Origin of the sequence: Streptococcus sp. HMSC064D12 (genome assembly GCF_001837205.1) — a bacterium.
Lineage (GTDB): Bacteria > Bacillota > Bacilli > Lactobacillales > Streptococcaceae > Streptococcus > Streptococcus salivarius_D.
The window spans coordinates 92,946-208,288 of record NZ_KV831722.1 but is presented as its reverse complement, the minus strand read 5'-3'; the positions used below and the strand labels follow the sequence as shown (position 1 = coordinate 208,288).

At 40.1% G+C, this 115,343-nt stretch carries 113 protein-coding genes, 1 other RNA gene, 1 pseudogene and 1 riboswitch (1 of these 116 only partly in view); of the genes and pseudogenes, 26 read left to right on the top strand and 89 right to left on the bottom strand.

Features of this window, described 5'->3' with window-relative positions; all coding sequences use genetic code 11:
- A protein-coding gene (locus tag HMPREF2697_RS01860; RefSeq protein WP_070849383.1) for an ATP-dependent helicase ComFA crosses the window boundary here: on the bottom strand, window positions 1-456 show its beginning. Its footprint begins 864 nt before the window's first position; only the first 456 of its 1,320 coding nucleotides appear in the window; it begins with the start codon at window positions 454-456; its stop codon lies off the left edge, out of view.
- A gap of 54 nt (window positions 457-510) precedes the next feature.
- On the opposite strand from HMPREF2697_RS01860, the gene HMPREF2697_RS01855 reads away from it, so the two are divergent.
- Window positions 511-1,137, top strand: a complete 627-nt coding sequence (locus tag HMPREF2697_RS01855; protein WP_070849380.1) for a YigZ family protein — start codon at window positions 511-513, stop codon at window positions 1,135-1,137.
- Between the two features lie 101 nt (window positions 1,138-1,238).
- Window positions 1,239-2,165: a cysteine synthase A gene (gene cysK, locus HMPREF2697_RS01850; RefSeq protein ID WP_070849377.1), complete on the top strand. Its 927-nt coding sequence runs from the start codon at window positions 1,239-1,241 to the stop codon at window positions 2,163-2,165.
- A gap of 178 nt (window positions 2,166-2,343) precedes the next feature.
- Here the strand turns inward: cysK and HMPREF2697_RS01845 are convergent, their stop codons facing one another.
- From HMPREF2697_RS01845 to HMPREF2697_RS01795, 11 genes are all read right to left on the bottom strand, one after another.
- Entirely contained in the window at window positions 2,344-3,003 is a 660-nt protein-coding gene (locus HMPREF2697_RS01845) for a CBS and ACT domain-containing protein (RefSeq protein WP_070849374.1), read from the bottom strand.
- A 134-nt stretch (window positions 3,004-3,137) separates the two neighbouring features.
- Window positions 3,138-3,848 carry an ABC transporter ATP-binding protein gene (locus HMPREF2697_RS01840; protein ID WP_013990087.1) on the bottom strand — a complete coding sequence of 237 codons (711 nt, stop codon included), beginning with the start codon at window positions 3,846-3,848 and terminating at the stop codon, window positions 3,138-3,140.
- The gene (locus HMPREF2697_RS01835) at window positions 3,848-4,612 is read right to left on the bottom strand and encodes an ABC transporter ATP-binding protein (protein ID WP_045771733.1); all 765 of its coding nucleotides are present in this window, start codon (window positions 4,610-4,612) and stop codon (window positions 3,848-3,850) included. The genes HMPREF2697_RS01840 and HMPREF2697_RS01835 overlap by 1 nt, the downstream gene beginning before the upstream one ends.
- A gap of 2 nt (window positions 4,613-4,614) precedes the next feature.
- The gene (locus HMPREF2697_RS01830) at window positions 4,615-5,565 is read right to left on the bottom strand and encodes a branched-chain amino acid ABC transporter permease (protein ID WP_002883720.1); all 951 of its coding nucleotides are present in this window, start codon (window positions 5,563-5,565) and stop codon (window positions 4,615-4,617) included.
- Window positions 5,566-5,568: 3 nt separating this feature from the next.
- Window positions 5,569-6,453, bottom strand: a complete 885-nt coding sequence (locus HMPREF2697_RS01825) for a branched-chain amino acid ABC transporter permease (RefSeq protein ID WP_070849372.1) — start codon at window positions 6,451-6,453, stop codon at window positions 5,569-5,571.
- Window positions 6,454-6,496: 43 nt separating this feature from the next.
- Entirely contained in the window at window positions 6,497-7,672 is a 1,176-nt protein-coding gene (locus HMPREF2697_RS01820) for an ABC transporter substrate-binding protein (protein ID WP_045771732.1), read from the bottom strand.
- 154 nt (window positions 7,673-7,826) lie between these two features.
- Entirely contained in the window at window positions 7,827-8,108 is a 282-nt protein-coding gene (locus tag HMPREF2697_RS01815) for a YlbG family protein (RefSeq protein WP_002890011.1), read from the bottom strand.
- On the bottom strand, window positions 8,101-8,550 hold the full coding sequence (locus HMPREF2697_RS01810) for a YlbF/YmcA family competence regulator (protein WP_070849369.1): 450 nt from the start codon (window positions 8,548-8,550) through the stop codon (window positions 8,101-8,103). Before HMPREF2697_RS01810 ends, HMPREF2697_RS01815 begins: the two co-directional genes overlap by 8 nt.
- A gap of 85 nt (window positions 8,551-8,635) precedes the next feature.
- Complete coding sequence (gene clpP / locus HMPREF2697_RS01805) at window positions 8,636-9,226, bottom strand: ATP-dependent Clp protease proteolytic subunit ClpP (RefSeq protein WP_002886628.1); 591 nt, start codon at window positions 9,224-9,226, stop codon at window positions 8,636-8,638.
- A 173-nt stretch (window positions 9,227-9,399) separates the two neighbouring features.
- A complete protein-coding gene (upp, locus tag HMPREF2697_RS01800) occupies window positions 9,400-10,029 on the bottom strand; it encodes a uracil phosphoribosyltransferase (protein ID WP_002883819.1) in 630 nt (209 codons plus the stop codon).
- Between the two features lie 89 nt (window positions 10,030-10,118).
- Complete coding sequence (locus HMPREF2697_RS01795; RefSeq protein ID WP_045771731.1) at window positions 10,119-13,028, bottom strand: glycoside hydrolase family 68 protein; 2,910 nt, start codon at window positions 13,026-13,028, stop codon at window positions 10,119-10,121.
- Window positions 13,029-13,305: 277 nt separating this feature from the next.
- Here HMPREF2697_RS01795 and HMPREF2697_RS01790 point away from each other — a divergent pair, with 277 nt between their 5' ends.
- A complete protein-coding gene (locus HMPREF2697_RS01790) occupies window positions 13,306-14,910 on the top strand; it encodes a glycoside hydrolase family protein (protein ID WP_224118999.1) in 1,605 nt (534 codons plus the stop codon).
- A 35-nt stretch (window positions 14,911-14,945) separates the two neighbouring features.
- Here the strand turns inward: HMPREF2697_RS01790 and HMPREF2697_RS01785 are convergent, their stop codons facing one another.
- The 4 genes from HMPREF2697_RS01785 to HMPREF2697_RS01770 form a co-directional block, all read right to left on the bottom strand.
- Window positions 14,946-16,109: a MalY/PatB family protein gene (locus HMPREF2697_RS01785; protein ID WP_070579534.1), complete on the bottom strand. Its 1,164-nt coding sequence runs from the start codon at window positions 16,107-16,109 to the stop codon at window positions 14,946-14,948.
- Between the two features lie 10 nt (window positions 16,110-16,119).
- The gene (locus HMPREF2697_RS01780; RefSeq protein ID WP_022496356.1) at window positions 16,120-17,214 is read right to left on the bottom strand and encodes a cystathionine gamma-synthase; all 1,095 of its coding nucleotides are present in this window, start codon (window positions 17,212-17,214) and stop codon (window positions 16,120-16,122) included.
- A 293-nt stretch (window positions 17,215-17,507) separates the two neighbouring features.
- Window positions 17,508-20,288 (bottom strand): cation-translocating P-type ATPase, encoded by a 2,781-nt coding sequence (locus tag HMPREF2697_RS01775; protein WP_070849367.1) that lies wholly within the window; start codon window positions 20,286-20,288, stop codon window positions 17,508-17,510.
- A gap of 116 nt (window positions 20,289-20,404) precedes the next feature.
- Window positions 20,405-22,036, bottom strand: coding sequence for a putative polysaccharide biosynthesis protein (locus tag HMPREF2697_RS01770; protein WP_045768760.1), 1,632 nt, complete (start codon window positions 22,034-22,036; stop codon window positions 20,405-20,407).
- Window positions 22,037-22,130: 94 nt separating this feature from the next.
- Between HMPREF2697_RS01770 and HMPREF2697_RS01765 the strand changes: the two genes are divergently transcribed.
- Window positions 22,131-23,576, top strand: a complete 1,446-nt coding sequence (locus HMPREF2697_RS01765) for a UDP-N-acetylmuramoyl-L-alanyl-D-glutamate--L-lysine ligase (RefSeq protein WP_070849364.1) — start codon at window positions 22,131-22,133, stop codon at window positions 23,574-23,576.
- A gap of 76 nt (window positions 23,577-23,652) precedes the next feature.
- Here HMPREF2697_RS01765 and HMPREF2697_RS01760 read toward each other — a convergent pair whose 3' ends face one another.
- The 11 genes and pseudogenes from HMPREF2697_RS01760 to HMPREF2697_RS01710 all read right to left on the bottom strand — a co-directional run bounded on the left by HMPREF2697_RS01760 (window position 23,653) and on the right by HMPREF2697_RS01710 (window position 33,996).
- A complete protein-coding gene (locus HMPREF2697_RS01760) occupies window positions 23,653-24,216 on the bottom strand; it encodes an LOG family protein (RefSeq protein WP_013990078.1) in 564 nt (187 codons plus the stop codon).
- A 64-nt stretch (window positions 24,217-24,280) separates the two neighbouring features.
- Window positions 24,281-24,634, bottom strand: coding sequence for a 30S ribosome-binding factor RbfA (gene rbfA / locus HMPREF2697_RS01755; RefSeq protein WP_002883798.1), 354 nt, complete (start codon window positions 24,632-24,634; stop codon window positions 24,281-24,283).
- A 95-nt stretch (window positions 24,635-24,729) separates the two neighbouring features.
- Window positions 24,730-27,564, bottom strand: a complete 2,835-nt coding sequence (gene infB, locus HMPREF2697_RS01750) for a translation initiation factor IF-2 (RefSeq protein ID WP_045771726.1) — start codon at window positions 27,562-27,564, stop codon at window positions 24,730-24,732.
- 18 nt (window positions 27,565-27,582) lie between these two features.
- Window positions 27,583-27,885 (bottom strand): YlxQ-related RNA-binding protein, encoded by a 303-nt coding sequence (locus HMPREF2697_RS01745; protein ID WP_002883776.1) that lies wholly within the window; start codon window positions 27,883-27,885, stop codon window positions 27,583-27,585.
- Window positions 27,878-28,173 (bottom strand): annotated as a pseudogene (gene rnpM, locus HMPREF2697_RS01740) (RNase P modulator RnpM). The gene HMPREF2697_RS01745 and the pseudogene rnpM overlap by 8 nt, the downstream one beginning before the upstream one ends.
- Window positions 28,174-28,193: 20 nt before the next feature.
- Window positions 28,194-29,393 (bottom strand): transcription termination factor NusA, encoded by a 1,200-nt coding sequence (gene nusA / locus HMPREF2697_RS01735; protein ID WP_002886615.1) that lies wholly within the window; start codon window positions 29,391-29,393, stop codon window positions 28,194-28,196.
- A 65-nt stretch (window positions 29,394-29,458) separates the two neighbouring features.
- Window positions 29,459-29,932, bottom strand: coding sequence for a ribosome maturation factor RimP (gene rimP / locus HMPREF2697_RS01730; RefSeq protein WP_002883745.1), 474 nt, complete (start codon window positions 29,930-29,932; stop codon window positions 29,459-29,461).
- 146 nt (window positions 29,933-30,078) lie between these two features.
- The gene (locus HMPREF2697_RS01725) at window positions 30,079-31,332 is read right to left on the bottom strand and encodes a glycopolymer--peptidoglycan transferase LytR (RefSeq protein WP_045771725.1); all 1,254 of its coding nucleotides are present in this window, start codon (window positions 31,330-31,332) and stop codon (window positions 30,079-30,081) included.
- 8 nt (window positions 31,333-31,340) lie between these two features.
- Window positions 31,341-31,862 carry a GNAT family N-acetyltransferase gene (locus HMPREF2697_RS01720; RefSeq protein ID WP_014633587.1) on the bottom strand — a complete coding sequence of 174 codons (522 nt, stop codon included), beginning with the start codon at window positions 31,860-31,862 and terminating at the stop codon, window positions 31,341-31,343.
- Window positions 31,855-32,298, bottom strand: a complete 444-nt coding sequence (gene tsaE, locus HMPREF2697_RS01715; protein WP_002883769.1) for a tRNA (adenosine(37)-N6)-threonylcarbamoyltransferase complex ATPase subunit type 1 TsaE — start codon at window positions 32,296-32,298, stop codon at window positions 31,855-31,857. The genes HMPREF2697_RS01720 and tsaE overlap by 8 nt, the downstream gene beginning before the upstream one ends.
- Window positions 32,299-32,574: 276 nt before the next feature.
- Window positions 32,575-33,996 (bottom strand): NCS2 family permease, encoded by a 1,422-nt coding sequence (locus tag HMPREF2697_RS01710; protein ID WP_002889988.1) that lies wholly within the window; start codon window positions 33,994-33,996, stop codon window positions 32,575-32,577.
- A 208-nt stretch (window positions 33,997-34,204) separates the two neighbouring features.
- Between HMPREF2697_RS01710 and HMPREF2697_RS01705 the strand changes: the two genes are divergently transcribed.
- Complete coding sequence (locus HMPREF2697_RS01705) at window positions 34,205-35,017, top strand: Cof-type HAD-IIB family hydrolase (protein ID WP_014633589.1); 813 nt, start codon at window positions 34,205-34,207, stop codon at window positions 35,015-35,017.
- A 44-nt stretch (window positions 35,018-35,061) separates the two neighbouring features.
- Here the strand turns inward: HMPREF2697_RS01705 and HMPREF2697_RS01700 are convergent, their stop codons facing one another.
- Entirely contained in the window at window positions 35,062-35,793 is a 732-nt protein-coding gene (locus tag HMPREF2697_RS01700; protein WP_045001939.1) for a cyclase family protein, read from the bottom strand.
- 378 nt (window positions 35,794-36,171) lie between these two features.
- Between HMPREF2697_RS01700 and HMPREF2697_RS01695 the strand changes: the two genes are divergently transcribed.
- The 9 genes from HMPREF2697_RS01695 (at window position 36,172) to serS (ending at window position 44,333) form a co-directional block, all read left to right on the top strand.
- Window positions 36,172-37,179, top strand: a complete 1,008-nt coding sequence (locus HMPREF2697_RS01695) for a PTS sugar transporter subunit IIB (RefSeq protein ID WP_002886607.1) — start codon at window positions 36,172-36,174, stop codon at window positions 37,177-37,179.
- Window positions 37,180-37,196: 17 nt separating this feature from the next.
- Window positions 37,197-37,997 carry a PTS mannose/fructose/sorbose transporter subunit IIC gene (locus HMPREF2697_RS01690; protein WP_021145048.1) on the top strand — a complete coding sequence of 267 codons (801 nt, stop codon included), beginning with the start codon at window positions 37,197-37,199 and terminating at the stop codon, window positions 37,995-37,997.
- A 15-nt stretch (window positions 37,998-38,012) separates the two neighbouring features.
- Window positions 38,013-38,927, top strand: coding sequence for a PTS system mannose/fructose/sorbose family transporter subunit IID (locus tag HMPREF2697_RS01685; protein ID WP_045768766.1), 915 nt, complete (start codon window positions 38,013-38,015; stop codon window positions 38,925-38,927).
- Between the two features lie 12 nt (window positions 38,928-38,939).
- Window positions 38,940-39,326, top strand: a complete 387-nt coding sequence (locus tag HMPREF2697_RS01680; RefSeq protein ID WP_013990069.1) for a DUF956 family protein — start codon at window positions 38,940-38,942, stop codon at window positions 39,324-39,326.
- Between the two features lie 265 nt (window positions 39,327-39,591).
- Window positions 39,592-40,584 carry a PTS sugar transporter subunit IIB gene (locus tag HMPREF2697_RS01675; RefSeq protein ID WP_002883770.1) on the top strand — a complete coding sequence of 331 codons (993 nt, stop codon included), beginning with the start codon at window positions 39,592-39,594 and terminating at the stop codon, window positions 40,582-40,584.
- Window positions 40,585-40,651: 67 nt separating this feature from the next.
- Entirely contained in the window at window positions 40,652-41,467 is an 816-nt protein-coding gene (locus tag HMPREF2697_RS01670; RefSeq protein ID WP_045768767.1) for a PTS mannose/fructose/sorbose transporter subunit IIC, read from the top strand.
- A gap of 14 nt (window positions 41,468-41,481) precedes the next feature.
- Window positions 41,482-42,393, top strand: a complete 912-nt coding sequence (locus tag HMPREF2697_RS01665) for a PTS system mannose/fructose/sorbose family transporter subunit IID (RefSeq protein WP_002883717.1) — start codon at window positions 41,482-41,484, stop codon at window positions 42,391-42,393.
- 78 nt (window positions 42,394-42,471) lie between these two features.
- Window positions 42,472-42,846, top strand: coding sequence for a DUF956 family protein (locus HMPREF2697_RS01660; RefSeq protein WP_002883765.1), 375 nt, complete (start codon window positions 42,472-42,474; stop codon window positions 42,844-42,846).
- Between the two features lie 209 nt (window positions 42,847-43,055).
- Window positions 43,056-44,333, top strand: coding sequence for a serine--tRNA ligase (gene serS, locus HMPREF2697_RS01655; RefSeq protein WP_013990066.1), 1,278 nt, complete (start codon window positions 43,056-43,058; stop codon window positions 44,331-44,333).
- A gap of 34 nt (window positions 44,334-44,367) precedes the next feature.
- Here serS and HMPREF2697_RS01650 read toward each other — a convergent pair whose 3' ends face one another.
- The 8 genes from HMPREF2697_RS01650 to HMPREF2697_RS01615 all read right to left on the bottom strand — a co-directional run bounded on the left by HMPREF2697_RS01650 (window position 44,368) and on the right by HMPREF2697_RS01615 (window position 52,063).
- Complete coding sequence (locus HMPREF2697_RS01650; RefSeq protein WP_070579521.1) at window positions 44,368-44,997, bottom strand: ribonuclease P; 630 nt, start codon at window positions 44,995-44,997, stop codon at window positions 44,368-44,370.
- A gap of 64 nt (window positions 44,998-45,061) precedes the next feature.
- Complete coding sequence (der, locus tag HMPREF2697_RS01645) at window positions 45,062-46,372, bottom strand: ribosome biogenesis GTPase Der (RefSeq protein WP_002886596.1); 1,311 nt, start codon at window positions 46,370-46,372, stop codon at window positions 45,062-45,064.
- A 104-nt stretch (window positions 46,373-46,476) separates the two neighbouring features.
- Window positions 46,477-47,379, bottom strand: a complete 903-nt coding sequence (gene dnaI, locus HMPREF2697_RS01640; protein WP_013990064.1) for a primosomal protein DnaI — start codon at window positions 47,377-47,379, stop codon at window positions 46,477-46,479.
- Window positions 47,380-47,382: 3 nt separating this feature from the next.
- On the bottom strand, window positions 47,383-48,558 hold the full coding sequence (locus tag HMPREF2697_RS01635) for a DnaD domain protein (protein WP_013990063.1): 1,176 nt from the start codon (window positions 48,556-48,558) through the stop codon (window positions 47,383-47,385).
- Window positions 48,555-49,034 (bottom strand): transcriptional regulator NrdR, encoded by a 480-nt coding sequence (nrdR, locus tag HMPREF2697_RS01630; RefSeq protein ID WP_002886592.1) that lies wholly within the window; start codon window positions 49,032-49,034, stop codon window positions 48,555-48,557. The genes HMPREF2697_RS01635 and nrdR overlap by 4 nt, the downstream gene beginning before the upstream one ends.
- Before the next feature lie 121 nt (window positions 49,035-49,155).
- On the bottom strand, window positions 49,156-50,685 hold the full coding sequence (locus HMPREF2697_RS01625) for a HAMP domain-containing sensor histidine kinase (protein WP_070849361.1): 1,530 nt from the start codon (window positions 50,683-50,685) through the stop codon (window positions 49,156-49,158).
- Window positions 50,682-51,371 (bottom strand): response regulator transcription factor, encoded by a 690-nt coding sequence (locus HMPREF2697_RS01620; RefSeq protein WP_002886589.1) that lies wholly within the window; start codon window positions 51,369-51,371, stop codon window positions 50,682-50,684. The genes HMPREF2697_RS01625 and HMPREF2697_RS01620 overlap by 4 nt, the downstream gene beginning before the upstream one ends.
- A 155-nt stretch (window positions 51,372-51,526) precedes the next feature.
- Window positions 51,527-52,063 (bottom strand): DUF177 domain-containing protein, encoded by a 537-nt coding sequence (locus HMPREF2697_RS01615; RefSeq protein WP_070579518.1) that lies wholly within the window; start codon window positions 52,061-52,063, stop codon window positions 51,527-51,529.
- A gap of 298 nt (window positions 52,064-52,361) precedes the next feature.
- On the opposite strand from HMPREF2697_RS01615, the gene rsmG reads away from it, so the two are divergent.
- The 3 genes from rsmG (at window position 52,362) to HMPREF2697_RS01600 (ending at window position 55,219) form a co-directional block, all read left to right on the top strand.
- Entirely contained in the window at window positions 52,362-53,075 is a 714-nt protein-coding gene (rsmG, locus tag HMPREF2697_RS01610) for a 16S rRNA (guanine(527)-N(7))-methyltransferase RsmG (protein ID WP_049529060.1), read from the top strand.
- Between the two features lie 68 nt (window positions 53,076-53,143).
- Window positions 53,144-54,508, top strand: coding sequence for a TrkH family potassium uptake protein (locus HMPREF2697_RS01605; protein WP_083319670.1), 1,365 nt, complete (start codon window positions 53,144-53,146; stop codon window positions 54,506-54,508).
- Between the two features lie 39 nt (window positions 54,509-54,547).
- Window positions 54,548-55,219, top strand: coding sequence for a potassium channel family protein (locus tag HMPREF2697_RS01600; protein WP_014633599.1), 672 nt, complete (start codon window positions 54,548-54,550; stop codon window positions 55,217-55,219).
- 88 nt (window positions 55,220-55,307) lie between these two features.
- Here HMPREF2697_RS01600 and HMPREF2697_RS01595 read toward each other — a convergent pair whose 3' ends face one another.
- From HMPREF2697_RS01595 to HMPREF2697_RS01495, 21 genes are all read right to left on the bottom strand, one after another.
- Window positions 55,308-56,138, bottom strand: coding sequence for an energy-coupling factor transporter transmembrane component T family protein (locus HMPREF2697_RS01595; RefSeq protein ID WP_070849356.1), 831 nt, complete (start codon window positions 56,136-56,138; stop codon window positions 55,308-55,310).
- Window positions 56,131-57,807, bottom strand: coding sequence for an ABC transporter ATP-binding protein (locus HMPREF2697_RS01590; RefSeq protein WP_070849353.1), 1,677 nt, complete (start codon window positions 57,805-57,807; stop codon window positions 56,131-56,133). The genes HMPREF2697_RS01595 and HMPREF2697_RS01590 overlap by 8 nt, the downstream gene beginning before the upstream one ends.
- A 65-nt stretch (window positions 57,808-57,872) precedes the next feature.
- Entirely contained in the window at window positions 57,873-58,418 is a 546-nt protein-coding gene (locus tag HMPREF2697_RS01585) for an ECF-type riboflavin transporter substrate-binding protein (protein WP_070849350.1), read from the bottom strand.
- A gap of 9 nt (window positions 58,419-58,427) precedes the next feature.
- Complete coding sequence (locus HMPREF2697_RS01580; protein ID WP_070849348.1) at window positions 58,428-59,276, bottom strand: SAM hydrolase/SAM-dependent halogenase family protein; 849 nt, start codon at window positions 59,274-59,276, stop codon at window positions 58,428-58,430.
- A 149-nt stretch (window positions 59,277-59,425) separates the two neighbouring features.
- A complete protein-coding gene (gene sstT, locus HMPREF2697_RS01575) occupies window positions 59,426-60,634 on the bottom strand; it encodes a serine/threonine transporter SstT (RefSeq protein ID WP_002886576.1) in 1,209 nt (402 codons plus the stop codon).
- A gap of 122 nt (window positions 60,635-60,756) precedes the next feature.
- Window positions 60,757-61,449, bottom strand: a complete 693-nt coding sequence (locus HMPREF2697_RS01570) for a methionine ABC transporter permease (RefSeq protein WP_002883771.1) — start codon at window positions 61,447-61,449, stop codon at window positions 60,757-60,759.
- Entirely contained in the window at window positions 61,449-62,516 is a 1,068-nt protein-coding gene (locus HMPREF2697_RS01565; RefSeq protein WP_070849345.1) for a methionine ABC transporter ATP-binding protein, read from the bottom strand. Before HMPREF2697_RS01565 ends, HMPREF2697_RS01570 begins: the two co-directional genes overlap by 1 nt.
- Entirely contained in the window at window positions 62,509-63,882 is a 1,374-nt protein-coding gene (locus HMPREF2697_RS01560) for a M20/M25/M40 family metallo-hydrolase (RefSeq protein ID WP_070849342.1), read from the bottom strand. The genes HMPREF2697_RS01565 and HMPREF2697_RS01560 overlap by 8 nt, the downstream gene beginning before the upstream one ends.
- Window positions 63,883-63,942: 60 nt before the next feature.
- On the bottom strand, window positions 63,943-64,845 hold the full coding sequence (locus HMPREF2697_RS01555; RefSeq protein WP_070849339.1) for a MetQ/NlpA family ABC transporter substrate-binding protein: 903 nt from the start codon (window positions 64,843-64,845) through the stop codon (window positions 63,943-63,945).
- Between the two features lie 159 nt (window positions 64,846-65,004).
- A complete protein-coding gene (locus HMPREF2697_RS01550; protein ID WP_070849335.1) occupies window positions 65,005-65,853 on the bottom strand; it encodes an amino acid ABC transporter substrate-binding protein in 849 nt (282 codons plus the stop codon).
- 166 nt (window positions 65,854-66,019) lie between these two features.
- The gene (locus HMPREF2697_RS01545; protein ID WP_014633885.1) at window positions 66,020-66,736 is read right to left on the bottom strand and encodes an ABC transporter ATP-binding protein; all 717 of its coding nucleotides are present in this window, start codon (window positions 66,734-66,736) and stop codon (window positions 66,020-66,022) included.
- A 1-nt stretch (window position 66,737) separates the two neighbouring features.
- A complete protein-coding gene (locus HMPREF2697_RS01540) occupies window positions 66,738-67,517 on the bottom strand; it encodes an energy-coupling factor transporter transmembrane component T (RefSeq protein WP_002886567.1) in 780 nt (259 codons plus the stop codon).
- Window positions 67,514-68,491, bottom strand: coding sequence for a cobalt transporter CbiM (gene cbiM, locus HMPREF2697_RS01535; RefSeq protein ID WP_070849333.1), 978 nt, complete (start codon window positions 68,489-68,491; stop codon window positions 67,514-67,516). The genes HMPREF2697_RS01540 and cbiM overlap by 4 nt, the downstream gene beginning before the upstream one ends.
- 3 nt (window positions 68,492-68,494) lie before the next feature.
- Window positions 68,495-69,334: an urease accessory protein UreD gene (locus tag HMPREF2697_RS01530; protein ID WP_070849330.1), complete on the bottom strand. Its 840-nt coding sequence runs from the start codon at window positions 69,332-69,334 to the stop codon at window positions 68,495-68,497.
- Window position 69,335: 1 nt separating this feature from the next.
- Entirely contained in the window at window positions 69,336-69,950 is a 615-nt protein-coding gene (gene ureG, locus HMPREF2697_RS01525; protein WP_002889928.1) for an urease accessory protein UreG, read from the bottom strand.
- A 29-nt stretch (window positions 69,951-69,979) separates the two neighbouring features.
- A complete protein-coding gene (locus HMPREF2697_RS01520; RefSeq protein WP_002886562.1) occupies window positions 69,980-70,693 on the bottom strand; it encodes an urease accessory protein UreF in 714 nt (237 codons plus the stop codon).
- Entirely contained in the window at window positions 70,683-71,135 is a 453-nt protein-coding gene (gene ureE / locus HMPREF2697_RS01515; protein ID WP_002886561.1) for an urease accessory protein UreE, read from the bottom strand. The genes HMPREF2697_RS01520 and ureE overlap by 11 nt, the downstream gene beginning before the upstream one ends.
- A 140-nt stretch (window positions 71,136-71,275) precedes the next feature.
- Window positions 71,276-72,994: an urease subunit alpha gene (gene ureC / locus HMPREF2697_RS01510; protein ID WP_070849328.1), complete on the bottom strand. Its 1,719-nt coding sequence runs from the start codon at window positions 72,992-72,994 to the stop codon at window positions 71,276-71,278.
- Window positions 72,995-73,009: 15 nt separating this feature from the next.
- Complete coding sequence (locus tag HMPREF2697_RS01505) at window positions 73,010-73,321, bottom strand: urease subunit beta (protein ID WP_002886559.1); 312 nt, start codon at window positions 73,319-73,321, stop codon at window positions 73,010-73,012.
- Between the two features lie 11 nt (window positions 73,322-73,332).
- On the bottom strand, window positions 73,333-73,635 hold the full coding sequence (locus HMPREF2697_RS01500; RefSeq protein WP_002886558.1) for an urease subunit gamma: 303 nt from the start codon (window positions 73,633-73,635) through the stop codon (window positions 73,333-73,335).
- A gap of 24 nt (window positions 73,636-73,659) precedes the next feature.
- The gene (locus HMPREF2697_RS01495) at window positions 73,660-74,175 is read right to left on the bottom strand and encodes an AmiS/UreI family transporter (RefSeq protein WP_002886548.1); all 516 of its coding nucleotides are present in this window, start codon (window positions 74,173-74,175) and stop codon (window positions 73,660-73,662) included.
- A 405-nt stretch (window positions 74,176-74,580) separates the two neighbouring features.
- On the opposite strand from HMPREF2697_RS01495, the gene HMPREF2697_RS01490 reads away from it, so the two are divergent.
- Complete coding sequence (locus HMPREF2697_RS01490; RefSeq protein WP_257375229.1) at window positions 74,581-75,975, top strand: DUF4153 domain-containing protein; 1,395 nt, start codon at window positions 74,581-74,583, stop codon at window positions 75,973-75,975.
- Window positions 75,976-76,026: 51 nt separating this feature from the next.
- Here HMPREF2697_RS01490 and HMPREF2697_RS01485 read toward each other — a convergent pair whose 3' ends face one another.
- The 6 genes from HMPREF2697_RS01485 to HMPREF2697_RS01460 form a co-directional block, all read right to left on the bottom strand.
- Window positions 76,027-76,359 (bottom strand): DUF805 domain-containing protein, encoded by a 333-nt coding sequence (locus HMPREF2697_RS01485; protein ID WP_070849323.1) that lies wholly within the window; start codon window positions 76,357-76,359, stop codon window positions 76,027-76,029.
- Between the two features lie 110 nt (window positions 76,360-76,469).
- Complete coding sequence (locus HMPREF2697_RS01480; protein WP_070849320.1) at window positions 76,470-78,566, bottom strand: peptide cleavage/export ABC transporter; 2,097 nt, start codon at window positions 78,564-78,566, stop codon at window positions 76,470-76,472.
- A gap of 174 nt (window positions 78,567-78,740) precedes the next feature.
- Entirely contained in the window at window positions 78,741-79,640 is a 900-nt protein-coding gene (locus tag HMPREF2697_RS01475; RefSeq protein ID WP_070849317.1) for a helix-turn-helix transcriptional regulator, read from the bottom strand.
- Between the two features lie 180 nt (window positions 79,641-79,820).
- Window positions 79,821-80,471, bottom strand: a complete 651-nt coding sequence (locus HMPREF2697_RS01470) for a phosphatase PAP2 family protein (protein ID WP_070849314.1) — start codon at window positions 80,469-80,471, stop codon at window positions 79,821-79,823.
- A gap of 2 nt (window positions 80,472-80,473) precedes the next feature.
- Entirely contained in the window at window positions 80,474-81,031 is a 558-nt protein-coding gene (locus tag HMPREF2697_RS01465) for an ECF transporter S component (protein ID WP_070849311.1), read from the bottom strand.
- An 80-nt stretch (window positions 81,032-81,111) separates the two neighbouring features.
- A riboswitch (FMN riboswitch) is annotated at window positions 81,112-81,234 on the bottom strand.
- A gap of 106 nt (window positions 81,235-81,340) precedes the next feature.
- Window positions 81,341-81,850, bottom strand: a complete 510-nt coding sequence (locus HMPREF2697_RS01460; RefSeq protein ID WP_070849308.1) for a tRNA (cytidine(34)-2'-O)-methyltransferase — start codon at window positions 81,848-81,850, stop codon at window positions 81,341-81,343.
- A 277-nt stretch (window positions 81,851-82,127) separates the two neighbouring features.
- On the opposite strand from HMPREF2697_RS01460, the gene trkA reads away from it, so the two are divergent.
- Both trkA and HMPREF2697_RS01450 read left to right on the top strand, forming a co-directional pair.
- Window positions 82,128-83,477, top strand: a complete 1,350-nt coding sequence (gene trkA, locus HMPREF2697_RS01455) for a Trk system potassium transporter TrkA (protein WP_013990035.1) — start codon at window positions 82,128-82,130, stop codon at window positions 83,475-83,477.
- 6 nt (window positions 83,478-83,483) lie between these two features.
- Window positions 83,484-84,923 carry a TrkH family potassium uptake protein gene (locus tag HMPREF2697_RS01450; protein WP_022496358.1) on the top strand — a complete coding sequence of 480 codons (1,440 nt, stop codon included), beginning with the start codon at window positions 83,484-83,486 and terminating at the stop codon, window positions 84,921-84,923.
- Window positions 84,924-84,945: 22 nt separating this feature from the next.
- On the opposite strand, the gene yidD is transcribed toward HMPREF2697_RS01450, so the two are convergent.
- From yidD to HMPREF2697_RS01400, 10 genes are all read right to left on the bottom strand, one after another.
- On the bottom strand, window positions 84,946-85,194 hold the full coding sequence (gene yidD, locus HMPREF2697_RS01445) for a membrane protein insertion efficiency factor YidD (protein WP_013990033.1): 249 nt from the start codon (window positions 85,192-85,194) through the stop codon (window positions 84,946-84,948).
- On the bottom strand, window positions 85,194-85,919 hold the full coding sequence (locus HMPREF2697_RS01440; protein WP_049529103.1) for a pseudouridine synthase: 726 nt from the start codon (window positions 85,917-85,919) through the stop codon (window positions 85,194-85,196). Before HMPREF2697_RS01440 ends, yidD begins: the two co-directional genes overlap by 1 nt.
- 90 nt (window positions 85,920-86,009) lie before the next feature.
- Complete coding sequence (gene scpB, locus HMPREF2697_RS01435; RefSeq protein ID WP_049553981.1) at window positions 86,010-86,591, bottom strand: SMC-Scp complex subunit ScpB; 582 nt, start codon at window positions 86,589-86,591, stop codon at window positions 86,010-86,012.
- A complete protein-coding gene (locus HMPREF2697_RS01430; RefSeq protein ID WP_070849305.1) occupies window positions 86,584-87,297 on the bottom strand; it encodes a segregation/condensation protein A in 714 nt (237 codons plus the stop codon). Before HMPREF2697_RS01430 ends, scpB begins: the two co-directional genes overlap by 8 nt.
- A complete protein-coding gene (xerD, locus tag HMPREF2697_RS01425; RefSeq protein ID WP_070849302.1) occupies window positions 87,297-88,058 on the bottom strand; it encodes a site-specific tyrosine recombinase XerD in 762 nt (253 codons plus the stop codon). The genes HMPREF2697_RS01430 and xerD overlap by 1 nt, the downstream gene beginning before the upstream one ends.
- Window positions 88,012-88,494, bottom strand: a complete 483-nt coding sequence (gene cbpB, locus HMPREF2697_RS01420) for a cyclic-di-AMP-binding protein CbpB (protein ID WP_002883680.1) — start codon at window positions 88,492-88,494, stop codon at window positions 88,012-88,014. Before cbpB ends, xerD begins: the two co-directional genes overlap by 47 nt.
- Window positions 88,491-89,012 carry a metallophosphoesterase gene (locus tag HMPREF2697_RS01415; RefSeq protein ID WP_002886530.1) on the bottom strand — a complete coding sequence of 174 codons (522 nt, stop codon included), beginning with the start codon at window positions 89,010-89,012 and terminating at the stop codon, window positions 88,491-88,493. The genes cbpB and HMPREF2697_RS01415 overlap by 4 nt, the downstream gene beginning before the upstream one ends.
- Window positions 88,994-89,968: a nucleoside-triphosphate diphosphatase gene (locus HMPREF2697_RS01410; protein ID WP_002886529.1), complete on the bottom strand. Its 975-nt coding sequence runs from the start codon at window positions 89,966-89,968 to the stop codon at window positions 88,994-88,996. The genes HMPREF2697_RS01415 and HMPREF2697_RS01410 overlap by 19 nt, the downstream gene beginning before the upstream one ends.
- Window positions 89,961-90,776 (bottom strand): glutamate racemase, encoded by an 816-nt coding sequence (gene racE / locus HMPREF2697_RS01405; RefSeq protein WP_002883619.1) that lies wholly within the window; start codon window positions 90,774-90,776, stop codon window positions 89,961-89,963. Before racE ends, HMPREF2697_RS01410 begins: the two co-directional genes overlap by 8 nt.
- A gap of 63 nt (window positions 90,777-90,839) precedes the next feature.
- Window positions 90,840-91,091: a YneF family protein gene (locus HMPREF2697_RS01400; protein WP_002883695.1), complete on the bottom strand. Its 252-nt coding sequence runs from the start codon at window positions 91,089-91,091 to the stop codon at window positions 90,840-90,842.
- Between the two features lie 245 nt (window positions 91,092-91,336).
- On the opposite strand from HMPREF2697_RS01400, the gene HMPREF2697_RS01395 reads away from it, so the two are divergent.
- Window positions 91,337-91,879: a TetR/AcrR family transcriptional regulator gene (locus tag HMPREF2697_RS01395; protein WP_002886528.1), complete on the top strand. Its 543-nt coding sequence runs from the start codon at window positions 91,337-91,339 to the stop codon at window positions 91,877-91,879.
- A 32-nt stretch (window positions 91,880-91,911) separates the two neighbouring features.
- On the opposite strand, the gene HMPREF2697_RS01390 is transcribed toward HMPREF2697_RS01395, so the two are convergent.
- A complete protein-coding gene (locus HMPREF2697_RS01390) occupies window positions 91,912-93,165 on the bottom strand; it encodes a diaminopimelate decarboxylase (protein WP_002886527.1) in 1,254 nt (417 codons plus the stop codon).
- A 136-nt stretch (window positions 93,166-93,301) separates the two neighbouring features.
- Here HMPREF2697_RS01390 and HMPREF2697_RS01385 point away from each other — a divergent pair, with 136 nt between their 5' ends.
- On the top strand, window positions 93,302-94,438 hold the full coding sequence (locus HMPREF2697_RS01385; protein ID WP_013990025.1) for a DUF5105 domain-containing protein: 1,137 nt from the start codon (window positions 93,302-93,304) through the stop codon (window positions 94,436-94,438).
- Window positions 94,439-94,474: 36 nt separating this feature from the next.
- Here the strand turns inward: HMPREF2697_RS01385 and HMPREF2697_RS01380 are convergent, their stop codons facing one another.
- From HMPREF2697_RS01380 to HMPREF2697_RS01370, 3 genes are all read right to left on the bottom strand, one after another.
- On the bottom strand, window positions 94,475-95,164 hold the full coding sequence (locus HMPREF2697_RS01380) for a Bax inhibitor-1/YccA family protein (protein ID WP_002886525.1): 690 nt from the start codon (window positions 95,162-95,164) through the stop codon (window positions 94,475-94,477).
- A gap of 23 nt (window positions 95,165-95,187) precedes the next feature.
- Window positions 95,188-95,691, bottom strand: coding sequence for an HD domain-containing protein (locus tag HMPREF2697_RS01375; protein ID WP_002883682.1), 504 nt, complete (start codon window positions 95,689-95,691; stop codon window positions 95,188-95,190).
- A gap of 101 nt (window positions 95,692-95,792) precedes the next feature.
- Window positions 95,793-96,530, bottom strand: a complete 738-nt coding sequence (locus HMPREF2697_RS01370) for a TrmH family RNA methyltransferase (RefSeq protein WP_049553983.1) — start codon at window positions 96,528-96,530, stop codon at window positions 95,793-95,795.
- A gap of 102 nt (window positions 96,531-96,632) precedes the next feature.
- Between HMPREF2697_RS01370 and HMPREF2697_RS01365 the strand changes: the two genes are divergently transcribed.
- On the top strand, window positions 96,633-96,911 hold the full coding sequence (locus tag HMPREF2697_RS01365; protein WP_013990023.1) for an acylphosphatase: 279 nt from the start codon (window positions 96,633-96,635) through the stop codon (window positions 96,909-96,911).
- Window positions 96,912-96,997: 86 nt separating this feature from the next.
- Entirely contained in the window at window positions 96,998-97,915 is a 918-nt protein-coding gene (gene yidC, locus HMPREF2697_RS01360; protein WP_002883649.1) for a membrane protein insertase YidC, read from the top strand.
- 167 nt (window positions 97,916-98,082) lie between these two features.
- Here the strand turns inward: yidC and greA are convergent, their stop codons facing one another.
- The 11 genes from greA to HMPREF2697_RS01305 form a co-directional block, all read right to left on the bottom strand.
- Window positions 98,083-98,565, bottom strand: coding sequence for a transcription elongation factor GreA (gene greA / locus HMPREF2697_RS01355; RefSeq protein WP_002883697.1), 483 nt, complete (start codon window positions 98,563-98,565; stop codon window positions 98,083-98,085).
- Window positions 98,566-98,649: 84 nt separating this feature from the next.
- Window positions 98,650-100,626 (bottom strand): endolytic transglycosylase MltG, encoded by a 1,977-nt coding sequence (gene mltG, locus HMPREF2697_RS01350; protein WP_049553984.1) that lies wholly within the window; start codon window positions 100,624-100,626, stop codon window positions 98,650-98,652.
- Window positions 100,627-100,722: 96 nt separating this feature from the next.
- Window positions 100,723-101,217 carry a GNAT family N-acetyltransferase gene (locus tag HMPREF2697_RS01345; RefSeq protein WP_013990021.1) on the bottom strand — a complete coding sequence of 165 codons (495 nt, stop codon included), beginning with the start codon at window positions 101,215-101,217 and terminating at the stop codon, window positions 100,723-100,725.
- Between the two features lie 59 nt (window positions 101,218-101,276).
- Window positions 101,277-102,605, bottom strand: a complete 1,329-nt coding sequence (gene murC, locus HMPREF2697_RS01340) for a UDP-N-acetylmuramate--L-alanine ligase (protein ID WP_014633623.1) — start codon at window positions 102,603-102,605, stop codon at window positions 101,277-101,279.
- A gap of 26 nt (window positions 102,606-102,631) precedes the next feature.
- Complete coding sequence (locus tag HMPREF2697_RS01335; RefSeq protein ID WP_045769241.1) at window positions 102,632-103,348, bottom strand: divisome accessory protein ZapJ; 717 nt, start codon at window positions 103,346-103,348, stop codon at window positions 102,632-102,634.
- 155 nt (window positions 103,349-103,503) lie between these two features.
- Entirely contained in the window at window positions 103,504-106,599 is a 3,096-nt protein-coding gene (locus HMPREF2697_RS01330) for a pilus expression-regulating Snf2 family helicase (protein ID WP_045769240.1), read from the bottom strand.
- Between the two features lie 108 nt (window positions 106,600-106,707).
- Window positions 106,708-108,693 (bottom strand): cell division site-positioning protein MapZ family protein, encoded by a 1,986-nt coding sequence (locus HMPREF2697_RS01325; protein ID WP_070578717.1) that lies wholly within the window; start codon window positions 108,691-108,693, stop codon window positions 106,708-106,710.
- A 2-nt stretch (window positions 108,694-108,695) separates the two neighbouring features.
- Complete coding sequence (locus HMPREF2697_RS01320) at window positions 108,696-109,862, bottom strand: THUMP domain-containing class I SAM-dependent RNA methyltransferase (protein ID WP_014633857.1); 1,167 nt, start codon at window positions 109,860-109,862, stop codon at window positions 108,696-108,698.
- A gap of 149 nt (window positions 109,863-110,011) precedes the next feature.
- Window positions 110,012-110,378: RNase P RNA component class B (rnpB, locus tag HMPREF2697_RS01315), an RNA gene on the bottom strand.
- Window positions 110,379-110,392: 14 nt separating this feature from the next.
- On the bottom strand, window positions 110,393-110,725 hold the full coding sequence (gpsB, locus tag HMPREF2697_RS01310; RefSeq protein WP_045769238.1) for a cell division regulator GpsB: 333 nt from the start codon (window positions 110,723-110,725) through the stop codon (window positions 110,393-110,395).
- A gap of 108 nt (window positions 110,726-110,833) precedes the next feature.
- Window positions 110,834-111,349, bottom strand: a complete 516-nt coding sequence (locus HMPREF2697_RS01305; protein WP_049529112.1) for an SLOG family protein — start codon at window positions 111,347-111,349, stop codon at window positions 110,834-110,836.
- A gap of 76 nt (window positions 111,350-111,425) precedes the next feature.
- On the opposite strand from HMPREF2697_RS01305, the gene recU reads away from it, so the two are divergent.
- Window positions 111,426-112,022, top strand: a complete 597-nt coding sequence (gene recU, locus HMPREF2697_RS01300; RefSeq protein ID WP_045769236.1) for a Holliday junction resolvase RecU — start codon at window positions 111,426-111,428, stop codon at window positions 112,020-112,022.
- A complete protein-coding gene (gene pbp1a / locus HMPREF2697_RS01295) occupies window positions 112,022-114,313 on the top strand; it encodes a penicillin-binding protein PBP1A (protein WP_045769235.1) in 2,292 nt (763 codons plus the stop codon). Before recU ends, pbp1a begins: the two co-directional genes overlap by 1 nt.
- A 104-nt stretch (window positions 114,314-114,417) precedes the next feature.
- Here the strand turns inward: pbp1a and pepC are convergent.
- The coding region (pepC, locus tag HMPREF2697_RS01290) for an aminopeptidase C (protein ID WP_070849299.1) at window positions 114,418-115,343 on the bottom strand (926 nt) is incomplete at its 5' end.

The following is a 115,343-nucleotide window of genomic DNA, read 5'->3' as shown; positions in this document are numbered from 1 at the left end:
ATCAACCCGAGGACTTGCGATAGCTACATTACCTTTACCTTCAAGAACATAGGCAACGATTTTATAAATCATCTCGGTCTTCCCAGCACCAGTCACAGCATGTACGAGGCTGTCTTTCTGTTTTTGATATGTTTCTAAAAGCTTCTCTGAGACCTCAGCTTGATAGGGAGTCAGTTTCCCCAACCACTTCAAAGCAGGAAATTCAATTTCAGATGTTTTTGAAGGAAAATAATAAAGTTCTTTTCCTTCTTGGTTTCTGCCAAAGACAATACACGCTCTGCAATAATACTGACCTTCCGGTAATTGCCAATCTTCCCCTATCTGACTGTAACATCTTTTACATCTAAGTTGTTTATCGACCTTTATCATGCTTTCTAATGTAAAAGCCTCTGAGTGATAGTCCACTGACAACTGTTCTTTCGTAAATAGTCGTCCATAATATTCTTTAGGTACCATATCTTTCTATTCGAAAATATGTTTGAATTCATCTTTTTATGATAAAATTTTTTTATGGATTACAAAACTATTGCCAACGATGGAATCGTTGAAGAAGAAATAAAAAAATCTCGTTTTATTTGTCACTTGAAACGTATTAGTAGTGAAGAGGAAGGAAGAGAGTACATCGCTCAGATAAAGAAAGAGCATCACAAGGCCAATCACTCTTGCTCTGCAATGATTGTTGGAGATGATGGTCAAATTAAACGTTCGAGTGATGATGGCGAACCTTCTGGAACAGCCGGAGTGCCTATGCTGACTGTTCTAGAAAAACAAGGACTTACTAATGTCGTAGCTGTTGTGACTCGTTATTTTGGAGGAATCAAACTTGGGGCAGGTGGTCTTATCCGCGCTTACTCTGGTAGCGTTGCCCATGCTATTGAAGAAATTGGTCGAGTGGAAGTCAAGGAATTAACAGGACTAACCGTAGAGTTAACCTACTCTCAGTACCAAGTCTTCTCCAACTTCCTTGAAAAAGAAGGACTCCAAGAATTTGATACAACTTTCTTATCAGATGTTTCTACTACTTTATTTGTCGAAGAGTCTGAGATTAAAAGACTCGGTCAGGAACTAACCGAATTCTATCAAGGGAAAGTCACTTATGAAAAATCTGGAAAGAAAATCGTTGAAATTCCTATCTGATAGTCAAACGTTATCACAGTGATAAAGAAGATGTATTTTACAAGTTGAGCCTACCGTCGTATACTTAAAACCATCAATCAAAGATTAAGAGGATTTTAAATATGACAATTTACAACTCAATCACTGAACTTGTTGGAAAAACACCTGTTATTAAACTTAACTCTATTGTTCCAGAAGGATCAGCAGATGTTTACGTTAAACTCGAAGCCTTTAACCCTGGTTCTTCAGTAAAAGACCGTATTGCTCTTCGTATGATTGAAGATGCTGAAAAAGCTGGTACTATTAAACCTGGTGATACCATTGTTGAACCAACTTCAGGTAACACTGGTATTGGTCTCGCTTGGGTTGGTGCTGCTAAAGGCTATAAAGTTGTTATCGTAATGCCTGACACAATGAGTGTTGAACGTCGTAAAATCATCCAAGCTTATGGAGCTGAACTTGTATTGACTCCTGGTAGCGAAGGAATGAAAGGTGCGATTGCTAAAGCTAAAGAAGTTGCTGCTGAACGCAACGGTTGGGTACCACTTCAATTTGCCAACCCATCAAACCCAGCTGTCCACGCGGCTACAACTGGTCAAGAAATCCTTGAAGATTTTGGTGCAGAAGGTTTGGATGCTTTTGTTGCTGGTATCGGTACTGGTGGTACTATTTCAGGTGTTTCAAAAACCCTTAAGGCTGCTAATCCAAATATCAAGGTTTACGGTATTGAAGCTGACGAATCTGCTGTCTTGAATGGTGATAAACCAGGACCACACAAAATCCAAGGTATCTCAACTGGTTTCATTCCTGACACATTGGATACAAAATCATATGACAGTGTTGTGCGTATTCCTTCTGATGAAGCTATCGCAACATCACGTACATTGGGTAGCCAAGAAGGTTTCCTAGCTGGTATCTCATCAGGTGCTGCTATTGCTGCCGCCCTTAAGATTGCTGCTGAACTTGGTGAAGGTAAGAAAGTCTTGACACTCTTGCCTGACAATGGTGAACGCTACCTCTCTACAACACTTTATGATTTTCAAGACTAATAAAAAAGAAGCTGGAACATATGTTCTAGCCTCTTTTTTATTGTATAAAGTTCAAGCCTGTAGTTCATTAATTACTAGAAAAAGCAAGGATTATAATCTCATTTCCACTGAACTGTTCCTACAAACTTTCTATTTTTTAGGATAACTGAAGTCTAAAGAATTTGTTTTATCTTCTTTATTAGTCTAACTCTTTTGCTTCTGTCTCTGCAATTTCAGTAACTGTGAATCCTGCTTCTACAAAAACTTTCTTGAGTTGTTCAATTCCAATCTCTCCTTCAACTTGGAGTTCGACACGAAGTACGGTGTCATTTTTAGGTGCAACAATTGTACGTTCGATGTTGAGATTCTCACTAGCGATAAGGTTCGCAATTTTTTCCAAAACACGTGGAGTATCTGGAACTTCCAACCCAATACGAATTCCAGCTTGACCATAACCAGAAATTTCCAAGAAAGCACGAAAGACATCTTTATCTGTGATAATTCCTGAAATTTGGTCATTGTCCACAACCGGAAGAACTCCAACCTTATTTTGAAGCATGATATAGATTGCATCCTCAAGGCTAGCATATTTGGAAACAGTGAGGACATTCTTAATCATGATATCTCCTACTTTTGTCTTATTAAGGAGATAGTTCATTTCATAAATTGACAAGCTTGTTGCTTTTGATGGTGAAGCCTCTGCCATTGTACCTTCTGTAATAAGCCCAACAAGTTTATCGTGTTCAATTACCGGCAAACGGCGCAATTCTTTATCACGCATAATATCTGCAGCTGCTGCAACTGTTGTTTCTGGTGAGACATAAACCACACGTTTCGTCATAAAATCTTTTACTGCCATGTTTCATTTTCCTCCGAATGATTTCTTACTTGTATTATACCACACTAATTGTAACCGATTGCAATATTTTACTGAAAAATTCGTATTTTACAATCAGTATGAGACGATAGAAAAACGCCCTCGGGCGCTTTTTCTTATCCTCCAAGATAGGCTTTACGAACTTCATCTGATGCAAGAAGTTCTTCACCAGTACCTGAAAGAACCACTTTACCAGTTTCAAGAACGTAACCACGGTCTGCAATTGACAAAGCCTTATTGGCATTTTGCTCAATCAAAAGAACGGTAGTCCCTTGTGCCTTAATATCTTCGATAATATCAAAAATTTCCTGAATAAAGATTGGAGCAAGTCCCATTGAAGGCTCATCCAAAAGCAAAAGTTTTGGACGACTCATAAGGGCACGGCCCATTGCAAGCATTTGTTGTTCACCACCAGAAAGTGTCGCTGCATCCTGATTCTTACGTTCTTCTAGGCGTGGGAAACGTTGGAAGACTTTTTTCAAGAGAGCTGCGTTCTCTTCTTTATTTGTATGAAGGAAAGCTCCCATTTCAAGATTTTCCATTACGGTTAATCCTGCAAATACATGACGTCCCTCAGGTACTTGAGCTAAACCTTCAGCAACAATCTTACGTGCAGGTGTTTTGTGGATCTCATTTCCGAGATAAGAAATGGTTCCCTCAGTTGGACGAACAAGACCTGAGATTGTACGGAGAATTGATGTTTTACCTGCACCGTTAGCACCGATAAGAGTTACAACTTCACCTTCATTAACTTCAAAGCTAACATTTTTAACAGCTTCAATAGATCCATATTTAATTGAGAGATTTTCAACTTTCAACATAGCCATTATGCTTCACCTCCCAAGTAAGCTTCAATAACGCGTTTGTTATTCTTAATTTCATCAGGTGTTCCTTCTGCAATCAAGCGTCCGTATTCCAAAACATAGATACGCTCAGTAACATCCATGACCAAACTCATATCATGTTCAATCAAGATGATTGTAATACCAAAGTCTTTTTGAATTTGACGAATATGAGCAGTCAATTCAGCTGTTTCTTGTGGATTCATACCCGCAGCTGGTTCATCAAGGAAAAGAATTTTTGGTTCTGTTGCAAGTGCACGAACAATTTCCAAATGACGTTGTTGCCCATAAGCTAAGTTTTTCGCAAGCGTATCTGCCTCACCATCCAAGTTGAAGATAGCCAAGAGTTCCATAGCTTTTGCTTTTAACTCTTCTTCACTTGAGTAGTACTTAGGCAAACGCAAAAGAGATGCAAAGAAATTTGAAGGTTGCTTATTTGACAAACCAACAAGAACATTTTCAAGCACAGTCATGTCTTTGAAAAGACGGATATTTTGGAATGTACGTGACAAACCGAGTGAAGCGATTTTATAAGGTGCTTTACCGTTTAGGACTGTACCATCAAGTGTAATCGTTCCTTCACTTGGCTCATAGACACCTGTCAAAAGGTTGAACAAGGTTGTTTTACCAGCACCATTTGGTCCGATAAGCCCAACCAACTCACCTTCATTGAGTTCCATTGAAACATCACCAACGGCAGTCAAACCACCGAAGTTTTTAGTTAGATTTTTAACTTCAAGAAGTGCCATTATTATTTGCCCTCCTTAGATTTATTGAAGAATTTTGAGAGATAGAGTTCTTTTGTTCCAAGAAGTCCACCTGGACGGAAGAGCATTACAAGAATCAAAGCCAAGGCGTAAATAATCATACGAAGGTTTGAAACGTTTTGGAGGAACATGTTGATAATACCAAGAACAACAGCAGCAATAATAGTACCTGTGATAGATCCAAGACCACCAAGAACGGCAATGATAAGGTAATCAATTGATTTCATGATAGTGAAATCTTTTGGCACAACTGTACCGATGTAGCTGACATAAAGTGAACCAGCAATCGCTGAAATCATGGCACCAATAACAAAGATAAGAACCTTCATTTTTGTGACATTAACACCCATTGACTCAGCAGCAATTTCATCTTCACGAAGAGTGATTGCTTGACGTCCAGTTGCTGAACGCAAGAAGTTAAGTACCAAAATTGTAATGATTACCACAAAGAAATAAATTACAGGCCAACTTGTATAAGGAAGGATACCTGTCAAACCAGCAGCACCATTAGTCAATTCACCACCATTAACGATAATGATACGGATGATTTCAGCCATACCAAGAGTTGCAATGGCAAGGTAGTCCCCTTTCAAACGAAGGGTAGGTAGACCAAAGATAAGGGCAACAATAGCTGCGATGATGACACCGACAACCATTGAGAGGTAGAAACCGTCATATGTTGGCATCATACCAGTAATGATAGCTGATGAATAGGCACCAATTGCCATGAAACCAGCTTGTCCAAGTGTAAATTGCCCTGAGAAACCAAGAACCAGATTAGTACCAAGTCCCATAAGGATTGAGATCCCAATTCCCATTAAGATTTGGATGTAGTAAAGGTTCATGATACCTGAAAGTTCAAGACCTTTCAAGATAAGGAAGAGCCCAATGATAAGACCAAACCAAATAAGGTTTACTTTTAGATTTTTCTTCATGTCTTACACCTTCTCTTTCACATTTTTACCGAGGATACCCGCTGGGCGAACCAAAAGGATAACGATCAAGACACCATAAACGATGGCATCACGGTAACTTGACAAACCAATTGCAGTTGATAATGTCTCCAAAATACCGATAACAAATCCACCAAGTGCTGCACCAGGGATAATACCGATACCACCAAGAACGGCAGCAACAAAGGCTTTAATACCTGGTGTCATACCCATAAGAGGTTCGATAGAGTTATAGTAAAGACCAATAAGGACACCCGCTGCCCCTGCTAGTGATGATCCAAGAGCAAAAGTGAAGCTGATAGTGTTATTAACATTAATACCCATCAATTCAGCTGCATCACTGTCTACAGATACGGCACGCATAGCTTTACCCATCTTAGTCTTTTTAATAATCAATTGAAGAGCAACCATAAGGACAAGGGCAACTACCAAGATAAGCAATTGCACATTTGTTACAGAGATTGATCCAAGATGATAAGTCTTAATTGCAATCTTTTGAGGGAATGAACGTGTATCTGCACCTACAAAGAGAACCATGATGTACTCAAGGAAGAATGAGACACCGATAGCCGTAATCAAGGCAGAAATACGTGTCGAATTACGGAGTGGGCGATAAGCCAAGAACTCAATGACAACCCCTAAAATCGCACAGACAAGCATAGCAAAGACAAGGGCAACCCAGAAATTCATTCCAAGGCTATTAATCGCATAGTAACCAACGAAGGCACCCATCATATAGATGTCTCCATGGGCAAAGTTAATCAATTTGATAATCCCATAAACCATGGTATATCCAAGGGCAAGTAAGGCATAGATACTACCCAAGATGATACCATTGACTAGTTGTTGGGGAAGTTGTTCAAAAAACATATTTAACCAAACTTTCTAGTTCATTTTTAGTATAGATAACAGATTATTTTTCAATTTCAACGGCTTCCGCTGAAACCTCTTCACCATTATCTCTTTTAACCATAAGAGCTGCTTTAATAGGGTTATGATCCTTATCAATCGTCATTTTACCTGTAACCCCGACAAAGTTTTTCAAATGTGCTAAGTTATCAGCAATATCAACTGATGTTTTCGCATCTTTTGATGCTTCTGCAATCATATAAACAGAATCGTAAGCTAGAGCAGCAAACATATTTGGGTCAGTGTTGTAAGCTTTCTTATATGCTTCGATGAATCCTGATGCCTTGTCAGAAAGGGCAACATTTGTTGAATATCCTGATACATAGTAGACGTTTGAAGCATTCTTTTTACCTGCAAGCTCAGTAAATTTCGCATCACTGAATCCGTCAGGTCCAAGGATTGGTTTATCAATTCCAAGGTCACGTGCTTGTTTTGTAATAATACCAGTCTCAGTATAGTAACCTGGCATTACAATAGCATCATAATCAAGGTCTTTAAATTTAGTCAAGGCTGACTGATAGTCCTTGTCCCCTGAAGCAAAGGTAGCTTCAGTAACGATTTGACCTTTATATTCACGCTTAAATTCATCCGCAATACCTTTGGCATAATCTGAAGCATTATCATAGTAGAGAACTACTTTCTTAGCATTCAAATTATTGTAAGAATAAGCTGCCAAAACTTTACCTTGGTAACTATCCTTGAAGGTTGTACGGAAAACGAATTTCTTCGTACCATTAGCATCTACCGTAAGGTCATCCTGCGTACCTGAAGGTGTCAGCAAAGGAACCCCTGTTTTTTGTGATACGAGGCTAGCCGCAGCAACAGCACCTGATGTCGCTGGACCAACGATAGCATTTACATTATTCTGAATAGCCAAGTTCGTTGAAGATGTTGAAGCTTCAGCATTTTCAGATTTATTATCTTTTGTGACAAGCTCAAGCTTTTTGCCATCGACGCCACCAGCTTTGTTAATTTCGTCAACAGCCAACTTAATACCATTCTGCTCCGCCTTACCATAGGCTGCAACGGCACCTGTCAACTCCATGTTAACACCAATTTTGATTGTATCGCCAATCTTAGTACCATTGGCATTAGCAGTCACATCTGGTGACTTGCCACAGGCAACCAAGAAAACGGAAGCAAAAAAGGCTAACACAATAAGTGTGATCTTTTTAGACATAAGATTTCTCCTTAATATTTTCTTAAAAAAGTCCATCTTATAGCTTACAGAATTATCAGACAATTGTCAACTACACAAAACTAAGCTTTAGCGACAGTAATCGTTTCCATTACTTTAAGAATAACTCTTTAAAAAGAAAAAAACTTTTCTCTCATTAAAGAGAAAAGTTCTTAAACGGTTCAGGGACTGAGGTGTCGTAACGTTCCAGACTACCTACAAAGTCCATATCAATATCAGAATAGTAGGAAGGCAGAACTTTTTTCACTGCTTTCATTCCATCGAGCTCTTTCAAAATATCCTCGACCTTGTCCTCATCTACATAAAGGTGCACATAACGCATCTTATAAGAATGGTAGACAACATCTCCAAACTTGGCAATTTTACGTAAGTCTCTATTGTAATATAAATAAACAATAATGCCTTGACGCTTAATCATGACTCATCTTCTCCTTTATGTTAGTGTCTCCCTTTTTATGATGTGGTTTATGAGGGGCAAGAGGTAGGCCAGTATCAATAAAAATCTGGTCTGAAACGGCTTGGGCAATCTCCTCACCAAGATTGGCTAAAATAGTCTGTAAATCGAACTCTACCTGACGATAGCCAATAACCACCTCGTTTAAATCAATTTGGCGCTTCATTCGCAAAACCTGACGTTTCAACTCTCTCACATCTGGTCTAAAAGCCTCATACGCCTTAGCAGCATCATAGCTATCTTTTAATTCTTGAAATGCAAAGAGTTGCTCTTGAAGTCCTCTGTCATTTTCGAATTTCTGGCGTTTCAAACGATAATTCTCTACCTCAGGTAGCTTTAGAAAATACGAAACAAGACACTCTATAGCTTGATCAATCACAAGCAACTCCTCATTGATTATTAACATGTTTTCTATTATAACACAAAAAGCCAGATGAAACGGTCCTTATACAACCGATTTGCATCTGACTTTTGTTTAAGACAAGCTCAGTTTATTTTAATTGGTTATTAGCCATGATTTCATCGATGAAACCATATTCAAGCGTTTCTTGAGCACTCATCCAATTGTCACGTTCAGCGTCTACATGAACTTTTTCAATTGGTTGTCCAGAATTATCTGCCAAGATTTGCTCCAAATTATTACGTGTCTTGAGCAAGTGTTCAGCTGCGATAGCCATGTCTGTTTGTTGCGTACCGCCACCAGTACCGCCCATTGGTTGGTGAATCATGTACTCTGCATTTGGCAACATGAAACGTTTACCTTTGGTACCGCTGGAAGCGATAACTGTTCCCATAGATGCTGCCATCCCCATAACGATAGTCTGAACATCAGACTTGATGAAGTTCATTGTATCAACAATGGCAAGACCAGCCGAAACGGATCCACCTGGTGTATTAACATAAAGATAGATATCTTTTGTATTGTCTTGAGCATCCAAAAACAAGAGTTGGGCAATAATTGAGTTTGCCATATTATCTTCAACAGGACCTGTTAACATGATGATACGATCCTTGAGCAAACGTGAGTAAATATCATAAGAACGCTCACCGCGTGATGTTTGTTCAATTACTACAGGAATCATATGAATCCTCCTTTTAATATTGTCTTGATGCTATTATATGATTTTAGTCAAATTAGGTCAAATAAAAAACATCATTCTTAGCACTCTTTTGGAAAGAGTGCTAACCCCCCCTAAAATAATTTCACTTTAAACTTATTAATCTAGTAAAAAAAGGGAAATTTTCCCTTTTCAACTTATTTTGTACCAAAGAGACGGTCACCTGCATCTCCAAGACCTGGAACAATATAACCGTTTTCATTAAGTTTCTCATCCAAAGATGCTGTGTAGATATCGATATCTGGGTGAGCATCTTGCAATTTTTTGACACCTTCTGGTGCTGCAACCAAGCAAACAAACTTGATATTAGCAGCGCCACGTTTTTTAAGTGAGTCTACTGCCAAGATTGCTGAACCACCAGTCGCAAGCATTGGGTCTACTACAAAGATCTGACGTTGATCAATGTCTTCTGGTAATTTAACCAAGTACTCAACCGGCTCAAGAGTTTCCTCATCACGATACATACCAATATGACCAACTTTAGCTGCTGGTACAAGGCTAAGAAAACCATCGACCATACCAATACCCGCACGAAGGATTGGAACAATCGCTAATTTCTTACCAGAAAGTTGTTTTTGTACTGTTTTGGTAATTGGTGTTTGAATTTCAACCTCTTCGAGAGGAAGGTCACGAGATACTTCGTAACCCATAAGCATAGCAATTTCATTAACTAGCTCACGGAAGTCCTTAGTAGAAGTATCCTCACGACGGAGGATTGAAAGTTTATGTTGAATCAGTGGATGTGAAATAACTTGAAATTTACCCATAATAGTTTCTTCCTTTGCTTTATACTCACTCCATTATATCAAAAAGGCAAAAAAAACGCTTGCTTTTCTGCAAACGTTTTTGAAAAGGATTATTTTTTAGGTAAATGAATCTTTCCTGTGACCAAACCATAGCCAAGAAGAGCTAGACTAGCAATTGCTGCAAAGATAGTCGCCAAGATTGAAAGAATGTTGCTGTTTGAACCTTCTGAATCACTTGGTGTCTTAGGAGTCGTAGCAAGTTTGGCAGCAACTTTAGTATTGTTGCCTTTACTTGACTCATCAGACTTAGTTACTTCATTAGCTTTATCAACTCCGTGAGACTGAACTTTTTCTTCAGACTTAACTGGTTTTGGAGCTTCTGTTTCAGTCACAGACTCTTCTTTAACAGTATTCGTTGGAACAGTTGGTCCAGTTGCTACAATAGTCTTTGGTACTGGTGTCGCAATCTCTGCGGCTTGAGCTACTGGACGACGATCACCCACAGAATCTCCTGTCGAAGGTTTCACAGGGACCGCTACATGATGATCATTTGAAGAATTGTTATCATTAGAGTGGTCTCCATAATATGGGAAAGGAGTACGAGCTGGAGAATCCGGATTCGTAGGATTTGTTGGTTTATCTTCTTTATCAGCTGATGGTTGATTATTGTCCGCTGGTTTAGAAGTGCCTGGTTTATTAGTCTTATCATCAACAGAATGGTTACCTTCTGTTGGACTTACTGGTGTTTCTGGCTTATCTGCCTTCTTGTCTTTACCATCTTTAACAGTTACAGTCAAGACACCGTGAGCTTCAGAAACGCCTGTTGAACCATCAACTGTAGGATAAGTATGTGGTTTAAGACCATAACCCGATACCGCATAATAATCTACATTAAAGTCCTCGTTTGGCAATTTAGCACTGTTTTGATCGCCTACGTGTACCAAGCTTTCACTAGATTTATCCCAAATCCAGTCACCTTGATTCGTCATCTTAGGAAGAACTTCTGTAGTATCATCTGCATTCATCTTGATAAGGAAGCTTGGAGCCCATGTTGATTTATTCTCAGCACCGGCAATTCCACCACGGTTAGTCATGTAAGAAGTTACCAAAAGAGTATCTGATGAGCCTTCAACAGGAACCGCATAGTAAGAATAAGTAGATGTACGCCAGTCAGCTGGTACAGAGGCTGTCAAGACCACACCTGAGCCGTTAAGTGGACGGTATTTCCCACGGAGGCTGTCTGATACGAATCCAAGCATGACAACATCATCACCGACAGCTTCACGCGCTGCTACAGTACCTTCAGCATCCGTAGATTTGTTGATACGTGAAGCAGTGAAGAGGTAATACTTGCCACCCATCTTAACAACACTTGGACGTTCTACTTCATCAGTAACCATGTGGCTAGTGACAAGCGGTGTGTAAAGTTCAGCTACAGATGGATTTTTCTCATTATCATCAAGTTTCAAGATACCGATAGAACCATTTGCCCATGATGCAAGGTTGTAAAGGTGTTTATTATTAACAATATTGAGGAATGACTTAAGGTTAAAGGCGTCATCTCCTCCATAGTTTGACCATTTGTAAATTTGTTTTTCGCCTTGGTAGTTTTCGTCACCTGTATTTGATTCAAAAATAAGGTAACGGCTACCGTTATCTTCAATGATGTGTGGGTCACGAAGACAGTAGTTATCCGTACGGTCTGGATTACCATCATGGTTATGGTCATCATCAAAAGTACTCATAAATTTAGGATAGCTTTGATAGTGATAATTATCTCCACCAAAGAGAATGTGGTCATTTTCAACTGACTTGATAACAACTTCGTCGTTTTCAACAGCCAAGTTAAGTGTAGCACTAGCCAATTGTTGCCAGTTTAATTTACCACCACTAGTATCATTCTTAGTGTAATAAAGTTGGATACTACCATCAGAGTTAACAGTCGCTGAACCTGACCATTGTTGGTCATCTTCAAGGGCATTGTAACCAAAGATTGGACCCGCATTTTTCCAATGAGTAAAGTCATTATCCCCATATTTTCTATAGAGCAAGTAAATGTGGTTTGAATTTTTATTTGGTGCACCGGCCATTGAGATAACCAACTGGTAACCATTCCAGTTGCTAACTACACCTGACTTAGCATCTTGGACTGGCCAAGAATCCCAAACGTCGATTTCTTCTTTTTTCATCGTTTGGGCATCAACAGTGTTGAAAGCAGGCATATTGATAATTGTATCTGCTTTAAAGTAAGGAACAGCCAATTTGCTGTCTTGCTTCAAGAAGCTAGCAACGATATCCTTCAAGTTACGGTAAGTCAAGCTAGTACCTGTACCTTTGATAGCATCATCACTAAAGTCAACCTTATTAAGTGCTTTAATTTCTTCTTCAGTCAAGGCAACGATTTGATCTGAGGTCATATTCTCTTCAACAATAGACTTGATACGACCATTAAGTTTACTAAGGTTGGCATTAGCCGCGCTGTTTTCAGAAACTTTAAGGTCTACTTCAGTGTGTGTATCAGCTGCTTCTGAGCTTGCTGTTGAAGTTGGTGCTTCTACTGCAGCCTCTGATGTATGAGCCGGAGCAGAAACTGCAGCAACAGTCGCTGAAGGTGTTGTTGCATCTGATGAAGATGTCACTACTGTGCTAGACGCCTTTTCTTCAACTACTGATGGAGTTGTGTTGCTTGGTTGTGTCTCTGTAACTGGTTTAGTTGCAACCTCTGAATGTGCAACTGAAGATTCAACTGCTTCTGAAGTTGCCACACTTGTTGCTGTTTCACTGGCTACCGTTAGAGATGCTGTGCTTGTTTCTGGTGTTGCTGTCGCAGTAGCTACCGCTGGTGCTGTTTCTGTAACTTGATCAGCTTTTACCTGAGTGGCACCCAAAAACGCCAAGGTACCAACGAGTGCTGATGTTGCCCCTACTGTGGCTACCTTACGGATGCTATAACGCATCTTTTTGCACTCTGCTTGCTTTGGTGCTACTGTATTTGACTGTGAATTAACTGTAATATCCATATAAACTCTCCTTTTAGGTTTTTACATGTTCCATTCTATCATTTTTTTATCTAAATTCCAATCTTTTTTTAATGACAAATTGATATTTTTTGTAAAAAACTATTTTTTTGTTAAAATAATAACTATAAAAACATGCAATTTAATCAGGAAATATTACTATATGGAATCAAAATATCCTTCTCTAATTTTTATTATTGCTTTTTTAATCTTATTTTTTGTTTTTATAATGAAAAATGAGAACGTTAACAATCCTTCTCCAAAAACAAATAAGGCTTCTGTGAGTCAAACCTTTCATCTAGCATCTCATAAAGGATGGTCTAACGACCTACAGACTATCGTATGGAATCAAGAAAAAAATTACTATGATATCTATTTTCTACACTCTGTGGATGGGGCTACTGATCCTTTTGGACCCAACGGTCAAGATTGGACACATACAACGACTAAAGATTTTATCACCTATAGTAAACAAGAGACTGCTATACCATCAAAGGGTGGCGACTCTAAAGAAGGATGGCATTCTGCTTGGACAGGTAGTGTAGTCACAGATAGTCAGGGGATTTCTGATATCCAAAACGAAGAACCTGTCGCCTATTTTACTGGACTCACGGATGATGGAAGCCAAGCAATCTATGCTAGTGCATCAAATGACAAGGGAGCTAGCTTTACTAATGCCTTAAAAGATGGTAAACCTTTATTGACAAAGGAACAATCCTATAACGGTAAAGACTTCCGCGATCCTTATGTCTTCCACTTCAAAGACAAATTACTCATGTATGTCGCTGAAGGTGACGCACTAGGTGTTTATCAATCTCAAGATGGCATCAACTGGAACAAAGCAGATAGCAAGGGAGTCTCCAAAATCCTACCCGAAACATTTTTTAAGGGTCGTAAGTGGCAGGACAATGCTCCTATCGAGTGTCCCGTTCTCAAAACAATGACAACAACCGACGGTCAGGACAAGCAAGTTCTCTTTTTTGGAGCTAAGGATACAGCTTCAGGCGAAACAACTGGAACCTACTATACTGTAGGGCATTTAGATGGTAACGGCTTATTTATTGCAGATACAGAAACAAAACGCTTAGATCAAGGCTCAGACTATTATGGCGCTAACTTCACTGGAAGCGATCGAATTGAAGAAAGCAATCATAACCTTATCAGTCTTGGCTGGGTTGGTAATTGGAATTACTTCACGTCAGGCATTCACAGTGACCAAGAGCCCAAGAGTGATTTTCTAAAAACTATCGGTTTTTACGCTACACCCAGACAGCTACAGCTAGATAAGAACAATATTATTCAGTCCACTCCCCTTTATAAGAATGAACAATTAACCCTCAAAAATCAAAATGGCAACATTTCAAGTCAAAGACCACTCACTAGTGACAATAGAAAACCTTGGATTGATAAAAGTCACAATCAAAATGCTAATGGCCTTCTTGATCTTGCTGGAAAAAATAGTGCAGGGTATTACCAACTGCATTTTTCAAATATTAAGAAAGAAGGAGGCTATATCTACATTGATATCTGGCAAGGCTCTGATTACGTTAAAATCGCCTACCAAATAACAAGTGGTACCTATCAGGTCTCTGCCTATGCTGCCGAACTGAATAACAGCATGGATGGTAGTCAAACTGCCTCTTCTTACTATTACGATGGACTCTTGGGTAACGGTCAAGGTTATAAAGCTGACAGTCACTATAAGGAAACTGATAATATCACTATAACGCTTATTACAGACAATCGTAGCTTGGAAATCTTCTTTCCCAATGGCCAAACCTACACTCTAGCCAGATTTAATACCTCTGGCAAGCAGGATGTCAAAGTTTTCTCCACTCAGAAAGATCTTCTATTAAACTTGAAAATTTACGATGTACACTCATAACAATAATAAAAGTGATGCTGTTCGCATCACTTTTATTATTTTCCAAAGACAGAAACGAGACGTTTAACTCCCTCTGCAACAACTGTAGTTGGCGTAGCTACGTTAAAGCGGAAATGTTTTTCTCCTTCGGAACCAAAAGTAATACCGTCATTTAGCACTACCTTGGCTTCTTCTTTAAGTAAACGTCCAAGTTCATTATGGTCTTGATCATAGGCTGAAAAATCAAGCCAAACCAAGTAAGTTCCCTCAGGTTTCATGACCTTGATATTGGTCTTTTCACTAAGTTCTTTGGTTAAAAGGTCAATATTAGTTTCAAAGACAGTTTTCAATTCCTCTATCCAAGGTTTCCCATAGGTCAGAGCTGCTTGAGTTGTAATCAAACCAATGGTTGGAATTTCATGTTGATTATTTGCCAATTGCTTTTGTTTAAAAGCTTTACGTAAGTCTTCATTTTCAATGATAGTAAAACTGTTTTTGGTACCAGCAATATTAAAGGTTTTAGTAGCCGAACTAAGCACCAAGGTAAAGTCCTTGTAAGCATCTGAAATGGTATTCATAGAGATGTGCTTATTCCCATATAGGGCTAAGTCTTGGTGGATTTCATCAGATACCAAGAGAACACCATGTTTCTGACACAAATCTGCTACCTTGGTCAATTCTTCTTTAGTCCAGACACGCCCACCTGGGTTATGTGGGCTACAGAAAACATAAAGTTTAACATCATTCTCGACGATATCACGTTCCAATTGTTCAAAATCAATTTCGAAATGGCCATTAACCTTAACAAGACTATTTTCAATCAACCGACGATTATTCAAACGGACCGAACGAGCAAAAGGTGGATAAACTGGTGTGTTGATGAGAACAGCATCTCCTTCTTTGGTAAAGGCTTGAATAGCTGTTGAAATGGCTGGAACAACACCTTCAATGAGAACAATACTCTCTTTATCAACGACGTAACCGTGTTGATTTTTTTCCCAATTAATGATGGACTGATAAAGCTCTTCACTTGGATAAGGATAACCAAAAATATGTGTCTCAGCATAGTTGATAACTGCATCCCTAATCTCAGGAACAGGTAGGAAGTCCATATCGGCAACCCAAAGCTCAAGTAGTTCTGGATTACTTTCGGCTTCGTGCCATTTCATGGTATTTTGATCCAAGCGATTTGGTTGTGTTGTAAAATCATAACGTGTCATAGATAACTCCTTAAAGACTAAGGGCATTTTCCAAGTCAGCAATCAAATCTTGTGCTGCTTCAATACCAATTGAAAGACGAAGCAAGTCGTCTGTCAAACCATAGGAAGCACGCACATCACTTGGAATATCTGCGTGAGTTTGTGTCGTTGGGTAGGTAATCAAGCTTTCGACACCACCTAGACTCTCCGCAAAGGTAAAGACCTTTAGGGAATTGATAATGGTAGGAATCTTGTCTTGATTAGCCACTTTGAAGGAAATCATACCACCCTTACCTGGATAGAGGACTTCCTTAACAGCTGGTGACTTTTCTAAGAAAGCTACAACTTCTTGAGCATTGGCTGTTGATGCCTCCATACGAAGTTTTAAAGTCTTAAGACCACGCATAAGCATATAGCTATCAAATGGTGATAAGGTAGGACCAGTCGTATTGAGGTTATAATAAAGTTTATCGTAGAATTCTTGGTTACTAGTCACAACAACACCAGCCAAAACATCATTATGCCCTGATAGGTATTTAGTAGCTGAATGTACAACGATATCAGCACCTTGAGTAATCGGGGTTTGATAGATTGGGCTATAGAAAGTATTATCAACAATAACCACCGCACCCTTGTCATGAGCAATTTTGGCCACTTTTTCAATATCAAACTCAATCATAAGTGGGTTTGTCGGTGTTTCGATGTAGACAATATCGGTATCTTCTGTAATAGCCGCAATCATCTCATCTTCTGTATTTGTGTATTCAAAAAAGAAACGACCTTCTTTTTCCTTGTCATTAAACCAACGGAAAGAACCTCCGTAAAGATCACGCGCAGCTACAACCTTACTGCCTACTGGGAAAATTTCAAAGGCCAAAACAATGGCACTCATCCCTGAACTTGTCGCAATAGCATAATCTGCTTTTTCAATAGCTGCAAGTGTTTTTTCCACTGTTGCACGTGTTGGATTTTTAGTTCGTGTATAGTCAAAACCAGTAGAATGGCCAAATTCTGGATGTTGGTAAGTTGTTGAAAAATGAATTGGTGAAGCCAGGGCTCCTGTTGCTTCATCCGAATTGATTCCTGCGTGTGCCAAAATGGTTTCTAATTGATATTCTTGTGTCATAATGTGCCCTTTCTACATGGTAAAGTGGATATACTCCATATCTATGACCTCTATTTTATCACTATTTTCTGAAAATAATGGTAAGTTCATCATACGGATTCTTGATAGTTAGTTATAGTTTATTTCTATAACCTAAAAAGACAGATAGATACTGACTCTAATTTAAAATAAGCCCAATTTTTGAGATTGTCAAAAGTAGGTTTTCAAGCATCAAAAAGTGCCTGAAACATCATAGTTTCAAGCACTAAGAAATGATTTAAAAGTCTCGCTGCAATCCGAAGTAAGCTACTGACTTACTTTTTATCAAATAAGCGATATCTGATTTCTTCCAAAGCCATAATAACAAACGGACAAGCAAGTAAATAGAGCCAATCATCAAGTCCAATAGGTGCAGTGTTAAATAGCGTGTGGAAGAAAGGCACGTAAGACAGGATGATAAAGAGAACAATTTCTAAAACAATCCCTAAGCTAATAATCCGATTAGCAAATGGTTTAACTTGGAATATAGACCCTCTACCTTTACGACTATTCATAGCCATACCAATTTGGGTAAAGATAATAGCTCCTAATGTCATGGTAGTTGCCTCTCGATAGAGAGGACCTGAACTGGCCAAATGGTTTAAGTTACCTTGATTAACCCAATAATTAAGGAAGAAAGCCCCCATCGCTAAGGCTGCTTCAATCAGTCCATACCAGACAAAAGCCTTAATCAATAATTGTCGATTGAGCAAGCGATCTGAAAGACGTCTTGGTGGTCTGTCCATAACGCCCTCTTCAGGTGGTTCAACCCCCAGCCCCAAGGCGGGCATCATATCTGTTCCCAGGTCGATGGCTAGGATTTGCATAACCGTTAAGGGAAGAGGTATGCGTCCCAAAGAGAACAAGAAGAAAGCAGAGGGTACGGCTTCTGGCGTGTTGGAATTAAAAATATAAGTCAGGAATTTTTGAATATTTCTATAAACTGCACGCCCTTCTTCGACAGCATGAACAATAGAAGCAAAATGATCATCTGTTAAGATCATATCTGCAGATTCCTTGGCAACATCAGTTCCTGATACCCCCATAGCTACACCGATATCAGCTTTTTTAAGGGCAGGGGCATCATTAACACCATCACCAGTAACAGCGACAACTTCGCCAAGTTCTTGAAGGGCATTGACCACACGGTATTTTTGTTCAGGTGCTACACGAGCAAAAACGATTTCGCCTTTAAGAGCTTCTTTAAGCTGATTGTCATCCATATCAGCTAGTTCAAGGCCTGAAACAACACGTGCATCGTCCCCTTGTACAATTCCGATTTTCTTGGCAATGCTAAGAGCTGTCAAACCATAATCACCTGTCACCATGATAATACGAATACTAGCTCTATGGCATTTTTCAATGGCTTCACGCACACCCTGACGTGGCGGATCACTCATGGCAACCAAGCCTAGAAAGACCATATTGTCCTCCAAGGTCTGCATGTCCCACTTGTCTTCTCCAACATGCTCACTGTCTAAAGGTCTATAAGCCACAGCCAAAACACGTAAACCATCTCGGGCAAACTGGTCGTTAGCTGCAAGGATAGCCTGACGCTCCGTAGCCGTCAATGATGTAATCATCCCTTGATTATCATAGTAGTCCGAGCAAAGCTCCATCACTTCTTTAGGAGCACCTTTGGTGATAGAGATATGATGACTGCCATCCAATCCTGCTTCAAGCTTATGCACTGTCGTCATCCGTTTACGATCAGAATCAAAGGGAATCTCCTTGATACGAGGGGCCCAAATATGATTGTCATTTAAATTAATTCCGGCTTTTTCAGCGAGAACATTAAGACAAGCCTCAGTTGGATCACCTAAAATTGTAAAATTGGGATTATCAACACTAGGGGCCACAACTTGAGCATTACTAGCCAAATGAGAGAATCGGACCAAACGATTAAGAAACTCATTTTCTTTAAGAGAAACAGGTTGCCCTTCCTGCTCAATCTGTCCTTCTGATGCATAACCCAGCCCAGTCACCTCATAACTGTCTGACAAGGTCCACAGATGGTTAACCGTCATGGCATTTTGCGTCAAAGTTCCTGTTTTATCTGAACAAATAACAGAAGTTGCTCCCAACGTCTCAACCGAAGACAGCTTCTTAACCAAAGCATGGTCCTTAGCCATGCGCTGAACGGCCATGGCTAAAGATAGAGTAACTGTGGGAAGAAGCCCCTCAGGAATAAAGGCCACAATCATCCCCAATGCAAAAATAAAGGCTTGAGACAAAGGCTGATGGACTAATAGAGTCGCTGCGACCATAAAGAAGAGACCTACAGACACCGCAATAACTGAAATCTGTTTAGTCAAATGGTCTAATTCTTTCTGAAGGGGACTCTTTTCCTGAGCAAGATTCTGTGTCAAATCCGCAATCTGTCCAAACTCAGTTTTCATCCCGATAGCAGATACTATAAAATGTCCAGAACCAGAAGAGACTGTAGTCCCTGCAAATACCATATTGTCATACTCTAACTCAGTCTTGTCGGGAGTCAAATCTGCTTGATCTGACTTATAAATAGGATTAGACTCACCAGTGAGGGCAGACTGATTAACTCGCAAATCTGTCACAGCGACCAAGCGTCCATCTGCAGAAATACGGTCTCCTTCTTCAATGAAAACCAAGTCACCTGGCACCAAGTCCTGAGCTAGAATCTTATCCTCCTTACCATCACGAAGAACTCGCGCATAGGATGGAAGAAGCTTATTAAGAGCTGCCGTCGCCTGACTTGCCCTATATTCTTGAATAAAGCTAAAGAGGCCATTAATAATGTTAACCAACCAAATTGCAATCCCCAACTCTAAACTATGAGAAAGCATAGCGATAAAACCACCAACCCACAACAAGAGGGCCATGAGACTTGTAAAATGCCTGAAAAAGACCAGCCAAATAGGCTCCTTCTTACTTTCCTTCAATTGGTTAGGACCATACGTAGCCTGCCTCTCCTTGACTTCTTGAGAACTTAGGCCTTGATGACTTGTTTGCAACACCTCGTAAACCTGTTCGGAAGTATAGGTTCCTAATTTTATATTTTCCTGTCTAGAATCAGCCATAATCCTTTCCTCGATTCTAAATCATTAAAACGATTTCATTTTTTCACCCCTATTATACTCCTTTTTCAGAAAAGGTTGAAAAGAAAAAAACCAAGCCACATGACTTGGTTTAGATTTTATTTAATATGTAATTTAGCCCGTAGGCTACCTGCTCGGGCACCAAGCAATTGGTCAGCCATACGGGTCACAAGAGCAAGAACACCATAGACACCGATTCCAAGGCCTCCTCCAATGACCAAGTAAATCACACTACCCATACGACTTGTTGGTGACAGTACAAACTGGAACAACCAATAGAAGACCGCAACTGGAATAGCCATGAGCACTGTAAGGATACAGATGAGCAAGGCTTTTCTAAACACTGTCTTACGACTAAAGTGCGTAACAGTGTGGAGGTGATTATACATGAGAGCAATTGGAACACCTAAACCGATGGCTGTTGAAATAACCGGGCCAAGGGCTCCTAAGAAAATAATCAATGGCAGCTGTAGAATAGCCTTAACTAAAACCCCAATCGCAAAATAGTTAATAGCTTTACGGGTTTCAAAGATTGCCTGAAGCATTGGTGCTAAAACGCTATACAAGGCCAAGAAAATAACTTGAATCAGACTGGCTACAAAGAGCAAGTGGGCCTGACTATCTGGTGCCCCGTAAAAAACTGTGTAAAGTGGTTTAGCTAAAATCACTGATCCTATAATGGCAGGAACAATAAAGAGCAAAAGCAACTGTAAGTTATTAATAATCAGTTTAGCCGCCCCCTTAAGATCCTTCTTAACCATATTTTCAGTCAAGAGTGGAATCCCAACCCCGGCAATAGAAAGAGCAACGGCAATCAAAATCATGGTAATCTTACTTGGGTTTGAAGACAAGTAAGCATAGAGAACCTGAAGTTGACTGTTACTATAGCTTGTAAACTTCTCCATAGTACGGATAAAGGTCCATTGATCAATCAGTTGGAAAAGCTGAATAGCAGATCCAGTGATAATAAAAGGGACAGCTTCCTTAAAGGTTTCAATAACAATTGCAGTTGGATTGATATCCGGATGAACAGCCTGCTTGCCAAAGAGACTCTTGAGCTTGCCCTCCTTCCAAAGGTAGAAGAAAAGCACCCCATAACTAGCCAACATTCCGATGAAAGCGGCAAAAGTCGATTGAACAACTGCCGTCACATAATCGCCTGTCCCAATTTTCATGATGAAGAAGGTCGCCAACAGCATCCAAATAACACGGATAATCTGTTCCGCAATCTGACTCAAGGCATAAGGCTTCATGTTGTTAAAGCCTTGGAAAAAGCCTCGTAAAACAGACATCGATGGGAAAATAACAACTGCCCAAGAAAGACTACGCATGACGCGAACCAGATCTTCGTCTCCCCCAGAAAGGTAAGACATCCACGGCGAAGCAAAGTACATGAAAACGCCAAAGATCACTCCGAGACCAATCATGTAATACAAGATACGCTTGAGTAAGAAGAAACTCGTCTCCATCTTTCCAAGTGTGTTGTATTTAGACACCTGTTTGGCAATTGCGACTGGAATACCCGCTGTTGAAATCAAGAGGAAAAGAGCATAAATATTATACCCTTGACCAAAGAGGGCATTGGCTTGGTCACCTTGTTTACCCATCCAAGCATACCAAGGAATAATGTAGAGTGCCCCTAATAGACGGCTGATAATATTGGATGCTGTCATCCATGCCGTCCCTCTTAGCATCTGCTGCTGCTGTGTATCAGTTTTAGTTTCAGTCATAACTTTCTTTCTAGAGAATAAAATATAATCTAGTTTATTATAAACTTTTGGCTGTGACTTGTAAAACAAGAACATTAAGGCTAAAATAGGAACTATGATTACTATTGAACAAGTTCTAGAGGTTCTTAAAAAGGACCATAATTTTAGAGATATTATCGACCAAGACAAGTACTACTATTCATGGACTGGGGTGACTTTTGATCATCTTTCTTATGATAGTCGTGATGTCACACCATCGTCCCTCTTCTTTGCCAAAGGAGCTGCCTTCAAGCCTGAATTTTTAGAGAATGCTGTCAAAGCTGGCTTGAGTTTCTACGTGGCTGAAAAAGATTATCAAGTGGGAATTCCTGCCATTATCGTATCAGATATCAAGCAGGCTATGAGCCTCGTTGCTCAGGCCTTCTACCAATACCCTCAAAACAAGCTTAAATTGCTGGCTTTTACTGGGACAAAAGGGAAAACAACAGCAGCCTACTTTGCCTTCAATATTCTCAAGCAAAGTCATAAACCTGCTATGCTTTCAACCATGAACACGACATTAGACGGAAAAAACTTCTTCAAGTCTACCTTAACAACACCTGAGAGTTTGGACCTTTTCCGTATGATGGCTGAAGCTGTTGCTAATGGCATGACCCATCTGATTATGGAAGTCTCAAGTCAAGCCTATCTGACTAAGCGTGTCTATGGATTGACTTTTGATGTAGGTGTCTTTCTTAACATCAGCCCAGACCATATTGGGCCTATTGAACACCCAACCTTTGAAGACTACTTCTACCATAAGCGTCTCCTCTTGGAAAACAGTCGAGTTGTTATCGTCAATAGCGGTATGGATCACTTTGCTTTTATCGCTGAGGAAGTTGCGGATAAAGAGCATGACTTCTATGGTAAAAACTCCGACAATGCTGTTAAACATGGCTCAGGTTTTAGCTTTAAGGCAAGTGGGAAATTAGCCGGTGACTATGATATCCAACTCATCGGTGACTTTAACCAGGACAATGCCATGGCTACTGGTCTGGCCTGCCTACGTCTCGGAGCTAGCCTTCAAGACATCAAGAAAGGAATCGCTCAAACTTCTGTTCCAGGGCGTATGGAGGTTCTAACCCAAACTAATGGGGCTAAGATATTTGTTGACTATGCTCACAATGGAGATAGCCTAGATAAGCTCTTACAAGTCGTAACTAGCCATCAAGATGGCCATATTAGCCTAATTCTAGGGGCTCCTGGAAATAAGGGTGAAAGTCGTCGTAAAGACTTTGGACATGTCCTCAATACCTACCCTGATGTTGATGTCATCCTAACAGCTGATGATCCTAACAAGGAAGATCCTCTTGCTATCTGTCAGGAAATTGCTAGCCACATCAGTCGCGAGGTTCGTATCATTGTCGATCGAGAGGAAGCAATCAAAACAGCAATGTCTGAGACTACAGACTCTAAAGACGCTGTGGTTATCGCTGGTAAAGGTGCTGATGCCTTCCAGATCGTAAATGGTAAACGTGATAACTATGCTGGCGATATTGAAGTCGCTAAGAAATATTTGTAAAGATTTAATTAAAAAGATTCAATGATGTGTCATTGAATCTTTTTAATTCATCTCATTTTTACAAATTAAAGCAATACTACCGATAACGTCTCAATTGAGGTGGTTCATAAGACTGGACGAAAGCTTCAATTTCTGAAAAATCATCTGTAAAGAGGAATTTTGCTGCTGTTTCAGCCTCCAAAAAATCATGAGTAACCATGGTATCTAACATCATTTTCATAGCATCATAATAGCCATTGAGATTGAAGAAAACACAGGGTTTGTCCAACTTACCGACTCGAGCAGCTGCAATAGCTTCAGAGATTTCTTCCAGTGTCCCTAGACCTCCTGGAAGTGCGATAAAGAGATCTCCTTGCTCTAGCATAGCAGTCTTTCGTTCTGCCATAGTTTCTACTATTGTCATTGAGGTTAACCCCTCATAAGCTATCTCCCTATCTTTGAGGAATTGTGGCATAATCCCATGAGCCTGTCCACCATTTTCCAAAATCGTATCACCAAGAACTCCCATAAGTCCCATCTTACTGCCACCATAGACTAGAGTATGCCCATTTTTAGCAATCCACTGACCCAAGGCAATTGTTGCTTTCTTAAAGCTAGGACTGTCACCCATATTAGCTCCCAAATAGACCGTTATTTTCATTGAAGTCCTCCTTTTTATTCTATTATAACGCAAAATTCCTGTCAGTTATGGCAGGAATTTTTTCTTAGTCTTTACGCTCCAAATTACGAAGCATTTCATCAATTTTATTACCGTATTCGATAGACTCATCCTTAATGAAGGTCAAATCCGGAATCTTATACATGGTCAATTTTTTACCAAGTTCACGCTTGATTGTCCCAGTAGCCTTTTCAAGACCAGTTTGTGCTTTTTGGTTATCTGAGGCCAAGGTTGAATGAATAGTGTAAAAAATCTTAGCAGCTGACAAATCGCCTAGCATTTGCACATCTGTGATAGTGACATCTTGCACACGTGGGTCACGAACTTTCTTTTGAAGAATTTCATTGACCTCACGTTTGATTTCCATACCAACACGGTCTACACGAAATGAATTTCCCATAGTCTTATCCTTTCTCTCTTATTATGATGGAACAAAAGCCAGGCCAGATGACCTAGCTTTGTCTCCTAAGTAAGCTTTCTTAAAAGCTAACAAAATTAACGTTTAATTTCTTCCATAATGTAAGCTTCGATAACGTCATCAACTTTAATATCGTTATAGTTTTCAATCATCAAACCACCCTCTTGAGCGTTTCCGACTTCTTTAACGTCATCTTTAAAGTGTTTCAAGCTTGCCAATTTACCATCAAAAATAACGACACCATCACGAATCACACGGGCACTTGAGTCACGAGTGATTTTACCACTAGTAACCATGAACCCACCGATTGTTCCGACTTTAGAAACCTTGAAGGTTTCACGGATAATAGCTTCACCAATGACTTTTTCTTCAAATTCAGGATCAAGCATCCCTTTCATGGCATCTTCGATTTCTTCGATAACCTTGTAGATGATGCTGTGAAGACGAATTTCAACTTCATCAGTTTCCGCTTGTTGACGTGCTTGTGGTGTAGGACGAACGTTAAATCCGATAACAACAGCATCTGAAGCTTCCGCAAGAGTAATATCAGATTCGTTTATAGCACCTACTGCTGAGTGAACAACATTAACACGAACACCCTCAACATCAATCTTAAGAAGTGATGCTGCCAAGGCTTCAACAGAACCTTGTACGTCGGCCTTGATGATAACATTAACAGTCTTCAATTCACCAGCTTTAAGGGTATCAAAGAGGTTATCAAGACTAACACGATGTGTTTGTTGACGTTGTTTCATAAGGGCACGTTTAGCACGTTCTTCACCAGCTGCACGAGCTGCTTTTTCGTCTTCATAAACGGCAAAATGGTCACCCGCCATAGGCGCTTCGTTCAAACCAGTAATTGAAACTGGTGTTGATGGTGCTGCAGTCTTAATACGACGACCAAGGTCATTGGTCATAGCACGGACACGTCCGAAGGTATTACCAACAACGATTGGGTCTTGAACATGCAAGGTACCTTGTTGAACAAGGAGGGTTGCAACCGCACCTTTACCTTTATCCAAACGCGCTTCAATAACGGTACCGATGGCACGAACTGTTGGGTCAGCTTTAAGTTCTTCCACTTCAGCCACAAGAAGAACTGTTTCAAGTAACTCTTCAATGTTTTGACCAAACTTCGCTGAAATTTCAACGAATTCGCTATCGCCACCCCATGCAGTTGAGATAACGCCATGTTCAGCCAATTCACCGATTACACGCTCTGGGTTAGCACCTGGTTTATCAATCTTGTTAATCGCAACAATGATTGGAACACCAGCAGCCTTAGAGTGGTTGATGGCTTCAATAGTTTGTGGCATAACACCGTCATCCGCAGCGACAATCAAGATAGTAATATCTGTAACAGAAGCACCACGGGCACGCATAGATGTAAAGGCCGCGTGTCCTGGAGTATCAAGGAAGGTGATTTTCTTACCACCCTCTTCAATTTGGTAGGCACCAATATGCTGTGTGATACCACCAGCTTCTCCAGTCGCAACACGTGAGTTACGAAGGGTATCAAGAAGGGTTGTTTTACCATGGTCAACGTGTCCCATGATAGTAACAACTGGTGCACGTTCTACCATAGCATCTTTATTGAGGTAGTCTTCGTCAACAAAGAAACGTTCGATATCAGCATTATCGACTTCTTCTTTCTTAGTTGCCTCAATACCGTAGTCAACCATCAACAACTCAATAGTATCCCCATCAAGAGATTGGTTTTGAGTTGCCATAACGCCCATCATGAAGAGTTTCTTAACGATCTCAGCTGGCTCACGTTTAATACGTTTTGCGATTTCTGCAACCGTCATGCCTTCAGTATATTCAAATTCTTTTGGTAATTCATGGAATTTACGCTCTGTTACTGGTTTGGGAGCTGAATTACCACGGTTATTTTTACCTTTTTTATTTTTGTTTTTATTCCAGTTACTATTTCGTTGATTTCTCACTTGGTTTTGATTATTCCACTTATTATTTCTTGTTTGCTTAGGTCCATCTTCATTCTCGCGACGATTATCACGTGATTTATCTGGACGTGCCTTTTTACGACGTGTATCTTGTGCTTGCGCAGCTGGAGCTGGTTGAGCAACCGGTGCTGGTTTGGGAGCTGGCTTAGCTTCAGCAACTGCTTTTTGAGCAGCGACTTCAGCCTGTTGTTTTTCTTTTCTTGCCTTTTCTTGCTCTTTCGCACGGCGTTGCTCTGCAGCTTTTTCTTCACGGAAGCGTGTTTCACTTTGACGTGAATATTCTGCATTTTGCTCTGCTTTCAAGGCTGCTGCACGCGCTTTAAAGTCAATACGTGGTCCTGCCTGATTGTTACGGGCAGCATCGTTACGTTTATTTCGACCTTGATCATTGCGCTGTTTACCTTTGAAATTACGGTCACGATTACTATTGTTACCGCGGTTCCCATTATTACGGTTGCCTTGACCATTTCCATTTTGGTTGCGACGATCATTATTCTGACGTTTACCTTGATCGTTCCCTTGTTGATTTCGGTTACGATTACGGTTGTCACGGCCTCCGCCGTTTTGACGACGCTCTGCTTCTGCCTTGGCACGTGCTTCACGTTCTGCCTTAAAATTACGGCTTTGTGGTTTTTTCGGAGTCGCAGGGGCTTCTTTGACTTCAGCCTTTGATGTTTCTTTAGCTGGAGCTGATTTGGCAACAGGTACCTTATCAACCTTAGGCGCTACCTTTTCCTCTTTAGGAGTTGGTGTCGCTTTAGGAGCTGGCTTGCTTTCAGCCTTAGCTGTTCCCCCTTTTAAACTTGAAGTGATACGATTAGCATCAGCTTCTTCAACTGATGAGGAATGGCTCTTCACAGAAAGACCAAGTTCTTGAGCTTTCGCAACAACAACCTTACTTTCTACACCAACCTCTTTTGCGATTTCATATAATCGTTTCTTTGACACGTGATGTCCTCCTATTCTTTAGTCCATAAGAGTCCTCATTTTCTTTGAAAATCCAGCATCAACTACAGCAACCGTTTTTCTTGGTTTACCAATAGCCATGCTTAATTCCAGTGCGTTAAACACTGTGGAGACTTCTATATTATAGTAGTTACATTTATCAGTCGTCTTTTTAGTCACGTTACTACCAGCATCATTGGCAAGAAAAACTAGTCTCGCCTGTCCTGATTGAACTGCCTTGATGACAAGTTCTTCGCCAGAAATAAGCTTTCCAGCTCTTTGTGCTAGTCCCAACATATTTGACAATTTTTCTGTGTTATTCAAGACCTAACTCTCTTCTTTTGACCTTGTGATCCACATAAGCAATGAGTTCATCATAAAAACTTTCAGGAACATCCATGGAGAAACTATGGTTAAAAGCACGTTTCTTTTTAGCTTGGAGAGCTTCTTCATTATCTAATTTAATGTAAGCACCTCGGCCATTTTTTTTCCTGTTGGATCAATGAAAATCTCACCATCTTTAGTTTTTACAATGCGGAGCAAATCACGTTTATCAATGATTTCTCCTGAGACAACTGATTTGCGTAAAGGTATTTTTCGTGTTTTAGCCATCAAACACCTCTATGTTCTTCTTATTCTGCTTCTGTTGTTTCAGTTACTTCTTCTGTTGTGACTTCAACAGGTGTAGCATCTTCTGCAACAATCTCGTCAACAACTTCCTCAGTAGCAGCCTCAGCTTTTTCAGCTTCGAGTGCTTCATATTCAGAAGCTGACTTGATGTCAATACGGTAACCAGTCAAATGAGCTGCCAAACGAACGTTTTGTCCACGACGACCAATTGCAAGAGATAATTTGTTATCTGGTACAACTACTGTCGCACGTTTGCTATCATCTTCGTCAAAGAGAACATAGTCCACTTCAGCCGGTGCAATAGCATTGTAGATAAATTCAGCTGGATCTTCAACCCATTGAATAACGTCAATATTTTCCTCAACAGGAACTTCAATTCCCGTCTTAGCATCCAAACGTGTTGGGTGGAAACGGCTGACAACTTTCTTGATGTTGCTTCCACCACGACCAACGATAGTACCAATAGCATCAACGTTAGGGTTATGACTGCGAACAGCAACTTTGGTACGATCACCAGCTTCACGAGACACGCTCATGATCTCTACAGTTCCATCAAATACTTCAGGAATTTCTTGTTCCATGATACGTTTGATGAATTCTGGATGGCTACGGCTTACAAAGACGTTAACACCTTTAGGGTTGTTTTCAACTTTATAAACATAAACATCGATGACGTCGTGTGACTTAAAGCTTTCGCCAGGAATTTGGTCTTGGCGTGACAATTGAGCTTCGAGCGTTCCAAGATTCACATAAATGAAACGTTGGTCAAAACGTTCAACTGTTCCTTGCATGATTTCACCTTCATGTTGCTTATAGTCATTATAAGTAATTTCACGCATCTGCTTGCGCATCTTTTCCATAATGGTTTGTTTGGCAGATTGCGCTGCGACACGGCCAAATTCATCGACTGACTCTTCAAAACGAATCTTGTCACCAAGCTCGTAGGCAGAGCTGATAGCAAGGGCATCTTTCAAGCTAATTTCCAAACGACTATCAAAGACTTCATCTACAACTTCTCGAACAGTATAAACTTGAAAATCACCTGTTTTTTCATTGAATTCAACTACAGCTGATTCTGACTGACCATAACGACGCTTGTAGGCTGACTTAAGCGATTCAACCACAGCATCGATGATATCTTCCTTGTTAATGTGTTTTTCTTCTTCCAAGACACGGAAGGCTTCTAGCATTTCTTTGCTCATATTCTTTGTTGTTTTAGCCTCTAAAGGCTAAAACTGGCATCCTTTCTTTATTTACACTAAGAGTTTTAGAGTTTGACTGCCAAACGAGCTTTAGCAACTGTTTGATAGGGAATCTCAACAGTTTTATGGCGAGTCTTATCAAGGTAATCAATTGTTAGGGTTTCCCCATCAAAGGCCACCAAGTCACCTTGGAAAATCTTGATCTTATCAATAGCCTTGTAAAGACTAACATTGATATATTGACCAACAGCATTTGTCAAAGCTTCTTTGGTTTTTAAGGGACGCTCTAACCCTGGACTAGAAACTTCCAGCATGTATTGATCCGGGAAAGGATCAGGCTGAATAGTATCCAAGAGAGGACTGATAATTTCAGTCAAGTCTGCAGTATCTTCTACAGTAATACCTCCTGGCTTATCAATCAAAACTGACAAGACATAGTCACCGCCAAGCTTTTCGTACTCGATATCGACCAGTTCGTATGGCTCAGGAATAGCTGGAGCTACGACTGCCGTCACGAGATCAATAATTTTTTGCGACATTATGACCTCCTTACACACACAAGAGACGAAGTTTCTACTCCGCCTCTCTTTCGTTATTTTCCTATATTATAGCATAGCTCAAAAGCCATTGCAAGGAATAACCATATCATTTCAAAGCAAAAAGGTTGGGAATCACCCAACCTTATTTATTGCGCCGCTGGAACAGTGCTGTAAGTAGTCACACCCGATCCATTATTATTGTATGTAGGGGTTGTCGTACCTTGTTCCTGAACATAATTACCAGTGTTTTCACTATAGTTATTGCTATAGGTAGTGCCTCCATTGTAGGTACTTACCGATCCACCACCTGCTGCCTCAGATGGCCAGGCCTCATAATTTGAAGATACTTCACTCGAAGCCACGTTTCCTTTGGAATTAACAAAATCATCTGAGCCATAGTTAGAGCTACCAGAACCATAGAGAACCAAACTAGTCTTAAGATTAGATTCAGAGACTTTTTTCTTACCAACTTCCTTCTTGATACGATTTTGCACCTTAAGAATATCCTCAGTGGAGGCTACTTGATAGCTTCCTCCATTGATCATGGCATCCGAACCGGCCAATTGGTATGATTTAATATTTTTAAGGGCATCACTATAACCCATCAAGCTACGCAAAGTATTGGTATCACCAAGATCGATACTTGTCTGAACATTAGAACTTACAGCCGATAAAATTTTCTTGTAAGAACCAATAGAGTCCATCTTCAAGAGCTTAGCTACAACTTTTTGAATAACCTCACGTTGACGTTTTTGTCGACCATAGTCACCATCAGGGTCATCGTAACGCATACGTGAATAGACTAAAGCTTGCTCACCATTGATTTTATGGGTTCCGGGCTCAACTTTTGCCTGAAATTCAGGTTCATTTTCCGCAATCGAAATTGGAAAATCAAAATGATTCGTTACCTCAATACCACCAACAGCATCTACCAAATCAATCATACCCTGCATATTAATCAGTGCATAATAGTCAATATCAATATCTAAAACCTTTTGAATGGTTGAAATAGCCAAGTCAGCACCACCCTCAGCATAGGCTGAATTTAGTTTTGCTTCACCTGACCCCTCAATATCTGTCAAAAGGTCACGTTCCAAACTGGTCATGGTTGTTTTCTTAGTTTTAGGATTCACTGTTACCAAAATCATGGTATCAGAGTTTCCTTCCCAGGTTTCCTTACGTTCTTTGGATCCTGTATCTACCCCCATCAAGAGAATAGTTATAGGCTTAGTCTGTTGAATAGCCTTACTATTCCCAGAAATTGCTTTAGAAGTCCTAAACGTTTTTGACAATTCGCCTGTGGCGTAATTATAAGTTGTCGTTAGGTAAATACCAGCAGCTACTACTGTCGTTGCAAAAATCGCCAACAACATCAATAAAATTTTTCGTCCAAGTTTCATGTTTTTTCCTAATCTATGAGTTTAGCCATAAGGTAAACATCTAGAAATTCTCCATTTTTAGTTCTTGCACCACGTTTCTTAGTGCCTTCAATGTCAAAGCCAAATTTTTGATAGAGATGAACCGCACGCTCATTACGTGCTTGAACCGTCAACTCTAAGCGACGGATAGCTGGGGTATGATCTGCCCAGTCAATCATTGTTTCCATAAGAAACTGGCCAACACCATTCCCCCAGTAGGGTTTAGAAACCGCAATAAATACGTCACCAATATGACTGGTCTTAGTATCTTGATCCGAGGTAACATTACAAACACCTATGACCTCATGACCCAATTTCGCCACCAAACAAATCTCATTAAGCCTATGTTGATGACCTTCAATATAAGTGGCTAACTGTTCAGCACTCAGTATAGAACTTCTATCATCTTGTGCTAGAAAATCCGATTCTAAGGCTACAGTCTCTAGTAAACGAGCTAGAGAGGCAGCATCCTCTCTTTGGGCTTCCTCAATGACTAATTCTTGCTCAGCCATTTACCATTGCCTCCTGAATCTCCTTACTTCTAGGACCGAAAGATTCAAAAAGCAACTGACGTCCATCTCCATGATGAGATATCGAAATTAGGAGATAATCACCTAACAGACTCTCATCTAGGAGCTCACCCCACTCGATGATTGTCACACCTTCACCATACAGAAAATCATCCAAATCAATAGAATCTGGATCATCACCAATGCGGTAGACATCTAAATGATAGAGTGGCACTCGCCCCTCATACTCCCTTACAATAGTATAGGTTGGACTCTTTATCATCTGTGAAATATCCAAACCTTTGGCAATTCCCTTGGTTAAGGTTGTTTTGCCAGCTCCCAGATCACCTGAGAGAACAATTATATCTCCAGAATCGAGCAGTCGACCTAGCTTTTGACCGATACTAATCAATTCTTCTTCATTTTGACTGTAAATCATGTTCTCATTATATCAAAAAATAAAAATATGGACTAGAATCCACTGTAAAAATACAGTAGAAACTTATAAATATTGAATCATTTAAGTAAGAAATTAAGATGTGTATTTTAATTTTTAATTTATTTTGGGCACGCTAAACACTCATAGATTAGAAATGTTTTTGTAAAACTTACTATAGTTTCAAAAGTTAACCAATAGTAACTCTCTCACATTCCTCCAGATAAAAATCGCAAAAGAAAAAGCCTGACAAATATACAGACTTTTAACTTTCAAGCTTTAGAACACAGCCATACTGATGAAGTTAAGGATAAACAAGATATCCAAAATCCACATAATAAAGTGGACATCCTTAGCTTGACCTTTGACGATTTTGACCAAAGTATAAGTAAGGAAACCAGCTGCGATACCATAGGTAATGCTATATGAGAATCCCATGAAAATAGAAGTGAAGAAGGCAGGAATAGCTTCAGACAAGTCTTCCCAATCGACACTCTTAAGGTTAGAGAGCATCATAACACCTACAATAATAAGAATAGGCGCTGTGGCAGCATTAGGAACGATTGATACCACTGGACTAAAGAAACTAGAAATGGCAAAGAGTACAGCAACCACAAGAGCTGTCAAACCAGTACGTCCACCAGCACCAATACCTGCTGCAGATTCAACGTAAGTTGTAACGTTTGAAGTCCCTGCAATGGCACCAATACTTGTACCAACAAGGTCAGAGTAAAGGGCACGGTCAAGAGCTTTTGATTCGTTGTTATCACCTGTTGAAGCAATGATACCAACCTTCTCACCAGTACCGATCAAGGTACCGATAGTATCGAAGATATCAGTCAATGAAAAGGCAAGAATAGCCATAAAGACACCAGGCAAACGAGAAACGTCTGAAAAGAGTGATCCCAATCCCTTTGATCCAAGCGCTGCACCAAAGACCTGACCAAGGTCTTTAATAGATGATGTCAAGCTAGCTGCGTGCCAGTCAATGCTTCCAAGATCAACAACACCAGCAAAAATAGCAATGATAGTCGTTACAAGGATTGAAAGAAGAACACCACCACGAATACCTTTAACAATAAAGAAAATCGCAATCGCAAGACCAATCAAACCTACAATTACAGTTGGGTTATTGAAAGCAACCAAACCTGGTGTAGCTGACGATGAAGCTGTAATTGACGCCTTGGCCATGTCAGCACCTTTACCTGCTACAGTGTAGGTATGAGGATTAATTGAGAATTTCAAGAAACCAGCATTTTTAATTCCCACATATGCAAGGAAAACACCGATACCTGCTGAAATCGCAGATTTGAGGGCTGTTGGAATAGACTCAATAATCATCTTACGTACTTTAGTTACTGTGATGATCAATGAAATAACACCACATAGAAAGACCATTGCTAAGGCCTCTTGCCAAGTGTAACCCAAAGAAAAAACCACTGTGTAGGTGAAGAAGGCATTAAGCCCCATACCAGGCGCTTGGGCGTATGGTAGGTTAGCATAAAATGCCATCATCAACGTCCCTGCAACCGCACCAATAATTGTTGCTAAGAAAACACCTTGTGCAGGCATTCCTGTCTGAGCCAACATCGCTGGGTTAACAAAGAGGATGTAAGACATGGCAAAGAAAGTTGTCAATCCGGCAGTCACTTCTGTACGGACGTCAGTACCATGTTCTTTCAATTTGAAAAACTTTTCCATGAAAGTTTAGACTCCTTAATAAAAAATATTGTCAAAATCCGAATAATTTCGGAACATTCTCATGTAGAATGCAACATTACTATTCTACATGAAATTATTTGACGGTGCAAGGTTTATTTCCTGAGACTTTTCTTATGAAAAACCGAACGTTCTTAGAAAGCTCTTTCTCAATCACCAACAAAGGACAGATTTTTGCTATAATAGGAACATGACAAAAAAATTGATTGCACTAGATCTTGATGGAACGCTCTTGCGCCCAGATGGAACTATTTCAGAATTCACACAAAAAACGATTAAAGATGTACAAAATAAAGGACACCAAGTTGTTATTGCTACAGGTCGTCCTTATCGTATGGCTATTGACCATTACAAAACACTAGGGTTAGAAACACCACTCATCACCTTCAACGGCTCTTTGACCAATCTTCCAGACCAAGACTGGGCTTATGAGCATTCGGTTAAATTAGATAAGAAATATCTGATTAGCCTCTTACAACGCCATGATGAATTAGAGATGGATTTTCTGGCTAGTGAATATCGAAAACACTTCTATATCACTATGAATCACCCAGAGCGTATTCAACCACAACTCTTTGGTGTTGATAAAATTATTGAGGCTATGCGTTTAGAACCAACTAAAATCACGCGCAACCCTAACGCTCTCCTTATGCAAACTCGTCATGAGGATAAGTACCAACTTGCCGATGACATCAAGAAGGACTTCAAGGAAGAAATTGAAGTTGATTCTTGGGGTGGCCCGCTTAATATCTTGGAATTTTCGCCTAAAGGCATAAACAAGGCCTACGCCCTAAACTACTTACTTAAGGCCATGCGCAAATCAACGGATGATCTGATTGCTTTTGGAGACGAACACAACGACACAGAGATGTTGGAACTTGCTAAAACTGGTTATGCCATGAAGAATGCTAGCTCTGTTCTTCTCCCCCACGCTAACGAACAAATTGAGTGGACTAATGAAGAGGATGGCGTTGCTCGCAAACTCCAGGAACTCTTCTTATAAACAAGAAAAGACACCGAAAATTTCTTCGGTGTTTTTTCTTATGATTAAGGTAAAATAGCCACTGCACGCACTGGGGAGCCTGTCGCCTTGTCCCAGTGAGGAAATGCAATCGAAATCAAAGCACCAACAGCTGGAACTTGATCCAATTGATTCAAGACTTCTACCTGATAAATGTTTTGTTCCAAGAGGTAGTATTCGTTAACCAAGCCATGTTCTGCTGCTGGAATACCAGCATCTGTATCAAAAGTCTCATGACCCACAGCCTTAACATGGCGTTCATGAATCAAGAATTCTAGAGCTTCACGGCTCCACCCTGGACTTTGTTGAACCCCATTTTCATCAAGGTTGCGCATAGCATCTTGATCTGGCCAACGCTTCGACCAATCACTACGAAAAGCGACAAAGGCCCCTTCAGTAATTTGTCCATGTTCTGCTTCAAAGTCTAAGATATCTTGTTTGCTCAAGATAAAGTTTGGATTCGCAGCAACTTCTTTAGACTTGTCGATAACATAGAGTGGTAAAAGAAGATCTTTGAGAGCAATCTCATCCAACCAACGACCACCTTCTACAAAGTGAATCGGTGCATCAATATGCGTTCCGTATTGACCAACTACTGTAAATTTTTGGACATGGAATCCATCTTTCAATGTGAAGAGGTCTTCTTGTTGCAAGGCAGGAAGGGCAGGGAAGTGTGGACTTTCTGCATTGATTTGGTGACTCAAGTCCACCCATTTTTTTGCTTGCAATTCTTTATAAATACTTAGTAAATCTGACATAAGGAGGCCCTCTTTTCTTATAGATTTAACATTAAATAGTTGATTGAAGAAGTTATAGCAGCCAATACCAGCTATTACAAGCATTTATCTCATTTTTTCTTAATCCTATTTCTTCTAGTTAGATATAGCTTAAAACTATATTTAACACTTATTGTCTGAAAAAAAAGTATATTTGCAATAATTTGATGTTTTTTTCAATTATATGACACTTTTGTTACGAAAACCATTGACAAATTCATGATAACGTCCTATAATTAGAGTGTTCTAATTTTCGAGGGACTAAAAAAATATTGTTGTCATTTCATACTGATCGATGCTAATACCAATAATCATTTTTCTATTCCTAAGAAACAATATATAAAAGGAGGAAGAACACTAATGGGTATCGGTATTATTATTGCTAGCCATGGTAAATTCGCTGAAGGTATTCACCAATCAGGTTCTATGATTTTTGGTGAACAAGAGAAAGTTCAAGTGGTTACTTTCATGCCAAATGAAGGTCCTGACGACTTGTACGCTCACTTCAAAGATGCCATTGCTCAATTTGACGCTGACGACGAAATTCTAGTCCTTGCAGACCTTTGGTCTGGATCACCATTTAACCAGGCAAGCCGAATTAAGGAAGAAAATCCTAATCGCAAGATGGTTATCGTGACAGGACTCAACTTGCCAATGCTTATCCAAGCATATACGGAACGTATGGTAGCTCCTGATGCTGGGGTTGAAGAGATTGTCGCTAACATTTATAAGGAAACAAAAGAAGGCGTTAAAGTCCTTCCAGAAGGCCTTATTCCTGAAGAAGACACTAAACCAGCCGACGCTAAACCTTCTATTCCTAAAGGTACCATTCCTGAAGGAACAGTACTTGGTGATGGAAAAATCAAATACGTTTTGGCTCGTGTTGACACACGTCTTCTCCACGGTCAGGTTGCGACTGGTTGGACTCACTCAACTCACCCAGACCGTATCATCGTTGTTTCAGACACTGTTTGTCATGATAAACTTCGTACAAACATGATTAAACAAGCCGCTCCATCTGGTGTTCAAGTTCACGTTATCCCAATTAAAAACATGGTTAAAGCAAACAATGACCCACGTTTTGGAGATACACGTGCTATGCTTCTCTTTGAATCTGTTGAAGATGCTCTTGCTGCTGTTAAAGCAGGTGTTGATGTTAAAGAAATCAACCTTGGTTCTTCAGCTTATAAAGAAGGAAAAGTCAACGTTACTAAAGCTCTTTCATTTGACCAAACAGATGTGGATGCTATCAAAGAGTTGCAATCATTGGGTGTCAAATTTGACGTTCGTGGGGTACCAAGTGATAGCCCAGCAAACGTTGATGCCTTGATTAAGTCAGCTGAAACTAAATTAGCAGAGAAGAAATAATTTTGGAGGATGCATAAATGAGTTTAGTACAAATTATTTTAGTCGTAATTGTTGCTTTCATTATCGGTTGTAGCTCAGTTAACGACCAAATCGAAACATACCAGCCAGTTGTGGCTTGTTCCCTAATCGGTCTTGTTACTGGTCATCTCGAACTCGGCGTAATGTTGGGTGGTAGCTTACAGTTGATCACTATGGGATGGGCTAACGTTGGTGCTGCCATGGCACCAGATGCCTCACTTGCCGCTGTAGCTTCTACAATCATCCTTATCTTGGGTGGTCAAGGAGCTAAAGGGATTGGCCCTGCCATCGCCCTTGCGGTGCCTTTGGCTGTTGCCGGTCTTGCCTTGACAATGTTTGTCCGTACTGCTACAGTCTTCATCGCTCACATTATGGATAGTCGTGCTGAAGATGCTGATATCGCTGGTATTGAAAGATGGCACTTTATCGGTATGTCCCTCCAAGGTCTCCGTGTTGCTATCCCTGCCCTCCTCTTGCTCTTGATTCCTGCACACCTTGTACAATCTGGTCTTGAATCTATGCCTGAATGGTTAACATCAGGTATGACAATCGGTGGTGGTATGGTTGTAGCCGTTGGTTATGCCATGGTTATCAACATGATGTCTAGTCGCGAAGTTTGGCCATTCTTCTTCCTTGGTTTTGCTTTGGCTGCCCTCAAAGAATTGACCTTGATTAGCTTGGGTATCATCGGCCTCTGTCTTGCCGTTATGTACCTTGCACTTGAAGCTAGTGGTTCAAATGGTTCTTCAAATGATGGAGGATCAGGTGATCCCCTCGGTGAAATTCTGGAAGACTTTTAATTAGGAGGAAAGAAAATGGCTGATTCAAAAATTAAATTAACAAAAGCAGATCGTTTCAAAGCTTTCTTGCGCTCATACTTTCTTTTAGCTTCATTCAACTATGAACGTATGCAAAATGGTGGTGTGGCTTACACCCTTATTCCTGCAATCAAAAAACTTTATCAAACAAAAGAAGACCGTGTAGCTGCTCTTAAACGTCACTTGGAATTCTTCAATACACAACCTTTCATGGCTAACCCAATCTTTGGGGTTACACTTGCCTTGGAAGAAGAACGTGCTAACGGGGCGGACATCGATGATGCCGCTATCTCAGGGGTTAAGGTTGGTATGATGGGACCTCTTGCAGGTGCCGGTGACCCTCTCTTCTGGTTTACCCTTCGCCCAATCTTCCTTTCATTAGGAGCAGGTTTGGCTGTTTCAGGTAACATCTTGGGACCTATCGTCTTCTTCGTACTTTGGAATGCTATGGTCGCTGCCGTTAAATGGTACACTCAAGAGTTCGGTTATAGAGCTGGTGCTGCGATTACAGACGACGTATCTGGTAACCTTCTTCAACAAGTAACTCGTGGCGCATCAATGATGGGGATGTTCGTTATCGGTTCTCTTATCCAACGTTGGGTAAGTATCACCTTCACACCAGTTGTCTCTACTGTTAAACAACAAGAAGGTGCTTATATCGATTGGGATAAACTTCCAAAAGGTATTGCCGGTGTTAAAGAAGCCTTCCATCAACAAGCTGCCGGTCGCTCTCTTGACGTTAACAAAGTGACAACCTTGCAAGATAACTTGAACCAATTGATTCCTGGTCTTGCTGCCCTTGGTTTGACTTTCCTCTGTATGTACCTTCTTAAGAGAAAAGTTTCTCCAATCGTTATCATCTTGGGTATCTTTGTCCTAGCTATTGTGCTCCACATTATTGGTCTACTCTAATCGGAGCAAGGTATGGTTAAATCGCTCAATACCGAAATGGCTCACACAACTAAGGGAACTTGGTTTCGTGAAGGGCCTATTTACGGAAATATCATGGTCGGAGATAAGGCCTTCGAATTTTACAATGATACGAAGTTGCAAGACTACGTTCAAATTCCTTGGGATGAAATCACTTATGTGATTGCCGATGTCTACTTCGGTGGTAAATTCATCCCACGCTTTGAAATCCGCACTAAGCAAAATGGACGTTTCCGTTTTGCCAGTCGAAAAAGCCGAATAACTTTGAAAGAAATTCAAAAAAGAATTCCTCGAGAAAGTTTAAGAAAAGCACCTAGCTTTATCGCTGTCCTCAAACAAGGCTTTAAAAATCTTTTCCGACTCATTGTCAAGAAGAAATAATCTCCGAATATTATAAAAAGATTGTCTAATCTAATGATTGGGCAATCTTTTTATAATATTTTGCTCATTTTTGAAAGAGTTTGACTTCTTTTGAAATTTTATCTCACTAGCTATTGACATTTTCTTGAAAGCGTTTTAGAATATAATCGTTCTTGATTTCTTATGTTTAAAAAGATTGAGAGACGCTTTTTTTAGCGTCTTGATAAAAATCGGAGATAGTCTTTTTAAGCCTAGGAAAAAATAATTTATAAGGAGGAGAACACGAATGGGTATCGGTATTATTATTGCCAGCCATGGTAAGTTCGCTGAAGGGATCCACCAATCAGGCTCTATGATTTTTGGAGACCAAGAGAAAGTTCAAGTCGTAACTTTCATGCCAAGTGAAGGTCCTGATGATTTGTACGCTCACTTCAACGACGCTATTGCACAATTCGATGCTGATGATGAAATTCTTGTTTTGGCTGACCTTTGGTCTGGTTCACCATTTAACCAAGCTAGCCGAATTGCTGGAGAAAATCCAGATCGCAAGATTGCTATCATCACAGGACTTAACTTGCCAATGCTAATCCAAGCATACACTGAACGTATGATGGATGCTAACGCTACTGCAGAGCAAGTTGCTGCTAATATCATCAAGGAAGCTAAGGGTGGTATCAAGGCACTTCCAGAGGAGCTTAATCCAGCTGAGGAAACAACAGCAGCTCCTGTAGAAGCTGCTGCACCTCAAGGAGCTATCCCAGAAGGGACAGTTATCGGAGATGGTAAACTCAAGATTAACTTGGCACGTTTGGACACACGTCTCTTGCATGGTCAGGTAGCAACTAACTGGACACCTGCATCTAAAGCAGACCGTATCATTGTTGCTTCAGATGACGTTGCTAAAGATGAGCTTCGTAAAGAATTGATCAAACAAGCAGCACCAAATGGGGTTAAAGCAAACGTTGTTCCAATTCAAAAATTGATTGATGCTTCTAAGGACCCTCGCTTTGGTAACACACACGCGCTTATCTTGTTCGAAACTGTTCAAGACGCACTTCGTGCTATCGAAGGTGGCGTGCCAATCAAAGAACTTAACGTTGGTTCTATGGCTCACTCAACTGGTAAAACAATGGTTAACAACGTTTTGTCTATGGACAAAGACGATGTTGCTTGCTTCGAAAAATTGCGTGACCTTGGTGTCGAATTCGACGTTCGTAAGGTACCAAATGATTCTAAAAAAGACTTGTTTGACCTTATCAAAAAAGCTAACGTTCAATAATCTTCATTCGGAAAAATTAGTTGATTATTTCAGCTAATCACAACTCAATAGAAAAGGAATTATTACCATGTCAGATATGTCAATTATTTCTGCAATTTTGGTCGTAGTTGTTGCCTTCCTTGCTGGTCTTGAAGGTATCCTTGACCAATTCCAATTCCACCAACCACTTGTTGCATGTACCCTCATCGGTGCTGCTACAGGTAACCTCACTGCAGGTATCATGCTTGGTGGTTCTCTTCAAATGATCGCCCTTGCTTGGGCTAATATCGGTGCCGCTGTCGCTCCCGACGCTGCACTTGCCTCTGTTGCTGCTGCCATTATTTTGGTTAAAGGTGGTAACTTCACAACTGAAGGTATCGGTGTTGCGACTGCAACAGCTATCCCACTTGCGGTTGCCGGTCTCTTCCTAACTATGCTTGTTCGTACAGCCTCTGTTGCCCTTGTTCATGCCGCAGATAAAGCTGCAGAAAGTGGAAACATTGCTGGTGTTGAACGTGCACACTACCTCGCCCTCCTTCTTCAAGGTTTGCGTATCGCTGTGCCAGCTGCCCTTCTTCTTGCTATCCCAGCAGAATCTGTTCAACATGCCCTTGGTTTGATGCCTAGCTGGCTCAACCACGGTATGGTTGTCGGTGGTGGTATGGTCGTAGCCGTTGGTTACGCCATGGTTATCAACATGATGGCAACTCGTGAAGTTTGGCCATTCTTCGCCATCGGTTTTGCTTTTGCTGCTATTAGCCAATTGACACTTATCGCTCTTGGTGCTATCGGTGTCGCTATTGCCTTCATCTACCTCAACCTGTCTAAACAAGGTGGCGGAAATGGTGGCGGAACTTCATCTGGTTCAGGCGACCCAATCGGCGATATCTTGGAAGACTACTAGGAAGGGGTGCTCTCATGGCTGAAAAAATTCAATTATCTCAAGCGGATCGTAAAAAGGTTTGGTGGCGCTCACAATTCTTGCAAGGTTCATGGAACTATGAACGTATGCAAAACTTGGGTTGGGCTTACTCACTCATTCCTGCTATCAAAAAACTCTACACTAACAAAGAAGACCAAGCCGCAGCTCTTAAACGCCACTTGGAATTCTTCAATACCCACCCTTACGTAGCTGCTCCTATCATGGGTGTTACCTTGGCTCTTGAAGAAGAAAAAGCTAACGGTACTGACATCGAAGATGCTGCTATCCAAGGGGTTAAAATCGGTATGATGGGACCTCTTGCCGGTATCGGTGACCCTGTTTTCTGGTTCACAGTTCGTCCTATCCTTGGTGCCCTCGGTGCATCATTGGCACAAGCTGGGAACATCGCTGGTCCACTTATCTTCTTCATCGGTTGGAACCTTATCCGTATGGCCTTCTTGTGGTACACTCAAGAACTTGGTTACAAAGCAGGTTCAGAAATCACTAAAGACATGTCTGGTGGTATCTTGAAAGATATTACTAAAGGGGCATCAATCCTTGGTATGTTCATCTTGGCTGTCCTTGTTGAACGTTGGGTATCTATCGTCTTCACTGTAAACCTCCCAGGTAAAGTTTTGTCTAAAGGTGCCTATATCGAATGGCCTAAAGGCAATGTTAGCGGTGACCAACTTAAGACTATCCTCGGCCAAGTTAATGACAAACTTAGCTTCGATAAGATTCAAGTCGATACCCTCCAAAAACAATTGGATTCATTGATTCCAGGTTTGATGGGACTTCTCCTTACTTTTGCATGTATGTGGTTGCTTAAGAAGAAAGTTTCACCAATCACAATCATCATCGGACTCTTTGTAGTTGGTATTGTTGCAAGCTTCTTCGGAATCATGTAAAAAGAGTAAGAGTTTAGCAAAGCTGAACTCTTTTCTTATGCTATAATAAAGGTACTACAATCAAAAAGCGAGATAGATATGGCACAATCACTAAACAAAACAGTTGAACTGCATACAACAGGCGTTTCCTACATGGCTATCGGAGGGAAAGTCGGTAAATTTCTAATCGGAGATGTGGCTCTTGAATTCTACCCAGATGTCAATGTCGAGCAATACATTCAAATTCCATGGACTAGCATCACACAAATCGGTGCAAATGTCTCAGGAAAGAGAATTAGCCGCCACTTTGAAGTGTTGACAGATAAGAGCAAATTCCTCTTTGCTTCTAAAGATTCTGGGAAAATTCTAAAGATTGCTAGGGAACACCTTGGCAATGAAAAAGTCGTCAAACTACCAACTCTCATTCAAACTATTGGCGCTCGACTCAAAGGTTTATTTGCCAAAAAATCATAATTTTTGTATAATATAACAGACGGATAAGTACTAGCTAGACCCTTACAGAAAGCCTGCGGTTGCTGCGAGCAGGTAGGGTTAACCTACGAAATTCTACCGTTTCTAATAATTAAAAACATAAACAAGTGCACTCCTGTGAAGTTGGATGGAACCGTGGCCTATGTCACTCCAACATTTTCACTGGAGTGTTTTACTTTTTGGAGGAACTTATGTTAGATGTAAAACGTATTCGTAACGACTTCGATGCCCTTGCCGAAAAATTGGCTACACGTGGTGTCGCTGCTGAAACTTTAAATGAACTTAAGGAGCTTGATGTTAAACGTCGTGAACTTCTTATCAAATCTGAAGAACTCAAAGCTCAACGTAACATTGCTTCAGATGGTATCGCTCAAGCTAAGCGTAACAAAGAAGATGCTTCCGAACAAATCGCAGCAATGCAAAAAGTCTCTGCAGAAATTAAGGAGATTGATGCAGAACTTGCTGCTATCGATGAGAAGCTTAACGCCATCGTTGTGACACTTCCAAATACACCAAATGACTCTGTTCCAGTAGGTGCTGACGAAGACGAAAACGTAGAAGTTCGTCGTTGGGGAACACCTCGTAACTTTGATTTTGAGATTAAGCCTCACTGGGATCTTGGGGAAGACCTTGGTATCCTAGATTGGGAACGTGGTGCTAAAGTCACTGGTTCTCGCTTCCTCTTCTACAAAGGACTTGGAGCAAAATTGGAACGTGCAATCTACAACTTCATGTTGGATGAGCACGCTAAAGAAGGTTACACTGAAATGATCACACCTTACATGGTTAACCACGACTCAATGTTCGGTACTGGTCAATATCCAAAATTTAAAGAAGATACTTTCGAGCTTGACGGTACTGACTATGTCCTTATCCCAACAGCCGAAGTTCCTTTGACAAACTACTACCGTGGTGAAATCCTTGATGGTAAAGAATTGCCAATCTACTTCACTGCTATGAGTCCTTCATTCCGTTCAGAAGCTGGTTCAGCTGGTCGTGACACACGTGGTTTGATTCGTCTTCACCAATTCCACAAGGTTGAAATGGTCAAATTCTCAAAACCTGAAGACTCATATGATGAATTGGAAAAAATGGTAGTTAACGCTGAAAACATCCTTCAAAAACTTAACTTGCCATACCGTGTCATCACTTTGTGTACTGGCGATATGGGATTCTCAGCTGCGAAAACTTACGACTTGGAAGTTTGGATTCCAGCACAAAACACTTACCGCGAAATTTCTTCATGTTCAAACACAGAAGATTTCCAAGCCCGTCGTGCACAAATCCGTTACCGTGACGAAGCCGATGGTAAAGTAAAACTTCTTCACACTCTTAACGGTTCAGGACTTGCTGTTGGACGTACAGTAGCCGCTGTCCTTGAAAACTACCAAAACGAAGATGGTTCAGTAACTATCCCTGAAGTTCTTCGCCCTTACATGGGTGGTGCTGAAGTGATTGCACCAAAATAACAAGGAAAATCTCCAGAAAGAACCTGGAGATTTTTTAGTTTTTATTAGCTTTCTCGTAATAGGGTTTCAACTTATCAAATCCATCAGCAAGTTTTTCTACTAACTCTTCTATTGTTTCACTAGTAGTCACAGGAACATCATATTTAACCAATACCTTACGAACACGATTATCTCTAACTGCTTCTTTAAGCATCTGACGATTGTCTTCAGTTCCTTCCACACGATGACTGACACCATTTTCCTGGGCAAAATAGTATAGAGAGGGTGCAATCGGTAAGTCTAGGACCTTATGTTGTTTAGCTAGAGTAGTATCTGATTTTTTCCGTTCGATAAAGCTAACTTCAACTGAGACTCCCCAATCTTTAGGCTGACCATAGAGCCGAATCGCCATGGCAACATCGTCTAAACTGTCCTCAGGTGCCTTATAATAGCACCAAAAGTGTGGCCGACATATTTGTGCCTGATTGGCCCAATTACTGACACGATCCATCTTAAAGGGTGTCAAACGCTCCTCTAGAGCTTTGGATAAGACCTGCATTTCCTTACGAGCTGCTTGACCAAGTGCCTTGAGGTCTTCCATCTCTTCCTGGTGTAGGCCCGCCTTTTCAGGTTTGATATACTTAACCCCTTGTTTAGATAAATAAGCTTGAATATTTTCTAACATCGTTTTCTCCTTACAATGATAAAAGACCAACCCATAAAGATTTTATTCTGGTTGGTCTCTTTTTTTATTTACGTTTACGAGCAATTAAATGGATTGGTGTTCCCTCAAAACCAAAGGCTTGACGAATTTGATTTTCCAAGAAACGCATGTATGAGAAGTGCATAAGCTCTTCTTCATTGACAAAGATAACAAATGTTGGTGGTTTAACCGAAACTTGTGTGCCGTAGAAAATCTTAAGGCGTTTTCCTTTGTCAGTTGGTGTTGGGTTGATGGCAATGGCATCCATGATAACATCATTCAAGACAGCCGATGAAATACGACGGTTTTGACTCTCACTGATGCGTTTAATCATCTCTGGCAACTTGTTAAGACGTTGTTTCGTCTCAGCCGATACAAAGATAATTGGTGCATAGCTCAAGAATTGGAACTGATCACGGATATCTGCTTCCCAATTAGCAACGGTATGATTGTCTTTCTTAATCGTATCCCATTTGTTAACTACGATGATAATCCCTTTACCAGCTTCATGGGCAAAACCAGCGATACGCTTGTCATACTCACGAATACCTTCTTCGGCATTGATAACCATAAGGACGATATCAGAACGGTCAATGGCACGCATTGAACGCATGACAGAGTATTTCTCCGTATTTTCATAAACCTTACCAGATTTACGCATACCAGCGGTGTCAATCATGGTATACTCTTGACCTTCACTGTCCACAAAGTTTGTATCAATGGCATCTCGAGTCGTACCAGCAATCGGACTAGCAATCACTCGGTCCTCGCCCAAAATGGCGTTAATCAAGCTTGATTTTCCGACGTTTGGACGTCCAATCAAACTAAAACGAATGATATCTGGATTTTCTTCTTCAACTTCTGTTGGAAGGTTTTCAACGATAGCATCGAGAACATCCCCTGTACCAATACCGTGAACAGATGAAACTGGGTAAGGATCACCAAGTCCAAGAGAATAAAAATCATAGATATCTGCACGCATCTCAGGGTTATCCACTTTATTTACCGCCAAAATAACTGGCTTGTTGGTCTTATAGAGAATACGAGCAACGTACTCGTCCGCATCTGTCACGCCTTCCTTACCGGAAACGACAAAGACAATAACGTCAGCTTCAGTCATGGCAATGTCAGCTTGGTGCTTAATTTGTTCCATAAATGGTGCATCAACATCATCGATACCACCAGTATCAATCAAGCTAAACTGGCGATTAAGCCATTCAGCAGAGGTATAAATACGGTCACGTGTTACCCCTTCAACGTCTTCGACGATAGAGATACGTTCACCCGCAATTCGGTTAAATAGGGTCGATTTCCCAACGTTTGGGCGACCCACGATAGCAACTGTAGGTAATGTCATATGTTTAAGTCCCTGATTAAATAGGGATTCCTTTCTTCAATTAGCAGTCTCACTTCCACCAAGGAAAGCAAACTCTCTTATTCTTTATCATTATTAGGATCACCCTAACGGCGATTAACACCCTTCAAGTGAACCTCTTTGGCAAGAAAACGGATACGCTCCATCACACGTTTGGCCTGCCAAGTCTCATCTCCTTGACGTCCATTGGATAGCTTTGCTTCTAAATCCGCAAAACTATAGTTAGACGTAAAGAAGGTAGGCAGCTCCTCAATCATGCGATGCTGGAGGATAACTTGCAAAACATCATCCCTAATCCAAGAAGAGAATTGTTCTGCACCGATATCATCTAGAACCAAAACTTCCGCCTGTTTGACAGCATCAATTTGTTCCTTGACAGAACCATCCTTGATTCCATTTTTAACATCAATAGTAAAAGATGGGTAATGAATAATGGTCGTAGCAACCTTCTTAGTCTCTGAAAGTTCATGAGCCATAGCAGCCAACATGAAGGATTTTCCAACCCCCATGTCTCCGTAGATATAGAGGCCTTTCTGGTCTGGACTAGGGTAATTCGCCACAAAATCCACGAGACTCTCAAAGGTATCAACACGAGCCACATCATCTAGAGCAATGTCCGCAAAGGTAATCTTACGATAAGACTGAGGCAGACTCACCAAATTAATCCGTTTAGCAATAGCCTGCTGTTCTTGTTGCTCTTTGAGCTGACGCGTCTCCTTATAGGTTACATCAGCGTAGCCTTCATTCATGGTCAGAATCGGTTCATACCCCTTGGCAATATACGAGGCATCACCTTCTTTGACCTTACGGCATTCCACCAGGAATTGATTAAACTTAGGAAGACTACGCTTGATTTCATCCTGGCTTAGGCTATGCTCTTGAATAAAGCTAGCCACTCTTGGATCTGCCAAAATTTGCTTCGTTAAATCTGTTGCATTGCCAGACCCATGATGCCCTGCTCGGTTTAGGGTTTGTCCAACTCTTTCCATAGGCTACTCCTTTCCTTTTTCTAGTTTTGCCAAAGCTCGACGTCTAATTTCATCCAACTTGGCCTGATCAGCCTGACTGGTTTGATTATCATAATCTGGATTACTCCAGCTCGGCACATTTGTTTTCTTCTTAGAATCAGCTTTTGCTTGCTGTGATTTCTTGTCATAACCACTACGCAAAGCTAAAAGCCCCTGTTCAGCAGTGACGATGTTCTTAAAGGCAAAATCGTTGGCAAGTTTAGAGATATACTCTCGATTCACATTCGTTGAACGTGTCCGTCCCAAACTATAGGCAACCATGAGGTTAATGACCTCATCCATAAAGCCTCTTTGTGCCAAATCCGTGAGAATCTGCTTCTCAGAATTAGTCACAGTCCCGCTTGGGCCTTTAGCACTTTGCAAGTAATCTATAGGCTTTTCGGACCTAACCGCTTTAAGAATCTTTTTCTCCGTCTCCGTCAAAGCAGAATCACCACCCAATGTTTGAGCTTGAGCCTGCTCTAATTGCACCTGCATACGCTTGACAATAATCTGGTGGTTCACGGCTGTCTTTTTCGCTAAGAGATAGGTATCATACCAGTTCATGCCATGAGTTTCAGACAATTTATAGATTTCTGGCACATCTGTCTTTTCATCTGTAAATACAAGACCATCAGCCTGCATACGATTCCTGAAACTGCTTAAATCAAATGAATTTTTGGGCTTGATTTCAGACACAGACTTTTGAGCCAAACGCTCATCGGTAAAGACATCCGAAAAACGTTTAGATAAATCTTGCAAGCCTTGTAGACCTGCAGGTTTCAAAGCATCTACTGCTGGTTCACTAATCTTTTGCTCGAGAAGTGAACTATAAACGGCATGTTTTAAAAACTGTTCAATTGATAAGGGAGACTTAAGCTCTATAACATAAAACCCTTGAGGGGACTGGTAAAGGGCCAAAAGATCTACTGCTGTCAGAACCGCCAGTGCTTCCTGAAGGGGCTGCATTCCAAAGTTAAGGTGGTTCAGAATAGCCGCAAACTTATGGCGGTGATTCCCATTGTCATAAAAAGCCACGAAATACTGGTAGAGAGCGTATCCCTCACCCCCAATAATGGGATAGTAGCAACGCATCAGACTTGCCTGATCGGGAACGATAACCTGATTGCCAACATAAACAAATTCTTCAATAGGTCTCATTTTTTAGACTCTTTTTTCGCACGTACAGTCTTGGTGATTTCTTGAAGCAACTCTTCAATCTCATCAACATCTTTGAAAGAACGGTAGACACTGGCAAAACGTACATAAGTAATTTCATCAAGGTCAGCGAGTTCTTTCATCACTAAATTCCCAATGACATCACTCTCAACCTCTCCATCATGGTTACGGCGAATGTTTTGCTCAATACGGGTGATGGCATTTTCGATATCCTCACTAGAAACCGGACGCTTCTGAGCACTCATCAAGATACCATTGAAAATCTTGTCGCGAGAGAATTGTTCACGAGTACCGTCTTTTTTGACAACCAAAAGTGGAACCTCTTCCACACGCTCAAATGTTGTAAAACGAGCATGACAAGAATCACACTCACGACGACGACGAATAGTATTCCCATCCTCTGCCTGACGGCTATCGATAACACTAGATTTATTATGTTGACATTTTGGACAACGCATGCACTTCACCACCAATCTTTGAAATTCGGTACTCTATTTTACCATAAAAACACATAAAAAGCACGCCCTAAACGAGGCGTGCTCATGACCAAGAATCACTCTAAGTCTCTTATAAATTGATTTAAAGCTCAAGTTGAGGTATCGTCGTTTCTCGATCTGCAAATGGAATGTAAAGGTCGAAACGTGTTCCAACACCAAGTTCAGAACTAACATCAATACGGCAGCGATAAGCTTCCACAATTTGATAAAGGATTGACAAACCAATACCAACACCAGATTGAGTTGTTGTACGGTTACGTGCCTTATCTGAACGATAGAAACGTTCAAAAATATGATTGATATCTTCTTTTGAAATCCCCTCACCGTTATCTTGCACTTGTACCAACATTTCATCTTCCAATGCTTTAATAGTAACCTGTATTTCCTTATTGACAGGCGAATACTTGACCGCATTATCAATCAAAATGGTGATCGCCTGTTCAAAGTGCTGACTATAAATCTGTGCTAGACGCTCTGAACTTTCGAAATCATTGAGATAAAATTGATAATCTTCATGCAAGACACGGAAGTTCCCAATAACCGTACGGATTGAAGAATTCAAATCACAAGTATCGTTTCTATGATTTTCAAATGATCCTTTGACACGGATAGAATCCAACATATCATTAATCATAATCGTCATACGGTTGGCCTCGTGACTTGCAGCCTCAAGACTTTCTTCAAGAATCTCAGGGTCATTTTTACCCCAACGTTGCAAGAGGTCCATATGCCCCTTGATAACCGCAATCGGCGTACGCAATTCATGACTGACGTCACTCAAGAAACGCATCTGCATCTGATTATTTTCTTGAATTTTATCCATCATGCGGTTAAAGTTAACCGCCAAATCACCAATTTCATCGTGACTTTCAATCTTAGAACGAAGTTCCAAATCACTTGGCGAATCGGTAATAACTCCCATCGTTTCGTGCAACTGTCTCATCGGACGAAGAATAGATGTCAAGACAACTACAGTTGCTGCGATAACTAGGACAGTCATCCCCACTTCTAGGAAAATCAACAAGAAAACCAAACGCTCTTTAAGAGCATAGTAGAATTCCAAATCATGGAAAATCTGGGCATAGCCAACGATGGTCTTTTTATCCTTACCGTAAATTGGAACTTGTAGTAAGAAACCACGCTTTCCTTTATAGGATACTGACTTCAGTTTGTTTACCTCGGACATACCGGGAGGCGAATCTGTATTCTCCTCAGAAGTAAAGATAAAGGTTCTTTTTTTGTCATACACAAAAACTGACTGATTTGAATATAATTTATTAGAAATTGCAACTTGACCATCCAAAGAGTGCTTTTCAGAAAGTACGCCATTAATAATTGATGCATAGATATTTTTAGGCGAATAAAGAGCCGCTAAGAGCGGTTCTGGACTTAATTCTTCATCCGAATCCCAATCCTTTTCGATGTAAGTAACAACTTTTGCGATTGTAGTGTTTACATTTTGACGTTCACGTTGCAAAAGAAGCGTATTAGCTGAAAAAATAACAACCAGAGTGAACAACGACAATACAAGAAAGAAGACCACAGCAGTTGTCATGGTCAACTTTTTTCTAATGGTTACTTTACCAAATAATTTATCTTGTAATTTACTCATTTTTCACGGATAACGTAACCCATTCCTCGTACTGTTTGAATATATGATTCCTTACCTGGAACGTCGATTTTTCCACGCAAATAACGAATATAAACATCTACCACGTTTGTTTCGATGGCGTCATCATATTTCCAAACTTGAAGCAAGAGTTCCTCACGGGTCATCACTTGGTTCATATTGCTCAAAAGTGTGTTCAACAAATCAAACTCACGTTTTGTCAATGGAATTGCTTCATCACCACGAACAACTGTACGGTTTTGAACATCCAATTTCAAATCACGATAAGTTGATGCTTTTGCTGGTGCATTCTTAGCAGATTCGATATCTTGGCGACGGAAGGTTGCACGGATACGTGCCAACAATTCTTCAATCGCAAATGGTTTTACAATATAGTCATCAGCACCGCGGTCCAAACCAGCAACAATGTCCATGATTGAATCGCGAGCTGTCATCATCATAATATAAGTATCTTTTTCTTGTTGGAGACGACGTGTTACTTCAAAACCGTCCATCTCAGGCAACATAAGGTCCAAGAGAATAAGATCGAAATCTTTCTCGAGTGCCATTTCAAGTCCTTCGCGTCCGTTGTCTGCTGTCACAACGTCGTATCCTTCGTGTTGAAGTTCAAGAGAGACAAAACGAGCAAGGTTTTTCTCATCTTCAACAATCAAAATGCGTTTGCTCATAATAAGTATTTACCACTTTCTTAAAATTTTTTGACTTCCATTTCCCTTAAAAAGTCTGTAGATTTACCCAATGAATAAATCCGAAAATTAACTTCTAATGATATAATAATACAGATTTTTAAAATTGTCAAACATTTTTAGTTTGTTTTTTTGAATTAATTTTCATCAAAGAGACCGTTCAATTGGGCAAAGGGATTACTTGCCTCTTTTTTCTCCTGTTGAAGAGCGGCAAAATCCTCTTCTGACAAGACTTCCCAGTCATTCCCAGAGAGCGAAATTTGTCCTGATTCTTCCTCAGGTGTTAGTACTCTCAAAGGAATATTAAGAAGAATATTATCTAGAATACTCTCATCAAGATTAATAGTATCCCCATCCAAGATAAGAACTAGATTTTCTTCGACTAATTCTTTTTGCAGAGCAGCATCTGCCTCTTGTATAAAGGTTTCTGAAACCGGATAGTTAAAACTAAGGGTCACAGGTTCAAGTGAACGGCTAGATGGCAAGGTAATATCATAGCTAAGTTGATAATCCAAAAGGTACAAACCATTGTCATAGGCTACATGCCCACTTGCTTGAATCTGTTCAAGATTTAAAACTTGATCATAGCGTTCTTTAATAGACTCCAACAAAGAAGGTGCTTCGTTAAAGGCGAGCCCTTCTGGAGACTTTCTAACTTCTGAAAGATAAATCATTTTTAATCCTCAAATTAAATTTCCCCATAGGGATCTATTTTCAATCCACAAGACCATAATCCCCCACATTCACTTTTCATTAGAGAGCATGATTATGATTTTAGACTTAATTAGTATTATATCAAATTTTTAAGAAAAAATAACACCTTTAATATTACATATTTCTTAAACTTAGAACTTTTTTCACAGCTAATGAGAAACTTATTCAGACCTAGTTTCCATCTGTCTTATAGCGTTAGATGAAAGCTCTTAATTATGGTAAAATAAGAGCATTGAAACTAGATAAAAGGAATATAAAATGACACCTGAAGATTTTTACAAGGCTTTGAAAGAACTAGGGTTCGATCTCAGCCAAAAACAAAAAGACCAATTCCAACGCTACTTTGAGCTCTTGGTAGAATGGAACGAAAAGATCAATCTTACTGCAATCACAGAAAGAGACGAGGTCTACCTCAAACATTTCTACGATTCCCTAGCTCCTGTTCTCCAAGGACATATTAAAAATCAGACTATTCGACTTCTCGATATCGGAGCTGGAGCTGGATTTCCAAGTCTCCCTATGAAAATCCTTTGTCCTGAACTTGATGTGACTATCATTGACTCTCTTAATAAACGCATCAATTTCCTTAATCTCTTGGCCGATGAACTTGAGCTCAGCGGTGTTCACTTCTATCATGGACGTGCAGAGGATTTTGGACAAGACAAGGGCTTCCGTGCTCAGTTTGATATTGTAACTGCCCGTGCTGTTGCACGCATGCAGGTTCTCTCAGAATTGACCATTCCTTTCTTAAAGGTGGGTGGACAACTTATTGCACTTAAAGCTGCAGCAGCTGACGAAGAGCTAGCCGATGCTAAAAATGCCTTGAACTTGCTTTTTGCCAAACCTATTCTCAATGAGAACTATAAATTGCCAAATGGGGATGGACGTAATATCACCATTGTCGATAAGAAAAAAGAAACCCCAAATAAGTACCCACGTCGTGCTGGGATGCCTAACAAGAAGCCGTTATAACATTTATCCAAGGATGCTTCTTGCTCCTTGGATTATTATTTATTCTTATGATAACTCGGAGGTTTTCATTGATAAATCGTCTTTCTGTCACGCAAAAGCTTGTGCTCAGCTTTGTCTTTGTCATTATAGTGGGGAGTATTTTACTTAGCCTTCCCATAAGCCACTATGCTAACAGTCCAGAAACAAGCTACCTAGACCATCTCTTCAATACTGTGTCAATGGTCTGTGTAACTGGACTTTCTGTTGTCCCGGTCAGTAAGGCATACAATGGTCTTGGTCAAATTCTCTCTATGTTTCTCATGCAGACGGGAGGACTTGGACTAGTCTCTCTTATAGCCTTTAGTACCTATACCCTTAAAAATAAATTAGGACTGAGCGATCAAGATCTCCTTCAATCCGCACTTAGTAGGGATAACCAAAAAGATTTGAAGGCTTATCTTTTTATGGTCTATAAAATAACTTTTTCTATTGAAGCTTTAGCAGCACTCGTGATTATGACTGACTTCATTCCTCGTTTTGGACTTGGTCATGGCATCTTTAATAGTCTCTTTCTAGCTGTCTCTGCCTTTTGTAATGCTGGATTTGATAACTTAGGTTCTAACAGTTTACAAGATTATGCAACCAATCCAACCATTAACCTTGCTGTAGCTTTTCTCATCATGTCTGGAAGCTTGGGATTTGCAGTTTGGATTGATTTGATTCAACTAATAAGACGTTATATTAAAGATCGTCCAAGGAATTGGAAATTAGCTTGGAGACCTTTCAGTAATCAAAGCCGTCTTGTGCTTATAAGTACGGGTTGTCTCCTATTAGGAGGAACACTGCTTGCTTGGTTACTGGAAATGGATAACTCTAAGACAATCGGTACTCTCAATGTCTGGCAACAACTTCTGGTAAGTTTCTTTCAGACTGTAACCATGCGTACCGCTGGCTTTGCAACTATTTCCTATACCAATGCAGATTTCTCCACAAATCTTCTTTTTATGATTCAAATGATTATTGGGGGTGGTCCTGGAGGAACTGCGGGTGGTATCAAGGTGACAACTGCCTCTATCATGTTCCTACTTTTTAAGTCAGAGCTATCTGGTAACTCGAGCGTGGTTTTTCGAAACCGTATTATATCTAACAAAACCATTTTGCAAGCATTCACAGTTATACTCTTTTTCCTAACGATGCTCTTTGTCGGCTATGTTATTTTGCTGGAAACTAATCCTACTCTCTCACCACTAGGCCTACTTTTTGAGAGCGTATCAGCCATTGCTACCGTTGGTGTTTCAATGGATTTGACCCCTAATCTAAATACCCTAGGACGCCTCGTTATCATGGCTCTGATGTTCATTGGCCGTGTCGGACCTATCACTGTTCTCTTGAGCTTGATGACCAAAAAAGAAAAACATATCTCTTATGCCCCAACTGACATTTCAGTCGGCTAAACTATTTTATTAATTGACAATATTCTGAAAGGATTTTATATGAAAACACAAATTATTGGGGTCCTTGGTTTGGGAATCTTTGGACAAACTATTGCAACCGAACTCTCCTCTTTTGGACAAGATGTTATTGCCTTAGATAATAATGCTACAACAATTGATTCCCTTGCTGATCAGGTGACTAAGGCTGCTGTTGGGGACATTACTGACATTGAATTTCTACGTTCTGCTGGTATCGATACTTGCGACTCAGTCATTATTGCAACTGGAGAACACCTAGAATCGTCTGCACTAGCGCTCTTGCAGTGCAAAAAACTTGGTATTAAGAATATTATTGCCAAAGCTACGAATAACAATTATGAGGAAGTCCTTTACGGAATGGGTGCTAACTGGGTCATCACTCCTGAACGTAGCACAGCAAAAGAATTGGCTTCAAATATCCTCCGCTATAACATATCAAATGTTTTTCATTTAGAGGATGACGTAGCTTTAATTGAACTTAAAATTCCTAGTGAATGGGCTGGAAAGTCCTTGCATACTTTAAATCTAAGACAAAATTATAACGTCAATGTTATTGGTTTTAGAGATGAGAAAAGTGGCAAGTTAAACACTCACTTTGACCCAAGTAAGAAACTACCTGATGAAGGAATCATCCTAGTTGTCGCTGACAATCGAACACTAGAAAAATTTGATTATTTAGGATATTTGAAATAACAAAAACGTTCCAATCTCGTTCATATGGACAAGACTGGAACGTTTTTAGTTGTGCTTAATAGCATACTTTTACTAAAAACCAAGAATATCATCCCCACGGATTGTAAAAACGACCATGATTGAGGAAGATTAATCCTATACTAATTCCCAATAAAAGAATAGCTGACACGATGACAAGGTAATCTTGTTTCATCAAAGATTTATGCACATACCAGGTACGTTTTTTATAGCGACCAAATCGACGTAGCTCCATAGCTGTCGATATGGTATCAATTCGTTCGAGAGATGAAAAAATTAGAGGAAGAACAATTTGGAGATTCCCACGAATACGTTTGACCAGTCCCGCCTTTTGCGACAAATCCAAACCACGAGCCTCCTGAGCCTTACGAATCGTAAAGAATTCTTCTTGGACATCTGGAATATAACGCAAGGTTAAACTAACGGAATAGGCAAATTTATAAGGAATCCCAATTTGATTAAGACTAGCCGCAAACTGACTTGGATGGGTAGTCATGAGAAATAGGATGGCAAGAGGAACCGTTGAAAAATATTTAAGCAATAGATTTGCAAGGTAAAAAAGCTCCTGACTGGTCAGATAGAAACGTCCCCAGCCTTCAATAAGAACTGTCTTTGCCCCGTAAATTTCTTCACCATAACCAGGTGCGAAAAGGTAGACCATAAGTAAATTAAAGAGAGCAATGGATCCAATAATCTTAACAACAAAAGAAATATCTCTCCAACGAATCTTAGCCAAATAAAAGAGATAAATGGAAAGTAAGCCTACTGCTAGGATAAAGCGTGGGTCATAGGTTGCCATACAGGCAACTGAAACCAAGATAAAGAAAAGCATCTTACTTGCCCCAGACAAATCATAGAGGCAACCTTGACCTGACTGATAACCAATTAAACGATTAGACATTAGGGCCTCCTTTTTCGATATAATACTGGGTTACTTCTACTGGATCACTTGACAATTTCTGACCCAAAGTATAAAGAGATGTCTGCTTGAGATTGGCTGACTCTAGTAAACCCTTCTGATTAAGAATTGTAACAGGGTTGTCGTCTGCAATGACTTTACCCTCAACCACAACGAGACAACGATCGCTATATTCCAACATGAGCTGCATGTCATGAGTAATCATCACAATCGTATGACCTTGCTTCTGAAGACTGTCCAAGAAAGTCATGATATCTGTGTAAGTCTTGTAATCTTGACCAGCTGTTGGCTCATCCAAGATAATGATTTCAGGTTTCAAAACCAAGATAGATGCAATGGTCACGCGCTTTTTCTGACCAAAGGAAAGCGCAGAAATGGGCCATTTACGAAAACTATAGAGACCACAAGTCTTCAAGACCTCATGAACACGCTCTTCAACCTCAGCCTCTTCAATACCTCGCAAACGCAAACCAAGAGCGACCTCATCAAAAATCATAGTTTGGCTAATCATCTGATTTGGGTTTTGCAAAACAAAGCCTATACGTTCTGAACGCTCGGCGATGCTATCCTGACTAATATCCTGACCCTTGTAAGTTAATTTCCCTTGACTAGGGACAAAACCGCATAGAGCCTTGGCAAGCGTCGACTTCCCAGCCCCATTTTTACCGACAATCGCTAGTCGCTCACCTTTTTTCAAGCTAAAGGACAGATCCTCTATAATTGCTGGATTATCTCCATAGGAAACACTAAGCCCCTCAACCTTCAAAATAGAATCACTCGAACTGTCTTTTTTATCTTTCAAAACTCTGTCTGGCAGAGCAAGGTCAGATAAGTCTAAAGCATCCAATTGACTAAGATTTTGTGCACTCCTTATGTCAAATCCCAACTGACGTAAAACCGTCACATATAGAGGTTCGCGAATCCCATTTTCTAACAAGAGTGTGCTCGATAAAAGCTCATCTGGGCTACCATTAAAGAGGAGCTCTCCATCATTAACCAGTAAAATGCGGTCAACGGGACGATAAAGAACATCTTCTAGGCGATGCTCAATAATAATCGTCGTAGCTCCCACCTCCTTGTGGATCTTATCAATGAGATCAATGGTTTCCTGTCCTGATTTAGGATCTAAATTCGCCAGAGGCTCATCAAATAAAAGAATAGGACTCTCATCAATCAAGACTCCAGCCAAACTGACTCGTTGCTTTTGGCCACCTGATAAATCTTGAGGGCGGTGATTCAAAAGAGAAGTCAAGTCTAGACGCTCAGCCCAGAGGGCTACCTTATCTTTCATCTCACTTTGATCAGCACAATCATTCTCCAAAGCAAAAGCCAAATCCTCGGCTACTGTTAGGCCGATAAACTGACCATCTGGATCCTGCAATACCGTCGATACCAACTGTGACTTATCATAGATAGATTGCTTGAAAATATCCTGACCATCTATCCTTACCTGGCCTTGTGCCTGACCTTTATGAATATTAGGTATGATACCATTGAGACACTGAGCTAGGGTCGACTTTCCACTACCAGAAGGACCTAAGATGAGGACTTTCTCGCCCTTAGCAATATCAAAGCTGATATCTTTAAGCGTCGCTTCTGCTTGCGCATCATATTGAAATGTAAACTGATTAAAACTAATGTATTTATCCATGTTTCTACTAAAAAAGAGAGGAGGTATCAAAACAAACTGACAGTCCCACTCTCCTATGATTCATGCTAGTCTTTGGTAAGACTACCAGATTGTGTACGTGAGCTAGCATAGATTGCAAGAAGGAGGGTTCCTCCAATTGCAATTGTAATAAAGTTAGCTACGCCAGCTACAAAACTTTGTGCATAAAGGTATGACCAGGCTTGTGCAAATTGGAATCTATCACCAATAGGGGTAACGATACCATACGCAATAAGAAGGGCCAATGCTTGTGCTAGGTTAAACCAAATCATACTCATCAAAGAAAACTTGCCAGTTGTCACATCATATTTTTTGTTGAATAGACCAATTACAAGACCTGTAATAGCACTTGCAAGTACCCAAGCCCATGAGATATTTCCGTATTGGATGCCATCTTTAAGCGCATGCCCAATGAAGCCCATAAAGAAACCTGTAATAGGCCCAAAAATCACTGAGAATAGGGCTTGAACAGCATACTGAAGTTGGATGCTAGTATTCCCAAAAATAGGGATATTAACAAACATACCAATGATAATAAATAGTGCTGCACCAATACCTGTCGCAACTACTGTACGAATTGAATTATTTTTCATAATCTTACTTTAATCTCCTAAACGTTTAATTTCAATGTGCCAGTTAGACCCTACGCCAACATTATAGGCCTTGGCAAAAGACCCTTGGTTAATGGCTAAGCCAACACGATAGAGGGAATTGATATAAATAATTGGCTGACCGATACGAACATCCGCAAAAGATTTCCCATAGGTAACTTGGTTTTGGTAGACCAACATATCATTGTTAAAGATGGTCACTTCGAATCGATCACCAAAGTTTGGTTCCAACGCGTAAAAGTCATCACGTGTGATAGAGGTCCAAAGAGAGCCGAAACGGACGTCTAAAATGTCAATCGCCCCACGAACCAAACTATCCTCTATGATGGTTTCAACCACTGGAAGTTCTAGAATTTTATCCACAGGTAACTCAGGACCAACTTCTTCAAAACTGATATGACCAGAAGCTAATTTGGCACCTGTATAGGCATAAACATCACGACCATGGAAGGTATAGGAAAGCTCTGTATTACTACGACGATTCTCAACCTCGGAAATCTCACGAACAGCAACGATACCAACAACCTTCTTGATATAAGAAAGTGTCCCGTTATCTGGTGTGACGATATATTGCCCCGTCTTTGTTAAGGCAACCACACTTTTACGTGAGGAACCTACACCCGGATCAACTACCGAAACAAAGGTTGTCCCCTCAGGCCAGTATTCAACGGTCTGAAACAGACGATAAGAAGCCTCAAAAGTGTTGTAGGGGGTAATATCATGTGTCAGGTGATGAACTCCCAAACTAGGTTCTTCTTGAAGGGCCACACCAATCATGGCCGAAACAGCACCGTCAACCAAACCAAAGTCTGATTGAAGCACCAATAAATTATTAGTCATAAATGTTTCACCTTTTCTCTTTGAACGGTTTATTTTACCATATTTTAAGGGCTTTTTAAAGATGATAGATTCTTGAGCTAGCTATAGTCTTTGACTATGTTTTCTCTAAATCAAAAAGCCAGCCAAATAGGCCGACCTTATACAATTAGCTATGCTTTCTTCCAACGGCTCTTTTCTGCTACTGCTGTAAAGAGAACGTCTGTTGAAGAATTAAGGGCTGTTTCACAAGAGTCTTGGATGACACCTACGATAAAGCCGACACCGACAACCTGCATGGCCAAATCATTTGAGATACCAAAGAGGCTACATGCTACCGGCACTAATAGGAGGGATCCTCCAGCAATACCTGAGGCACCACAAGCAGAAATAGCTGAAACCACACTAAGAATGAGTGCTGTCGCAAAGTCGACCTGAATCCCCAAAGTCGTTACTGCAGCAAGCGTTAAGACATTGATTGTCACGGCTGCTCCAGCCATATTAATAGTTGACCCCAAAGGGATAGAAACCGAATAGGTATCAGGATTCAAACCAAGATCCTTACAAAGTTGAAGGTTAACTGGAATATTGGCTGCTGACGAGCGAGTAAAGAAGGCTGTAATCCCAGAGTCTTTCAAACAACGGAAAACTAGTGGGAAAGGATTTTTGCCCATCATCACAAAAGCAATGATTGGATTAACAACCAAGGCAACAAAGGCCATTGTTCCCACTAAAACAAGGATTAGGACCCCATAATCTGCCAAAACACCAACACCATTCTCAGAAATAGTATTAAAGACAAGACCAAGGATACCAAATGGGGCCAAGTTGATAATCCAACGAACGATTTGTGAAGTCACTTCTGCCAAGGTATTAAGCAAATCCTTCGTGTGATTGCTAGCTGCTCGCATGGCAAAACCAAAGACAACTGCCCATACCAAAACACCAATATAGTTAGCTTGAGCCAAGGCATTGACAGGGTTATCCACCATCTTAAGCAATAAATCTTTAAAGACTTCTCCCACACCTTGAGGTGCTGTCGCTTTAGTCGCTGCAGCTGCTCCCAACTTCAAAGAAATTGGAAAAATATAGTGAGAAATAACAGCCGTCAAAGCTGCCGCAAAGGTCCCAAAGAGATAAAGAACAATAACTGTCTTCATGTTGCTTTGTTGCCCTTCTCGCGTTTGGGAAAGGGCATTGGCAACCAAGGCAAAGACCAAAAGTGGGGCAATTGCCTTCAAACCACCAACAAACATGTCTCCTAAGAGACCAATAACCGTAAACTTAGGAACAAGCAAACCAAGCACAGCACCCACTACCACACCAATGGCAATACGCTTAATTAGACTGGTTCTATTCCAAGTTGAAATAAAACGTTTCATAACTTATTAACTCCTTTTTTATGGTTAGTCAACCATAAAGCATTCGATAGCTTCCATACTATGATAAATATCTGAAATCGTCAAGACATGAGAAAAGCCTGTGGCAAACAGGCTCTCAAATCCTATTTATGACTCAATTTACGTGTCAAGAAATCACCCAAGAATTGGATAAGGAAAATCAAAATCAAAATCAAGAAAGTTGCCAAAATGGTAACTGATGTACTAGAACGGTTATATCCATAATAGATGGCGATGTAACCAAGACCACCGGCACCGATAGCACCAGCCATTGCAGTTTCACCGACTAGGGAAATCAGAGTTACGGTTGATACACGAACCAACTCAGGTAGACCTTCACCAAGGTAAACCTTAATCGTATCCCAAAGTGTCGCACCACTAGCTTGTGCTGCTTCAATAACGCCACGGTCAAGATCTGCAAGTACCACCTGTACTTGACGTGCAAAGAATGGGAAGGTTGCAGCTGACAATGGAACCAAGGCTGCCGTCATACCGAGGTTAGTCCCTACGATAAAGTAAGTGAACCCTTTCAAAATCGCCAAGAGGATGATGAAAGGAATGGCACGAAAGATTGAAGTGATTTTATCCAAGATTTGGAAAACAAATTTATTTTCAATGACTCCACGAGGACCTGTCAATACCAAGAAGAGCCCCATAACAAGACCAAGAAGTCCCCCAATGATGAAGGAAATAACCGTCATGTAGAGAGTCGCATAGATGGCGTCTGGCCAAGAGTTAACCCCCTGCATACCGATACGATAAATATCTGGAAAGTTTTGTTGAATCCAATCTGCCATTATTGGGCTCCTTTCTTAAGTACTTGTAAGCTGACACCTGCATTTTCAATCGCTTTTTGAGCAGCAAGAACCTGATCCGCTTCACCATCCAAGACAACGACCAATTCACCAACAGGAGTATCACCTAGAATCTCAACGTTACCATAAAGGATGTTACTTGAAACGCCGTACTCTTTGAAAAGTTCGGTCAAGAGTGGCTCATCTGTTAAAGAACCAGCATATTTAAGTTGAACGAGAAGGGCTGAGCTTGGTAAGTTTTTCACCAAAGGTTGTGCATTAATCTTAGCCAAGGCATCTTCAATCCCTGATGCAGTTTCAATAAATTCTTGTGTCAAATCTTCTTGAGGATTTGAGAAGATATCAAGGACACTGCCCTCTTCCAAAAGTTGACCATTTTGCATAACGGCAACACGGTTACAAATATCTTTAACAATTTGCATTTCATGGGTAATCATAACCACTGTCAAGCCAAGTTTTTTATTCAAATCCTGCAAAAGTGAAAGAATTTGCTTAGTTGTTTTAGGGTCAAGAGCTGATGTAGACTCATCTGAAATCAAGATTTCAGGATCATTAGCCAAGGCACGGGCAATCGCTACACGTTGTTTTTGACCACCTGACAATTGTGCAGGATAGTTTTCCGCACGATCAGCCAAATCAACCAATTCCAAAAGACCACGAATTTTTTTGTCTTTCTCTTCATTGCTTAGTTTAGAATGACGAAGGGCAAAGGCTACATTTTCATAAGCCGTCTTTTGAGCCATAAGGTTAAAGTGTTGGAAAATCATCCCAATCATTTGACGTTTCTGACGCAATTCTTTTGTCGACAATTGGACCTTACCATCTGCAAAAGTCACATCTTTACCGATAGTGATTTTACCAGCTGTAGGCACTTGCAAAAGATTGATAGCACGCACAAGGGTAGATTTACCAGCCCCTGAATAACCAACAATTCCGTAAATATCACCTTTTTCAATCTGGATAGACACATCCTTAACCGCTTGAATAGTGCGGCGTTTCTGCGTAAAGGTGATATCAATATTTTTCAAATCAATAATGACATTACTCATAACTTGCAATTAACTCCTTAATTAGTTCAATGTGGGTGTAGTAATCTGCTAAGCTGACATTTTCATCCCCACCATGGTCACGACTGTTGGCATTCCCTATACCAAAGGCTGCCATAGGAACACCCAAAGCCCGATGAATCATATGCATAGGCCCTGTACCTGCTGCCGTTGGAAGCACAGCAACGCCTTCTTCATAAAAACCTTTTGCTAACTCAATAACATTGACAATAGCTGGATCAGACATATCACTACGATAACTTTCTTCACCAAGAGTGAAGGTCACCTTGATACGGTCAAATCCTTCTTTTTTAAGGTGAGCCTTGATACACTCCAAAACGTACTCAGGCGTCAAGCCAGGGACCAAACGCATCTCCATCTTAGCTCTGGCTTGAGCTGGTAAGATGGTCTTAACCCCTTGCCCCTGATAACCTGTTGAAATGCCTTCAATGGAAAGGGCAGGTTCAAAATAGTAAGTTTTTAAGAAAGCTCGGCGGTCACTTTCTAAAATGGGTAGTTTTAAGCCGTAAATCTTACGAAGACTATCTGCATTTTCAATGGCATAAGTTTCAATAAGATCCATCTCTCGTTCGTTTGGTTGGACAATCTTTTCATAGATGCCGTCGATAAGGATACGTCCCTGATCATCTCTCATGCTTGAGATAGCATTGAGCAAGTACCATGAGGCCGATTCAATCACGGCACCAAATTTAGAGTGGATATCAACATCAGCACTCTCGACAGACAAGTCAAAGGTAATAATCCCCTTGTTGCCCCCTGTGATTTCCAATTGACCTTTACTATTTCGATTTCCTTGTTCCCAAACCAATAGGTCTGCTGGAAGAAGGTCATCTCGGTATTTTTCCAAATATTTTTCAAGGTCAGTTGATGCAGATTCTTCAGCCCCTTCCATCATAAACGTAATATTTACAGGAAGGTCACCAACTTCTCGAATATATTTCCGAAGGGCTGTCAAACGAGCTGTAATATGCCCCTTATCATCATCAACACCACGACCATACATGTAGCCCTTACGAACAGTCAGACGGAAAGGTTCATCTGTCCATGGCTGATCATTATCCGCAGGAACCGTATCATAGTGTTGATAGAAAATAATTGTTTTCGCATCTGGATTTGGACTCTTGAATTTTGCCAAGACAAAAGGTGCCGTATAGGTCTCGTCAATTGTCACCTCTGCACCAACACCAGAGAAAATCTCACCAAGGTAAGCAGCCACATCATAGAGACCAATATTTTGAGCAAAAATAGATTTTTTAGAAATCAAAGTCCGCAAGACTTCAAAATAGTGCTGAGCAATTTCATCGTTACGAAATTTTCGTAACTGCTCTTCTTCACTTGAAAATGCCATCAAATCGTCTCCTTCATACACGACAAAATGGCGTGCTCTCACACGCCCTCTGTCCTTAGCTTATTTCTTTGAATTAGCTTTCAATTGATCTTGTGTTGGGGCACCTTTCCATGCTGGAAGGTCAACCTTGTTAGATGCATCATAAATGATTTGTGCTACTTCATCGTTTTGGTAGGCTTTAATCAAAGTCTTGATAGCATCAGCTTTATTTGATTTTTCCCAATCTTTATTAGCTGCAATGATGTTAACCCAATCTTTCAAATCTTGACTTGGATCTTCTTGGAAGAGAGTTGTGTCATAGTCAACGTTTTGTTGTTGTGCGTATGAGTTATTAACAACCGCTGCATCTACTGATGAAAGCGTTTGGGCAGCTTGTTCAGCTGAGATTTCTTTGATGTCCAATTTCTTTGGATTCTCAGAAATGTTCTTGATAGTTGCCAATTCACCATCTTTAACATCCAACTTAATCAAACCAGCTGTTTGAAGAAGTGTCAAAGCACGGCTTTCGTTTGTACCATCGTTAGGTACTGAGATTGTAGCTCCTTCTGGAAGCTCTTTAACATCTTTATACTTAGCTTTTCCGTTTTCAGTACCTGAGAAAAGGTGGATTGGGCTAAGAAGTGTGTCAGCTGCCGCAACAACATCACCTTTATTTTCTTTGTTCCAGTTGTTCAAGAAATAAATGTGTTGGAAAGCATTAACATCGATTTCGCCGTTTTTAAGGGCTTCATTTGGTTGATTGTAGTCTGTGAACTCTTTCAACTCGATAGTAACACCCTTGTCTTTAGCCAATTCTTTGACTTTATCCCACAATGGCTCAGTTGTATCATCCAAAGTCATGATACCAACTGTCAAAGTTTTATCATCTTTAGTTGATTTATTACCACCAGCACCACAAGCAGCCAAAGCTACTGTTGAAGCGACTGCCAATCCCGTAATTCCAAGAATTTTTTTAAGTTTCATAACGAACTCCCTTTAATTGTTTTAAGTATAAAATTATTATCCCATAGGATGAGAATTGTAGCAAATTGTTTATAATTGTATATTTCTATAGTTTTTAACTATAACTCGCCCTAGATTTTAATTATATAAAAAAGCTGAGAATCATTCCCAGCTCCTTTCTTATTTTTTGCTTGGAACTTTCAAAGCGTCTTTAGTTGGAATATAATCTTTATTTCCAAGGAATTTTTCAGCCAACTTAGCCAAAGTACCTTCTTTTTGGAGTTCTTCCAAACGTTTGTTTACAAATTTTTGAAGGTCTTTTTGGTTATCTGCGAACAAGAAGTAGATGTATGGTTGTTGATCAGATTTAAGCTCAATAGTCTTCAAGTTGCTCAATTTATTATTTTTGATGATTGCATTAACAGTTGGTGCATCAAAAATCTTGAAGTCGTACTTACCTTCATTCAAACTTGTCAACATTTGTGTAATATTTTCATTTGTGTAGTTAAGTTCAACTGGCTTGTCTGAATGTTTATCGTTAAATTCAGTTAATTGTGTCGCTGTCGATGTTCCTTGAACAACCTGCGTTGAGTGTCCAGCAATATCATCATATTTCTTAATATTACTATCTTTTGGAACAGTCAAAACAGCTGGTGTGGTACCAATTGGATATGAGAAGAGGTATTTTTGGTCACGTTCTTCTGAATAAGAGATATTGTTCCCAGCCATTTGGTATTTAGCTGAGTCAAGACCTGTGAAGACTGAAGACCATTCTGTTTTTTGGAATTTCACTTCATATTTGTCAGAGTCTTTGAAGACTGCTTTAGCCACTTCCACATCGTAACCAGTCAATTCACCGTTTTCTTCATATGAGAACGGTGCTGTTGTCCCAACTGTGGCAAAGTTAATTGTTTCTTTAGCACCTGAAGATTTAGATGCTTCTTTTGATGATTTAGATGAACATGCAGCAAGCAAAGCTACTGAAGCAATGGCTACACCTGTAATTCCAAGAATTTTTTTAAGTTTCATAATATTCTCCTTTGAGATTGATTGTTTTTATTGTAACAGAATTCACTAAGCTTAACTAATACTTAAACATAATCAAGGTGATAAGAAAATACTATCACCTAAAAATATCAATTGTTTGACAAAGAAAAAGTAGAAAACCAATAACGATTTTCTACCTTATTCCTAATTAATAATGTGACAAACGCTCAATTACTTGCTGGTTATTGAGCACTTCCTGGGCAGGAAAGAAATCAGCCTTGCCATCTTCAAAAAGAAGAACATCAGCCTTTTCATGATGAAGGTGCTTAAAGTGATGAGCAGACATGATAATAGTTTTCCCAGCTGAATGAAGTTCATGTAGAAGTTCCCTAAAAAATTCTTCATATTCTTTAGAAAGATTATTGAAGGGTTCATCAAGAATATACACATCTGGATTCGTTACCATGATACTGGCAAAGGCCACTTTCTTCTTTTCTCCACCAGACAGTTGATAGGGAACGCGATCCCTTAAATCTTCAATTTTCAGCAGGGATAGTGTGTCTTGGACCCGCTGTGAGACTTCTTCTTCGGTCAGACCTAGCTGACGAGGACCAAAAGCAATCTCATCATAGACAGTACTATTAAATAATTGACTATCCACATCCTGAAAGAGGATTCCGAGGCGGCTATAAAAATCTCGCTTTTGACGTTTGTCCTTCAGCCATTCTTTGAGGTCCTTCCCTAAGAAAAGAATGCGTCCAGATTCTTCCTGCTTGAAGCCGGTTAATAAACTGATAAGACTTGATTTTCCAGTCCCGTTTTCCCCCATCAACATCACATATTGTCCTTGTCTAATCTCCAAATCAAGACCAGTAAAGACCTTTTTTTGTTCATAGGCACAGGCCACTTGATTCAATTGAAACATCTCATCCTCCTAACAGAATCTGTCCTAAAATCACTGCTACTAGACTTATCAAGGCCAGCCAGTCCTTCCATGTGAATGACTGTGATGACTTGACATACTCACCAACAAAGCAACGTGCTTCCATGGCTTGAGTCAGTTCCTCACCATAGCGTATGGCTTTAAGGTATAAAATTCCCCAGATATTACTTCCAATCCGGAAACGATGATTGCCACCAAAGCTTCGCGCTTCAATCCCTTTGAGCAAATCCATCAATTGTTTTCCAAAGACATCAATATATTTTATGGTGATATCTAACTGGAGCAGAACAAGATCAGGAAAATGCAACCCTTTTAATGCCGCTAACATCTCACTTATTGTACTCGTCTCTGAATAATAAGCAATGGCTACGGCAATCAAAGGAAGTCTAAAAAGAAAGAGCGATTGACCTCCGCTAAGTAAGAGATGCGGTAGATAAAGAACTAAAGGAAAAACCAACAACACTACAGTCTTTTTCAAGGTTCTTACTAAAATAGAATGTGGTAGAAAAGCCACCCCAGCTCCTAAAAACAAGGCTAGAATCCACAAAACTGTGAGATTTCGGCTAATTCCCACTGAAATAAGTAAGAAAAAGAGAAGTAAAACCTTAGCTGTTGGATGAAAGACTGATGTTACTTTTAAAGGATGCGTTTCAAACTTTTGAAGCAGAGCTTCCAGATGGTGACGGTTCCGGATAAGAAAATTATTTCTACCGACTTTAGTGACTACCGGGCGCTCTTCCGACATCCAATCTGGCAGAATCATTTTTCAACCTTTCTACCGAAAATCAAGCGATAGAGGATGAAGAAAATCAAAACAGCAGAAGCAGCGCTCAGAATATAACCCAAGACTTCTGGAACACCTGCGATACTATAATCTGGGAAGAGGGCATTGAATGAGAAACCATTCAACATTCCTTTTGGCGCTTGGGCTTCCACATGATAATGAGCCAATTTTTCTACCAACTCTTTGACATCCCATTCTGCAAAAGCTGTTCCCGTCGCCAATAAACCAAGTGGTGTTAGGATAATCAAGGCTAGGATAAAGAGCAATAAAGGACGTAGTTTTTTAGTCGTTATTTCCTGAGTATTATCAATATTCAAACGTTCAATGAATTCTTGAACACCAGCTGTGAAGAATCCTTCTACCAGACCGATGAGGAGGTGAGTCAAGCCCATTACTGGAAGTGTCACTCTCAAAGGGTATGGATTATAAAGCGGATTACCACTGCTATCTTTAAAGAGAATAGGCTGAATTCCTAGTAAAACTGCAACAGTTAGAGCTGCAGCTACAATCCCAATATAACCTCCAAAAAAGCTGGCAATTATCCTGTTCTTTGTCCACTTATTCAAGAGTTTATAAACAGCATAACCTACAAACGGCATAACAACGGCCATACAAAAAGCGTTAGCACCAAAGGCCAAGATTCCACCATCACCAAAGAGCAAGGCCTGCATGGCCAGGGCCACACTAACTGCTAAACAGGAAGCCCAAGGCCCTAACAATATAGCAATTAGCACTGCTCCAACAGCATGGGCACTCGTTCCACCTGGGGCTGGAAGATTAAACATCATGATAAGGAAGGACAAGGAAGTCCCGATTCCCAACATAGGAATCGTTTTTTTATCCGTATCAACTTTAACCTTTACTTCCTTGACAGCCTTATACCAAATAGGCAACATAACTGCCCCCATTGCCGCACAAGTCGTAGGGCTTAGGTAATTTTCAGGAATATGCATTTTTTATCTCCTCATATCATTTTTTCTCAAATTCAAAGGGGTTAATCCATGTATTTCTTGTCTAAAATAGTCTGCACAGGCATAAATGACGCGACGATTATCCTCAGCAGTTTTTCCTAAGATACGTAACACCAGACCTGGGATATCTAAGGATGAAATAGCAAAATCAGACTCTAAATCCAGATCTTCTAAGTGCTTCTGCAAAGCCTTAACAAAAGCCTCGTCAATATTTGGTGACACCATTACCAAACTATTATAATTACGCCAGCCTTCAAAATAACCAAGTTTAAACATATCTTGTTTCTGAGGCTCTAAGAGGGTCTGATCGCTATAAACAAGCTCATCATCTTGGTAGATTTGTGTCAAATTACGAAAATAATGGTATTGAAACGGCAAATCCTCATGAGACCAACCTGCCGTCACACCATCTGAATAAATCAAGTGGGCAGACTTATCCATATCAATACGACTTGTTTGGAAATAGCGTGATTTTAAATAGGGAATGACTTCATCAGCCATGTACTCCAAATAGCTATTTTCTTCAAGTGTGATGGACGTATTCTGATGTGTCAACTGTCCTTTCTCACACTTGTAAACATAGGTAGGTGTTTGGGTTGTTACCAAGGCATGAGCATCTTTATTAACATCAATGGTCACTTGATACTGCTCACCCTCGACAAATCCCCCACCCATATTAATGAGGAAATAGTAAGGAACACCGTTGGCATCTGAATTATCCGCCGATACTCGAGAGTTGCCTTCTTGGTATTTCTTGTGGGAAATTGTACGACCATTTCGGTTTGAAAATCCAAGATGGACAAAGCCATCGTATGCTTGTGTCATCTTACAAGTCCTCTAGTAGGAAATTCTTACGAATCCATTCTTCCACTTCCTTAACATTGTCATCATTATTCAAATTTGTGAAAATGAAAGAATCTTCGTTACGGAAATGAAGGGTATCTTCACGCATACGGTCTAGGTTGGCTCCAACATAAGGAGCAAGGTCAGTCTTATTAATCAAGAACAAATCACTCTTAATCATCCCTTGACCAGCCTTACGTGGGATTTTTTCACCCTGAGCAACGTCAATAATATAAATGGTGAAATCAACCAAATCAGGACTGAAGGTCGCAGCCAAGTTATCCCCACCACTTTCAAGGAAAATAACATCCAAATCATGGTTAAAGCGCTCTTGAAGAGTTTCAATCGCTTCAAAGTTCATAGAAGCATCTTCACGAATAGCAGTATGAGGACATCCACCAGTTTCTACGCCAATGATACGGTCTTCATCTAAGCTTGAATTTTTAGCCAAGAAAAGAGCATCTTCTTTTGTATAGATATCGTTAGTAATAACTGCTAAATTTAAGTCGGACATACGTCGTGTAAGACGCTCAAGCAAAAGGGTTTTACCTGAACCAACAGGTCCACCAACTCCAATAATTACAGTACGTTTTGTCATTGTTTTTTCCTCTCAACCTTGTTGATATTTTAGGACATGAATAGGCGGAATACCTGTGTTTCATGTTTCATCTGAGCTAATTCAAGACCAGGCGTATTGGCCCCAAGGTAGGACGCGTCCAGTTCTTGAATTTCCTGTGTCATTTTTTCTAATTGCGAAAAGCTACGTAAAACAATCTCTTGTCCAGCAAACTGTCCAAGTGGAATGGCACGGACAGCATTTTGAACCATCGTCGAAATCACGCTATAGCCATAAAGTGCAATAGCTTCACTACATCCCAAGCCCTTGTTAAACACATAGAGCGCAAATACAATAGCTGGATTGCCGAAGACCTCACCCTTACGTATTTTGGACTGATAGTCATCCAATACCGGAATAGCATGGAGCCTTTGAATGAGTCGAAGCATTTGCTTAGCAATCATTTTAGTCCCCTGTCTTGTTTCACGCGCTTGCGTCGAAACTGTCAAGACCTTATCATAATGCCAAACCTGCTCTAAGTTGTCTGTAGCCATAGCATCATAAACCAGTTTGATTACAAGACCTTCACCATATTTAAACTGACTAGCTAAATAGGCTTCTTGCCACTCTTCGTAACCTTTATCATCTGTTACAGTATCTTCGCGCAGATAATTTTCCATCCCAAAAGAGTGGTTAAACGATCCAATTGGAAAGGTTGAATCGACAATTTGCACAATTTCAAGATAATCTTGCAAAGACACATTAGCAAAGGGATTAATGTTCATGGGCAGTTAAATTCACATGGCGTAGGGGCTTATCAAGGACCACTTCTTCAATCGTGTAGGCAATCTCTTTTTGAGTCAAGACTTGCTCTACAACTGGGTCAACCTCTAAATAAATCTTGGCATCTTTCACCTCAATCGGTTTGTGAGTATTCCCAAGAATATGAGCTGTGATTCCCATTTCATCCATATCTTTAGGTGAAATGACAATCAAATCCTGTGACTCAACCCCAATAGCTAGGACATGGTGATTATCGATAAAAAAGGCAGAGCCATTTTGCAATTTTTGTCCCTTATCAAGACGAATACCAAATTCATTGCCGTGGTCGCTTTTCACACGAATAATTTTTTTATTAAGATCATCACTCGAAAGAATGACTGTTTCAATATGGTATTTGTCCACATCGATATCTTTAACAAGAGCGTCTACTTTTGTAAAAATCATACTTTTTCCTTTTCTATTACATTTTAAAAATCTAGCATCAAACTCATATAGCAACTTAATAAAGCGCTAAAAATGTTATGGCTATAAAATACAAAAGAGGTTGGAGGAAAAATTCCAGCCTCATTTATATAGCGTCTTCCTTAGAACAAGAAATAACGTTGAGACAATGATGTCGTATGGATTGGCTCACAAGTAACCAACTCATCATCAATAAAGACATCAAAGGTCTGTGGATCGATACGGATTGTTTTTGGAGCGTAGTCATTAAGCTTCATATCACGCTTAGTCAAGTTACGCGTATTCTTAACAGGAAGAACAATCTTATTCAAACCAATTTCTTCTTTGATACCGTGATCATAAGCATATTGAGAGACAAATGTAAGATTTGTTTCATGAACCGCTTGACCGTAAGCACCATATAATTTACGCATGATACGTGGTTGAGGTGTTGGAAGACTTGAACCAGCGTCACCCATAACACCATAAGTTAACATACCACCCTTAAGCACCAACTTAGGTTTTGCACCAAATTGTGCTGGTTCCCAGATAACCAAATCTGCAAATTTACCAACTTCTACAGAACCGATATAGTCTGCAATACCGTTAGTGATGGCAGGGTTAATTGTATATTTAGCCACGTAACGTTTGATACGATTATTATCGTTAAATTCTGAATCCCCTTCAAGTGGACCACGCTGAGCCTTCATCTTATCAGCTAGTTGCCAACAACGCATGGCTACTTCACCGACACGTCCCATTGCCATGGCATCTGAAGTCATGATACTAAGGGCACCCATATCATGAAGAACGTCTTCTGCAGCCACAGTTTGTTTACGTACACGTGATTCAGCAAAAGAGACGTCTTCTGGAATTTTTGGATCCAAGTGGTGGCAAACCATAACCATATCTAACAACTCACCAATAGCATTTGTAGTGTATGGGTTAGTTGGGTTAGTTGATGATGGCAAAATATTTTCCTTACCAGCAAAGACCATGATATCTGGAGCGTGTCCACCACCTGAACCTTCGGTGTGGAAGGTATGAACGGTACGACCTTGGAAGGATTCCAAAGTATTTTCCATAAATCCACCCTCATTCAAAGAGTCAGTGTGGACCGCAAAGGAAACATCGTATTTATCCGCAACTTTAAGGGAATTATCAATTCCTGCGTAAGTCGCACCCCAGTCCTCGTGTGTCTTAATTCCTGCTGCACCGGCCTTAATTTGCTCTTCAACCACTTCAGTCTCAGAACCAACACCTTTGGCAAGGAAACCAAAGTTAGCAGGCATATCATCAACAGATTGCAACATACGAGTAATATGGAATTTACCTGGTGTACAAGTTGTCGCATTACTTCCATCAGCAGGACCAGTACCACCACCAAAGAGGGTAGTAATCCCGTTATCCAAACCAAATTCAGGAAGGTCGGCAGAAATATAGTGCACGTGAAGGTCAATACCACCAGCAGTCACAATCAAACCTTCAGCAGCAATGGCTTCTGTACTAGCACCCACAACAAAGTCCACATTGTCCATTGTATCTGGGTTACCACCGCGACCGATAGCAACAATCTTACCATCACGAATACCGATATCCGCTTTAATAATACCTGTATAGTCAATGATGGTTGCACCTGTAATAATGGTATCAACAACTGATGGATTGTCACGCGTTTCCGTAGCACTAACACCCATACCATCACGCAAAACTTTACCGCCACCGAACTTAGATTCCTGTCCATAAACAGTAAAGTCTTTTTCAATGGCTGCAAAAAGATTGGTATCTCCAAGACGTACGCTATCACCTACAGTTGGTCCGTAGTGTTGAGCATACTCTTCACGATCCATTTTAAAACTCATCGATTTGTCCTCTTTCTAGTCTAAGAAACCATTGACCTTGTTATTGAAACCAAAAATACGACGTTTCCCTCCAAAGTCAATAAGTTGTACTGTTTTCGTTTCACCTGGCTCAAAACGAATGGCTGTACCTGCTGGAATATCTAGACGTTTGCCTCGCGCCTTTTCACGATCAAACTGAAGACCAGCTTCGTTTGCTTCATAAAAATGGTAGTGAGAGCCCACTTGAGCAGCACGGTCACCCACATTTTTCACTTCAAGACTAATGGCTTCGTAACCACCGTTATAATCAATTGGCTCACTCGCCACATGGTATTCACCTGGAATCATTACATTTCTCCTTACTGAATAGGATCATGAACAGTAACCAGTTTTGTACTGTCCGTAAAAGTAGCTTCAACTTGAATCATTGGAATCATTTCCGCAATACCTTCCATAACATCTTCACGTGTTAAAAGATTGCGAGCTTCATCCATCAATTGGGCAACAGTTTTACCTTCTCTTGCACCTTCAAGCACATAGTCTGTAATCAAAGCAACCGCTTCTGGATGATTCAATTTGATTCCTTTATCTTTACGTCGTTGAGCAATCATAGCCGCAAGGCTAATCATCATTTTTTCCTGCTCACGCATTGTCAATTGCATCGTTTTTCCTCCTTAAATCAATGCTTACCACTTGCCCCAAAGCATCAAAAGCCCTGGAATCCAAGCCGTTACAATTCCTTCAAAAATAGCTAGGTAAGGGACAAATTTTCCTAAGTTCTTCTTAAGGTTAATTTCAATAAAGGCAGTTAGCCATAGAATACCCCACAAGAACCAAATAATACCATACCAAGCATTACCACCATATCCAGATGTTAAGCAAAGAATCCCTGCTGGTAGCGTATTAATTGCCACAAATAAACTAAACCACCCATACAAACGTTGATCAAAATCGAAAATCGTATTGATAGCTGAGTAAAGGTAGGTGAAGGCAAATAAAAGACCTGTGGCGCTACCATAAAACCATTCAGCGCCTTGCCCTGTACAAGCTCCATAAGCAATGACAATAATGTTGAGAATCAAACCCAAACCACCCGTAAAGATATTCATGACAACATTTGATTTATCAGGAATACCCTCTAAACGATGGAGTCCATTACTCATCAAAACCATACCAACATAGAGTAGGATGACACCTAACATAAGAACCTCCTAAGTTTTTTTTATGTTAATATCATACTACTTTGACAACACATGTCAACGAATTTTCAGAAATTTTGCAACATTTACATGTTAGTCAAGCTAACATGTGGTGTCAAAAAATGACATTTCATTTGGTAATTCTCAATAGGAGTCCTCTGTTTAATCCTATATAAACAAACAGTTAATCTATTAAAAGCTTTCTTTAGCATTTGACAGTTTCTGACAATATAGCCCGTACAATCTATCATCCAATGTGAGCATAATATTTTTTTCTCGCCTATTTTTCCAACTCATTCTCCAGACCTAAGTCCATAGACCTATTTTTAGTAATTTTACAGTTGGGTAACAAAGTCAAACGTTTTTTATGATAAAGTCTTTTTTGGACTAAAATCCAAAAGGAGAATTATGATGGAAACAAATAACTACACTACTGATTTACAGCTAGTCTCCCAAGAATATTCCGATGAAAAGACTAGTCTTCAAACCAAAACCAAGAAACTCTTGGAACATTTTTTACCAAAAGACATTTGGAAAATTAAGGGAATGTTTGTCGCCTGTCTCGTGGCCTGCTTCCTGTATGTCACTTACTTGACCCATTTTTCCTTTGCCTTTCCAGCAACCCTTGTCTTGATCAGTACGATTGAACTGGGCTGTCGCCTATTAGGTGGAAAAGCGAAGGGAATGAGACTTGAATCGGGAATATTTATGGTCACTAGTCTCCTCCAAGGCTTGCAAATTAGTCTCTGGGGCCTGCACGACAACTGGGGGAGCGCTCAGATTCTTTGCCTTCATGCGAGTATCCTCCTTTACTTAATGGCACGCACTGGACAAAGTAGTCAAGACCGTTTGGGAATTATGGTTTGGCTAGACCTCATATACACAAGCTGCATCTTCCCACTGAAATATTTCTTCATCGGAGCCTGGACACTCCTCTATAAAACAGCACCTAAACAAGAGCTCTCCGAAGAAGAAAAACACGCAGTTCATAACCACAAATGGATGATTTTCATTAGTATCATGATAGCCTTGGTACTGACTGTATTCGCTGCTAGTCAGCTTAGTCAGGTCTTGCCTGCTTTCGGAGATCTTTGGCGACAGTTCTTCCAGAAACTAGCTTCTCTACTTGATTTCACCCTCACCTTCAAGGACAACGGATTATTGTTCTCTCGTTTAATAAGCAGTATCCCTCTGGCTCTAGGACTTTTTGCTCAACTCACTGCAACCTATTTGGCAAAAGAAAAGCCACTCAGTCAAAAACGATTTGAAGGCCATCTTAAAGCGACCCGTCAGTTCCCAAAAGTAGCAGCTTATATCGTACTCGGAAGCCTCTGCTTCACTTATGCCCTATTCATATTAACTGCCACTAGTCAAATGGGAGAACTCCTTTCTCTCAACCAAGCCAGCATTCCAGCCCATCAAGCCTCACATATTGCGGTTCAAGGCTTCTGGCAATTGGTTCGAGTTTCTACCCTCAACTTAGGAATCCTAGCTGGACTTTACATTTTTTCTAAAGAAAATTTCTTCACCCACAAAGGGCTTCGTTTCTTAAGCACCCTACTCTTTACTTTTGCTAGCCTCTTTGCCCTTATCGCTGGCTGGAAACTCTTTGGTGTTTATATGGCACTCTACGGTGTGACGCCACGTCGCTTACTGTCAGGTTGGTTTGTCACAGTACTCTTTATTTGGTGTGTCCTAACACTAATTCGACTTTATAAACCTATTCAGGCAACTCGTCTCGCTGTATTTTATGCAACTATCAGCTTCACCCTCGTTAGCCTCTTAGGTAGCTTTATTTTATAAGAAAAAAAGAGTGTAACTAGATTAACTAGTTTCACTCTTTTTATATTGAAGTTATTTTGAATCTCTTGTAGGAAAGGCATACATCACCCAAAGCACTACCAGGAGTGGTGTCGCTTTTAATACAATCCATGCAACATTGAAATTGGCATCACGTAGACGACGAATCTGCATAGAAATGGTAGGAAGCGCCGTTGCTGCTATAAATAAAATGAAAGCTGTTAATGTAAAGCCAGCAGCCTTTGTTTCTCCAAGGAAGTCCATCAGTAGGAAAATCAAAGTACCAATAACTCCATTAATCAAGACAACCCACCAATAGTCTGATCGTTTTGTACGACCATAAAAATCGAGATAGCCTAACCAAAAATTTTTATATGCCTCTAACATGTTTACACCTCTTAATAATATGCTACCAGTATACTATATAAAGAAGATAGGTGCAAGATGTGAAAATTTAGACTTCTTAAGTTTTCTACATATATAATAGGAAGATTATTTTAAATAAACTGGAATGGATTGAAATTAGGACTGTCCGACTCAATCTGGCCACTCACCATGGTCACCACACGACTGACATGTTGACGGACACTATTGCGGTGAGCAATAAAAATCATTGTTCGTTTAATCTTAGTAAGATTAGCCATGACCCTGCTTTCAGTATCACTATCGAGACCACTGGTAGCTTCGTCAAAAATCAAGATAGGCTGCTTCGACAAGAGGGCCCTCGCTATCGCCAAGCGTTGTTTTTGACCACCAGATAGACCACCATCCTCAGATACTTGGGTCTGAAAACCTAGTGGCATTTTTTGAATATCCTCTAAGATATCAGCTTGTTGGCAAACCTTAAGAAGCTCTTTCTCGTCAACTTCTCCTTCAAATCCTAACAGCAGATTTTCTAAAATGGTTCCAGTAAACACATAGGTCTGCTGGGGAACGTAAGTCACCATTTGCCGCAGCTCCGCATGGCCAATAGCATCTTTATCTAGGGTTACATGACCACTAGATTTTGTGTAATAACCCGACAACATTTTCGCTAAGGTCGTTTTCCCAGATCCACTTTTACCCATGAGGGCAATTTTCTCACCCTTATGAATCGTTAAATCAATCTTACTAAGCGTCTCTTGCTGATAACTAAAACGGTGACTAACACCCTTAAGAGCAAGTTGTTTAAAAGATAACTCTTTAAGTTTTCCTTCTTCTTCCTTATCCACAACATAAACTTCTTGAAGACGATTATTGGCTACTTTGGCTTGCTGAATTTTGGATTGGAGATTGATAATATTAATTAAAGGAGTTGTAAAATAATTCAGCAACATATTATAAGTAATCAACTGACCTGCAGATAGTTGCCCTTCCATGACCAATTGTGCCCCATACCAGAGGATAAAGACATTGGAAACTAACTGAACCCCTGTCTTTAAACCATCCTGCGTTAATTGCCACTTGGCCTTAGACAAAGACTTCTTCAAATAGTCATGGAATTTCACCTCAATTTCCTGATAGCGTCTTTCTTCAACTCTCAAGGATTTTAAGGTTTCAATGCCTCGCAAATCATCAATAACAGCGGTATTGACCTGACTATTTGCCTCCATCAATTGATAATTTTCCTTTTCAAAAAGCTTATAGAAGGCCAAAATGATTAACACATAAAGAGGAACTACCGTGAGAGTCATCACAAAAAGTGACTGATTTTGTAAAATAAGGGCCACAGCTAAAGTCATCACAATGGTCACATCTAGGAAAATCGATAAAATCGTTGAAGCTAGAGCATCGATAATAGTGTTGGCATCTCCAAAACGTGACGTGATTTCACCAGTGCGACGTGAACTAAAGAAACTAATAGGCAAGGAAAGGACATGCTTAATATAAGGAAGAATGACAGCAATGGATAAGTAATTTCCCAATCGATGTAGAAGATAATCTTTGAAAAAAGTAAATACTTGTTGAGCTAGATAAGAGATACATAGGCCCAGTGAAATCATGGTTAGAAGAGTGTAGGCCTCCTGAGGAATCAAGCGGTCAATAATAGATTGCAAATAATAAGAACCAATGATATTAACTAGGGTCACTAGAAAACTTAACAAGACAATAACTGCAATCAAACCCTTACGACGGAACAAAATCGGTAAAAATGAAAGAAGCCCAGGCACATCTTCTTTGTATTTAGTGTAGGTTTCTCCTGGAACAAAAAAGAGAGCAACTCCTGTCCACTCTTTGGCAAACTCCTCTAAGGGCATTTTAATGACCTTCTTGCTAGGATCTGGATCACCAATAACAAGCTTCCCCTTGATTTGACCAAACACCGTATAATAATGTTGCAATCCACCTTCTTTAACCACATGTGCAATAAAAGGATAAGATAGGTTTTCTTGTTTAAACAAGTCTAAATCCGCACGAATAGCCTGAGTTTCAAGACCCAACTGCTTGGCCGCTTCAACCAAACCAAGCGCAGAAGTGCCTTCACGAGAAGTCTGAGCCAACTCCCGCAAATAAGCTAAACTATAAGATGAACCATAGTGTTTAAGAATCATGGCTAAGGCAGCGACACCACAATCACGCTGATCAATCTGTGAAATATATGGATATTTTGACATGGTGACTCCTTATTAAAGACAACCTGTGAAATAAGGCAAGATAGTGATAAGTAGTGAGAATAGTGTAAATAAATTTAGTTTTTTCAAAATAAAACTCCTTTTAACTGTTATTTATGTTTCTATAGTAAACATTTAACCATTAAAAAAGTAGTGACATTTATGTCACCACCATTTCTATAAACCATCTGCCGCTTTCCCTGCTTTTATACTTTCTTCTAAAACCGAGTCTTCTAAAACGGAAGCAAACATTATGGCCTTATCGTAATTCTCTGCAGCCTTTTTCTTATTTTCCTTATGCAGAAGTTCATATTTAGCTTTGAGAACAAAAACACTAGGTTTATAGCTATAGAATTGTGATTTTTCTATAACGGCTAATGCTTTATCCACAACTGTTAAGAAGTCTGAAAAGGAATTGTGAAAAATCTTCAAAGCAGCAATAGCCATCAAATCATTAAATAAAACAATATTATGGACATCATCTGTCCAAATTTCCTGATTTAATACTCTCTTTACGATTTTTTCAAAAAGTTTTTTGTCATACTGTTTTCTTCCATAAAGATGGAAGAAATAATAGTCAATAACTAATAAATCGTTAGTTGAGAATTTCTTCTTCCTTTTGACCTGTTCAAATAAATCTTCATATATTTCCTCAACCTTTGGACTCTCCTCCCAACTAGTGAAACTTAAAATATTTTCCAAAATATCTAGAGTTAACAACTCTTCTTCTGGCAGAAGTTCAAAGAATTTCTCATAGACTTCCTCAATTAAGGCAAGTTTAGCCTTTATTCTTTCTGGATTTCTGTACGTTGGAAACTTAATCAAACGATTCTTCATCTCATAATATTCGTCAGGAATGGTAATATTGTCATGATCCAATAAATCGGCCATATTTTTTCCTAGACGTTTTGCAATATAAGATAATTTATCCAAAGACGGGAGCGACTCCCCTTTTTCAATGCGAATTAACTGACGCACAGTCAATTCCGCACCATCTAAACATAGCACTTCACGTGACATCTGCTGACGTTCACGCTCAGTTTTGATTCTTAGTCCAATGCTGTCTTTTATGTTCAAGAGACTCTCCTTTATTTCAAAAGTTTAAAAATATTATATCATAATTATAATACAATTAATATACAGTTAATATGATCTTAACAGAATAATAGTCAAAAAAAGCTATTTTTATACATTTTATATAAGAAGACCCTTCCTTTGCATCAAACAAACATGCAGTTCAAAAACTACATGTTTGTTTTATTTCTGTTTACTTTGGAATCGCCATTCAAAGCGAATGCGGTCATAAGTTGGATAGATAGCATTAAGCAAAGCAAAGGCTAAGGTAAAGCCAGCTAAAACATCTGTTGGATAATGAACACCCACATAAATACGCGAAAGTCCAACAAGGAAAATCAGAAGCCCAGTAATACCATAAACTACTATTTTAGATTCTTTTTTCGCCAAACGCTGAGCAAGAACAATGGCAATTGCTCCAAGAATCATAAAAGTTCCCAAAGAGTGACCACTAGGGAAAGAATAACCACTAGCATGCACTAAATGCGTAATTGATGGGCGTTGACGCTGATAAATATACTTTAAACTTACAATCAAGATACTAGCGAGAAGCCCACTGGCTCCTACAAAGATAGCTTCTGCTTTATACTGACGTAGATAAAGCCAGATTACTGCTACGATTGCAATAATAGCCTGTACGGGCGTATTCCCAAGTATGGTAATCGTTTTAAAAAAGCGTGTCAATCCTGCTGGTAAGTCTCCTCGAACCCAAGTTTGAATGTTGCTATCAAATCCTGTTAAGGCTTCAGGATAGAACTTAACCATGTAACCGAGAGCAACAAATAACAATAAGGCAAAAGAAGCATAAATATAATGTGTGTGTTTGTGTTTCATATTTATAATTTTACTAGAATAGACTTAAGCGGAGCATAAATAAGAGCAAAGGCTACCGCAAAAATCAATCCTTGAAGTACATTGAAAGGTACTACCATAGCGAAAAGGTATTTATAGAGACCTATGAATTGCGCAATATCGAAGTTGGCAAATTTAGCATAGAGTGGTACTGCATAAATATAGTTAAGAATAACCATAACAACTGTAAGCAAGACAGTTCCTACAACAGAACCAAGAATATAATTCTTGCTTGTTTGATTTTTCTTCCAAAAATAGCTTAGGCCCCAAACAAAGACTCCTAGAGCAACGAAATTCATAGGAAGTCCAATCATTGATCCTGGACCACCATTGTTTAGCAAAAGCTTCAACAATGAACGAAGCAAGAGAACACCAATGGCACTCTTAAAATCAAAGATAACCAAGGCAATAAGAACAGGAAGGATTGAAAAATCAACCTTCAAAAAGTCTGCTGCTGGAATCAATGGAAATGAAAAATAAAGCAACAAGAATGAAACTGCGGATAAAATGGCAATGTAAGCCAATTTACGTGTGTTTGTCATAAAAAAATTCCTCCAAATTTTAACAATTTGAAAGAAGTTCCCAATGGATTTGCCTATGCCAAAAAAGCCTACGCAAAAAGACTGGTCTTCTTCCATCCAGACTGTACTGTCGGTTGAGGAATCACACCTCATCAGCTTGCGCTCGCGGACTTATCCAAAGAATCACCGCCGGTCGGGAGTTTCACCCTGCCCTGAAGACCTTTTAAGAATAACATAAAAAAACCTTGGTGACAAGGTTCTCAAATTATGGATTTCTAATCTCTTGATAGTCAATGACTATAATTATTCTTTTAAAACAAAATGAAGTATCTATTTTAATTTATCGTGTTGATAACGATGACTCAGCTCCAACCCCTCGAACTGTTGCTGACGAAGTGCCTCGTAAACAATCATACAAACAGTGTTGGACACATTTAGACTACGCACATGTTCGTCATTCATCGGAATACGAATAGCTTTTTCAGGATGCTCACGCATAAAATCTTCAGGTAGGCCTGTATCCTCACGACCAAACATAAAATAGTGGTCTTCACCATCAGCATAGGCTTCTTCTGAATAAGTCTTATCCGCAAACTTCGTGACTAGATGCAAACGACCATCTTGATTTTTGGACATGAAATCTACCAAATTGTCATAATAAGTGATGTCAAGCTTATCCCAGTAGTCCAGACCTGCACGTTTCATTTTCTTGTCATCAATTGGAAAGCCCATAGGACGGATGATATGAAGAGGGCTATTAGTCGCTGCACAGGTACGTGCAATATTTCCGGTGTTTTGTGGAATACGAGGTTCAAACAAGACAATATGATTACGTGACATCTCAATTCTCCTAGACATAAAAAATACCATGTCGCCCGGAGTCAAGCTCAGCAGACGACATGGTTGTGGACGTTCATTAGCTTAAATCATGACAGGTTAGATTTAAAATAACGAATCTTTGAATATATTTTAGCACTTCTAGTCTAAAAGTCAAGACTATTTAAAGAAAAATTTTACCTTTATTCACTTAAATAGGAATAGTTAATAAAGCTAGCTGAAAAGGATGATTTTTCCGCTAAAATAGAGTATCATAGTAATGATTATTTGGAGGTAACTCATGCGTATTATTGTCGTAGGTGCCGGTAAAGTCGGTACCGCACTCTGCCGTTCTCTTGTTGAAGAGAAGCACGATGTTATTTTAATTGAAGAAAAGGAAGAGGTCCTCAAACGCCTCAGTAAACGTTATGATGTTATGGGCTTTGCTGGAAATGGGGCTAATTTTAAAATTCTGGAACAAGCCGAGGTTAGTAACTGCGATGTCTTTATCGCGATGACTGATAAAGATGAAGTAAACATGATTTCAGCCGTTCTGGCTAAACAAATGGGTGCCAAAGAAACCATTGTTCGTGTGCGTAACCCAGAATACTCAAATGCTTATTTCAAAGACAAGAACTTTCTTGGATTCTCATTAGTAGTTAATCCTGAACTTTTAACAGCTCGCTATATTGCCAATACAGTTGAATTTCCAAACGCCCTATCAGTTGAGACTTTTGCTAATGGACGCGTTATTCTTATGGCATTTAAAGTCACTGAAAATAGCCAATTGTCTGGTATGACAATGGAACAATTCCGTAAGAAATTCGGCAATATTCTAGTTTGTACGATTGACCGTCAAGGTGAGCTCATCATTCCAGATGGGAATGCTACCATGCAAATTGGGGATAAGATTTATGTCACTGGTAAACGTGTTGATATGGCGCTTTTCCACAGTTACATCAAGCCAAAAAGTATCAAAAAACTTTTGTTGATTGGTGCTGGACGTATCTCCTACTACTTGCTCAATATCTTGAAAAACAATCGTATTAAGGTCAAATTGATTGAGCAAAAAATGGACCGTGCGCAAACCTTTAGTCAAGTCTTCCCTGAAGTTTCTGTTATCTTAGGTGATGGTACTGCTAAAGACCTTCTTCTCGAGGAAAGTGCAGCCAGTTATGATGCCGTAGCTACCCTAACTGGAGTAGATGAAGAAAATATCATCACCTCTATGTTCCTCGAAAGCCTTGGTATTCACAAGAATATTACTAAAGTCAACCGTACTAGTCTTTTAGAGATTATCGATACACGTGAGACAACAACAATTGTCACACCTAAGAGTATTGCCGTTGACACTGTAATGCACTTTGTCCGTGGGCGTTATAATGCTAAAGACTCTAGTCTCGATGCCCTTCACCATGTGGCTAATGGTCGTATCGAAACCTTGCAATTCCAAATTAAGGAAAACAACAAAATCGCCGGGAAGAAACTTTCTGAGCTTGAATTTGCTAATGGTGTCCTTATCGCTGCTATTATCCGCAATGGAAAATCTATTTTCCCAAAGGGAGAAGACAGACTCGCTATTGGGGATAAAATCGTGGTCGTTACACTCTTACAAAATGTAACTCATATTTACGACTTGTTGAAGAGGTAAGCTGCCATGAATCGATCTATTGTCCGTTTTCTTATTGCCAAGCTCCTACTTATTGAGGCTGCTCTCTTGGTTGTACCACTTATCGTTGCCCTCATTTATCAAGAAGATGCCAAAGTATTTGCCAGCATCTTGGGTACGATGGGGATTCTCCTCTTTCTCGGAGTACTTGGTACTCTCTTTAAACCGAAGAACTACCATATTTACACCAAAGAAGGGATGCTTATTGTAGCCCTCTGTTGGGTGCTCTGGTCCTTCTTTGGAGGATTGCCCTTCGTCTTTGCTGGACAGATTCCAAGTGTCATTGATGCCTTCTTCGAGATGAGCTCTGGTTTTACAACCACAGGGGCTACTATTCTCACAGATACTGGAGTACTTACCCACTCCCTCCTCTTCTGGCGAAGCTTCGCCCACTTGATTGGAGGGATGGGGGTATTGGTCTTTGCCCTAGCCATCATGAACAACAGTAAAAATGGTCACCATGAGGTTATGCGTGCAGAGGTGCCTGGTCCAGTTTTTGGTAAGGTCGTGGCCAAGCTCAAAAATACAGCTCAAATTCTTTACATCATCTATTTAACCATGTTCGTTATTTTTGCTGTTATTCTCTGGCTTTGCGGTATGCCAATCTTTGATAGTATCATCACTGCTATGGGGGGCGCAGGTACTGGGGGATTTGCTGTCTATAATGACTCTATCGCCCACTACCACAGCGATCTGATTACCTATGTGGTTACTGTTGGTACCCTACTCTTTGGGGTTAACTTCAACCTTTATTTCTATATCCTCCTTCGCAAAATCAAGTTTTTCTTCCAAGATGAAGAACTACGTACCTACTTTGCGATTGTGGCTATTTCAACTGGTTTAATTATCCTCAATATTTTTGGAATCTACCACAATTTGGCTGACTCTTTCAAATACTCATTTTTCGAAGTGTCAACTATCATCACAACAACCGGTTTTGGTCTGACAGATATTACCAAATGGCCACTCTTTTCTCAGTATATCCTACTCCTCCTGATGTTTATCGGAGGGTCAGCAGGTTCTACAGCTGGTGGTTTCAAGGTTATCCGTGCTATGATTATTGCTAAGATTGCACGAAATCAGACTCTGGCTAGCCTCTATCCTAATCGTATCCTGTCACTTCATATTAATGGAAGTGTTCTCGATAAAGAAACGCAGCACAGTGTTCTCAAATACCTAGCTGTATATGTACTCATTATACTAAGTTTAGTCACTGTTTTGTCACTGGATAATCAAGACCTCTTGATTGTGACAAGTGCTGCTGCTTCAACCTTTAACAACATTGGACCATTACTTGGAACGAGTGATAGCTTTGCTATTTTCAGTCCTTTATCTAAGCTTATCATGGGATTTGCTATGATTGCAGGACGTTTGGAAATCTATCCTTTATTACTCCTCTTCCTACCAAAAACTTGGTCAAAAACTTAAGCATAGAAAAACTCCTTTGGATTCATTTATCCAAAGGAGTTTTATTACGTTTTAGACTAAAATAATCTGGCACCGGATCATCTCCAGTCTCTGATAGGGGGTGACATCTTAAGATACGGGCAATTCCCATAAGAACTCCCTTTAAGCCATGCTTTTCTATTGCTTGGATCATATAAACCGAACAAGTTGGACGAAAACGACAAGACGGTGGAAATAGGGGAGAAATCCATCTCTGATAAGCCCTGACCAAGGCAATCAGAAATCTTTTCATTATTTGACCTTATTGACAGCAGCGTTATGAAGCTGACTGATTTCTTTCTTATTTAGACGGCGTGATTCACCTGGACGAAGCCCTGTCAAATCAAGAGTCCCAAAACGTGTACGAGACAACTTATCAACGAGCAAGCCCACTGATTCAAACATTTTCTTAACCTGGTGGTTACGCCCTTCATGAATTGTCAATTCAACAACTGAACGATTCTTTTCATGGTCAACTTTGATAATATTGTAACGTGCTGGCTTGGTTTTCTTGCCATCAATGACCACTCCACGAGTCAAAGGACGAAGGTTCTCCTTGGTCGCAATACCTTTGACACGCGCCAAATAAACCTTGTCAATCTCATTACGTGGGTGAATCATTTTATCGGTAAAGTCACCATCATTAGTCAAAATAAGTAGGCCAGTCGTATCCCAGTCAAGACGACCAACAGGATAGATACGTTCCTTAACGTGGGGCATGAGGTCAATCACCGTCTTACGATTTTTCTCATCAGATACCGAAGAAATAACCCCTCGTGGCTTATTAAGAAGATAATAGACCTTCTCTTCATTATAAATTGGGCTACCATTTACCTCAACGACATCACCGTTTTTGACAATAGTTGCCAATTCCGTAACGGTCTTCCCATTTAGGGTCACACGACCTTCTTTAATCAGTTCCTCAGCCTTACGACGGCTGGCCACACCAGCGTGGGCAATATATTTATTAATTCGCATTTTTTTCTACAGCTTAAGCTGTATCCTTTCTACCTAGCATCTCTGCTATGTTTCTTTATTTTTAATGATTAGTTTCAACAAGGTTTACTCTTAATTGTCCAAGTCCTCAAGCTCCTCTGGAGCATCTTCCCTAAAGAGACTCGTTTCTTGCTCTTCAAGTTCTAGTTGATCAATAGCAACAAGTTCCTCTAAACTATTAATCCCCATAAAGTCTAGGAAATAATCAGTAGTCGCATATAGGTTAGGACGACCGACAGCATCTTTTTTACCAGCCTCTTGAATGAGATCAAAGGCCTGAAGTTTAGCAATAGCACCACTAGAATTAACACCTCTAATGTCATCGACTTCAGCACGTGTAATAGGCTGTTTATAAGCAACTATAGAGAGGACCTCGAGACTCGCTCGTGATAGACTCTGGTTGATTGGCGTTTTAGAATAGTTACGAAGGAGACTTGCAAAATCTGGCTTAGTCACCAGCTTATAGGTATTTGACGATTCCAATAAACAAAGAGCTGAATCCTCATCTGCCGCGTACTTGGCTTGCAATTTCTCCAAGGACTGAGTCAGACCCGTCACTGGCATTTCCAAAAGCTGCGCCATAGTACGTAGACTAAGACCATCTTCACCAGCCACAAAAAGTAAAGCTTCTAATCGTGCTAAGTGACTACTCATTCGTCCATTCCTTTCTTAGTGTGATTGTACCAAAAATTGTTTCCTGCTGTACTGATATGCGATGTACCTTAATCAATTCAAGAGTTGCCAAAAAGAGGGTGATTACTTGATTCATATCTTTGGCATCTGTGAAAAGTTCATCCAGATACAGCTCATTTTTTAAGCCGAATGCTTCCTCAATAATCAGCATCATGTCTTCAATTTTATAATCGTCACGCGCAATAGTCGTGTGATTTCGGCGAATTTCTTCCTGCTTTTCAGCCATGATTTTTGAAAAAGCCAAGAAAATGTCTTGAATGGTCTTATCCTGATTCAGCGTCACATCTTCATAAACCAATTCAACTTTTGGTTTTGAAAAATACTGAGCTCGTACCTCATGCTGCTTAGCCAACTCTTGACTAGCTGCTTTAAAGCGTGCATATTCTTCCAATTGACTCAAGAGCTCTAGTTCTGGATCATCTGCTTCAGGCTCAGCTTCCACCACTGTGGGCAGAAGCTTACGACTCTTAATCAGCATGAGCTGACTAGCCATAAGCATATATTCCCCAGCAACTTCAAGCTTCATGGCTTGCAAGGTTGCCAAATAAGCCAAGTATTGCTCGATAACCTCAACAATGGGAACATCGTAAATGTCTACCTCATACTTAGAAACCAGGTGGAGCAACAAATCCAGTGGCCCCTCAAAATCTTTTAACTTAATATCCATTAGGTTTTATAGTATTTCTCCAAGGTCACTGGACTTTTTAGTCCCAGTAAACGAGCAAGTTCAAAGGCGCCCGTTCCCTTTTCAATCTGTCTAAGAATAAATTGCTGACGCAAGACTTGAGCGGTTACATTCGATAAACCACAGTCACTAACATAAGTTTGGATTTGCTTATACAGCCATTGTCGAGTATAGAGCTTACCCAAAAGCAAGCCCTGGCTGTTGACATCTTTAATAGCCAACAAATACTGCTTCACATCTGCTTCAAGTCTGAGAACACGCTTAGTGCTTCCCTTGGCCACAGTTACAACACCAAAATCCAAGTCAATATCGGCCCAGTCCAACTCCAAAATCTCTGAAGGTAAGAGTCCCAACTCTAGAATCAGCAGACAAGCCAGCTTACCAACCCCTTCACGCCCCTCATAAAGCGATGAAAAATCCAGTATTCGCAACTTATCCTCCTGAGAAGGTATTGTAACCGTCTCTGATAGTTTGAAAAATTTCTCTAATTCACCCTTTTGATAGAGGTATAGCAAAAATTGATTGACCGCAGAGCGCTTACGCTTTTGTACGGATGGCTTCCATTCCTTCAGTTGGTTTTCATAGAGCTTGAGACTGGTTTGATCAATTTGTCCTGAAATCGACGTTGCAAACTGCTTAAGATCATAAGCATAAGCTTGCTTTGAACTCTCCGAAATGACCTTAGTAGCCAGAAAATCAGTGATCTGAGTTGTCAGTTGTTTTTGGAATGATGATATAGTCATGTGTAAAGTCATGTAAGAGGCTATTAACCGCCTTTAGAATCGATTTTCGTGTGATAATTCCTTTGAAAATACCTTGGCTGTCAACCACAGGAAGGAAAGGATTATTAACTAGCTTATGCATTACCTCATTTAGATTGGCATTATCTTCCACTGTTTCCACGACATCTGATGTCATCGGTCCGATATCACGGTTAACCATCTCCCACTCTTGCAAGTTATGTTCATCTTGATAACGCTTAATATCTGTCAAAGATATGGTCCCAAGATAGTGCTTATCCTTAGTCAAAACGGGAACGCGCGAATAACCATTGCTTGTCAAAAGCAAGACCACATGATCAGCGTTGTGACTATCAATAAAAATAGCAACCTGATCTGATGGAATTAAATAATTATCTAAATGAGCCAACAAAAAATCTTCAAATTCTTTAGCAATCATCGTTCAAATTCCTGTGTAAGTTCTGAATAAAGTTCATGGTCACGTGTGTAATATTCTACACGAATTTTTGAACTGTTTATAATCACCTTAGCATAAAGTTTCTCATGGATAGGTCCACGTGGCTGTGAAACAGATCCTGGGTTGATAAACACTGTCTTACCATTTCGCCAAGCTGCTGCCGCATGCAAGTGGCCATAGAGGCAAATATCTGCATCCTCTTGTTGCGCCCAAAGATCTAACTTGTCCCAGGTAAAATTAATGCCATAAAGATGACCATGTGTTTGTGCAATAATCACATCACCAAGTTTTACGACCAAACGTTCTGGATAACCTGAATCATAATCACAGTTGCCACGAACCACATGGATACCTTCCCAGACAGGATCACTTGATTCTAACTCAGAATCTCCGTTATGGAAAATAGCATCTACCTTCCCCTGATAACGATTTTTTATATCTACTACAATGTCACGTTCTCCATGGGAGTCGCTCATTACGATTATTGTTTGTTCTGCCATGCTGGGAAGACCTCCATAAGTTTCTTAACAGCTTGTCCACGGTGAGATTGTTCATTTTTCTCTTCTGCAGAAAGCTCTGCTGCCGTTTTACCCGTATTACCAACTAAAAAGAGTGGATCATAACCAAAACCATTGTCACCTTTCGGTTCTCGGCCAATATAACCCTTCCAGTCGGCATCAACAACCAAACTATCACGTCCAGGGGCTGCAACAACTAGGGTTGTATGGAAGTTCGCAGTACGTTTGCTATCATCAAGCACCATAGCCAGCTCGTGTAATAATTTAGCATTATTTTCATCATCCGTAGCATCAGGACCAGCAAAGCGAGCAGACCAAACTCCTGGTAAACCTCCAAGAACATCTACCTGCAAACCAGAGTCATCTGAAAGGACCATTTTACCAGTTAATTCAGAAATGGTTTCCGCCTTCAAGCGTGCATTTTCTTCAAAGGTCATACCCGTTTCAGCAACTTCAGGAAGGTCTGGATAATCATTAAGATTCTCTACCTTAATACCTAGTTTTCCAAATAGTTTACGAAATTCCTTGGTTTTTCCTTCATTGCGTGTCGCAATCAATAGGACATCACCAAAGTCTGATTTGTTATCAGAACCAAAGAAATCGCTCAAGGCGACACCTTCTCTAGGCACATGTACATAGACAAGCTTATCTCCTTCACTAACTACCAAAGCCCCTTGATGTTGCGTAACAGCTAGGTCACGACCAGTTTCCTCTTTCAAGCAATCCAAAATAAAGGATACCAAGCGAAGGTCTGAAGAATGTTTCGCAATATGTAACTGAAAGCCACTAACAGCCAAAACGTTAGTCAAAGCTTGGAAAAAGTCAACAAATTGCTCATAGGCCTCATCACCACCAAAACAAGTCAAGTGATTGTAGTTTCCAAAACTAGCCAAATACCAGTCTTGTTCGTCTTTATATTCAAAAATTGATTTAGTCATTTTCTAACTCCTTGTCCAAATCGACATGTTGGACAGCAACTTCTTCACCTAGCCATTGTTCTGCGATTTCTTTAAAACCAAGCACACTAGCCGTGGTGTAATATTCTTCCGTCTTGTCTTCGACTTCACGGCTACGATTAATCTCAAAATAATTGAGCAAAACAGAAACATCACGAACTGTTTCCGCTCCGCTATCAATTAGCTTGACACTTGGCCCCATAACATTTTGGATGATGGGACGTAAAAGTGGGTAATGGGTGCAACCCAAAACCAAGGTATCTACCTTACCGACTAAAGGTGCCATGCTTTCATAAACAATTTTTTTAGCCACACTTGAGTTAATTTCATTGGATTCAACAATAGGGGCAAAGCGAGGACAAGATAAACTCAAGACATTCATTTGTGGTGCCAAATGCTTAATTTTTTGTTCATAGATGTTAGAGGCAATCGTCATTGGAGTCCCAATGACACCAATATGACCCGATTGGCTAGACTTAATAGCCGCACTAGAACCAGGCAAAACCACACCTAGCACTGGGATATCCAAGGCTCCTTTGATTTCCTCCCAAACTACTGCTGTTGCCGTATTACAGGCAATAACAATCATCTTTACATCTTTGGTCAGAAGGAATTTAACCAACTGCCAGGTATACTGTCTGATTTGTTCTGCCGGTCTAGGACCATACGGTGCCCTAGCAGAGTCACCAATATAAACAATAGACTCGTGAGGCAACTGACGTTTAAGTTCACGTACTACCGTCAGTCCTCCGACACCAGAATCTAAAAATCCTATAGGTCGATTATCCATCTTGCCTCCTTATCCCCTAGGTTACATGTAAAAAGCTGAGATTCACGTCCCAGCTCCCCACCATTATTTTTTCTTTTTCTTGCTATCTGCAAGTGCTTGTTTTTGTTGTTTGATAATTTGGTTATATGTTTGACGCACTTTTGCTTCATTTGGTTTTTGACCCGCAGCTGACATCATGGTACGAACAGCGTCCACATTCAAACGAGGATTTTCAGCCAATTCTTTCTCCATTTGTTTGCGGGCAAAGTATGCGCCTCCATAAAAACCACCCAAAAGGGCTACAAAAACAAGAATAATCCAAAGGACGGTGTTCATAAATTCATTTCTCCTATAATGTTGATTTACCTTATATTATAGCAAAAATGGCCCCTACTGACAAATAAGACGTTGATTCTTAAAAACGTCTAGAAAAATAGTTTTTTCGTTTAAAATACTGATAAAATGAGAGTTTCAGTATTTTTCACTTACAACTGTAAAGGACTTGTAAGATTTCTAGAAAAAAAATAGGTTATTATATAAGTTGTGGAATTATTATTATGTTTATATAAAGGGGTTTATTTATGCTCAAGGAAGCAACTATTTCCGAACGAAAAATTGTCAACGCATTTATTGAACTCTTAGAGGAGAGTTCACTCGAACAAATCAGCATCACAGATATCATCAAGAAGGCAAATCTCAGCAGACCGACCTTCTACTACTACTATTCAAATAAGGAAGATTTGGTTGAAACAACCTTCTCAAAGATTTTAGATAAAATCTCAAGTATTCTTCAGGAAGACATGACCTACCAAGAAGGTGTTGTCACTGAAATGCTACGATATCTTAAGGAAAATCAAAAACTCTGTCTCACCTTGATGACACACATTCCAAACATCAATGAGATGATTCGTGAATTCATTATCGAGACTATCCTTAACTCTGATATTGAAAATGTTACAGAGCTCATGGAACAAAGCTATCATATCCCTGCCAAATATTCATTGGAAGTTTATGTTAGCACTATTGTTACCATTTTGACAATCTGGCTCAAAGAAGGCTGTATCGAATCCCCTGAGGAATTAGCCGATATCATTCTTGAAGCTGTCATCATTAAAGTAAAATAAGCTAGAGCCTTTAAGGCCTAGCTTATTTTTTGTTAAATGTCAAAATCAAAACCATCAAGAGTGGCAAAGTAATCATTCATCGTCTCTGCACGGCGAATCATACGAGCTGTGCCATCTTCTTGGTAGAGAATTTCTGCAGAACGAAGGCGTCCATTATAGTTGTAACCCATTGAGAAACCATGAGCACCTGTGTCGTGGATAACCAATGTATCTCCAATACGAGCTTCTGGCAATTCACGGTTCTTAGCAAACTTATCATTATTTTCACAAAGCGAACCTGTCACATCAACTACTTGAATGTCACCATCTGGATTAGTCATATTCGTGATGTGGTGGTAGGCATCGTACATAGCTGGACGGAGCAAGTTAACCGCAGAAGCATCTACACCAACATAGCGACGATAAGTGTCCTTAATATGAAGAACCTTAGTAACGACAAGGCCATGAGGTGCTGTCATGAAACGCCCAAGCTCAGTGTAAATACTGATGTGTCCAAGACCATTCGGAACAAGGATTTCATCAAATTTAGCATGAACGCCTTCACCGATAACGGCAATATCATTTTGTTTATTGGCTGGTGTGTAGTCCACTCCAACACCACCTGATAAGTTGATAAAGTCAAGACTAACACCAAGTTCATTCTTGATTTCTACCGCCAATTCAAACAGTTGAGCAGCCAAGGTTGGGTAATACTCATTCGTTACTGTATTTGACGCTAAGAAAGCATGCAAACCGAATGATTTCACTCCTTTTTCTTTAAGGTAGGCATAACCTTTGAAGAGCTGTTCCTTAGTCATCCCAAATTTTGATTCTTCAGGATGATCCATGATATCAGTACCAAGAGAGAAGACGCCCCCTGGGTTAAAGCGCAAAGAAAGGGTTTCAGGAAGCCCTGCAGCCTCTTCCAAGAAAAAGATATCTTCGTAAGCATCAAGGTTAATTGTCGCATTAATATCACGCGCGTAAACAAACTCTTCTGCACGTGTATCATTAGATGTAAAGCTAATGGCGCTACTATCAAAACCAATTTTCTTACTCATGACAAGCTCTGTATCGGTCGCACAATCGACACCACACCCTTCTTCCTTCAAGATTTTGAGGATTGCTGGATTAGGTGTAGCTTTTACAGCAAAGAATTCTTTAAAACCTGGATTCCACGAAAAGGCTGCATTAACTGCACGCGCTGTTTCACGAATACCTTTTTCATCGTAAAGATGGAAAGGTGTTGGAAATTCTGCAGTGATTTGTTCAAGTTTATCAGCCGTAATAAAAGGTGTTTTTGTCATTTGATTCTCCATTTTTTTACAATAGTAATCCTATTATAGCATAAGAAAAGGCTTGAAACCCAATTTTCTAATAATCTCAAGGCATATTTCATGATACAATAGACCTACAACCTAATAAAATAATGGGGGATTATTTATGAAAAAATATCTTTACTCTGGGGCTCTTGCTCTAGCAGCCATCTTAACGCTCTCAGCATGTGCCAAGCCAAAACTTGATGCCAAGCTTTCTGTTAACGATATTGTCTATATGTCAGGAAGCGACCTCAAGCTCAAGGATGACCAAACCCTAGTCGAAGTTTCATTCAAACTCGAGAATACTTCGGAAGATATGGAAAATGAGCTTAAAACATCTGCTAAACAATTCTACCTCAAAGATAAAGATGGTAAAAAAGTCACAGCAAGCAAGCTCGACAAGGGCGACCTACCTACTCTCTTCAATAAAAATAAGAACGTAGAGGACGCTACAGATGACTTTGGAAAGCTTGAAGCTGACGACTACAAGACTGTCTCACTCTTTTTCGAAGTTAACAACGACGAAAGCTATAAACTCTATTTTGAATCAAAAGATGAGAAAACAGAGGGACAAACAGTTTCTACTAGCCTAAAAGATTTCGATGGTAAAACAACTACCAATGTTAAAAAGGCTGTTGATGCTTATTTCAATGCAGTTCTTCTAGGTGGTGAAAGCAAAGACTACAGTAAATTTGTTTCTAACGACTTGGACAAAGCCAAGGGCGAACTTAACCAATATTTCTCAGATAGCCTTCAATACAGCTATGATGATACTGATCATATCAAACCAACCGGTGATGAAATTCCAAAAGTTTTTGGTTGGGTCCAAACTGCTAACCGTGAACGCGGTAGCTATACTGTTGATAACATTATTGTCGCTAAAGATAAGGCAGAATTCAATGTCAGCATGTCAACTATCAGTATGAAAGCTGCAGACGATGCCTATGGTGCTAATCACCCAAATCTCACAGATGACCTTAAAAACTACCTACAAAGCAATGGTGCCAACGCTGGAAATGTCGATCAACTAACAAGACAATACTACATGGAAACTTACCTACCGAATTCAATCAAAGAAGTAAGCCCATCAGCACCAAAGACAGAAGGAACAAATATCTTTGATAATTACTCAGTCGAACTTACTAAAAAAGACGACAAGTGGGCCTTCCCAGATAAAGATAGCTATGTCGGAAAATGGGAATACTACCCACTCTTCTACGCTTACACAGGCCAGCAAGGGACACTTACAAAAAACTATTAGACATTAAAAAATCAGCCAGGTGGCTGATTCTTTTTACTAATTACGTCTAGCAAAGAGTCGCAAGATATTCAAGAATAAGTTAATGAAATCCAAGTAAAGACTAAGTGCCATAGAAACTGCCCATCCATCTGTGACCTGACCATTGGTACCGTAGTAAACCTTTTTAATCATCTGGTTATCATAGGCAATTAAACCAGAGAAAATAAGAATTGATACAATACTAATCACAAAACTCATCATGCTACTTGCAAAGAAAATATTAATCAAGCTAGCCACAATAATCCCAATCAAGGCTGCCATAAGGAACTTAGCCATGCCTGATAGATCTCGCTTAATACTAACTCCGATAAGGGCCATGATAAAGAAAACAATGGCAGTGCTAAGGAAAGCTTGAAAAACTATAGCTTGCGTGTATTGAACGATGATAAAACTAAGTGTAAATCCATTCAAAGCGGAATAAACCAAAAATAAAGGTAGGGCTGCAGGTGTATTTCTTCGTGCAGCACCGCTAGCCAAAAAGACCAAACCAAACTCTAAAAAGAGGGCTGCCATGTAAACCCAAGAATAATTCATGAGAATATTGACAAAAACATGCGAGAGAGGGAAGAGCATCAGATAAGAAATGACTGCTGAAAGTCCCACTCCCATACCAACAAGGCCATAAATCTTTCCGAAAAAGCGGCTTAAGCCCGCATCACTAGTCGTATAAATTGCATTTGATTCCATAGTTATCTCCTAAAAATAATGAATTATTGGTGGTGGCTTTGTAGGGTCTTACGACGGAAAAACTTACGATTTTTAATTCGGTTTCGTAAGGGTGTCGCCGCTTCTTTAACCGCCCAATACTTATCCACCATAGTAACAATATAAGATTCCTTATACTTCGGCGGTGCAATCGTTGCTCCCCACATATGCTTGAGGATAATATCCTCTTCTTTTTTATTTAGATTAACAAGCTTTCTAGCATTACGAACAGCAATACGTGGGTGTACCCAAGCATGACTCTTATTAAATTTAGTCACTCGCCAATCATAATAGAAAAAGTCATGTAAGAGACCGCCTCGAGCAGTACTCTTGGCATCCCAGCCAAATTTTTTAGCAATCTTATAGCTGGTGTAACTAACATTAACCGAGTGTTCTAAACGTGTCGAATGATGGTGTTGTACAATCCCATCCAATTTTTGAAAACGTGGGTGTGAAATCAAATGTCCCACAACTTCCATGAATTCTTTATCATCTTCTGGTCGTTTCATAATAATACCTCATTAATGTTTCTAATGCTTCTTCATTATACCACTAGTGCTTAAAATTACTTTAAAAGTCAGTTGTTTTCTCCTAAAATCATCCTTGAGACCTAGAGACTAAACATGAGAATTCCTGCTGCCACAGCAACATTCAGACTCTCCGCCTGACCTGGCATGCTAATATGTACAAGTTGATCAGCAGACTCAGCCATTTCCTGACTAATTCCTTGACCTTCATTTCCCATCACTAAGGCAAAATTACCATCTGTCTTAACTGCTTTATAGTCAACCGAGACATCTGAGAGAGTCGTTGCCAAGACGGGTACCCCTTGCTTTCTGCAAGCCTCAACCATGTCAAGAATAGGTCCACGATAGATTGGAAGATGGAAATGACTTCCCTGCATAGAACGCAAGGTCTTCTGATTATAAATATCAGCTGATCTGTCTGACAAAAAAACTCCATCGTAACCTGCGGCATCCGCTGTGCGAATCATTGTTCCTACATTGCCAGGATCCTGAACATCCTCCAAGAGAAGGTACTTACCTGAGAGAGACTCTGGCAAGGCTTGAGATTGTTTAGCAACTTCTGCCACAATCCCTTGGGGGGTCTGAGTTTCACAGAGCTCCTTGAGCACCTCTGGACTAACCAACTTCACCTTAGCCATATTAGCCACACAATCAGCCATTTCCTCAAGCACGAAAACTTGAAGAATCTCAGCACCACTTGCCTTTGCTTCCTCAAAAAGATGCCATCCTTCTAAAAGATAACTAGTTTTACGGTGCTTGCGCTGCAATAATTTTCTAGCAGACTTAATGCTAGCATTTTGCTTTGATTGAATGATTTCCATACACTCATTATAGCAGAAATTCCTTGATAAATCTTGGACTTGACCGACTTTATAGCAAGGATTATACTAAAAGAAAGAGCTTTCAAAAGGAGGTCGTGGATCATGCAAAAAGTACGATTATTAGTCTCAGGAAGAGTCCAAGGTGTTGGTTTTCGTTATTCAACCTATGCTCTAGCACTAGATATTGGAGATATATACGGTCGGGTTTGGAATAATGACGACGGAACTGTTGAAATCCTAGCTCAGTCAGACAATCCTGCTAAGTTAGCTAAATTTATTCAAGAAGTTCGAAAAGGACCTTCAAAATGGTCTAAAGTAACCTATGTCGATGTGACCATGGCAAACTTCTCAAATTACAGCGATTTTCGGATGGCTAATTAAGAGGAAGCCACCGTTTTTAGCTTGTTCTCTTTCTTAAAAAAAGGTAAAATAGACAAGTATAACTAAAAAACAAAAGGAATGATATTGTGAATAAAAATCAAAAACGTCTAGCCCTGATGGGGCTTGCTGCCAGCATGCTTTTCTTCCTATCAGGATGTGTGAGCCTTGATAAGTCTGGTAATCCTACTGGTTGGGTCTGGAACCTCCTTGGTCGCCCTATGAGCCACGTCATCACCTACTTCGCTGATAATCTTGGTCTCGGCTTTGGTCTTGGTATTATCTTTGTTACCATCATTGTTCGTTTGATTATCTTGCCACTTGGTCTTCACCAATCTCGTAGCGCAGCCTACCAATCAGCAAAACGTGAGTACCTTGCGCCTATCTTGGAACCAATCAACGAACGTTTGCGTAACGCCGAAACTCAAGAGGAAAAAATGGCTGCCCAGTCTGAACTCATGCAAGCTCAGCGTGAAAACGGTCTAAGCTTGATGGGTGGTGTCGGCTGTCTTCCTCTATTGATTCAGTTCCCATTCTTCTCAGCACTCTACTACGCAGCACGTTACACTCCTGGTGTACTCCAAGATAACTTCCTCTGGTTTAACCTTGGTCACCGTGACTTCCCATTGATTATCATCATCGCAGCTCTTTACTACTTCCAATCTTGGTTGTCTATTCAACAAGTTCCTGAAGAGCAACGTAAACAAATGGCAGCGACGATGTACAGTATGCCAATCATGATGATTTTCTTTGGTATTAGCTCACCTGCAGCCGTAATCCTCTACTGGTTCGTTGGTGGTATCTTCTCTATTATCCAACAGTTGATTACCAACTACATCATCAAACCTCGCTTGAAAGAAAAAGTTGCTGAAGAGTTCAAAAAGAACCCTCCAAAAGCACCTCGTACTACACCAATCAAGCGTAAAGATGTAACACCAAAAAATACTCAAGCAATTGCAAGTAAACCAAAGAAAAACCGTAATGCCGGTAAGCAAAATCGTAAATAAGCTACAAAGCACTCTTGGCAAATGCCAAGAGTGCTTTTCTTATAGATTAATTCAGACCAGCCTAACTCCTAATAGCGCCGGTAAGCAAAAAGGGAGTGAGACAGAACAACTGTTTTGTCTCACTCCCACTAGTTTCAAATATTGGACACCTTAATGCCAACAGTCACTTAGGCTGTTTTTTCTACACTAAGGATTTCTACAGAGTAGCTACCTGCTGGTGATTCGATAGCGACTTTGTCGCCAACTTTCTTACCAATCAAGGCTTGAGCAATTGGGCTTTCATTTGAAATTTTACCTGAGAAGATATCAGCACCGGCTGCACCAACGATATGATAAGTATCTTTGTCGTTTGTACCAACTTCTTGAACAACAACTGTTTTACCAATTGCAACCTCGTCATTAGCAACAGCATCACTATCAACGATTTCTGCATAACGAATTTTTGTTTCAAGAATCTGAATTTGTCCTTCAACAAAGGCTTGCTCGTCTTTGGCTGCTTCATACTCAGAGTTTTCTGAAAGGTCACCATAAGAACGTGCAATCTTAATACGTTCTACAACTTCTGGACGACGGACGAGTTTGTACTCCTCCAATTCCGCTTCAAGTTGTTCTTTCTCTGCTTGTGTCATTACATATGTTTTTTCTGCCATTTTTTTCTCTTTTCTATTTTTTGAGCCGTTGGCTGTATCATCAAAACCACTATTCGTTTGCTTGATTTTAATGAACCAATCAGACTATTTATCTTTTAGTTTACTGTTAATGTAAGTTTCAACGTTATGCTGATGCTCTTCATAGCTTTCAGCAAAATAGACATTACCAGTGGTTACATCTGCCACAAAGTACATGTACTTGGTAGATGATGGATTGATAACCGCTTCAATCGCAGACAGACTAGGACTATCCACAGGACCTGGTATCAACCCCTTATGAACATAATCATTATAAGGGGAGTCAATGTTTGTGTCAATAGTTGCATCTTCTTTCAAGGTCGTTTCCTGACCTAGTTTTCCAAGAGCATAAAGAACTGCGATATTACTTTGTAGAGCCATGTCTGAGTTTAGACGATTATAGAAGACGCTAGCAATATTTTTACGGTCGTCATCTGTAGCTCCTTCTTTTTCAACAAGAGAAGCTAGGGTCAAAATCTCATTAACATTGTGTCCACTAGATGAAATCGTCGCATAGTAAGGTGATAGGTAGGTATCCATCGTTGACAACATTTCCTCTGCCAAAGACTCCACCGTCGTATCATCATGAATGTTATAAGTCGCTGGGAACAGATAACCCTCTAGGACATACTTAGCATCCGTAGAATTTGGAAGGTTTGCCAACAAGGTTGGGTACTTCGCTTTCATCTTTGTAATGAAAGCATCATCCTTCATCAATTTCAAGAAATCTTTCGCCTTAAGTCCAGTTGATGATTTTTTGCCTTTTTTAGCTGAAGAATTAACTTCAACTGCCTTGGCAATTTGATCAATGGTATATCCTTCTTTGACTAAGACCGTACCAAGAGATGGCTCCTGAGGTTTATCACTTCCTTTTTTCTGAAGTGCCTCAATAATTTCATCCATGGTCATGCTAGCCTGAAGGTTGTAGTAACCACTTTTCAGATTTGAGATGTTTTTAAACTTGGTATAGTAATTAAAGACCTTACCAGACTTAATAACACCAGCTGATTCCAAGAGTTGGCCGATATAACTGCTACCTGAATTTTCAGGAATTTCAACACTAACAAACTTAGTTGAATTAACATCTTTTGCGCCAACAGCATCACTAACATAGCGATAACCAAAGAATGTAGCTACTGACAAGATAAGTAGCAAGAAGATGATAATGTTTCTTGCAATTTTACCAGCACGACGGTTATTTTTATTGCGTTTGTGATTTCGGTTAGAACGTAAAATCGGCTCTTCGTCGACAATGTCAGCCTGTTTACCATCTTTTGGCGAAGACTTTTTCTTCTTCACTTTCTTGCCTTTCTTTTTCTTAGGTTTTCCAGAGGGTTCTAGAGAAATACTCTCATCATCCTCATTACCATCAGCTACTAGCTCTGATTGAACCTTTTCTTGCGACGCTTGGTCACTTGTTGCATGATGTTCCTGCAAGAATGCTTCTTTTTGACGTTCTGAGGTCAATTTGGCCTCCAATTCTTTAGGATCTGTATAAATAGCTTCGTTAGACTTAGCTTCAATGAGCTCCTTGGCAACATCTGCAGGAATATACTCCTCTTCAGATGCTTCGTTAAGGCTAGTTTCCCAAACTGGACGTTTAAAACGACGTTTCGACGTTTCAGTCTCCTGAGGAATATTTACCTTTGTCTCCTCCTCAATTGGCTCTTTAGGAATAGACGCTAGGTTTGAATGAGCATCAGATACTAAAGACTCCTCTTGAGAATCTGAAAACAAGCCAAGACTATCTTGTTGAGAATCTTGGGCTGTCTCAGAAGTCATAGATTTAGCAAAGGCACTGTGTGAAACAGAATGTGAACTAAAATCTTGGTTACTTACTTTATTAGACGCTGAATCACTACGAGTTGTAGCGCTCTCAGCTGACGTTGAAAGTGGTGTCTCGGGCATAGTTGCACTTTTATTATGCTCCTCCTCACGAAGAGAACGGAGCCGTGTCGCTTCTTGTAAGTCTCGGAGAATCTGATCTTTGAAGCTTAGGCTATCTTCAGAAGCTTCCGAGTGTTCATTAAACTTGTCCGTCAAGGCATACCTCCTCTATAGTAACAAACGCCATTATATCTTAAAAAGTCAGTTAATGCAAATCAATTGGTCCTTTGTCACAGTAACGTAACACTGAAATCAATGGGTTTCTGGGTTCTCCCAGACCATATTATACCAAGAGCTTCCACCATGCTTTGATTCTGATTCTCCCTCATCAGTAAAACCATTCATCTCATAGTAGGCAATCAAGTAATCATGACAAGTCAAGCTAATACCTTGGCGTTTTTGAGCAATAGCCAGATCTTTAAGCGCTGCAATCAAGGCTGTTCCAATACCTTGCCCTTTAAAATCTTTGGAGATAGACAAACTAGTAACTGCAATAAAACCTCCTTGACTAGCATTAGGAGCCACCTTATGGAACAGGTCATCTGTGAGATAACGTTCCGCAATCACAGGTCCTTCGATGTAACCAACTACAACGCCATCAATTTCAGCAATTAGAAAGGTATCACAAATCGTCTCTAAACGCTCTGCAATAGCCTCTGGAGTTGCAGCCTCTTCAGGCGAAAAATTTTCTTGTTCGATACGAACAACATCAGCCCAATCATCCTTTCGGGCATGTCGAATAAGCATATCAAATTCCTTTCTATTAAGAGAAAGAGCTGAGCGAAATCGCTACAGCCCTTAATATATTACATGTGTGTTTGCAAGCTTGCTAGGAGCTCTTCAAACGAGCGTTCGTAAAGTTGGATATCTCCAGCTCCCATAAAGACATAGACAGCATTGTCATGGTCAAGGAGAGGTGAGACATTTTCAACTGTAACCACTTTGGCAGGTTTATTGATCTTAGCAGCAAGATCTTCAACCTTAACATCACCATGGTCAACCTCACGCGCTGAACCGTAAATTTGTGCCAAATAAACAGCATCTGCTTCGTTCAAAGCTTCAGCAAATTCATCAAGAAGGGCGATGGTACGTGTGAAGGTATGTGGTTGGAAAATAGCAACAATCTCTTTAGATGGGTACTTTTGACGTGCTGCATCAAGCGTTGCAATAATTTCAGTTGGATGGTGGGCAAAGTCATCGATGACAACAGTACCACTGATAATTTTCTCTGTGAAACGGCGTTTAACACCTGAGAAGGTTTTAAGGTGTTCCGCAACCAAGCCCATGTCAAAACCGGCTACATAGAGGTTCCCAATAACCGCAGTTGCATTCAAGATATTGTGACGACCATAGGCTGGCACATGGAATTCTCCAAGGATTTGTCCATCATGTTTCACCTTAAAATTAGACCCTGTCGTTGTACGCACAATGTCTGTTGCTATAAAGTCATCATTTTCTTCGAAACCATAGTAATAGATTGGCGCATTGGCTGTAATCTTACGAAGGTGTGGATCCTCACCGTAAACAAAGAGTCCTTTTTGCACTTGCTTAGCATAGTCATCAAAGGCAGAGAACACATCATCGATACTTGTAAAGTAATCAGGATGGTCAAAGTCAATGTTAGTGATGATTGAGTATGCTGGGTGGTATGGCATGAAATGACGTTCATATTCATCAGACTCAAAGACAAAGTATTGCGCATTAGCAGAACCTCGCCCAGTTCCGTCACCAATAAGATATGACGTGTCTGTGATATTTTTCATAACATGTGACAAGAGACCTGTTGTAGAAGTCTTACCATGTGCACCTGCCACACCAAAGCTAGTGAATTGATCCATGAAGTGACCCAAGAACTCGTGGTAACGCTTAAAGCTGTAGCCATTTTTAATCGCATAAGCAACTTCAACGTTGTTATCTTCACGAAAGGCATTTCCAGCAATCAATTCAACATCTTCTGTGATGTTTTTTTCATCGAAAGGAAGAATAGGGATACCTGCTTGCTCAAGACCACGTTGAGTGAAGTAATATTTTTCCACATCTGAACCTTGAACCTTGTGTCCCATTTGGTGGAGCATCAAAGCCAAAGCTGACATACCAGATCCTTTAATTCCAATAAAATGATAAGTTTTTGACATAGTTTCTCCTTACAATCGCACTGCGATTAGTTTGCGTCTTCTAAATGCGTCAAATTTAATTCTTGAGCAACTCGGTGTTCACGGTAAGTTTGACGTTCTGGGTAATTATAAACCTGGCTACGTTTCAAGAAGTCATAGCTATTTTTCTTGACGTTCTTACGAGATGGGTTACTAGGCTGTTGATAGGTTGGGGCCACTTCTGCCAAGATGTAAGAATCTTGTTGCAGACGATTTGCCAAGTGATGGATCTTTGAGTGCTTCCCATTAGGTGCTAAAGTTCGCTTGATAGCACTTACAGGAGCTCCCAAGATAGAAGCTGTCACTGGTCCTTTATCCGTTGTTACAGCAGCTGGTTCAACAGTAGCCTCAAAGCTTGGTTTAGCTTCTACCTTAGGCTTAGTAGTCAGTTGACGGCTATTAGTATGCTTGGTTTGTTGAACTTCTTGGCGGAGGAATTTTTGGCGTTTCTCACGTACATCACGCTTAGCCTTTTCACGGGCTTCCTCAGCATAAGTCATGCCAGCTTCTTGTGTCTCCACTCGTTTTGGAGCCTGCTTACGATTGCTAGGCTTAGCTGACAAGAAATCATAGTTCGGCAACAAATCATTGTAGTCCTTATCTTGGTAAGGGCCACGGATATTTGTGATTAAATCTTCATTTTCGTATAGGCGCATAGAGACCGGTTCTTGCAAGCAAGGTTCCCCGTCTGGAATCAGCGGAAATTGTCGTCTTTGGCGATGCATAAAAGACTTCCTTTCATTTTCGAGATGATGCGTATCTTAATATAAATAATCGGGAATGGGAAGATACGTCTTGCAATATTCTATTATAACCTAATTCAAAAGATTTGCCTAGTAGCATTTTCACCTCTTAGTATTCCAATATCAAATATAACAAATTAAGATATTGCAATACCAAGAATTTCTTTAATATCCTCAACGGTCATGCTGGCACGGCTTTCATTGCCATCCAAGACGGTTGTTACCAGGTTTTTCTTGCCTTCTTGAAGCTCAAGAATTTTCTCTTCAATAGTCCCTCTTGTAATCAAACGGTAAACTTCGACATTTTGTTCCTGACCTATACGATGCGCACGACTAATAGCCTGCATTTCTACCGCTGGATTCCACCAAAGGTCAATCAGAATAACCGTATCAGCACCAGTTAGATTCAGTCCCACTCCTCCTGCTTTCAGAGAAATCAAAAAGGCATCTCGACTTCCTTGATTGAAGGCTCTGGTCATCTCCTGACGACTATCAGATGGTGTTGACCCTGTTAGCTTATATGAGGAAATTCCTAATTCTTGTAAGAGCCCCTCTGTAATATCTAACATCCCACGAAATTGTGAAAAGATAAGGACACGATGGTCTGACTCCTTAATTTGGCTAAGCAACTCTCTAAGGCTATCTAATTTTCCGCTATCTCCCGCATAGTCCATAAAGAGAGCTGGGGTATCACAGATTTGTCGTAAGCGGGTAATTCCTGACAAGATTTCCACCTTACGACGGTTGATTTCCTGATCACTTGCCGAAATTAATCCTTGTTGCATCTGTTGCAATTGTGCTAAATAGATAGCCTTTTGAGCATCTGACAATTCACTTTGGTGAGTGATTTCAATCAAATCTGGGAGATCAGGAAGGACCTCCTCTTTTTTACGTCTTAGAATAAAGGGAGAAATATACCTAGCCACTTCCTTAGGTGTTAACTTAAGAAACGTTTTCTTAGCTGGTAAAAGTCCTGGTAGAATAATCTGGAAAATAGACCAAATCTCCAACAAATGATTTTCAATAGGCGTTCCAGATAGTGCTAAGCAATGTGGAACAGAAAAATCACGTAGATATTGGGCAATCTTTGTCTGTGTATTCTTCATGACCTGAGCCTCATCGAGAATGAGATAGTCATATTTGCCAGCCTTGTAAGCATCAAAATCCTGACGGAAGGAAGCGTAGCTTGTAATAATAATCTGGTGGTCTTCAGCAATGATGTCATCACGTTTTGGCTTGAGTCCATAAGAAACCGCTACATCTAACTGAGGGGCAAACTTTTTAAACTCATCCTGCCAATTGTAAATCAGGCTTGATGGTGACAAAACCAAAACTCGTTGTCCTTCTTCTAAATGTGCAGAGAGATAGGCAATAGTTTGCAAAGTTTTCCCCAACCCCATATCATCGGCCAAGATACCGCCAAAACCATAGTGATGCAACATCGATAGCCACTGAACACCTCTTTCCTGGTAGGGACGAAGGCCAGCTTCTACCTTATAGGTTGGCAAATCAAAGGTCTCTGGCTTACTCAAATGTTGCGTTAAGAGTTGGAAATCTTTTGAAAAACGAACAGAATCACTTTCTGAAAGAGCAGCCATCAATTGATAGGCAGTTAATTGATTGAGTTCTAGGTGACCTTTTCCTGAGTAACGAGCTCTCAGAGTTTTGAGACTCTCACTAATACGATGCGTCGCTTCGTCAAAAACAATCAACTGACCACTACGATTGATAAAATAGGGCGAGCTTTCCATCAAGGCTGCTAAAGCATGATCCACATCTTCGTCGTCAAGACTTGAAAAATCAAAGGAAATATCTAATAAATTTCCCTGACGCTCTACCTGAACCTGTGGACTCTGCTCAACCCGTAAGTCACGTAACTCCTGTCCAATCAGAACCGTTCCTGCATTTTCAAAATCTGATAGAGTATTTGTAAAGAAATCATAGAGCTCTTGACTGCTACTTAATCGTTTAGATGACTGAAAATCAGGGATGAATCCATGCTTAGACATCAAACGAAAAACTGCCTGCTCATGACGATAGTTACTGGTAAATCCTAAATGACTCAACTCTTGGCGATCATGTACCAAGAAACCATCAAAATCAAAGGCTAATGTAAGAATAATCTCACTGTCACCTTTCAGATCAAAGCGAAATCTCGGTGTGAAATCCTTGATATTAAAAGCTTTTGGTGCCTTAACTGGCCCCATAGTCCTAAAATCAAAAAGACTAGCAGCCAAGATGGCTTGTTCATCGAGATTAAAGCTGACGTGCTTATTCAAATCGCTTCCGATTGGAAGAGAGCGTAAGCCAACCAAAAGTTTTTGTTGTTTTCGATTCAGACGATAAAAAACACCTTGATAAAAGAGAATACGATTATTAAAAAAGGCCTGACTATTCTTCTCAGCGACAGTCAATTCAATCATCTTAGGCTCGACACAAATATCAAACGAGAAGAGCTGAGCATCAGCAGTCAAATCCTCGACCAAAAGTTGGCGATATTCGGTTCCTTCCCATTCAAACCTAAAGCCATCCAAATCTTGCATCCGTCTCAAACCTTCCTCAAAAAAACCGTAAGGGAGACAAAGGTGACGTGCATTATTCGGTAAAATAAAGTCTAAATTAGTCTTGGCTTCATCTGGAATCATCCGTCCTAGGAAGTCTAAAAATGCCTGTGAAGCCTGGTCAAATTGAATAAGTGATAGGGGTTCATAGTAGTTCTTACCTATCTGATAATAACCTTCAGCCTCTACAAGTTTGAGGAAGGCAGGAATATCTCGAATAACATAAGAACGTTCATCTGGTAAGCGACGTAAACGTATACTCCACCAAATCTCTGAACCAAAGGTAGATTCCTCTCCCTCTACCATCAAGCTATATCTAACGGTATCATCTTCATTCAGGGAAAGGCCTTCTAAAAATAAACCACCAAAAGAGTGTCCTCGGTCTTGACCTTGAGAGGATTCTTGTTCCTCTTCCAGTTCTGCCAAGAGGCGCTGGCCTTCTTTATCATTTTTTAGATAATACTCAACCGCTGCCAAATGGGGACAATAGCCTTTTTGAACGAAATAATCACAGTCACACGTGATTTCAGAATCATTGAGTGCATAAATTAAATGATGTTGGTCAACTGTTGTATCCAACTGAGTTTCTGAGACCTGATGAATGGTAATGAGATCCTTTTCAAAAAGTTCAATACCCTCATTACGGACTCTACCCGGCATCAATTTTGCCATAGTATTCACCCCTATCTTATCCCTCTATTATAGCACAAAATCCTTATAAACTAGGCCTTCACCAAGATAAAACAAAAAACACTCCCTAGGGAGTGTCGCAGATTATTATTAATAATCAAGTTTATCTGAGTGACCTGAACCATTACCAACATAGTAACCTGTCTTACAGTTGATACTGAAGAGGTAAGTTCCATCTGGAAGGTACAAGTTGTAGTAGCCATTACCATTGATGATGTTAACTGGCTCAAGGATGAAGTTATCTCCTGAGAAGTAACCACGTGAGTGTGATGTTTCGATAATCTTATCAAGAACACCGTCAGCCCAAATCCAAGCTGGGTTACTTGTATCTGCTACTACGTTTGCATTATAAGGCACACGTGAGCGGTCACGTTGAAGGATTGATGGGTTATAATTTGTGATTCCGCGTGTTACAACTGTTGAAGCTGCAGCCGAACCACCAGTAGTTCCTCCAGTCGCACCAGTTGAACCTGAGTTAGCTGATCCATTTTGCGCTCCAGAAGTATTTGATGCAGCCGAACCACCACCATTAGAAGCTGCTCCAGACGTGTTATCACCCGAAGGTGCAGCAGGACTAACAGTATTGGCGCTATCAGCAGCTGTCGCTGCAGATGTTACGCTCGCAGCCTTAGCTTTTTCTTCAAGCTGAGTCTTACCACCCTTAATAGCTTCTTGAATAGTGCTATCAAGACTCGCATTCCCAGTTGTTGTTACACTTTCTGGAAGATTATTAAAGTTAGCATCGGATTTAACAGCGATAGAGGCATTATAGCTACCATCTACAAGAGCATCTGACTCAAACTGACTGTTAATCTTTTGTACAGCTTCAATTTGCTTCTTCAAATTATCATATTTTTTCTTAGCTGCATCATAATACTTGGTTTTCTCCAATTTCTTGAGCAGTTTTTCCAAATCTGATAGCTTACCAAATTGATCATTAGCGAGTTTTGTTTGCTCGTCATCTGTGAAGAAATTCTTATACATTTCTTCGAAGGCCTTATTATCAGCAGCTGCCGTGTCCTTGCTTGATGATGAAGTCACTGCTGAAGAAGCTGTGCTTGTTGTTTTTGCCGATTGGCTATGTGTTCCCTTATAAAGAGCATAGCTACCACCAATAATAGCTAAAGCAAGAACTGCTAGAGCACCGATAACAACACCTTTACGGCGGTAAACTGGAATGTCACCATCAAAGGCACTCTTATGCGATGGCGAAATAGATTCTGAAGAGATTCTGTCTTCTGCAGATGGGCGATTAACTGCCATAGACACTTTTGGTGTTGTCTTTTCTTCATCAGCTTTTGCTCCAGTTACCCCTGCCACTGTTGATGCAATAGCCGCCAAATCGATAGTGTCTGAGATAGTAACATCATCCAACAAAGGGTTTGAAGCTTGTGGCTCAGTATCATCAATATTGGCGACAACAGGATTTTGTGGTTCTGGATCATCAATGTTAGCAATCAAAGGATTGTTATCATCAATATTATCGACCAATGCATCGTTATAGGCTGGCTGATTAGTTGAAGTAGAGGAATCAGCAAGTGCATCACCAATGTCAAATTTTTCTGTTTCTGACGTGATGAAACGATCAGCATTCGTTGACGTAATGATAACTTCAGAATTTTGACTTTCTGGTTCTGCAATAACCTCAGGTTCAACAGGAGCATTTGGCAACTGCTTATCAACATGAGATTGAGCTTCATCAACCTTGTTATCTGTTGCACCAAAACCAAATGTGACCAGTGTTACTTCTTCAGTAGCTGTTGTTGAGTTGATTGACTCATTAGCCATTGATTGGCTAATCAAACCTGAATCCGCAAACTCCTGACGTTGCTTTTGAATAAAAGCATCCAAAGGTGATGTATCGCCGTCAGCTTCAATTTTCTTTGAAAATTTTTGTGAGGCAACTTCTTCACGGTGTTGCTTGATATACTTATCCAAAATGCTATCTGTTTCTGTTACACCAGCATTAATCTCAGCTTCTTTGCGGACAGCCTCACCGACTGTCATTTCCTTGGCATCTTGGAAATCTAGCTCTTGGCTACCTTCATAGCCATTTTGTGTTTTATCTTCTGACACGTTTAATTTACCTTTCTAGCCTCAGAACGGCGAACACGTTCACCAAAATATTGATACAAATCAACACGGAGTGTACCGTTATAAAGCTTACGTTTTTTATCGGCTTTCATACCGTATTTGCTTTCAAATTGTTCATCGCTGGTCAAGATAAACTTGCTCCAAGTTTTAAGTGGCGCAAAAGTTTGACCCATTTCATTATACAAGATATCCACAGCCTTGTCATCCAACAAACGCTCACCATAAGGAGGGTTTGAAATTATGACACCATTGATTTTATCTGTTTTCAGGTCCTGTAAACGCATTTGTTTCAATTTAATAACATCTTCAAGACCTGCCTCACGGGCATTAGCTTTTGCAATCTCAACCATACGGCCATCAATATCACAACCCATAATGTCTAATTCAACATCATAGTTTGCCTTGCTATCTGCTTCATCACGTACCGACTGTACTAAATCTTTATCCACCCAATTCCATGCTTCAAAGGCAAAATCACGATTAAATCCTGGCGCAATGTTCATACCAATCATTGCAGCCTCAATACAGAAGGTCCCTGAACCACAAGTCGGGTCAATCAACGGTTTATCCGGATACCAGTTACTAAGTTCAAGGATAGCAGCCGCCATATTTTCCTTAATAGGTGCCCCACCTTTATCAGTACGATAGCCACGCTTAAAGAGACTAGCACCTGTGGTATCAATTAAAACCGTAGCCTTATCCTTTAAGATAGAAACTTCAATCTTAAATTCTGCTCCTGTTTCTTGAAGAGGCACTCCTTCTGGACGGTGGAAATACTTCTGCAATTTCTTAACGACTGCTTTTTTTGAAATCGCCTGAACAGATGGCTCATTATGAAGCTTTGATTTAACACATTTAGCTTTAGAAATTGGGAACTTTGCACCTAGCGGAAGATAATTTTCCCAGTCTAAGGCAAAAACTCCCTGAAAGAGTTCCTCAAAGGTACGTGCTGGAAATTCACCAACTACAATCTTGATACGGTCTGCTGCTCTCAACCAAAGGTTGGTCTCAGCAATTGCACGAACACCGCCTTGGAAACGCACCTTACCATTTTCAACCTGAGTGTCATAACCTAACTCACGCAATTCACGTCCAACCACAGCCTCAAGACCTGCTGCAGCAGTTGCTACTAATGTAAATGTTTCTTTCATTGTCATCCTTTTATCTCATTGTTACGAGTACAAACTTTCTTAACTGATGGCTTATTTTCCCACTCTTTTCTTTAGATATAGTTGTAAAAGAAAGAATTCTTGCTAAAAGAAGGCTGAGACATGTGTCCCAGCCTCACCTATATGCAATTTTCTATAAGCCATGTTTTGTTCCAGAAGTGACTAGGTACCACTTCCTTCGATAATCATCTGTCTACTGCAAAGCAGTCAGGATGGTCCGTTCGTTTCCAGCCATCCCATGCCCCTACCAAAGTTTGGGTTGCTAGCTTGAGGGGTTTACCGCGTTCCACTTTTTAGGTTTCCCTAAAAACTCCGTCACTGTGGCACTTTCAGAGCTACTAAAACCTATCCGAAGACTTAGCCAGTTCACTCGCCGTAACTTGAAAACAAGTCCCTAGGCTTATTAATTCACCTAGCACAAACACTACTGGCATCACAGCCAGTGCTAGCATGGACTTTCCTCATGGAAGACTAGCAACCATGCGATTATCCAAAAATTGCACAAACCAGTTTTATTCGACGATTTGTTTTCCAAAGACCTCTTTTTCCAAACGACTGATACGTTTTAAGATATCATAGTTTGAAGCCGAAGCAACATTGGCATTCGCACGTGATGGTTCACTTGTCGCACTTGCGTATGCTGGGCGACTTGCAGGAGCTGATGAAGCTTTAGCCTTAAGTTTTGCATTTTCTTCTTGCAATTCCTTAACTAGAGCAATATAGACACCGTAATCTTTGATTACATCATCTAAAAACTCATCAACTTCTTTTTTATCGTATCCACGCATGCTTGTTTTAAATTCTTGTTCGTAGATTTTCTTGGGCGTTAAATTAATCTTAGCCATTTTTATTCTCCAATACTTGTCTTATCTAACTTACTAATACTTTACTGTCTAATGTTTTTATGATACAGAAAAAAAAATAAAAATGCAAGTTTAAAACTCAATTATATCCTATTCCGACATGACCTCATTGAGGTCATCAAAAGTCAGTCGAGATACGGGATAATCCCTTGCTTCTATCATCATACCGTAAAAATATTTCAGATTTGTTTCATTTTCAGGTTCATAAAATAAATAAGCCTGATCTGTATTGTCAATGAGAAACTGATTAAATTGTTTAAACTGTGCTGGAGATTGGTAAGCGGGAAAGCTATACTTGACAAAATCAACCTGCTTAAAGGCTGCTAGTTTTGTCTGATTCGCTTCATTCCAATTCTGACCATGCGTTTCAAAAGGGAAAAGTGTCGCCAACTTCAAAGGATAGTCTTTCTGAAGTTCTTTGGCCACCTCTAGTGCCCAAAATTCAAAACCGAGGTTGCCGGTAAAAATCATCCAATCCACACCATCATCCAAGAAACGCTTAAAATCACGTTTAATTGCTTTCTTGATAATGGTTACTTTAGGGTCCTTGTCTTTAAAAATACCGAGTTCAAAGCTCTTATAACCAGTTACCAGTAGTGATGTCATTTATTGTTTTCCTCGTTCATTTTATGGTATAATAAAATAGTCTTTATGCATATCTTATAAAGAAGAAGGGAAAGAAATGGTAAACTATCCCCATCAGATATCTCGTAAGAAAGCACAAGTACGTCCTAAAAAATCAAATAGAGTTGACTTTGCCAATCGGGGGATGAGCTTTGAATCTGCTATTAACGCGACTAATGATTACTATTTGTCGCGTGGTTTAGCCGTTATTCATAAAAAACCCACTCCTGTTCAAATTGTCAAAGTCGATTATCCCAAACGCTCACGAGCAAAGATTGTGGAAGCTTACTTTAGACAAGCCTCTACTACCGACTACTCTGGTGTTTACAAGGGATATTACATTGATTTTGAAGCCAAAGAGACACGACAAAAGACAGCCATGCCTATGAAAAACTTTCATGCGCATCAAATTGAGCACATGTCTCAGGTCATCAGTCAAGATGGGATCTGCTTCGTGCTACTTCACTTCTCGACGCTTAAGGAAACCTACCTTCTGCCTGCCAAAGACTTAATCGCTTTTTATCAAATTGATAAGGGGACGAAATCAATGCCTCTTGATTATATCAAAAAAAGAGGCTATGCAATTGCAGAAGCAGCTTATCCTCAAGTTCCTTATTTAGAAATCATTGAAAAATTATTAGGTGGTAACACATAATGGCTAAATTTAATTTCAACAACTTTAAAGAATCGCTGAGCGGTTTGACTAAACGTGCTAAAAACATCAAAGCCAAACGTTCAGATTCTTCTCGCTATAGCAAGGGAAAACGCTCAGCTACTTCAGACCAAAGCTTGGGCTGGCGTATTGCAAAATACGGATTTATTGGATTACTGACTTTCTTTGTAGTGTGTGTCATCTCTGGTGGTAGCCTCTTTGCCTACTATATTAGCAGTGTTCCTAAACTTACCGAGAACAAACTACAATCAACAAGCTCAAGTAAGATTTACGACGCCAATGGTAGCCTTATTGCTGACTTGGGAGCTGAGAAACGTGAGAGTGCATCCACAGATGAAATTCCAACAACTCTAGTTAATGCCATCACCTCTATTGAGGATAAACGTTTCTTCACACACCGTGGAATTGACGTCTACCGTATCATGGGAGCGGCTGTTAATAACCTTCGTCGTAGTAGTACCCAGGGGGGGTCTACACTCGACCAACAGTTGATTAAATTGGCCTACTTCTCAACAAACACTTCGGACCAAACCCTTAAACGTAAGTCACAAGAAATCTGGTTGTCTCTCCAAATGGAGCGTCAATTCACTAAACAAGAGATTTTGACCTTCTACGTTAACAAGGTTTATATGGGTAATGGTTACTATGGTATGAAGACTGCAGCTAAATCTTACTTCGGTAAAGACTTGAGCGACCTCTCTGTTGCCCAAGCAGCTCTTCTTGCCGGTATTCCACAAGCACCAACACAATATGACCCTTATGCTAATCCGGATGCTGCTAAAAAGCGTCGTAACACTGTTCTTAGTGAAATGTATGAAGACAAAAACATTTCTAAAGAAGAGTACGAACAAGCTAAAGAAACTGACATATCAGATGGTCTTCTTCCACTCACAAAGAAAGCTAGCTACGAGCCATATCTAGATAACTACATCAAACAAGTTATCGAACAGGTATCTACTGATGCCAATGCTGATATTTACTCAGCAGGTCTCGACGTCTACACTAACCTTAATCCTGATATTCAAAAATACATTTGGAATGTCTATAATACTGATGACTATATCTACTATCCAAATGATAGCTTCCAGGTTGCCTCTACTATTATTGATGTTACTAATGGTCGTGTTGTTGCTCAGCTAGGATCACGCCATCAGGATGAGAACGTTGCCCTTGGTACCAACCAAGCAGTCCAAACTGACCGTGACTGGGGTTCAACAATGAAACCTATCACTGACTACGCTCCCGCTATTGAAAAAGGTGTTTATACAAACACTGGTACGACTGTTTACGATAATCCTTATAATTTCCCTGGCTCTTCAACCCCAGTTTACGACTGGGACCGTAAATATTACGGAAGTATATCATTGACCTATGCTATTCAACAATCACGTAACGTAACAGCTGTTAAAGCTCTTCAGGCTGTTGGTTTGGAATATGCACAGTCCTTCTTGAAAGATTTGGGTATTGAGTATCCAGAAATGTATTACTCAAATGCCATCTCATCTTCAACAACATCGTCAGATCCTAAGTACGGTGCATCAAGCGAGAAAATGGCTGCGGCCTATGCAGCCTTTGCAAATGGCGGTACTTACTATAAACCATCTTACATTAAATCAATCAAATTTGAAGACGGTTCAACAAAATCATTTGATTCTAAAGGTGTCGAGGCCATGTCGCCACAAACAGCTTACATGATGTCAAGCATGTTGAAACAAGTAATGACAGGTGGTACAGCGACTGAAGCTTATGTCCCTGGTACATTCAATGCTGGTAAGACTGGTACATCTAACTATGGTGACGATGAATACTACAAGGTACAAAAAGAAAGTGGCGTCTATGCTTATCTTATGGTTCCAGATGAAACTTTCGTTGGTTACAATACTAAGTATTCAATGGCGATTTGGACAGGTTACAAAAACCGTAAAACACCACTTCATGATTCAGACCTTGACATTGCTAAACAAATCTACGGTGTAACAAGTGGCTACCTTAACCAGATGTATGGTGCGGGTTCTGAAGATTTCGATATGCCTAGCGGTGTTTATAATAATGGTAGCTATGTCTTCCTTACTGGTTCTTCAACATCAAATGTTTACACAGGATCACTTGGAACATCTAGCTCATCATCAAGTTTAGACTCAAGCCAAAGCAGTGACTCATCAAGTTCACAAGATAGTCAACAGTACGGCCCTGATGCTTCAACAAATCCATCGACATCGGCCTCTAACGGTTCTGAACATTCAAATTCAAACACTGCTACAGCAGAAGAATAAGAAATAAAAGGGTTATCCGAATGGATAACTCTTTTTTTACCGATAAAATTTAAAGAAGCTATATAAAACCACTAGCATCATTTCCAGTGGTTTTATATATTGTCTTATTTTGAAGCAAGGGCTCCCATTGGGTCCCAAGGAGCAAGTACTTGTGGCTCTGCTTCATAGGCTGCTAATTCTTCAGCTGTAAGGAAGTCTTTGCGAACAACGATTTGATAAGTGTATTCATCCATCCAGGCATCGGAAGCGACAAAGTAACCTTTTTGTCCGACCTTGTCTCCCCAAGAGTTTTCAACCTTCCATTTAATAGGTTTACCATCAGCATCCAAATCAACCCCAGTCAATACCATGGCATGAGTCATGAGAGATTCATTGTAGTCTAAACGTCCTGCCTTGTCTTGAGTCAAGTTAATATCCATGCTAGCTGTAAAGTCATAAACATTAGTTGCAAGAATACCTTTTTGACGGTCTGAAACTTGACCAACATCTGAACCAAACCAAACAGTCTCTCCAGCCTTCATCTGTGCAATGGCAAGCTCTTTGAAACGATCCATTGGGAGGTTAATATAACGAACACTTGGTGCACCCACAACATTACCCAACATCTCAACAGTATAAGATTTCCCGAAAGGTTTATCAGCTGTTGGAGCGTTGATGACTGACACATAGTCGCTGAGTTTTAGACCCACATATTTTTCAAAGAAAGCTTGTGGTGTGATATTTTTCTCAGATTGATAGTTGTCATCTTTATCTCGGTAGGCAAAATCAAACTGACGTGGTGGTAAACCAAGAGTCATGGCAAGATAATTGAAAATTTCTTGAAGAAGTTCTTCCTTCTTGGCCTGAACAGCAGCTTGATCAGCACCTCCAGCAATCAAATCACGCAAGATTTGAGCATCTTGACGAAGAAGCTTATTGAGGTATTGATTAAGCTCACGACTATTACTTGAAGCTACAGATTCTGGATAAACTGATTTTGGCACAACACCATATTTTTCAAAAAGTGATACGACCATATCCCATTGTCCAC

Coding starts and splice junctions, on each gene's coding strand:
- HMPREF2697_RS01410 (WP_002886529.1), bottom strand. CDS start 89,968: ATGACTAAATCAATTTTTGAATATAAAGACGAACAAGACTGGTATTTG.
- HMPREF2697_RS01830 (WP_002883720.1), bottom strand. CDS start 5,565: ATGAAGAAAAATCTAAAAGTAAACCTTATTTGGTTTGGTCTTATCATT.
- HMPREF2697_RS01725 (WP_045771725.1), bottom strand. CDS start 31,332: ATGAAACTTGGACGAAAAATTTTATTGATGTTGTTGGCGATTTTTGCA.
- murC (WP_014633623.1), bottom strand. CDS start 102,605: ATGTCAAAAACTTATCATTTTATTGGAATTAAAGGATCTGGTATGTCA.
- HMPREF2697_RS01690 (WP_021145048.1), top strand. CDS start 37,197: ATGAGTTTAGTACAAATTATTTTAGTCGTAATTGTTGCTTTCATTATC.
- HMPREF2697_RS01765 (WP_070849364.1), top strand. CDS start 22,131: ATGATTACTATTGAACAAGTTCTAGAGGTTCTTAAAAAGGACCATAAT.
- HMPREF2697_RS01330 (WP_045769240.1), bottom strand. CDS start 106,599: ATGGCAAAATTGATGCCGGGTAGAGTCCGTAATGAGGGTATTGAACTT.
- HMPREF2697_RS01500 (WP_002886558.1), bottom strand. CDS start 73,635: ATGCAATTGACAATGCGTGAGCAGGAAAAAATGATGATTAGCCTTGCG.
- HMPREF2697_RS01345 (WP_013990021.1), bottom strand. CDS start 101,217: ATGCTTATTCGACATGCCCGAAAGGATGATTGGGCTGATGTTGTTCGT.
- HMPREF2697_RS01550 (WP_070849335.1), bottom strand. CDS start 65,853: ATGAAACTTAAAAAAATTCTTGGAATTACAGGTGTAGCCATTGCTTCA.
- upp (WP_002883819.1), bottom strand. CDS start 10,029: ATGGGTAAATTTCAAGTTATTTCACATCCACTGATTCAACATAAACTT.
- HMPREF2697_RS01555 (WP_070849339.1), bottom strand. CDS start 64,845: ATGAAACTTAAAAAAATTCTTGGAATTACGGGATTGGCAGTCGCTTCA.
- HMPREF2697_RS01785 (WP_070579534.1), bottom strand. CDS start 16,109: ATGACACGTTATGATTTTACAACACAACCAAATCGCTTGGATCAAAAT.
- HMPREF2697_RS01385 (WP_013990025.1), top strand. CDS start 93,302: ATGAAAAAATATCTTTACTCTGGGGCTCTTGCTCTAGCAGCCATCTTA.
- HMPREF2697_RS01365 (WP_013990023.1), top strand. CDS start 96,633: ATGCAAAAAGTACGATTATTAGTCTCAGGAAGAGTCCAAGGTGTTGGT.
- tsaE (WP_002883769.1), bottom strand. CDS start 32,298: ATGATTTACAGTCAAAATGAAGAAGAATTGATTAGTATCGGTCAAAAG.
- HMPREF2697_RS01450 (WP_022496358.1), top strand. CDS start 83,484: ATGAATCGATCTATTGTCCGTTTTCTTATTGCCAAGCTCCTACTTATT.
- trkA (WP_013990035.1), top strand. CDS start 82,128: ATGCGTATTATTGTCGTAGGTGCCGGTAAAGTCGGTACCGCACTCTGC.
- ureC (WP_070849328.1), bottom strand. CDS start 72,994: ATGAGTTTTAAAATGGATCGTGAAGAGTATGCTCAACACTACGGACCA.
- rbfA (WP_002883798.1), bottom strand. CDS start 24,634: ATGGGAAATTCATTTCGTGTAGACCGTGTTGGTATGGAAATCAAACGT.
- nusA (WP_002886615.1), bottom strand. CDS start 29,393: ATGAGCAAAGAAATGCTAGAAGCCTTCCGTGTCTTGGAAGAAGAAAAA.
- HMPREF2697_RS01460 (WP_070849308.1), bottom strand. CDS start 81,850: ATGTCACGTAATCATATTGTCTTGTTTGAACCTCGTATTCCACAAAAC.
- HMPREF2697_RS01595 (WP_070849356.1), bottom strand. CDS start 56,138: ATGTCTAATCGTTTAATTGGTTATCAGTCAGGTCAAGGTTGCCTCTAT.
- HMPREF2697_RS01560 (WP_070849342.1), bottom strand. CDS start 63,882: ATGGCATTTTCAAGTGAAGAAGAGCAGTTACGAAAATTTCGTAACGAT.
- HMPREF2697_RS01685 (WP_045768766.1), top strand. CDS start 38,013: ATGGCTGATTCAAAAATTAAATTAACAAAAGCAGATCGTTTCAAAGCT.
- HMPREF2697_RS01390 (WP_002886527.1), bottom strand. CDS start 93,165: ATGACAAAAACACCTTTTATTACGGCTGATAAACTTGAACAAATCACT.
- HMPREF2697_RS01495 (WP_002886548.1), bottom strand. CDS start 74,175: ATGTTAGGTGTCATCCTACTCTATGTTGGTATGGTTTTGATGAGTAAT.
- HMPREF2697_RS01670 (WP_045768767.1), top strand. CDS start 40,652: ATGTCAGATATGTCAATTATTTCTGCAATTTTGGTCGTAGTTGTTGCC.
- HMPREF2697_RS01305 (WP_049529112.1), bottom strand. CDS start 111,349: ATGACATCACTACTGGTAACTGGTTATAAGAGCTTTGAACTCGGTATT.
- HMPREF2697_RS01770 (WP_045768760.1), bottom strand. CDS start 22,036: ATGACTGAAACTAAAACTGATACACAGCAGCAGCAGATGCTAAGAGGG.
- HMPREF2697_RS01835 (WP_045771733.1), bottom strand. CDS start 4,612: ATGGCACTTCTTGAAGTTAAAAATCTAACTAAAAACTTCGGTGGTTTG.
- HMPREF2697_RS01705 (WP_014633589.1), top strand. CDS start 34,205: ATGACAAAAAAATTGATTGCACTAGATCTTGATGGAACGCTCTTGCGC.
- HMPREF2697_RS01700 (WP_045001939.1), bottom strand. CDS start 35,793: ATGTCAGATTTACTAAGTATTTATAAAGAATTGCAAGCAAAAAAATGG.
- HMPREF2697_RS01810 (WP_070849369.1), bottom strand. CDS start 8,550: ATGTTAATAATCAATGAGGAGTTGCTTGTGATTGATCAAGCTATAGAG.
- dnaI (WP_013990064.1), bottom strand. CDS start 47,379: ATGGAAAGAGTTGGACAAACCCTAAACCGAGCAGGGCATCATGGGTCT.
- HMPREF2697_RS01490 (WP_257375229.1), top strand. CDS start 74,581: ATGATGGAAACAAATAACTACACTACTGATTTACAGCTAGTCTCCCAA.
- xerD (WP_070849302.1), bottom strand. CDS start 88,058: ATGACTATATCATCATTCCAAAAACAACTGACAACTCAGATCACTGAT.
- HMPREF2697_RS01540 (WP_002886567.1), bottom strand. CDS start 67,517: ATGATTCTGCCAGATTGGATGTCGGAAGAGCGCCCGGTAGTCACTAAA.
- HMPREF2697_RS01320 (WP_014633857.1), bottom strand. CDS start 109,862: ATGAAAGAAACATTTACATTAGTAGCAACTGCTGCAGCAGGTCTTGAG.
- HMPREF2697_RS01680 (WP_013990069.1), top strand. CDS start 38,940: ATGGTTAAATCGCTCAATACCGAAATGGCTCACACAACTAAGGGAACT.
- racE (WP_002883619.1), bottom strand. CDS start 90,776: ATGGATAATCGACCTATAGGATTTTTAGATTCTGGTGTCGGAGGACTG.
- cbiM (WP_070849333.1), bottom strand. CDS start 68,491: ATGCATATTCCTGAAAATTACCTAAGCCCTACGACTTGTGCGGCAATG.
- HMPREF2697_RS01635 (WP_013990063.1), bottom strand. CDS start 48,558: ATGAGACCTATTGAAGAATTTGTTTATGTTGGCAATCAGGTTATCGTT.
- HMPREF2697_RS01720 (WP_014633587.1), bottom strand. CDS start 31,862: ATGGCTGAGCAAGAATTAGTCATTGAGGAAGCCCAAAGAGAGGATGCT.
- HMPREF2697_RS01370 (WP_049553983.1), bottom strand. CDS start 96,530: ATGGAAATCATTCAATCAAAGCAAAATGCTAGCATTAAGTCTGCTAGA.
- HMPREF2697_RS01400 (WP_002883695.1), bottom strand. CDS start 91,091: ATGAACACCGTCCTTTGGATTATTCTTGTTTTTGTAGCCCTTTTGGGT.
- HMPREF2697_RS01620 (WP_002886589.1), bottom strand. CDS start 51,371: ATGAGCAAACGCATTTTGATTGTTGAAGATGAGAAAAACCTTGCTCGT.
- HMPREF2697_RS01395 (WP_002886528.1), top strand. CDS start 91,337: ATGCTCAAGGAAGCAACTATTTCCGAACGAAAAATTGTCAACGCATTT.
- HMPREF2697_RS01675 (WP_002883770.1), top strand. CDS start 39,592: ATGGGTATCGGTATTATTATTGCCAGCCATGGTAAGTTCGCTGAAGGG.
- HMPREF2697_RS01580 (WP_070849348.1), bottom strand. CDS start 59,276: ATGACTAATAATTTATTGGTGCTTCAATCAGACTTTGGTTTGGTTGAC.
- HMPREF2697_RS01845 (WP_070849374.1), bottom strand. CDS start 3,003: ATGGCAGTAAAAGATTTTATGACGAAACGTGTGGTTTATGTCTCACCA.
- HMPREF2697_RS01375 (WP_002883682.1), bottom strand. CDS start 95,691: ATGAAACGACCAGAAGATGATAAAGAATTCATGGAAGTTGTGGGACAT.
- serS (WP_013990066.1), top strand. CDS start 43,056: ATGTTAGATGTAAAACGTATTCGTAACGACTTCGATGCCCTTGCCGAA.
- HMPREF2697_RS01780 (WP_022496356.1), bottom strand. CDS start 17,214: ATGACACAAGAATATCAATTAGAAACCATTTTGGCACACGCAGGAATC.
- HMPREF2697_RS01855 (WP_070849380.1), top strand. CDS start 511: ATGGATTACAAAACTATTGCCAACGATGGAATCGTTGAAGAAGAAATA.
- HMPREF2697_RS01415 (WP_002886530.1), bottom strand. CDS start 89,012: ATGGCAGAACAAACAATAATCGTAATGAGCGACTCCCATGGAGAACGT.
- HMPREF2697_RS01380 (WP_002886525.1), bottom strand. CDS start 95,164: ATGGAATCAAATGCAATTTATACGACTAGTGATGCGGGCTTAAGCCGC.
- der (WP_002886596.1), bottom strand. CDS start 46,372: ATGACATTACCTACAGTTGCTATCGTGGGTCGCCCAAACGTTGGGAAA.
- HMPREF2697_RS01825 (WP_070849372.1), bottom strand. CDS start 6,453: ATGTTTTTTGAACAACTTCCCCAACAACTAGTCAATGGTATCATCTTG.
- rsmG (WP_049529060.1), top strand. CDS start 52,362: ATGACACCTGAAGATTTTTACAAGGCTTTGAAAGAACTAGGGTTCGAT.
- HMPREF2697_RS01335 (WP_045769241.1), bottom strand. CDS start 103,348: ATGCATCGCCAAAGACGACAATTTCCGCTGATTCCAGACGGGGAACCT.
- HMPREF2697_RS01650 (WP_070579521.1), bottom strand. CDS start 44,997: ATGTTAGAAAATATTCAAGCTTATTTATCTAAACAAGGGGTTAAGTAT.
- HMPREF2697_RS01565 (WP_070849345.1), bottom strand. CDS start 62,516: ATGAGTAATGTCATTATTGATTTGAAAAATATTGATATCACCTTTACG.
- gpsB (WP_045769238.1), bottom strand. CDS start 110,725: ATGGCTAAGATTAATTTAACGCCCAAGAAAATCTACGAACAAGAATTT.
- HMPREF2697_RS01485 (WP_070849323.1), bottom strand. CDS start 76,359: ATGTTAGAGGCATATAAAAATTTTTGGTTAGGCTATCTCGATTTTTAT.
- HMPREF2697_RS01795 (WP_045771731.1), bottom strand. CDS start 13,028: ATGGATATTACAGTTAATTCACAGTCAAATACAGTAGCACCAAAGCAA.
- ureE (WP_002886561.1), bottom strand. CDS start 71,135: ATGATTTTTACAAAAGTAGACGCTCTTGTTAAAGATATCGATGTGGAC.
- HMPREF2697_RS01480 (WP_070849320.1), bottom strand. CDS start 78,566: ATGTCAAAATATCCATATATTTCACAGATTGATCAGCGTGATTGTGGT.
- nrdR (WP_002886592.1), bottom strand. CDS start 49,034: ATGCGTTGTCCAAAATGTCAACATAATAAATCTAGTGTTATCGATAGC.
- cbpB (WP_002883680.1), bottom strand. CDS start 88,494: ATGATTGCTAAAGAATTTGAAGATTTTTTGTTGGCTCATTTAGATAAT.
- HMPREF2697_RS01520 (WP_002886562.1), bottom strand. CDS start 70,693: ATGAACATTAATCCCTTTGCTAATGTGTCTTTGCAAGATTATCTTGAA.
- scpB (WP_049553981.1), bottom strand. CDS start 86,591: ATGAGTAGTCACTTAGCACGATTAGAAGCTTTACTTTTTGTGGCTGGT.
- HMPREF2697_RS01590 (WP_070849353.1), bottom strand. CDS start 57,807: ATGGATAAATACATTAGTTTTAATCAGTTTACATTTCAATATGATGCG.
- pbp1a (WP_045769235.1), top strand. CDS start 112,022: ATGGCTAAATTTAATTTCAACAACTTTAAAGAATCGCTGAGCGGTTTG.
- HMPREF2697_RS01600 (WP_014633599.1), top strand. CDS start 54,548: ATGAAAACACAAATTATTGGGGTCCTTGGTTTGGGAATCTTTGGACAA.
- HMPREF2697_RS01710 (WP_002889988.1), bottom strand. CDS start 33,996: ATGGAAAAGTTTTTCAAATTGAAAGAACATGGTACTGACGTCCGTACA.
- HMPREF2697_RS01465 (WP_070849311.1), bottom strand. CDS start 81,031: ATGACAAACACACGTAAATTGGCTTACATTGCCATTTTATCCGCAGTT.
- HMPREF2697_RS01505 (WP_002886559.1), bottom strand. CDS start 73,321: ATGATTCCAGGTGAATACCATGTGGCGAGTGAGCCAATTGATTATAAC.
- HMPREF2697_RS01760 (WP_013990078.1), bottom strand. CDS start 24,216: ATGAAAATAACGGTCTATTTGGGAGCTAATATGGGTGACAGTCCTAGC.
- HMPREF2697_RS01585 (WP_070849350.1), bottom strand. CDS start 58,418: ATGAAAAATAATTCAATTCGTACAGTAGTTGCGACAGGTATTGGTGCA.
- HMPREF2697_RS01440 (WP_049529103.1), bottom strand. CDS start 85,919: ATGCGAATTAATAAATATATTGCCCACGCTGGTGTGGCCAGCCGTCGT.
- HMPREF2697_RS01625 (WP_070849361.1), bottom strand. CDS start 50,685: ATGAGTAAATTACAAGATAAATTATTTGGTAAAGTAACCATTAGAAAA.
- clpP (WP_002886628.1), bottom strand. CDS start 9,226: ATGATTCCTGTAGTAATTGAACAAACATCACGCGGTGAGCGTTCTTAT.
- greA (WP_002883697.1), bottom strand. CDS start 98,565: ATGGCAGAAAAAACATATGTAATGACACAAGCAGAGAAAGAACAACTT.
- HMPREF2697_RS01775 (WP_070849367.1), bottom strand. CDS start 20,288: ATGGCTGATTCTAGACAGGAAAATATAAAATTAGGAACCTATACTTCC.
- HMPREF2697_RS01695 (WP_002886607.1), top strand. CDS start 36,172: ATGGGTATCGGTATTATTATTGCTAGCCATGGTAAATTCGCTGAAGGT.
- HMPREF2697_RS01470 (WP_070849314.1), bottom strand. CDS start 80,471: ATGAAACACAAACACACACATTATATTTATGCTTCTTTTGCCTTATTG.
- HMPREF2697_RS01530 (WP_070849330.1), bottom strand. CDS start 69,334: ATGACACAAGCATACGATGGCTTTGTCCATCTTGGATTTTCAAACCGA.
- recU (WP_045769236.1), top strand. CDS start 111,426: ATGGTAAACTATCCCCATCAGATATCTCGTAAGAAAGCACAAGTACGT.
- HMPREF2697_RS01570 (WP_002883771.1), bottom strand. CDS start 61,449: ATGGCAGATTGGATTCAACAAAACTTTCCAGATATTTATCGTATCGGT.
- HMPREF2697_RS01545 (WP_014633885.1), bottom strand. CDS start 66,736: ATGTTTCAATTGAATCAAGTGGCCTGTGCCTATGAACAAAAAAAGGTC.
- HMPREF2697_RS01430 (WP_070849305.1), bottom strand. CDS start 87,297: ATGGATATTAAGTTAAAAGATTTTGAGGGGCCACTGGATTTGTTGCTC.
- ureG (WP_002889928.1), bottom strand. CDS start 69,950: ATGACAAAACGTACTGTAATTATTGGAGTTGGTGGACCTGTTGGTTCA.
- rimP (WP_002883745.1), bottom strand. CDS start 29,932: ATGTCGCAAAAAATTATTGATCTCGTGACGGCAGTCGTAGCTCCAGCT.
- HMPREF2697_RS01660 (WP_002883765.1), top strand. CDS start 42,472: ATGGCACAATCACTAAACAAAACAGTTGAACTGCATACAACAGGCGTT.
- HMPREF2697_RS01820 (WP_045771732.1), bottom strand. CDS start 7,672: ATGTCTAAAAAGATCACACTTATTGTGTTAGCCTTTTTTGCTTCCGTT.
- yidD (WP_013990033.1), bottom strand. CDS start 85,194: ATGAAAAGATTTCTGATTGCCTTGGTCAGGGCTTATCAGAGATGGATT.
- sstT (WP_002886576.1), bottom strand. CDS start 60,634: ATGAAACGTTTTATTTCAACTTGGAATAGAACCAGTCTAATTAAGCGT.
- cysK (WP_070849377.1), top strand. CDS start 1,239: ATGACAATTTACAACTCAATCACTGAACTTGTTGGAAAAACACCTGTT.
- HMPREF2697_RS01840 (WP_013990087.1), bottom strand. CDS start 3,848: ATGGCTATGTTGAAAGTTGAAAATCTCTCAATTAAATATGGATCTATT.
- HMPREF2697_RS01615 (WP_070579518.1), bottom strand. CDS start 52,063: ATGATTTATCTTTCAGAAGTTAGAAAGTCTCCAGAAGGGCTCGCCTTT.
- HMPREF2697_RS01665 (WP_002883717.1), top strand. CDS start 41,482: ATGGCTGAAAAAATTCAATTATCTCAAGCGGATCGTAAAAAGGTTTGG.
- HMPREF2697_RS01815 (WP_002890011.1), bottom strand. CDS start 8,108: ATGATTAAGCGTCAAGGCATTATTGTTTATTTATATTACAATAGAGAC.